105 protein-coding genes are annotated in these 115,343 nt (G+C 65.1%); 60 read left to right on the forward strand and 45 right to left on the reverse strand.

What is annotated here, in order from left to right; genetic code table 11:
- Positions 1-162: 162 nt before the first annotated feature.
- On the forward strand, positions 163-1,149 hold the full coding sequence (locus KVY23_RS06065; protein ID WP_230555724.1) for an NAD(P)H-quinone oxidoreductase: 987 nt from the start codon (positions 163-165) through the stop codon (positions 1,147-1,149).
- 69 nt (positions 1,150-1,218) lie between these two features.
- Here the strand turns inward: KVY23_RS06065 and KVY23_RS06070 are convergent, their stop codons facing one another.
- The gene (locus KVY23_RS06070) at positions 1,219-2,418 is read right to left on the reverse strand and encodes a cysteine desulfurase-like protein (RefSeq protein ID WP_206508930.1); all 1,200 of its coding nucleotides are present in this window, start codon (positions 2,416-2,418) and stop codon (positions 1,219-1,221) included.
- Between the two features lie 165 nt (positions 2,419-2,583).
- On the opposite strand from KVY23_RS06070, the gene KVY23_RS06075 reads away from it, so the two are divergent.
- The 5 genes from KVY23_RS06075 to KVY23_RS06095 all read left to right on the forward strand — a co-directional run bounded on the left by KVY23_RS06075 (position 2,584) and on the right by KVY23_RS06095 (position 6,777).
- Positions 2,584-3,171 (forward strand): bacterial proteasome activator family protein, encoded by a 588-nt coding sequence (locus KVY23_RS06075; RefSeq protein ID WP_230555725.1) that lies wholly within the window; start codon positions 2,584-2,586, stop codon positions 3,169-3,171.
- A gap of 47 nt (positions 3,172-3,218) precedes the next feature.
- Positions 3,219-4,094: an ABC transporter permease gene (locus KVY23_RS06080; protein WP_374108690.1), complete on the forward strand. Its 876-nt coding sequence runs from the start codon at positions 3,219-3,221 to the stop codon at positions 4,092-4,094.
- Positions 4,095-4,109: 15 nt separating this feature from the next.
- A complete protein-coding gene (locus tag KVY23_RS06085) occupies positions 4,110-4,946 on the forward strand; it encodes an ABC transporter ATP-binding protein (protein WP_230555727.1) in 837 nt (278 codons plus the stop codon).
- Positions 4,939-5,838, forward strand: a complete 900-nt coding sequence (locus KVY23_RS06090) for a glycosyltransferase (RefSeq protein ID WP_230555728.1) — start codon at positions 4,939-4,941, stop codon at positions 5,836-5,838. Before KVY23_RS06085 ends, KVY23_RS06090 begins: the two co-directional genes overlap by 8 nt.
- 69 nt (positions 5,839-5,907) lie before the next feature.
- Positions 5,908-6,777 carry a TylF/MycF family methyltransferase gene (locus KVY23_RS06095; protein ID WP_230555729.1) on the forward strand — a complete coding sequence of 290 codons (870 nt, stop codon included), beginning with the start codon at positions 5,908-5,910 and terminating at the stop codon, positions 6,775-6,777.
- A gap of 1 nt (position 6,778) precedes the next feature.
- Here KVY23_RS06095 and KVY23_RS06100 read toward each other — a convergent pair whose 3' ends face one another.
- Both KVY23_RS06100 and KVY23_RS06105 read right to left on the reverse strand, forming a co-directional pair.
- The gene (locus KVY23_RS06100) at positions 6,779-8,293 is read right to left on the reverse strand and encodes a glycosyltransferase family 39 protein (RefSeq protein WP_230555730.1); all 1,515 of its coding nucleotides are present in this window, start codon (positions 8,291-8,293) and stop codon (positions 6,779-6,781) included.
- A gap of 7 nt (positions 8,294-8,300) precedes the next feature.
- On the reverse strand, positions 8,301-10,193 hold the full coding sequence (locus KVY23_RS06105) for a glycosyltransferase (protein ID WP_206508925.1): 1,893 nt from the start codon (positions 10,191-10,193) through the stop codon (positions 8,301-8,303).
- A gap of 154 nt (positions 10,194-10,347) precedes the next feature.
- Between KVY23_RS06105 and KVY23_RS06110 the strand changes: the two genes are divergently transcribed.
- The 5 genes from KVY23_RS06110 to KVY23_RS06130 are packed head-to-tail and all read left to right on the forward strand — an operon-like array spanning position 10,348 to position 15,908.
- The gene (locus KVY23_RS06110) at positions 10,348-12,642 is read left to right on the forward strand and encodes a hypothetical protein (RefSeq protein WP_206508924.1); all 2,295 of its coding nucleotides are present in this window, start codon (positions 10,348-10,350) and stop codon (positions 12,640-12,642) included.
- Between the two features lie 50 nt (positions 12,643-12,692).
- On the forward strand, positions 12,693-13,694 hold the full coding sequence (locus tag KVY23_RS06115; RefSeq protein ID WP_206509139.1) for a glycosyltransferase: 1,002 nt from the start codon (positions 12,693-12,695) through the stop codon (positions 13,692-13,694).
- Positions 13,691-14,623 carry an NAD(P)-dependent oxidoreductase gene (locus KVY23_RS06120; RefSeq protein WP_206508923.1) on the forward strand — a complete coding sequence of 311 codons (933 nt, stop codon included), beginning with the start codon at positions 13,691-13,693 and terminating at the stop codon, positions 14,621-14,623. Before KVY23_RS06115 ends, KVY23_RS06120 begins: the two co-directional genes overlap by 4 nt.
- Entirely contained in the window at positions 14,620-15,078 is a 459-nt protein-coding gene (locus KVY23_RS06125) for a GtrA family protein (RefSeq protein WP_206508922.1), read from the forward strand. The genes KVY23_RS06120 and KVY23_RS06125 overlap by 4 nt, the downstream gene beginning before the upstream one ends.
- Positions 15,075-15,908, forward strand: coding sequence for a glycosyltransferase (locus KVY23_RS06130; protein WP_075838886.1), 834 nt, complete (start codon positions 15,075-15,077; stop codon positions 15,906-15,908). The genes KVY23_RS06125 and KVY23_RS06130 overlap by 4 nt, the downstream gene beginning before the upstream one ends.
- Here KVY23_RS06130 and rfbB read toward each other — a convergent pair.
- Positions 15,905-16,909 (reverse strand): dTDP-glucose 4,6-dehydratase, encoded by a 1,005-nt coding sequence (gene rfbB, locus KVY23_RS06135; protein WP_206508921.1) that lies wholly within the window; start codon positions 16,907-16,909, stop codon positions 15,905-15,907. The two genes, KVY23_RS06130 and rfbB, sit on opposite strands and share 4 nt — an antisense overlap.
- A 208-nt stretch (positions 16,910-17,117) precedes the next feature.
- Between rfbB and rfbA the strand changes: the two genes are divergently transcribed.
- A complete protein-coding gene (gene rfbA, locus KVY23_RS06140; RefSeq protein ID WP_230555732.1) occupies positions 17,118-17,990 on the forward strand; it encodes a glucose-1-phosphate thymidylyltransferase RfbA in 873 nt (290 codons plus the stop codon).
- Entirely contained in the window at positions 17,987-18,571 is a 585-nt protein-coding gene (locus tag KVY23_RS06145; RefSeq protein ID WP_230555733.1) for a dTDP-4-dehydrorhamnose 3,5-epimerase family protein, read from the forward strand. The genes rfbA and KVY23_RS06145 overlap by 4 nt, the downstream gene beginning before the upstream one ends.
- 94 nt (positions 18,572-18,665) lie before the next feature.
- On the opposite strand, the gene KVY23_RS06150 is transcribed toward KVY23_RS06145, so the two are convergent.
- Positions 18,666-19,151, reverse strand: a complete 486-nt coding sequence (locus KVY23_RS06150) for a GtrA family protein (RefSeq protein ID WP_075837416.1) — start codon at positions 19,149-19,151, stop codon at positions 18,666-18,668.
- Positions 19,152-19,231: 80 nt separating this feature from the next.
- Here KVY23_RS06150 and KVY23_RS06155 point away from each other — a divergent pair, with 80 nt between their 5' ends.
- The 7 genes from KVY23_RS06155 (at position 19,232) to KVY23_RS06185 (ending at position 33,166) form a co-directional block, all read left to right on the forward strand.
- Positions 19,232-20,683 (forward strand): FAD-binding oxidoreductase, encoded by a 1,452-nt coding sequence (locus KVY23_RS06155; RefSeq protein WP_230555734.1) that lies wholly within the window; start codon positions 19,232-19,234, stop codon positions 20,681-20,683.
- Complete coding sequence (locus KVY23_RS06160; protein ID WP_230555735.1) at positions 20,680-21,444, forward strand: decaprenylphospho-beta-D-erythro-pentofuranosid-2-ulose 2-reductase; 765 nt, start codon at positions 20,680-20,682, stop codon at positions 21,442-21,444. Before KVY23_RS06155 ends, KVY23_RS06160 begins: the two co-directional genes overlap by 4 nt.
- Positions 21,445-23,487, forward strand: coding sequence for a galactan 5-O-arabinofuranosyltransferase (locus KVY23_RS06165; protein ID WP_230555736.1), 2,043 nt, complete (start codon positions 21,445-21,447; stop codon positions 23,485-23,487).
- A 36-nt stretch (positions 23,488-23,523) separates the two neighbouring features.
- On the forward strand, positions 23,524-25,302 hold the full coding sequence (locus tag KVY23_RS06170) for a DUF6541 family protein (RefSeq protein ID WP_230555737.1): 1,779 nt from the start codon (positions 23,524-23,526) through the stop codon (positions 25,300-25,302).
- A 23-nt stretch (positions 25,303-25,325) separates the two neighbouring features.
- Positions 25,326-28,466 (forward strand): arabinosyltransferase domain-containing protein, encoded by a 3,141-nt coding sequence (locus tag KVY23_RS06175; protein WP_230555738.1) that lies wholly within the window; start codon positions 25,326-25,328, stop codon positions 28,464-28,466.
- 87 nt (positions 28,467-28,553) lie between these two features.
- Positions 28,554-31,865, forward strand: coding sequence for an arabinosyltransferase domain-containing protein (locus tag KVY23_RS06180; protein ID WP_294636485.1), 3,312 nt, complete (start codon positions 28,554-28,556; stop codon positions 31,863-31,865).
- A gap of 338 nt (positions 31,866-32,203) precedes the next feature.
- Positions 32,204-33,166: a hypothetical protein gene (locus KVY23_RS06185; RefSeq protein ID WP_230555739.1), complete on the forward strand. Its 963-nt coding sequence runs from the start codon at positions 32,204-32,206 to the stop codon at positions 33,164-33,166.
- A 92-nt stretch (positions 33,167-33,258) separates the two neighbouring features.
- On the opposite strand, the gene KVY23_RS06190 is transcribed toward KVY23_RS06185, so the two are convergent.
- The 16 genes from KVY23_RS06190 to KVY23_RS06265 all read right to left on the reverse strand — a co-directional run bounded on the left by KVY23_RS06190 (position 33,259) and on the right by KVY23_RS06265 (position 57,513).
- Positions 33,259-34,803, reverse strand: a complete 1,545-nt coding sequence (locus KVY23_RS06190; protein ID WP_230555740.1) for an acyl-CoA carboxylase subunit beta — start codon at positions 34,801-34,803, stop codon at positions 33,259-33,261.
- 4 nt (positions 34,804-34,807) lie between these two features.
- Positions 34,808-39,844, reverse strand: coding sequence for a polyketide synthase Pks13 (gene pks13 / locus KVY23_RS06195; protein WP_230555741.1), 5,037 nt, complete (start codon positions 39,842-39,844; stop codon positions 34,808-34,810).
- Between the two features lie 43 nt (positions 39,845-39,887).
- Positions 39,888-41,786, reverse strand: a complete 1,899-nt coding sequence (gene fadD32, locus KVY23_RS06200) for a long-chain-fatty-acid--AMP ligase FadD32 (protein ID WP_206508913.1) — start codon at positions 41,784-41,786, stop codon at positions 39,888-39,890.
- A gap of 192 nt (positions 41,787-41,978) precedes the next feature.
- Positions 41,979-42,998 carry an LLM class F420-dependent oxidoreductase gene (locus KVY23_RS06205; RefSeq protein ID WP_075837664.1) on the reverse strand — a complete coding sequence of 340 codons (1,020 nt, stop codon included), beginning with the start codon at positions 42,996-42,998 and terminating at the stop codon, positions 41,979-41,981.
- A gap of 178 nt (positions 42,999-43,176) precedes the next feature.
- Entirely contained in the window at positions 43,177-44,124 is a 948-nt protein-coding gene (locus KVY23_RS06210) for a cutinase family protein (protein WP_230555742.1), read from the reverse strand.
- A gap of 11 nt (positions 44,125-44,135) precedes the next feature.
- Positions 44,136-44,696: a DUF732 domain-containing protein gene (locus KVY23_RS06215; protein WP_230555743.1), complete on the reverse strand. Its 561-nt coding sequence runs from the start codon at positions 44,694-44,696 to the stop codon at positions 44,136-44,138.
- 161 nt (positions 44,697-44,857) lie between these two features.
- Positions 44,858-46,651 carry an alpha/beta hydrolase-fold protein gene (locus KVY23_RS06220; RefSeq protein ID WP_374108695.1) on the reverse strand — a complete coding sequence of 598 codons (1,794 nt, stop codon included), beginning with the start codon at positions 46,649-46,651 and terminating at the stop codon, positions 44,858-44,860.
- A 322-nt stretch (positions 46,652-46,973) separates the two neighbouring features.
- Complete coding sequence (locus KVY23_RS06225; protein ID WP_206509136.1) at positions 46,974-47,987, reverse strand: alpha/beta hydrolase family protein; 1,014 nt, start codon at positions 47,985-47,987, stop codon at positions 46,974-46,976.
- A 302-nt stretch (positions 47,988-48,289) separates the two neighbouring features.
- Positions 48,290-49,282, reverse strand: coding sequence for an alpha/beta hydrolase family protein (locus tag KVY23_RS06230; RefSeq protein WP_187346668.1), 993 nt, complete (start codon positions 49,280-49,282; stop codon positions 48,290-48,292).
- Between the two features lie 201 nt (positions 49,283-49,483).
- Positions 49,484-51,376, reverse strand: coding sequence for a flagellar motor control protein ZomB (gene zomB, locus KVY23_RS06235; RefSeq protein ID WP_374108691.1), 1,893 nt, complete (start codon positions 51,374-51,376; stop codon positions 49,484-49,486).
- Positions 51,354-52,259 carry a decaprenyl-phosphate phosphoribosyltransferase gene (locus KVY23_RS06240; RefSeq protein WP_230555745.1) on the reverse strand — a complete coding sequence of 302 codons (906 nt, stop codon included), beginning with the start codon at positions 52,257-52,259 and terminating at the stop codon, positions 51,354-51,356. Before KVY23_RS06240 ends, zomB begins: the two co-directional genes overlap by 23 nt.
- Positions 52,256-52,792 (reverse strand): phosphatase PAP2 family protein, encoded by a 537-nt coding sequence (locus KVY23_RS06245; protein ID WP_230555746.1) that lies wholly within the window; start codon positions 52,790-52,792, stop codon positions 52,256-52,258. Before KVY23_RS06245 ends, KVY23_RS06240 begins: the two co-directional genes overlap by 4 nt.
- Complete coding sequence (locus KVY23_RS06250; RefSeq protein ID WP_230555747.1) at positions 52,770-54,677, reverse strand: glycosyltransferase; 1,908 nt, start codon at positions 54,675-54,677, stop codon at positions 52,770-52,772. Before KVY23_RS06250 ends, KVY23_RS06245 begins: the two co-directional genes overlap by 23 nt.
- On the reverse strand, positions 54,674-55,948 hold the full coding sequence (gene glf, locus KVY23_RS06255) for a UDP-galactopyranose mutase (protein ID WP_268994804.1): 1,275 nt from the start codon (positions 55,946-55,948) through the stop codon (positions 54,674-54,676). The genes KVY23_RS06250 and glf overlap by 4 nt, the downstream gene beginning before the upstream one ends.
- A gap of 2 nt (positions 55,949-55,950) precedes the next feature.
- On the reverse strand, positions 55,951-56,706 hold the full coding sequence (cobF, locus tag KVY23_RS06260; protein WP_230555749.1) for a precorrin-6A synthase (deacetylating): 756 nt from the start codon (positions 56,704-56,706) through the stop codon (positions 55,951-55,953).
- A gap of 63 nt (positions 56,707-56,769) precedes the next feature.
- Entirely contained in the window at positions 56,770-57,513 is a 744-nt protein-coding gene (locus tag KVY23_RS06265) for a cobalt-precorrin-4/precorrin-4 C(11)-methyltransferase (protein WP_230555750.1), read from the reverse strand.
- 265 nt (positions 57,514-57,778) lie between these two features.
- On the opposite strand from KVY23_RS06265, the gene KVY23_RS06270 reads away from it, so the two are divergent.
- Positions 57,779-59,899, forward strand: a complete 2,121-nt coding sequence (locus tag KVY23_RS06270) for an N-acetylmuramoyl-L-alanine amidase (RefSeq protein WP_230555751.1) — start codon at positions 57,779-57,781, stop codon at positions 59,897-59,899.
- A 55-nt stretch (positions 59,900-59,954) separates the two neighbouring features.
- Here the strand turns inward: KVY23_RS06270 and KVY23_RS06275 are convergent, their stop codons facing one another.
- The gene (locus KVY23_RS06275; RefSeq protein WP_230555752.1) at positions 59,955-60,782 is read right to left on the reverse strand and encodes an HAD family hydrolase; all 828 of its coding nucleotides are present in this window, start codon (positions 60,780-60,782) and stop codon (positions 59,955-59,957) included.
- A 91-nt stretch (positions 60,783-60,873) separates the two neighbouring features.
- On the opposite strand from KVY23_RS06275, the gene KVY23_RS06280 reads away from it, so the two are divergent.
- Complete coding sequence (locus KVY23_RS06280) at positions 60,874-61,617, forward strand: CPBP family intramembrane glutamic endopeptidase (protein ID WP_230555753.1); 744 nt, start codon at positions 60,874-60,876, stop codon at positions 61,615-61,617.
- A 3-nt stretch (positions 61,618-61,620) separates the two neighbouring features.
- Here KVY23_RS06280 and KVY23_RS06285 read toward each other — a convergent pair whose 3' ends face one another.
- Positions 61,621-62,373 carry a 1-acyl-sn-glycerol-3-phosphate acyltransferase gene (locus KVY23_RS06285; RefSeq protein ID WP_230555754.1) on the reverse strand — a complete coding sequence of 251 codons (753 nt, stop codon included), beginning with the start codon at positions 62,371-62,373 and terminating at the stop codon, positions 61,621-61,623.
- Between the two features lie 64 nt (positions 62,374-62,437).
- On the opposite strand from KVY23_RS06285, the gene KVY23_RS06290 reads away from it, so the two are divergent.
- Genes KVY23_RS06290 through KVY23_RS06300 form a run of 3 tightly spaced genes read left to right on the forward strand, consistent with a single transcriptional unit; the run spans position 62,438 to position 64,940 of the window.
- Positions 62,438-63,271, forward strand: a complete 834-nt coding sequence (locus KVY23_RS06290; protein WP_230555755.1) for a hypothetical protein — start codon at positions 62,438-62,440, stop codon at positions 63,269-63,271.
- Positions 63,268-63,693, forward strand: coding sequence for a hypothetical protein (locus KVY23_RS06295; protein WP_230555756.1), 426 nt, complete (start codon positions 63,268-63,270; stop codon positions 63,691-63,693). Before KVY23_RS06290 ends, KVY23_RS06295 begins: the two co-directional genes overlap by 4 nt.
- 23 nt (positions 63,694-63,716) lie before the next feature.
- A complete protein-coding gene (locus KVY23_RS06300; protein WP_230555757.1) occupies positions 63,717-64,940 on the forward strand; it encodes an NAD(P)/FAD-dependent oxidoreductase in 1,224 nt (407 codons plus the stop codon).
- A 9-nt stretch (positions 64,941-64,949) separates the two neighbouring features.
- Here KVY23_RS06300 and serS read toward each other — a convergent pair whose 3' ends face one another.
- Both serS and KVY23_RS06310 read right to left on the reverse strand, forming a co-directional pair.
- Positions 64,950-66,203 (reverse strand): serine--tRNA ligase, encoded by a 1,254-nt coding sequence (gene serS / locus KVY23_RS06305; protein WP_206508899.1) that lies wholly within the window; start codon positions 66,201-66,203, stop codon positions 64,950-64,952.
- 11 nt (positions 66,204-66,214) lie between these two features.
- Entirely contained in the window at positions 66,215-66,610 is a 396-nt protein-coding gene (locus KVY23_RS06310; protein WP_230555758.1) for an ankyrin repeat domain-containing protein, read from the reverse strand.
- Positions 66,611-66,634: 24 nt separating this feature from the next.
- Here KVY23_RS06310 and KVY23_RS06315 point away from each other — a divergent pair, with 24 nt between their 5' ends.
- The 5 genes from KVY23_RS06315 (at position 66,635) to KVY23_RS06335 (ending at position 70,745) form a co-directional block, all read left to right on the forward strand.
- Positions 66,635-67,723 carry a septum formation family protein gene (locus KVY23_RS06315; RefSeq protein ID WP_230555897.1) on the forward strand — a complete coding sequence of 363 codons (1,089 nt, stop codon included), beginning with the start codon at positions 66,635-66,637 and terminating at the stop codon, positions 67,721-67,723.
- A 14-nt stretch (positions 67,724-67,737) separates the two neighbouring features.
- Positions 67,738-68,070, forward strand: coding sequence for a metallopeptidase family protein (locus KVY23_RS06320; protein ID WP_230555759.1), 333 nt, complete (start codon positions 67,738-67,740; stop codon positions 68,068-68,070).
- Positions 68,071-68,327: 257 nt separating this feature from the next.
- On the forward strand, positions 68,328-68,630 hold the full coding sequence (locus KVY23_RS06325; protein ID WP_230555760.1) for a PE domain-containing protein: 303 nt from the start codon (positions 68,328-68,330) through the stop codon (positions 68,628-68,630).
- Positions 68,631-68,694: 64 nt separating this feature from the next.
- Positions 68,695-69,933 carry a PPE domain-containing protein gene (locus tag KVY23_RS06330; protein WP_230555761.1) on the forward strand — a complete coding sequence of 413 codons (1,239 nt, stop codon included), beginning with the start codon at positions 68,695-68,697 and terminating at the stop codon, positions 69,931-69,933.
- Positions 69,930-70,745, forward strand: a complete 816-nt coding sequence (locus KVY23_RS06335; RefSeq protein ID WP_230555762.1) for an ESX secretion-associated protein EspG — start codon at positions 69,930-69,932, stop codon at positions 70,743-70,745. Before KVY23_RS06330 ends, KVY23_RS06335 begins: the two co-directional genes overlap by 4 nt.
- Here KVY23_RS06335 and KVY23_RS06340 read toward each other — a convergent pair.
- The 3 genes from KVY23_RS06340 to KVY23_RS06350 are packed head-to-tail and all read right to left on the reverse strand — an operon-like array spanning position 70,742 to position 73,066.
- The gene (locus KVY23_RS06340; protein WP_230555763.1) at positions 70,742-71,407 is read right to left on the reverse strand and encodes a histidine phosphatase family protein; all 666 of its coding nucleotides are present in this window, start codon (positions 71,405-71,407) and stop codon (positions 70,742-70,744) included. The genes KVY23_RS06335 and KVY23_RS06340 overlap by 4 nt on opposite strands.
- Positions 71,407-72,333 carry a prephenate dehydratase gene (pheA, locus tag KVY23_RS06345; RefSeq protein WP_075837682.1) on the reverse strand — a complete coding sequence of 309 codons (927 nt, stop codon included), beginning with the start codon at positions 72,331-72,333 and terminating at the stop codon, positions 71,407-71,409. Before pheA ends, KVY23_RS06340 begins: the two co-directional genes overlap by 1 nt.
- Positions 72,334-72,343: 10 nt before the next feature.
- Positions 72,344-73,066, reverse strand: a complete 723-nt coding sequence (locus KVY23_RS06350; RefSeq protein ID WP_230555764.1) for a hypothetical protein — start codon at positions 73,064-73,066, stop codon at positions 72,344-72,346.
- 107 nt (positions 73,067-73,173) lie between these two features.
- On the opposite strand from KVY23_RS06350, the gene KVY23_RS06355 reads away from it, so the two are divergent.
- The 4 genes from KVY23_RS06355 (at position 73,174) to KVY23_RS06370 (ending at position 76,982) form a co-directional block, all read left to right on the forward strand.
- Positions 73,174-73,941: a DUF2470 domain-containing protein gene (locus KVY23_RS06355; protein ID WP_075837683.1), complete on the forward strand. Its 768-nt coding sequence runs from the start codon at positions 73,174-73,176 to the stop codon at positions 73,939-73,941.
- Between the two features lie 37 nt (positions 73,942-73,978).
- A complete protein-coding gene (locus tag KVY23_RS06360; protein WP_374108692.1) occupies positions 73,979-74,785 on the forward strand; it encodes a CPBP family intramembrane glutamic endopeptidase in 807 nt (268 codons plus the stop codon).
- 286 nt (positions 74,786-75,071) lie between these two features.
- Positions 75,072-76,301 (forward strand): LCP family protein, encoded by a 1,230-nt coding sequence (locus KVY23_RS06365; protein ID WP_230555899.1) that lies wholly within the window; start codon positions 75,072-75,074, stop codon positions 76,299-76,301.
- 126 nt (positions 76,302-76,427) lie between these two features.
- Positions 76,428-76,982: a ferritin gene (locus KVY23_RS06370; RefSeq protein ID WP_075837685.1), complete on the forward strand. Its 555-nt coding sequence runs from the start codon at positions 76,428-76,430 to the stop codon at positions 76,980-76,982.
- Positions 76,983-77,050: 68 nt separating this feature from the next.
- Here the strand turns inward: KVY23_RS06370 and KVY23_RS06375 are convergent, their stop codons facing one another.
- From KVY23_RS06375 to KVY23_RS06390, 4 genes are all read right to left on the reverse strand, one after another.
- Positions 77,051-77,956: a DUF5926 family protein gene (locus KVY23_RS06375; protein WP_075837686.1), complete on the reverse strand. Its 906-nt coding sequence runs from the start codon at positions 77,954-77,956 to the stop codon at positions 77,051-77,053.
- A 33-nt stretch (positions 77,957-77,989) separates the two neighbouring features.
- Positions 77,990-78,769 carry a glycerophosphodiester phosphodiesterase family protein gene (locus tag KVY23_RS06380; protein WP_075837687.1) on the reverse strand — a complete coding sequence of 260 codons (780 nt, stop codon included), beginning with the start codon at positions 78,767-78,769 and terminating at the stop codon, positions 77,990-77,992.
- Positions 78,766-79,692, reverse strand: coding sequence for a DUF4328 domain-containing protein (locus KVY23_RS06385; RefSeq protein WP_230555765.1), 927 nt, complete (start codon positions 79,690-79,692; stop codon positions 78,766-78,768). The genes KVY23_RS06380 and KVY23_RS06385 overlap by 4 nt, the downstream gene beginning before the upstream one ends.
- A gap of 86 nt (positions 79,693-79,778) precedes the next feature.
- Positions 79,779-80,129: a rhodanese-like domain-containing protein gene (locus KVY23_RS06390; RefSeq protein WP_371829811.1), complete on the reverse strand. Its 351-nt coding sequence runs from the start codon at positions 80,127-80,129 to the stop codon at positions 79,779-79,781.
- Between the two features lie 193 nt (positions 80,130-80,322).
- Here KVY23_RS06390 and KVY23_RS06395 point away from each other — a divergent pair, with 193 nt between their 5' ends.
- Entirely contained in the window at positions 80,323-81,249 is a 927-nt protein-coding gene (locus KVY23_RS06395; RefSeq protein ID WP_075837765.1) for an LLM class F420-dependent oxidoreductase, read from the forward strand.
- A 26-nt stretch (positions 81,250-81,275) separates the two neighbouring features.
- Here KVY23_RS06395 and KVY23_RS06400 read toward each other — a convergent pair whose 3' ends face one another.
- Positions 81,276-82,376, reverse strand: a complete 1,101-nt coding sequence (locus KVY23_RS06400) for an acyltransferase (RefSeq protein WP_187346671.1) — start codon at positions 82,374-82,376, stop codon at positions 81,276-81,278.
- Positions 82,377-82,666: 290 nt separating this feature from the next.
- Here KVY23_RS06400 and KVY23_RS06405 point away from each other — a divergent pair, with 290 nt between their 5' ends.
- The 6 genes from KVY23_RS06405 to KVY23_RS06430 all read left to right on the forward strand — a co-directional run bounded on the left by KVY23_RS06405 (position 82,667) and on the right by KVY23_RS06430 (position 88,159).
- Positions 82,667-83,290 (forward strand): superoxide dismutase, encoded by a 624-nt coding sequence (locus tag KVY23_RS06405; RefSeq protein ID WP_206508890.1) that lies wholly within the window; start codon positions 82,667-82,669, stop codon positions 83,288-83,290.
- A 217-nt stretch (positions 83,291-83,507) separates the two neighbouring features.
- Positions 83,508-84,035 (forward strand): peptidase, encoded by a 528-nt coding sequence (locus KVY23_RS06410; protein ID WP_206508889.1) that lies wholly within the window; start codon positions 83,508-83,510, stop codon positions 84,033-84,035.
- 236 nt (positions 84,036-84,271) lie between these two features.
- On the forward strand, positions 84,272-84,982 hold the full coding sequence (locus KVY23_RS06415) for a TMEM165/GDT1 family protein (protein ID WP_075837693.1): 711 nt from the start codon (positions 84,272-84,274) through the stop codon (positions 84,980-84,982).
- A 42-nt stretch (positions 84,983-85,024) separates the two neighbouring features.
- Positions 85,025-86,278, forward strand: coding sequence for a sensor histidine kinase (locus KVY23_RS06420; RefSeq protein ID WP_206508888.1), 1,254 nt, complete (start codon positions 85,025-85,027; stop codon positions 86,276-86,278).
- The gene (locus KVY23_RS06425) at positions 86,275-87,282 is read left to right on the forward strand and encodes a hypothetical protein (protein WP_206508887.1); all 1,008 of its coding nucleotides are present in this window, start codon (positions 86,275-86,277) and stop codon (positions 87,280-87,282) included. Before KVY23_RS06420 ends, KVY23_RS06425 begins: the two co-directional genes overlap by 4 nt.
- A 109-nt stretch (positions 87,283-87,391) precedes the next feature.
- Positions 87,392-88,159: an SDR family NAD(P)-dependent oxidoreductase gene (locus tag KVY23_RS06430; RefSeq protein WP_206508886.1), complete on the forward strand. Its 768-nt coding sequence runs from the start codon at positions 87,392-87,394 to the stop codon at positions 88,157-88,159.
- A 9-nt stretch (positions 88,160-88,168) separates the two neighbouring features.
- Here KVY23_RS06430 and KVY23_RS06435 read toward each other — a convergent pair whose 3' ends face one another.
- On the reverse strand, positions 88,169-89,782 hold the full coding sequence (locus tag KVY23_RS06435) for a TM0106 family RecB-like putative nuclease (RefSeq protein ID WP_230555900.1): 1,614 nt from the start codon (positions 89,780-89,782) through the stop codon (positions 88,169-88,171).
- 140 nt (positions 89,783-89,922) lie between these two features.
- Between KVY23_RS06435 and KVY23_RS06440 the strand changes: the two genes are divergently transcribed.
- The 10 genes from KVY23_RS06440 to KVY23_RS06485 all read left to right on the forward strand — a co-directional run bounded on the left by KVY23_RS06440 (position 89,923) and on the right by KVY23_RS06485 (position 99,406).
- Entirely contained in the window at positions 89,923-90,573 is a 651-nt protein-coding gene (locus KVY23_RS06440; RefSeq protein ID WP_075837694.1) for a DUF6474 family protein, read from the forward strand.
- Positions 90,574-90,588: 15 nt separating this feature from the next.
- Entirely contained in the window at positions 90,589-91,134 is a 546-nt protein-coding gene (locus tag KVY23_RS06445) for a hypothetical protein (RefSeq protein WP_230555766.1), read from the forward strand.
- A gap of 40 nt (positions 91,135-91,174) precedes the next feature.
- Complete coding sequence (locus KVY23_RS06450; protein WP_230555767.1) at positions 91,175-91,831, forward strand: YcnI family protein; 657 nt, start codon at positions 91,175-91,177, stop codon at positions 91,829-91,831.
- The gene (locus KVY23_RS06455; RefSeq protein ID WP_230555768.1) at positions 91,828-92,367 is read left to right on the forward strand and encodes a copper resistance CopC family protein; all 540 of its coding nucleotides are present in this window, start codon (positions 91,828-91,830) and stop codon (positions 92,365-92,367) included. The genes KVY23_RS06450 and KVY23_RS06455 overlap by 4 nt, the downstream gene beginning before the upstream one ends.
- Positions 92,368-92,373: 6 nt before the next feature.
- Positions 92,374-93,294: a CopD family protein gene (locus tag KVY23_RS06460; protein WP_230555769.1), complete on the forward strand. Its 921-nt coding sequence runs from the start codon at positions 92,374-92,376 to the stop codon at positions 93,292-93,294.
- 102 nt (positions 93,295-93,396) lie between these two features.
- The gene (locus KVY23_RS06465; protein WP_230555770.1) at positions 93,397-94,425 is read left to right on the forward strand and encodes an ABC transporter substrate-binding protein; all 1,029 of its coding nucleotides are present in this window, start codon (positions 93,397-93,399) and stop codon (positions 94,423-94,425) included.
- A gap of 40 nt (positions 94,426-94,465) precedes the next feature.
- The gene (locus KVY23_RS06470) at positions 94,466-96,103 is read left to right on the forward strand and encodes an iron ABC transporter permease (protein ID WP_230555771.1); all 1,638 of its coding nucleotides are present in this window, start codon (positions 94,466-94,468) and stop codon (positions 96,101-96,103) included.
- Positions 96,103-97,155: an ABC transporter ATP-binding protein gene (locus tag KVY23_RS06475; RefSeq protein WP_230555772.1), complete on the forward strand. Its 1,053-nt coding sequence runs from the start codon at positions 96,103-96,105 to the stop codon at positions 97,153-97,155. The genes KVY23_RS06470 and KVY23_RS06475 overlap by 1 nt, the downstream gene beginning before the upstream one ends.
- A 138-nt stretch (positions 97,156-97,293) precedes the next feature.
- Positions 97,294-97,767, forward strand: coding sequence for a MarR family winged helix-turn-helix transcriptional regulator (locus KVY23_RS06480; RefSeq protein WP_075837697.1), 474 nt, complete (start codon positions 97,294-97,296; stop codon positions 97,765-97,767).
- 58 nt (positions 97,768-97,825) lie between these two features.
- Positions 97,826-99,406, forward strand: coding sequence for an MDR family MFS transporter (locus KVY23_RS06485; protein WP_187346678.1), 1,581 nt, complete (start codon positions 97,826-97,828; stop codon positions 99,404-99,406).
- A 258-nt stretch (positions 99,407-99,664) separates the two neighbouring features.
- Here KVY23_RS06485 and KVY23_RS06490 read toward each other — a convergent pair whose 3' ends face one another.
- Together KVY23_RS06490 and KVY23_RS06495 are read right to left on the reverse strand one after the other, a co-directional pair.
- Positions 99,665-101,218 (reverse strand): succinic semialdehyde dehydrogenase, encoded by a 1,554-nt coding sequence (locus KVY23_RS06490; protein WP_230555773.1) that lies wholly within the window; start codon positions 101,216-101,218, stop codon positions 99,665-99,667.
- Between the two features lie 77 nt (positions 101,219-101,295).
- On the reverse strand, positions 101,296-102,105 hold the full coding sequence (locus KVY23_RS06495) for a DNA/RNA non-specific endonuclease (RefSeq protein WP_230555774.1): 810 nt from the start codon (positions 102,103-102,105) through the stop codon (positions 101,296-101,298).
- Between the two features lie 134 nt (positions 102,106-102,239).
- On the opposite strand from KVY23_RS06495, the gene KVY23_RS06500 reads away from it, so the two are divergent.
- From KVY23_RS06500 to rraA, 4 genes are all read left to right on the forward strand, one after another.
- Positions 102,240-103,445 (forward strand): lipase family protein, encoded by a 1,206-nt coding sequence (locus tag KVY23_RS06500; protein WP_230555775.1) that lies wholly within the window; start codon positions 102,240-102,242, stop codon positions 103,443-103,445.
- Between the two features lie 65 nt (positions 103,446-103,510).
- The gene (locus tag KVY23_RS06505) at positions 103,511-104,263 is read left to right on the forward strand and encodes a MerR family transcriptional regulator (protein ID WP_230555901.1); all 753 of its coding nucleotides are present in this window, start codon (positions 103,511-103,513) and stop codon (positions 104,261-104,263) included.
- A 106-nt stretch (positions 104,264-104,369) separates the two neighbouring features.
- Entirely contained in the window at positions 104,370-104,681 is a 312-nt protein-coding gene (locus KVY23_RS06510; RefSeq protein WP_230555902.1) for a DUF5313 family protein, read from the forward strand.
- A 10-nt stretch (positions 104,682-104,691) separates the two neighbouring features.
- Complete coding sequence (rraA, locus tag KVY23_RS06515) at positions 104,692-105,174, forward strand: ribonuclease E activity regulator RraA (RefSeq protein ID WP_075837702.1); 483 nt, start codon at positions 104,692-104,694, stop codon at positions 105,172-105,174.
- A 14-nt stretch (positions 105,175-105,188) separates the two neighbouring features.
- On the opposite strand, the gene KVY23_RS06520 is transcribed toward rraA, so the two are convergent.
- Positions 105,189-105,896, reverse strand: a complete 708-nt coding sequence (locus KVY23_RS06520) for a YoaK family protein (RefSeq protein WP_230555776.1) — start codon at positions 105,894-105,896, stop codon at positions 105,189-105,191.
- A 22-nt stretch (positions 105,897-105,918) separates the two neighbouring features.
- Positions 105,919-106,761, reverse strand: coding sequence for an alpha/beta fold hydrolase (locus KVY23_RS06525; protein ID WP_230555777.1), 843 nt, complete (start codon positions 106,759-106,761; stop codon positions 105,919-105,921).
- A 110-nt stretch (positions 106,762-106,871) separates the two neighbouring features.
- On the opposite strand from KVY23_RS06525, the gene KVY23_RS06530 reads away from it, so the two are divergent.
- The gene (locus tag KVY23_RS06530; RefSeq protein ID WP_230555778.1) at positions 106,872-107,432 is read left to right on the forward strand and encodes a TetR/AcrR family transcriptional regulator; all 561 of its coding nucleotides are present in this window, start codon (positions 106,872-106,874) and stop codon (positions 107,430-107,432) included.
- A gap of 87 nt (positions 107,433-107,519) precedes the next feature.
- Here KVY23_RS06530 and KVY23_RS06535 read toward each other — a convergent pair whose 3' ends face one another.
- Positions 107,520-108,431, reverse strand: a complete 912-nt coding sequence (locus KVY23_RS06535) for an aminotransferase class IV (RefSeq protein ID WP_206508874.1) — start codon at positions 108,429-108,431, stop codon at positions 107,520-107,522.
- A gap of 135 nt (positions 108,432-108,566) precedes the next feature.
- Between KVY23_RS06535 and KVY23_RS06540 the strand changes: the two genes are divergently transcribed.
- Positions 108,567-108,764 carry a hypothetical protein gene (locus KVY23_RS06540; protein WP_230555779.1) on the forward strand — a complete coding sequence of 66 codons (198 nt, stop codon included), beginning with the start codon at positions 108,567-108,569 and terminating at the stop codon, positions 108,762-108,764.
- A 9-nt stretch (positions 108,765-108,773) separates the two neighbouring features.
- Here KVY23_RS06540 and KVY23_RS06545 read toward each other — a convergent pair whose 3' ends face one another.
- The 3 genes from KVY23_RS06545 to KVY23_RS06555 form a co-directional block, all read right to left on the reverse strand.
- Complete coding sequence (locus KVY23_RS06545; RefSeq protein WP_230555780.1) at positions 108,774-109,595, reverse strand: MerR family transcriptional regulator; 822 nt, start codon at positions 109,593-109,595, stop codon at positions 108,774-108,776.
- Between the two features lie 37 nt (positions 109,596-109,632).
- Positions 109,633-110,883 carry a reverse transcriptase family protein gene (locus KVY23_RS06550; RefSeq protein WP_230555781.1) on the reverse strand — a complete coding sequence of 417 codons (1,251 nt, stop codon included), beginning with the start codon at positions 110,881-110,883 and terminating at the stop codon, positions 109,633-109,635.
- Between the two features lie 213 nt (positions 110,884-111,096).
- Positions 111,097-111,654, reverse strand: coding sequence for a helix-turn-helix domain-containing protein (locus KVY23_RS06555; RefSeq protein ID WP_230555782.1), 558 nt, complete (start codon positions 111,652-111,654; stop codon positions 111,097-111,099).
- Between the two features lie 68 nt (positions 111,655-111,722).
- Here KVY23_RS06555 and KVY23_RS06560 point away from each other — a divergent pair, with 68 nt between their 5' ends.
- The 3 genes from KVY23_RS06560 to KVY23_RS06570 are packed head-to-tail and all read left to right on the forward strand — an operon-like array spanning position 111,723 to position 113,198.
- The gene (locus tag KVY23_RS06560) at positions 111,723-112,403 is read left to right on the forward strand and encodes an AzlC family ABC transporter permease (RefSeq protein ID WP_230555783.1); all 681 of its coding nucleotides are present in this window, start codon (positions 111,723-111,725) and stop codon (positions 112,401-112,403) included.
- Between the two features lie 8 nt (positions 112,404-112,411).
- Positions 112,412-112,705 carry an AzlD domain-containing protein gene (locus KVY23_RS06565; RefSeq protein ID WP_230555903.1) on the forward strand — a complete coding sequence of 98 codons (294 nt, stop codon included), beginning with the start codon at positions 112,412-112,414 and terminating at the stop codon, positions 112,703-112,705.
- 4 nt (positions 112,706-112,709) lie between these two features.
- A complete protein-coding gene (locus KVY23_RS06570) occupies positions 112,710-113,198 on the forward strand; it encodes an SRPBCC domain-containing protein (RefSeq protein WP_230555784.1) in 489 nt (162 codons plus the stop codon).
- On the opposite strand, the gene KVY23_RS06575 is transcribed toward KVY23_RS06570, so the two are convergent.
- The 3 genes from KVY23_RS06575 to KVY23_RS06585 are packed head-to-tail and all read right to left on the reverse strand — an operon-like array spanning position 113,174 to position 115,239.
- Entirely contained in the window at positions 113,174-113,650 is a 477-nt protein-coding gene (locus KVY23_RS06575) for a MarR family winged helix-turn-helix transcriptional regulator (protein WP_230555785.1), read from the reverse strand. The genes KVY23_RS06570 and KVY23_RS06575 overlap by 25 nt on opposite strands.
- A complete protein-coding gene (locus tag KVY23_RS06580) occupies positions 113,647-114,255 on the reverse strand; it encodes a DJ-1/PfpI family protein (protein ID WP_230555786.1) in 609 nt (202 codons plus the stop codon). Before KVY23_RS06580 ends, KVY23_RS06575 begins: the two co-directional genes overlap by 4 nt.
- Before the next feature lie 51 nt (positions 114,256-114,306).
- A complete protein-coding gene (locus KVY23_RS06585; protein ID WP_230555787.1) occupies positions 114,307-115,239 on the reverse strand; it encodes a DAPG hydrolase family protein in 933 nt (310 codons plus the stop codon).
- Positions 115,240-115,343: the final 104 nt, after the last annotated feature.

Here is a 115,343-nt window from a genome sequence, read left to right on the forward strand (position 1 = left end):
CAGACCAGAGCTCCGCAACGACCAGAACGTCATCCGCACGTCATGGGTGTACAACCGATAAACCACCGCAACCATCCCTCAATGATCAGGCACGTTGCGACGACCGCTCGAATCCGCCCATAGCAGGGCATGTATTTCCACTCACCTGGGTAGCCTCGGTCCATGCACGCAATCACCCTGACAGAGTTCGGTTCACCCGACGTCATGCAGTGGACCGAGGTACCGGACCCACGTCCGCAACGCGGGCAGGTCATCGTCGACGTCGCCGCCACCGCCGTCAATCGCGCCGATCTGATGCAGCGGCAGGGCATGTATCCACCCCCTCCGGGAGCCAGCGAGATCCTCGGCCTCGAATGCTCCGGTGTCATTTCCGAGCTCGGCGAGGGCGTGCACGGCTGGAAGGTCGGCGACAGGGTGTGCGCGCTGCTCGCCGGTGGTGGCTACGCCGAACAGGTCGCTGTGCCGTCGACACAGCTGCTCCCCATCCCGGGAGCCCTCGATCTGCACGCGGCAGCGGCACTTCCTGAGGTCGCGGCGACGGTGTGGTCGAACCTCGTAATGTACGGCGGCCTGCGATCCGGCCAGGTGGTGCTGTTGCACGGCGGTGGCAGCGGCATCGGCACGCACGGCATCCAGGTGGCCAAGGCGTTCGGCGCCACCGTCGCTGTCACGGCCGGCTCGCAGTCCAAGCTCGACTTCTGCGCGTCTCTGGGCGCGGACATCCTGATCGACTACAAGAACCAGGACTTCGTCGAGGTGCTGAAGGACAGGACGGGCGGTCACGGCGCCGACCTCATCCTGGACAACATGGGCGCGAAGTACCTTCAGCCGAACATCGACGCACTGGCGATGGACGGGACGCTCATCACCATCGGCATGCAGGGCGGCGTCACGGGAGAACTGAACTTCGGCGCGCTACTCGGCAAGCGCGGGACCGTGCATGCGGCGGGACTGCGCGGGCGACCCGAAACAGGTAGGTCCAGCAAAGCGGACATCGTCGCCGACATGATCGCTCGTCTGTGGCCCCTGATCGAGGAGGGCACTGTCAGCCCCATCGTTCATGCCGAGCTTCCGATCACCGACGCACCGGAGGGCCACCGGATGCTCGACGCCGATGCCATCGGAAAGGTCATCCTGCGCGTCCAGTAGGCACCAACCTATGTGCGTGGAAATACATAGCGGGCTATGTATTTCCGCGCACATGCGGCGAAGCCGCCTTCAGAGTTTGCCGAGCGCCTTCACAAGCTGGTCGATCTCGTACCGCGTGGTGTAAGGGGCCAGTCCGATGGTGACTGCGCCGCCCTCGTCGTTGACGCCCAGAGCGTCGAGAAGTCGGCTTCCGCTGTGGACGCCGCTGACCGTTCCGATGCGGTTCTGTGCGAGATGCTCCGAGACCTTCTCGGCCGAGGTGTCCGCGACGGTGAAGCTCAGGGTGGGGATACGGCTGGGTGCGTCGCCGAGCACCATCACGTGGTCCAGCTTCTCCAGCGAGCGCATCAGGTAGTCGAACAACCGGTCGTGGTAGTCCTGCAGTGACCCGATGGACAAGTCGAGGCGTTCACGTCGGGTTCCCGTGGCAGCGTCGTCGAGGTTGGCGAGATAGTCGATCGAGGAGACGACCCCGGCCAGCAACGCGTACTGGTGGCCGGCGAGCTCGAGCCGCGCGGCGCCCTTGGCGAACGGATCGAGCGACATCGACGGGATCCGGTCGAGCATCGCCGGGTCGCGGAAGACGAGCGCTCCGACCTGTGGTCCACCCCACGCGGACGCGTCGACCGCGAGGACATCGGCGGCAAGCTCGTTGATGTCGACGTGCGCGTAGGGCGCAGCGCCGGCAGCGTCGACGACGATGTGGCCGCCGACGGCATGCACGAGGTCCGCGGCTGCGCGTACGTCAGGAGCGGAGCCGACGATCGGCGACGCCGCTGTCATCGCGACGAGACGGGTGGTGGCGGTGATGAGTTCCTCGAACTGCCAACTCGGCAGCTCACATGTGTCGATCTCCACCTCGGCCCACCGCACCTGCGCGCCGTACCGGTTGGCCACCCTCAGCCACGGGGCCACATTCGCTTCCTCGTCGAGGCGCGAGAGCACCAGTCCGGTGCCGAGGCCGAGGCGCGAGGACAGAGATTCGGCGAGCCAGGCGAGCATCGTCGCGCGATCGGGGCCGAGGACGACACCTGCCGGGTCCCCGCCGACCAGATCCGCGACGGCCTGCCGGGCCGCGTCCAGCAGTCCAGCGCTCCGACGCGAGGACATGTGTCCCGAGGTGTGCGTGGGAGCACTCCCACGAAACGCCGTGGACACGGCCGTCGATACGCGATCGGGAATCTGCATTCCATGCTGGGGGTCGAGGTGAATCCAGCCGTCGCCCAAAGAGGGAATCGACCCTCTGACTCGCGCAACGTCGTACCCCATGCCGGACACTCTAAGCGCCGTTTTCGTCAGCGTGTGTTCCACATCCCTTTTTGGCATTGCCGACCCTGCTGTCACGCACGCTTTTCGTCCCTCCGTACAGACCCGCATCAAGGATAATCGGACCCAGTTCTCGCGCAATCCCGCCGGGCGCGCAAAAATGGCGACATGACGCTATCGGACTCCCAGTCCAATCCCGAGAACAGTGACCACGTCGTCGTGATCGGCCCGAACGGACAGCCTCTCGCACTCAGCCGTGAAGAGGCAACCGCCGCTGCGGCTCGCGCTGCCGGAACCGAGGGCGTCGAGAGCGGTGAGACCGCCCTATCGGACATGGTGGAGCAGCCCGCGAAGGTGATGCGCATCGGCACGATGATCAAGCAACTCCTGGAGGAAGTGCGGGCCGCACCGCTCGACGACGCCAGCCGAAGCCGCTTGAAGGAGATCCACCAGTCTTCGATCCGTGAGCTCGAGCAGGGGCTCGCGCCGGAGTTGCGGGATGAGCTCGAACGGCTGACCTTGCCGTTCGAGGAGGATGCGATTCCCTCGGATGCCGAACTGCGGATCGCTCAGGCACAACTCGTCGGGTGGCTCGAAGGGGTGTTCCACGGAATACAGACCGCGCTCTTCGCGCAGCAGATGGCCGCACGCGCCCAGCTCGAACAGATGCGTCAGGGTGCGCTGCCGCCCGGAGTGAGCATCAACACTGGACACGGTGGCCCGGCACACGGAAGCGGTACCGGCCAGTACCTGTGAGTGGAGCCTGCGGAGTGGTCGGCGAATAAGCGGTAGTGTCGACCGTCGTGTCGGCCCCAGCAACCAAATCCGAGAACGAAGCAGGAGAGCGTGTGACAGTTCCCGTTTCGGACTCGCAGAGCTTCAAGCGTGCCTTCGGTGATCTGAGGACGGGTTTCAGTCAGCGTGAACTGTGGCTGCATCTCGGCTGGCAGGACATCAAACAGCGTTACCGCCGTTCGGTGATCGGTCCGTTCTGGATCACCATTGCCACTGCCGTCCAGGCGACGGCGATGGGTTTGCTGTATTCGGTGCTGCTCGATGTGGATCTGCGTGAGTTCCTGCCGCACGTGGCTGTCGGTCTCATCATCTGGACGTTCATCAGCGCGGCGATCCTCGAGGGCGGCGACGTGTTCGTGGCCAACGAGGGGTTGATCAAGCAACTCCCGTCGGCGCTGTCGGTGCACGTGTATCGGCTGGTGTGGCGCCAGATTCTGCTGTTCGCGCACAACCTGATCGTCTACGTCATCATCCTGGTGATCTTCCAACCCTCGCTGAGCTGGGCGTCGTTGACGGCGCTTCCGGCGTTCGTGCTGATCGCCTTCAATGCGGTGTGGGTCGGTTTGCTTTTCGGCATCGTCGCCACGCGCTACCGCGACATCGCCCCGATCCTCGCGTCGATGGTGACGCTGCTGTTCTTCATGACGCCCATCGTGTGGACCACGCAGGGGCTGATCAATCAGGGCGGCGAGGCTGCGAACCGGGCCCGGCTGGTGGAGATCAATCCGCTCTTCCACTACCTGGACATCCTGCGTGCACCGATGATCGGCGAGGCTCAGCAGGCGTATCACTGGTACATCGTCATCGCCTGCACCCTCGCCGGGTGGGCACTGACGATTCTCGCGCTCAAGAAGTACCGGGCCCGCGTGCCCTACTGGGTTTAGGGGCTGAAGCAACACATGTCAATCGGCATCACCACGCACAACGCTTGCGTCGACTTCCCGATCTTCGACGCCAAAACACGCTCGCTGAAGAAGGCATTCCTCGGCAAGGCCGGCGGCGCCATCGACCGCAACTCCTCCGACGTAGTCGTCGTCGAGGCACTGCGCGACATCACGATGAGCCTGGAGGACGGCGACCGCGTCGGCCTCGTCGGACACAACGGCGCGGGCAAGTCGACGCTGCTACGTCTGCTCTCGGGCATCTACGAGCCGACGCGAGGCAGCGCCGAGGTCCGCGGCCGCGTCGCGCCCGTCTTCGACCTGGGCGTCGGCATGGACCCGGAAATCTCGGGCTACGAGAACATCATCATTCGCGGCCTGTTCCTCGGCCAGACGCGCAAGTCGATGCTGGCGAAGATGGACGAGATCGCCGAGTTCACCGAACTGGGCGATTACCTGGACATGCCGCTACGCACCTATTCGACGGGTATGCGAGTGCGCGTCGCGATGGGCGTCGTCACCAGCATCGACCCGGAGATTCTGCTACTCGACGAAGGCATCGGGGCCGTGGACGCCGAGTTCATGAAGAAAGCCCGCGTGCGCCTGCAGGAACTGGTGAAGCGTTCCGGCATTCTCGTCTTCGCCAGCCACTCGAACGAGTTCCTCGCCCAACTGTGCGATACCGCGATGTGGATCGACCACGGTCAGATCCGTCAGCAGGGCGGTATCGAGGAGATCGTGCGCGCCTACGAGGGCGACGACGCGGGCGATCACGTGGCGACGGTTCTCAAAGAACTCGCCAGGGACGCGGGAGTGGAGCCTGCGGAACGACCTAGAGATGAAGAGCATGGCTGACAAGATCGTCGGAGTCATCGTCACGCACAAGCGTCGTGAACTTCTTTCCCAGTCCCTCGAGGTCATCACGCACCAGAGCCGCCCGCTGGACCACCTCGTGGTGGTCGACAACGCCCACGAGGACGCAGTGCGCGAGCTGGTGGAGTCCGCGGACATCCCGACGACGTATCTCGGCTCTCACCACAATCTGGGCGGCGCGGGCGGGTTCGCGCTCGGCATCCTCTACGCGCTCTCGTTGGGCGCCGACTGGGTCTTTCTGGCGGACGACGACGGCCGGCCGGAGGGCCCCGACGTTCTGCGCACGTTGTACGACTGCGCGATCAAGCATGAACTCGACGAGGTCTCCCCCGTCGTGTGCGATATCGACGCCCCGGACCGGCTCGCGTTTCCGTTGCGGCGGGGTGTGGAGTGGCGGCGGTTGCGTTCGGAGCTGATCGATCCGAAGAACCCCGAGGACGATCTGCTCGAGGGCATCGCATCGCTGTTCAACGGGGCACTGTTCAAGGCCTCGACCATCGACGCCGTGGGCGTTCCCGATCTGCGCCTGTTCGTCCGCGGCGACGAAGTCGAGGTGCACCGACGGTTGCAGCGCTCGGGCCTGAAGTTCGGCACGTGTCTGACGACGGCATACGTGCACCCGAACGGCGCCGCCGAGTTCAAGCCGATCCTCGGTGGACGGATGCACACCCAGTATCCCGACGACGCGACGAAGCGGTATTTCACCTACCGCAACCGCGGGTATCTGATGTCTCAGCCCGGGATGCGAAAGCTGCTCCCGCAGGAGTGGATCCGATTCGGCTGGTTCTTCCTGGTGACCACCCGCAACCCCAAGGGCTTGGCGGAGTGGATGCGGCTGCGTCGGCTGGGGCGTCGCGAGCATTTCCAGCGCTAGCCGGGCCTCCGAGCGCCCTGGGCGGTGACCGAAAAGACGCATTGCGCGCTCCTCGGTTACCGTGTGCGCATGACGGAACCTCGCAAGCTGACGGATCGGATTCGGCATTCGGCACGAGAGAAGTTTCAGCGAGCATTCGGTGAGGTTCTGGACAAGCAGACGGCGCAGTTGGCCGAGCAGACCGAAGATCGACATGCCAAGCTCGTGGAGCTGCTCGAACGCCAACGCCGCGAGATCGACGACCTGCATGCATTCGTTCGCGGACTGGAACTGCGGATGCGACGCGACCTCTTCTTCGCCTCCGAGGTGGAGGCGGCGGCACAGTCCGCGGAATTCGCCGAGGAGATGATGCCGAAGGCGCCGACCTTCCCGCTGCCGCATGCGACGCTGCGCTTCGCGCTGAGCGAAGTGTCGGTTCCAGGCATGGCGCTCGAGTTCGGCGTCGCCAGCGGGACCACCCTCGAGATCATCACCGAGGAGCTGGCGCCGAGGGACGACATTTCCGCCGTCGCCGGTTTCGATGTCTTCTCAGGGCTGCCCGACGCCTGGCGTACCGGGTTTCCGAGGGGCATCTTCGAGCAGGAGAACGTTCCGACGGTGCCCGGCGCGGAGATCGTGCCCGGACTGTTCGAGGACTCGCTGCCGAAGTTCCTGAAGACTCGTACGGACAAGATTTCCTTCCTGCATCTCGACGCGGACCTGTACTCCTCGACGGTTACCGTTCTCGACCTGGTTGCCGATCGGTTGGTGGTCGGGACGGTCATCGTGTTCGACGAGTACTTCAACTTCCCGGGCTGGCGCAACCACGAGTACCGGGCGTGGATCGAGTTCGTCGGCCGCACCGGTACCGAGTTCGACTACCTCGGCTACACCGTCGACAACGAGCAGGTGGTCGTGCGGATCCGCAAGGCTCCGACACAGCGTCCGGCGCGGCGCTGACTCACCGAACCAGCCGCACTGCCTGGGTGACATGGAACGTCACACGCTCGTCGATCCGGAAACCACTGGCACTGAGCAGTGCGTAGTCGTTGGACTTCTCGAAGTCGTACGGTTGCAGGGCCCATTTGTCATTCGACGACAAACGTAGGTTTTCGACCTCGTCGCGTTCGCGATCAGTGAAATACCAGACGACGTCACACGTCGACAGTTGTTGCGCCAGATCCCCCAGCGGAAGTTCTTCGTCCCACAGTTGACCCGTGGCGGCTGCATCCTTCGCGAGCCCGATGCGACGGGTACCGGTAAATGCAGCAGGATCGACGTCTTCGATGAGCCGTTGCGAGGACGGATTCCACGCCGCCTTTCCGAACAGGACGCAGTCACCGGGTTCGACATTCGAGGCCGCGAAGTCGTTCGCAGCGCTGAAGTCCATCTGCAGCGGCTTTGCCCATTGGGAGCGCTGCTCGGCGTAGGCGGGCACCAGAGCGGCCGCCAGAATGCCCAATGCGAGGTAAGGCAGCCACCACCGTAGGGCGGCTAACCTGCCCAGCGCGACGCCGCCGAGCAACGCGACCGCCGGCGCGGTGAAGGTCAGGTACCGATCCAGGTAGATGGGCGCCCGGACGAGCGAGTACGACGCCATGAAGACCATCGGCACGATGATCCATGCCAACGACATCGGCACGATCCCGTCGCGCCACGGCCTGCCGGTGCCGGTGCCGGATCGGACGAACAGTGCCGCAGCAACGATCACGAGGAACACGATTCCGAATGCGGGCGCGCCCAGGAACCACTGGTATTCCACGACAATCCGAGGAAGGTTGCCGTCGAGCGGCGGAATCCAGCTCACCTGCCCCGCTTGCCTGAGCACCGCCAGCAGGAACGGAAATATCGCCAGGAGCGACGCGGCGACGGCCCCTGACCACCACAGCATTGCGCTCCTGAATTTCTTGTGCAACAACAGGATCAGGAAATGGACCGCAACGATCGTCGCGAGGTAGACGAACAACACAATCGACATGGCAAGCACGAGGGAGTAGAGAACCCACCACCAACGCGCTCGGGACTGCAAGGACACCAACAACAGAACCGTCAGCCAGACCACTGCTGCGGCGGTGAGTGCGTAGCTGCGAGCCTCTACTGCTGCCCACGTCACCCTCGGAAGCAGGGCGAACAAGATCCCGGAAAAAAGTGCGACGGGACCGCTGGAGACACGCGAGGCGAGCACGACCACTCCGGCAGCAGCGCCGCCCACCGCAATCGCACTCGGCAATCGCACCGAGAACTCCGAGAAACCGAACATCTCGCCCCACAGGTGCAAACCCATGTAGTACGCACCGTGGACGATGTCGGTACTGCGCAGCAGATCGATCAGATCTGGCAGCGACCGCCGGCTCGCGTACACCGAAGCCACCTCGTCGTACCAGAACGAGGGAATCCAGCTGCCGGCCACGCCCAGGACGAAAGCGAAAACGCCGACTGCCAGGGCCTGCCCAGCTGCCCCACTCGCGCCGCGCACCCGGCGTTCACACCTCGATCGAGTACAACCGTGCCCAGTTCTCCCGGCTGGTGAGTTCCGGCATCGCAACTCGGTATTCCTGCGACACGTCCTCGGTCTCTGTTCTCAGTCGGCGCAACGCTTGGAGTCCCCGCCCGAGCAGAACGAGAGCGGTGCCCTGGTCGCGCACACGGACTCGCACGCCCTCTTGCGAGCGATCGGTGACGACAGCGTGCGCGAACAGCGAGACGTGCCACCAATGCGCGTCGTCGGCCGAGATGGCAACCGGACCCGGATGCACTCGCCCGCGCCATTGGTTGAGCACCCGCTTGGCCAGCACCGCCCACTCGAGACTCTTGTTCGGAGTCGGGCCCGCCGGCGTGATGACCATGTCTGCGGGCCGAATACCGGGGACCGCATTGGCGTTGTGACGCTTGGTCTCTCCGTACTCAGCGCGCTCGCGTCGAATAGAACCGGCAGCGTCCATACCGCCGTCGACCAGCTTGCCCGGCCCGGCGAGGAAGTCCTCGATGGCCTTGATCAACGTGTACGCCATGCCGTACTGCATCGAGACCAGATAGCGGAACAGATCGGTGCCGAGTTGACGGGCGAGCTTACGACCGTCCAGGTCTGCATGCAGTGCGGCGGTAATCATGCCGTTGCGCAGGTTGAAGTATCGGTGCCACTCGTCCCAGTCCTTCCACGCGAAGTCTGCGTGCCACACCGCTGCACCGGGCAGGGTGACCGTCGCGAATCCGTTGGCGCGGGCGCGATAGCCGTACTCGATGTCGTCCCACTGGAAGAACAGCGGTAGCGGATACCCGATCTGCGAGACGATTTCCGATGGGATCAAACAGGACCACCAGCCGTTGTATCCGGCGTCGACCCGAATGTCCTGCTTCTTCTTGAACGCGCTCTTGTCCGAAATCGCGTTCTTGACGTACAGACCAGCCTCGAGCTTCTGCAGATTCGCGACCTCGGCACCGACGTGCACACGGTCTGGATGCAGGAGGTAGAGCATCTGCGCACCGACGATCGCCGGTTCGACTGTCTTGTTGGCGAAGGCGTTCATGCGGACAATCGCCTCGGGCTCGCACAGCACGTCGTCGTCCATGAAGATGACGTTGGCAGGGTCGCCGCCCTTGCCCTGCACCTCGTACAAGCCGCGGGTGAACCCGCCTGCTCCGCCGAGGTTGGGCTGAGTGATGTAGACCAACTTCTCGCCCAGTTCGGCGGCGACGCGCTGGAACAGTGGACGAGTCTCGACCCGATCGGTGCCCTGGTCGATGACGTAGACGTTGTCGACGCCGTGCAACGCAATGGGATCCTCTGCCATCGCGGCAACGGTGTTGGCGCAATCGTCGGCGCGGTTGAACGTGCAGATGACGACGGACGTGGGACGCAACGCGGCCGGCGCGTCGACTGTCCATTCGGCATCCTCGACCGTCAGCTCGTGCGAGGTCGTGGTGAACCGAACGAACAGAGCGCCGCCGTCGAGAAACTGTTGGACCTTCGCCGCGATGCCAAGTCGGCTCGACTGCCCGTCGGTATCGACGGTGGTACTCGCGACCGTTCGTTTGCGGCCTTTGGAATCGGTGGCGACGACGTCGATGCGTCCCCGACCGGTGACCGTTGCCGTGAACCGTGCCTCGGTGACGTCCGTCCATCGCTGCCAGTAGCTCGCCGGAAAGCGCCCGAAGTAGCTGTTGGTCTCGACGACGGATCGCTTGGCGAGCGTAGCAACGTATCGCGAGCGTTCGGCGTTGCCTTTCGAAACGCTGGTGTACATGTCGGCGCTCACGAGCGGTGAAGGCCCGTCGAACAGGAGACGCTGCGCCGTCAGTCCGTAGGAGCCAGCGGCGTCGGCGCCTACTGGCTCGTTCGACCGCGCATCGAGACGATTGAGAGCAGTGCCATCCATACCGAGAGGAACCCCATCTTGTCGAAGAATCACTGTCCATGGTTGCACAACCTCGGCCTCGGGCGGCTCGACGCACGGGTGTATCACGCCGTTTCGGATGTGAGAGTGGTGGCGGGATACAGTCGTGTGTCTCTATCTGCCCACGGAGTGAACAGTGATTCTCAGCCGAACCGAGCACACGCACAGCTCTGCGCTCGGCAGTCGCAAAGAGCGCCTCGCGTGGGGAGCCGCGGCCGCTGTCGTGGTGGTCGTCGGTTACCTCCTGGTTCTCACCGTGGACCCACGTTTCTTCTACATCGACGACACAGAATCCGGCGCGGTACCCAACTGGCTGCAACTCGGACGAATCATGCGCGAGGGCCAGTTCCCCTCGCTCGTTCTCGATCAGTGGATGTCCGGCAACTATCCCGTCGAAGGCCAAGGCGGGCTATGGAACCCCGTGCAGATGGCAATCAACTACATCTCCCCGTCGATCGACAACCTGACGTTGCTGGCCACCGCAGTCAAACTCGGGTTCTCGATCGTCCTGGCATGGGGCGTCTACCGTGTCGCGCTGGCGTACGGCTCGCGGCCGTCCTGGGCGGCGGTAGCCGGTGCCAGCGCGCCGTTCGTCGGATTCACCATGTTCTTCGAGAACACGTCGTGGATCACGGCTCTCATCGGAACCGCCTGGATCATGAACGCATGGGCCAGCTCTGTGTCCTACGCGCGAGGACGGTCCGGCCCACTGCTGCCGTTCGCTTTTCTCTACCTGGCTATCAGTGTCGGTTACGTCCACGCAGCCGTCATGGCCGGTGTGATGATTGGATCGGTCGCCATCGGTGAGCGCGTATTCCAGCGCCAGTGGAGACCCGCCCTCCGCGTCGCAGCCGTCGGGATCGCCGCTGCCGCCTGTGGATTGATCACGTTCCTCCCTGGCGTCCTGACCTCGTCCGTGACCTGGCGCAGTGGCGAGGAGGGCACGTTCAACGACAACTTTCTGACGGCTCCCTGGTCGGAGACACTGACTGCGAGCATCCCGACGGCGGTGACCAGTATCGAGTCCTGGTCCGGTGAGACGACCGCCTCTCCCGTCACCTATATAGCCTGGTTTCTCGTCCCGGCACTCGCCTTCATCGCATGGCGACGGGTGCCCGAGGCCTTGCGTGAGTTGACGGCCCCCTTGATCCTGCTGGTGTTCGCGCTGGTCTTCACCGCTGGTCCCAGCGACATCGGACCAATCCGATGGCCGGCACGCATCCTCCCGTTCGTCGCGATCACGGCGTTGATCCTGGTCACCACCCTCGTCAGCCGATACGGGACCTTGGAGCGCTTTCGACCACGCCTACTCGCCGCGTCGTTGCTGACGGTGATTCTCGTGCTCCGAGCCGGCTCTTCCGGTCCCGAACTCTTCGGCCGTCACGTGGTAGCAGGCATCCTCATCGCAGTCTTCGGGGCGCTCGCGTTGTTCCTCGCCCACCGCTTCTCCACCCGTGCGACGGCAGCTCTGCTGCTTGTCACCATCGCACCCATCGCGATGTATCAGGTGGCCTCGTACGACCCACCCTTCGACAAGTGGTGGTTGCCGACGACCCAATCCGAGGCCAAGGCTCAGTTCCCGGAATGGGAAGGTGCGACGCTCCAGCTTGGCAACCGTGCGTTGACCGAAGTCAGCGCCGACAGCGCCGACGACCCGCAGCTGCCGTGGCACTCGCAGGTGTACGGCAACTCGGCCAAGGTTCTGGGGCTCGACTACGTCAATGCCTACACCCCGGTCGGCTACCTCGACTTCTCGAATTTGCTGTGCCTCCAACACGAAGGATCGAGCTGTCCCGACGCCTTCCGCCGCCTCTTCCAGACGGAGATCTTCACCGGCAAGACCTATGCAGACCTGATGCGCCTCGACCGGGTCGTTCTGCAGAAGAATCAGTACCCGCTGGCGAACGCGCAGCCTGCGCCTCCCGGATGGACATGGGTGATCCCACCGACCGCCGACTCCGCGCGTCAGATCTACGTCCTCGAACGTGTCGACGGACTCATTCCCGACGACATCGGCCGGGTGGTGGCCACAGTCGACGCGACGGCGGCCTCGCAATCCTCGACCGCTGATTCGGAGAAGGTCACCGTGAGCTCGCCAACCGGCGGCAGCGTCGTGTTCGCACGGTTGGCCTGGCCTGGCTACTCCGCCACCCTGAACGGCGAGCCACTGCAGACGAAAGGCCTGGGCGACATCTTCCTGTACGTCGACCTGCCGCCCGGCACCGACAACGCCGAGCTCGAGATCTCGTTCCGGCCGCCCGGGCAGCGACTCGGACTCGTCGGAATTGCTGGCGGCCTGCTCATGTTGGCCGTGCTCGTGGGCGTCGACGTGCGCCGACGTCGATCGGAACGCGCGAGCACCACACTGTCGATCGAGGACATCACCGATCCTGATGCCACGGAACGTGGTAGTTCAGCGCTGAGCAGATAGGCTCACAACCCGTGATCACCCCGTCCGAGAAGGCCACCGACCCGCACCGCATCTCGATCGTGGTGCCGGTCTACCAGGGTGAACGCACATTGCGCACGCTCATCGAGGAAATACTGCCGTTGACCTCGGTCACGCACTCGCCTGGTGGCCGCCCGCTGATCGTGGAGGAAGTACTCCTCGTCTTCGATCACGGCCCCGACGGCTCGGCCGACGTCATTCGCGGACTCGTCGCCGAACACACGTTCGTCCGTGGCGTATGGCTCAGCCGCAACTTCGGCCAGCACCCCGCAACCCTCGCCGGCATGGCCTCGAGCGGTGGTGAGTGGATCGTCACGATGGACGAGGACGGCCAACACGACCCAGCGGACATCGGGGGCCTGCTCGATACCGCACTCGATCAGCAATCCTCGGTGGTGTACGCGAAACCGACCAATGCGGCACCGCACGGTCTGTTGCGCAACGCCGCCTCACGAGGGTCGAAGTGGCTCATCGCGAAGGCGATGGCCGCGGACAACACTGTCAGCTACCAGAGCTACCGTCTCGTCCTCGGAGAAGTCGGACGCTCGGTCGCTGCGTACGCCGGATCGGAGGCATACCTAGACGTAGCGCTCGGTTGGATTGCCGGTGAGGTGACCACGAGCCCGGTCGAACTTCGCGAGGAGCAAGGCCGTCGGTCCGGCTACAACCTGCGGACGCTGCTGTCGCACTTTTGGCGCATGGTCCTCTCCAGCGGCACCAAGGGGCTTCGGATGGTCAGCATCATCGGGGTCGCGTTCGCCGTGCTCGGACTGGCACTCGTCTTGTGGGTCTTGGCCTCTTACCTACTGTTCGACCTGGGCTCCGAGGTCCGCGGTTGGGCGTCGACCATGGTTATTCTGCTGTTCGGCTTCGGAGCGACATTGTTCTCGCTCGGCGTCGTCGCCGAATACGTCGGTGTCAACGTCAAGACCGCGATGGGCAAGCCGCCGTACCTGATCGTCGCCGATCCTGCCGACGGCCCACTGGGTCGGACGGGAAAGGCCGATCCAACCGAGCCCGACCCCCAAGCGTGACAACGACATACAGCTGGATCGTAGGGAGCGGCGGTCTGTTGGGTTCTTCGGTCACCCGTGAACTCGGCCGACGCGGCAACTGTGTCTTCACCAGCAGCGTCCCGTGGGCGGACCACGAATCGGCCAGAAATACTCTGTTACAGGATTGCACCGCATTCTTCGGGCTGGTCGGTGACGGGGCCTGGAACATCGTCTGGGCAGCAGGTGCCGGGGTCAACGGCACCAGCGCAGCCGAATTCGCTCAGGAGAATGCGCTGATCGCGGAGGTCCTCGACCAGGTCGGCGATCTGCACACATCGGCGGGAACGGTATTCTTGGCCTCCTCGGCGGGAGGCGTCTACGCAGGAGCCGTCGGAGCACCGCATCACGAAGGCACCCGTGCGGTTCCGCTGGGCGATTACGGCCGTGCCAAGCTCGATTCCGAAAAGATCGCGGAAGCCTTCGGCATCCGCACCGGAATCAACGTCGTCGTCGGCCGCTTCGCCAATCTGTACGGGCCCGGCCAGAACCTCAGTAAACCGCAGGGACTCATTTCGCATCTGTGCCGCGGTTACCTGATGGCGTCACCCGTGTCGATCTACGTCCCGATGGACACCCTGCGCGATTACCTCTTCGTCTCGGACGCTGCCGAGATGGTGGCCGACGCGCTTGCATTGTCGGCTCGAAACTCCTTCTCGCCCACCACCAAAATATTCGCAACCGGTCAGGCCGTCACTATCGGTTCAATCCTGGGTGCTTGCCGCACAGTCTTTCGCCGACGGCCCAATGTGGTTCTCGCGGCGTCACCGTTGGCTGCGTTCCAAGGTCGCGACCTCCGCCTGCGTTCGACCGTGTGGCCCGAGATCGACCGCCGCAGTCACCGCACGCTACCCGCCGGTATCGCGTCGACCCTGCAAGCGACCCGACAGGCACTCGGGGCGGGCCGATGACCGAACCGGAGACGCCGGCACCGCCCGCCGGTATGAGCGGGTCGCCCGGGCCGCTCATGCGCATCATCAAGAACCAGCCTTTCGCGTTTCTTCTCGTCGGCGGCGTCAACACCACGCTCGGTACCGGCTGGTTCATCGTGTGGCAACTACTCATCGGCGAACGATACGGCTATCACGCCGCGATCGTCCTGGGCTACCTGTGCAACGTGTTGTGCGCGTTTGCCATGTACCGATACCTCGTGTTCCGAGTCCGTGGTCACTTCTTCCGAGATCTACTACGGTTCTTCGTCGTCAATTTCGGTGCGTTCCTCGCGAACATATCGTTGATGACGGTGGCAGTGTCCTTCCTTCATTTTCCGCCCATCCCTTCGCAATTGGTCGTCACGGCAGTAATGGCGGTGGTCAGCTTCTTCGGCTACCGCGACTTCTCGTTTCGCAGAAAGCCAGCATCATGAGCCCACGTGTATCTGTCGTCGTTCCCGCGTACAACAACGCCGAGTACATCGCCGAGACGATCGAATCGATTCTGCGGCAGACGTTCACCGACTTCGAGCTGATCATCGCCGACCATTCGTCCACCGATGAGACGCTCTCGATCATCGAGGAATACGACGATCCTCGCATCCGAGTTCTCTCCACCGAGGCCGGCGGTGGTGCGAAACGAAACTGGGATCGTGTCACCGCGGAAGCCACGGGCGAGTTCGTCAAACTCGTCTGCGGCGACGACACTATATTCCCCACGTCGCTCGAAGCCCAGGTCACGGCGTTCGATTCGCATCCCTCCGCTGTGCTGGTGGCGTCGCAGCGCACGCTTGTCGATGCCAACGGCAAGACCGTCATCGCAGCCAGAGGGCTCGGTGGACTGAGCGGTCTGGTGTCCGGACGCGAGGCAGCGCGAACCGCGGTTCGCGCCGGCGCCAACATCTTCGGTGAACCGGGATGCGTATTGATGAAGCAGAATGTGCTGCAGGACATCGGACTGTGGGACAACGATCACCCCTACCTGATCGACCAGGCCACCTTCATCGGCGTAGCGCTACATGGCGATGTCGTGGCAATTCCCGAGCCGCTGGCCTCGTTCCGAATCAGCGCCGGTCAGTGGAGCGTGGAACTAGCCACCCAGCAGGCACGCCAGGCCGCTGACTTTCATCGATCCCTCGGCGCGCAGATGCCGGATCTGCTGTCCAAGAACGACATTCGGATCGGCAACGCAAAAGCACTGGCCACCTCGTTCATGCGACGTGCTGTCTATCTACTGCTGCGCCACCGTATGTCGAAAAGCTAGGGCAGCACCGATTCCTTCTGGGCGTAGCCGCTTTCGGTGGCGTCCTTCTGCGGTCGCCACCACTGCTCGTTGTCGCGGTACCAATCCACGGTGGCCTTCAGGCCGCTGCGGAAGTCCACGTACTTCGGTGTCCAACCCAATTCGGTGCGAAGCTTGGTCGAATCGATCGCGTACCGCAGATCGTGGCCTGGTCGGTCGGTGACGAAATCGAACGCGTCGGCCGCCTGTCCGGTCTCTTCCAGGATCGTTTCCAGGACCGCTCGATTGTTCTTCTCACCGTCCGCGCCGATCAGATAGGTCTCGCCGATCTCGCCCTTGTCGATGATCGTCCACACTGCATGATTGTGATCGTCGACGTGGATCCAGTCCCGGACGTTCTGGCCGGCGCCGTAGAGCTTGGGGCGGGTGCCGGCCAGAATGTTGGTGATCTGGCGCGGAATGAACTTCTCCACGTGCTGGTACGGGCCGTAGTTGTTGGAGCAGTTGGAGATCGTGGCACGAACCCCGAACGAGCGCACCCACGCTCGCACCAGCAGATCGCTCGACGCTTTGGTCGAGGAATACGGGCTCGACGGGTTGTACGGGGTCGATTCGGTGAATCTGGCGGGATCGTCGAGTTCGAGGTCGCCGTAGACCTCGTCGGTGGAGATGTGGTGGTAGCGGACGTCGTGCTCGCGGACGGCCTGAAGCAGCGTCGTGGTGCCGATGACGTTGGTGTGGACGAACGGCCATGGGTTGTTCAGGCTGTTGTCGTTGTGGGATTCGGCCGCGAAGTGGACGACGAGGTCGGTCTCGGCGACGAGCCGATTCACCACGTCCGCATCGGCGACGTCACCCTCGACGAACTCGATCTTGTCAGCGACGGAGTCCAGTGACGAGCGGTTTCCGGCATAGGTCAGTGCGTCGAGGACTGTTACCTGAGCATCGGGGCGCTCGGCGACGGTCTGGAGCACGAAATTTGCGCCGATGAACCCGGCGCCGCCTGTCACGAGCAGTTTCATGGTGACGACCATACCGGCCTGAGCGTGTTCGTTCGGGTCTGGAAGTGGATGCGAAACTCGTTCTGCCCGAGGTTCACGAGCTTGGCTCCGATGCTCATGGCGACCGGCCGTCGGGGTGAGCCTGGAGGGTCTCAGAACAACCGTTTCGCATCCACTGGCACGGACAGCGGGTGCGCGAAGCCATTCCCTGTCTGGGAGACTGCCGGGTATGCGGGGAATCATTCTGGCGGGCGGCACGGGTTCGCGGCTCCATCCGATCACGATGGGGATCAGCAAGCAGTTGGTGCCGGTCTACGACAAACCGATGATCTACTACCCGCTCTCGACGCTGATCCTGGCGGGCATCCGCGAGATTCTCATCATCACCACCCCGCAGGACCGCGAACAGTTCCAACGTCTGCTCGGTGACGGATCGCAGTTCGGTATCGACCTGACCTACAAGGTTCAGCACACTCCGAACGGACTGGCCCAGGCGTTCGTGCTCGGCGCCGACCACGTCGGCACCGACAGTGCCGCCCTGGTGTTGGGTGACAACATCTTCTACGGCCCCGGTTTGGGTTCGCAGCTTTCGCGTTTCGGCAACATCGATGGCGGTGCTGTCTTCGCGTACGAGGTCAAGGACCCCTCCGCGTACGGCGTCATCGAATTCGACGCGGCAGGTAGAGCGATCTCGCTGGAGGAAAAGCCGAAGGTCCCCAAGTCCAACTTCTCGGTGCCCGGCCTGTACTTCTACGACAACGACGTCCTTGCCATCGCCCGCGACCTGCAACCGTCCGCGCGGGGCGAGTACGAGATCACCGACGTCAACCGCCACTACCTCGACGCCGGACGGTTGGCGGTCGAGGTACTGCCGCGTGGGACGGCCTGGCTCGACACCGGCACCTTCGATTCGCTGCTCGACGCCTCGAACTATGTGCGCACCATCGAACAACGCCAGGGTCTCAAGATCGGGGCGCCGGAGGAAGTGTCGTGGCGTCGCGGGTTCATCTCCGATGACGAACTGCGCGAGCGCGCGGAGAAACTCGTCAAATCCGGGTACGGGCAGTATCTGCTCGACCTGCTCGAACGAGGCAGGAAATGACTTTTCGTGAACTGAAGATTCCCGGCGCGTACGAGTTCACCCCGCGCCAGTTCGGTGACGACCGCGGTGTGTTCTTCGAATGGTTCAAATCCTCCGCGTTCGAGGAGGCTGTCGGCCGGCCGCTCGAGTTGCAGCAGGCGAACTGCTCGGTTTCCGCTGCCGGGGTACTCCGCGGGATCCACTTCACCGACACCCCTCCCGGGCAGGCGAAGTACGTCACCTGCACCCGTGGCGCTTTTCTCGATGTGATCGTCGACCTGCGTGTCGGGTCGCCGACGTTCGGCACCTGGGACAGTGTGCTCATCGACGATGTCGATCGGCGGGCGGTGTATCTGTCCGAGGGTCTCGGGCACGCGATCCTCTCCCTTGAAGACGGCTCGACCGTGATGTACCTGTGCTCGATCGAGTACACCCCGACGCTCGACCGCGATATCAACCCCCTCGATCCGGACCTCGCGATCGACTGGCCCACCCTCGCCCGCGACGGAACAGCGCTGGAGTACACCCTCTCCGACAAAGACCGGGCCGCGCCCTCATTCGCCCAGGCCATCGAAGCCGGGTATTTGCCCAAGTACCCCTGAGCGCGCGGCTGGTGGCGGCATTCGCTCACTTTCCAGCTGTTCGCTCACGTTGCAACCCGCGCGAACGCCTGAAACGTGCGCGAATGAGCGTCGGCTAGCGAATCTTGAAGATCACCGCACGCTGGACGACGAAGTTGATGACCGTCGCGGTGCCCTGGGCGATGACGAACGCCATGGCGCTGTACAGAATCATCTCCGGCCAGATGTGACCGAAAAGGGTATACAGCGCGTTCTGCACCCCGAAAGTGGCGAGGTAGAGCACCACGACGGCGATGAAGCGCGCACGCGACGGTGCAGCGTTGAACGTCCACCGCCTGTTGATGAGGTACGCCACCGTGGTGCCGACGACGAAGCCCACTGCTTTGGCGAGAGACAGCTGCTGGTCGAGCCCATACTGCAGGGCGATGGTGATCGAGAAGTCGAAGATGGCCGAGAGCACACCCGTCGCGAGGAAGCGGACGACCTGCGTCTTGAAGTCGAGAGCCTCGTCGGCGGTGTTCTCGGTCAGCGGCAACTCAACGGGCAGCGGAATGTGGTGCTCGAGCTCGTCGTCGTTTCGCGAGGGATCAGGGGTGGACACGAGGTCCGAGACTAGTCGTTCTCCTGCCCAGGACCGCAGCCTGCAGAACGAGTCGGACACACCGGGTACCCTCTTGAACGATGTCCACGACAGCCGACGACGCACTCTTCCCCCTGGAACCACAGGCCGGGAACACTGCGCCGCTACCCACGCAGACTCGCACGATCTCCGGCTGGGGGCGCACTGCGCCGTCCACGGGTGAAGTGCTCTCGACCTCCGACCCCGAGCTCATCGCCAACGCGGTCAAGCAGGTCGCCGAGCGGAACGACTCGAAGCCGGCGCACCTTCGCCGCGGCGTCATCGCCCGCGGCCTCGGCCGGTCTTACGGCGACAATGCCCAGAACTCCGGCGGCCTCGTCATCGATATGACGGCGTTGAACGGGATCCACAGCATCGACGCTTCGACCAGGATCGTCGACGTCGACGGTGGCGTGAATCTCGATCAGTTGATGCGCGCTGCGCTCCCATTTGGCCTGTGGGTACCGGTGCTGCCGGGCACCCGTCAGGTCACCATCGGCGGCGCCATCGGCACGGACATTCACGGCAAGAACCACCACAGCGCCGGAAGCTTCGGCAACCACGTGCGCTCGATGGAACTGCTCACCGCGGACGGCCAGATTCGTCATCTCACCCCGTCGGGCCGAAATTCCAAGTTGTTCTGGGCGACGGTCGGCGGCAACGGACTGACCGGCATCATCCTGCGCGCAACGATCGAGATGACGCCGACCGAGACGGCATACTTCATCGCCGACGGCGCCGTGACGCACAACCTCGACGAGACCATCGCGCTGCACAGCGACGGCAGCGAGAACAACTACGACTACTCGAGCGCCTGGTTCGACGCGGTGGCACCGCAGCCGAAGCTTGGCCGCGCAGCAGTCTCCCGTGGCTCGTTGGCACGCCTCGACCAACTGCCGTCGAAGTTGCAGAAGGACCCGTTGCGCTTCAACGCCAAACCGCTGGTCACGTTCCCCGACGTGTTCCCCAACGGGTTGGCCAACAAGTTCACGTTCTCCGCCGTTGGCGAAGTTTGGTACCGCAAGGCCGGCAACTACCGGAACAAGGTCCAGAACCTCACGGCGTTCTACCACCCGCTCGACATGTTCGGTGAGTGGAACCGCGCTTACGGATCGAACGGATTCCTGCAGTACCAGTTCGTGGTTCCGCCCGAGGCAGTCGACGAGTTCAAGAAGATCATCGTCGACATCCAGGGATCCGGTCACTACTCGTTCCTCAACGTCTTCAAGCTGTTCGGGCCGGGTAACAAAGCGCCGCTGAGCTTCCCGATTCCAGGTTGGAACATCTGCGTCGACTTCCCGATCAAACCGGGTCTCAACGAGTTCGTCCGCGAACTCGACAAGCGCGTGCTCGAATTCGGCGGACGCCTTTACACCGCGAAGGATTCGCGCACCGATGCCGAAACCTTCCACTCGATGTACCCCAGGATCGACGAGTGGATCAAGGTCCGCCGATCCGTAGACCCCACGGGCGTTTTCGCCTCCGATATGGCAAGAAGGTTGGAACTGCTGTGACGATAGATGCCGTCGGTAATCCCCAGACGATTCTGGTTCTGGGTGGCACCAGCGAGATCGGTCTCGCTATCACCGAGGAGTACCTGTCGAAGTCGCCGGCACGCGTCGTCCTCGCCGCACTTCCGAACGATCCGCTCCGTGACAGCGCCGTCGCACAGCTGACCGCAAAGGGCGCGAAGTCCGTCGACGTCATCGACTTCGATGCCCTCGACACCGCATCCCACCCAAAGGTCATCGACGAAGCCTGGTCCAAGGGTGATGTCGATGTCGCCATCGTTGCTTTCGCAGTCGATTTCGACGCCGAAGAACTGTGGCAGGACCAGCGCAAAGCCGTCCTGACGGCCAACATCAACTACACCGCCTCGGTATCTGTCGGCGTTCTGCTGGGCGAGAAGATGAAGGCGCAGGCCTACGGCCGCATCATCGTCATGTCCTCGGTCGCCGGTGAACGCGTGCGCCGCTCCAACTTCGTCTACGGATCCACCAAAGCCGGCCTCGACGGCTTCTACCTGGGCTTGGGTGAGGCACTGCGCGAGTTCGGTCCACGTGTGACCGTCATCCGCCCGGGCATGGTGCGTACCAAGTTCAGCGCGCACGTCAAGGAAGCGCCGATGACTGTCGACAAGGAGGACATCGCCAAGCTGGCGGTCTCCGCGTCGCAGAAGGGCAAGGAATTGGTCTGGGCGCCGGCACCGTTCCGATTCGTCATGATGGGGCTTCGCCACGTCCCCCGGCCGATCTTCCGCAAGCTCCCCATCTAGATGAGGCGAGCGCTCGGGACGGCCGTAGACGGCGTACTGGCCGCTCTGGTCGCGACCTTGATCGCGGCGGTCGGCTTGTACGCCTTCTCGCTCGTCGAATGGCCCGCTTTCAACTCGTCCAACGTGACACGCGCGGTGACGACGCTCGGGCAGGTGGTGTGTGCCGCTGCGTTGGCCGCGGCGATCATTCTCTACCGTCGTAGCACTCTGACCTGGCTCGCGAAGGTACTGACCTGGGTCGGCCTGTCCGGATTCGTCACCGTCACCCTCGGGATGCCCTTGGCAGCGACCAAGCTGTACCTGTTCGGCATCTCCGTCGACCAGGAGTTCCGCACCGAATACCTGACGCGACTCACCGATTCCGCGGCACTGCGCGATATGACGTACGCCGACATGCCGCCGTTCTACCCGGCCGGATGGTTCTGGCTCGGCGGCCGCGTCGGCAGTGTTCTCGGGATGGACGGCTGGGAAGTGTTCAAGCCGTTCGCGATCGGACTCCTCGCCGTCACCGCCGTCCTCGCTTTCACGCTGTGGAAAGAACTCGTCCGCATCGATTGGGCAGTGGCCGTCAGCGCAGTGACCACAGCTCTCGTCCTCGCCTACGCATCTCCCGAGGCATACAGCGCCGTCATCGCCCTGCTCATCGCGCCGGCCCTGCTGCTGGCCTGGGGCGCGCTGAATCGGCCGGTTGCAGGCCTCGCCGGCCCCGACCCCGATCGCGGTCCCACCCCCGGCCCCGACCCCACCCCCGGCCCCGGCCCCGGCATGAATGGGCCATCGCAACGGCTAGACGGCATCAATGAGCCATTGATGCCGAAAAGGGGGGCGCCGAAAAGGGGGGTGCCGAAAAGAGGGGCGGCGAACAACTGGGGCTGGGGCGCAGTGGTGGGCACTGGGCTGTTCCTGGGCCTCGCGGCGATGTTCTACACCCTCTACCTGGGGTTGGCTGCGTTCGCGGTCACGTTGATGGCTGTCGTCTCCGCTGTCCTCGCCGTACGGGCGCAGGGGACCTGGCGGGCCGCGGTTCCGATTGCTCTCCGACTCGCGGCGATCGCTGCCATTTCCGGGCTCATCGCGCTGACGGTGTGGCTGCCATATTTGATCGCGGCGCTGACCGGCACCCGCGCGACGTCCGGTACCGCCCTGCACTATCTGCCCGAGTCCGGGGCGACGCTGCCGATGCCGATGTTCGAGTTCTCACTGTTGGGTGCGCTGTGCATGATCGGGATGCTGTGGCTCGCAGTGCGCGCAGCGACGTCGAGACGCGCGCAGGCCCTGGGCATCGGTGTTGTGGCGGTGTACCTGTGGACGTTGATGTCGATGGCTGCCACGGTGGCCGGTACGACGCTGCTCTCGTTCCGGCTCGAAGCGGTGCTGATAGTGCTGCTCGGCGCAGCAGGCGTATTCGGATTCCTCGAAGGATCCAAGGCCATCTACCAGGCGATCAACGAGCCACCTCGGTTCAAGATCGCGGCGGTCGTGGTGGCCACGGTCGGCGCGATGGCGTTTGCCCAGAACATTCCGCAGGTACTGCAGTCCGAGATCACGGTCGCCTACACGGACACCGACGGTGATGGGGTGCGCGCTGACATGCGTCCACCGAACGCGGTCTCTTACTACCGCGATGTCGACGCCGCAATCGGCGAGCAACTGGGCAAGCCTCGTGACGAGACGATAGTGCTGACGGCCGACACGACGTTCCTCGCGTACTACCCCTACTTCGGGTTCCAGGGGCTGACTTCGCATTACGCGAACCCGCTGGCCGAGTTCGATCAGCGCGCTGCGGCGATCGAGGAGTGGACGCAGCTGGAGACACCCGACGAGCTGATCGACGCGCTGGACAGCAGCGAATGGGAAGCGCCCGATGCGTTCCTCTTCCGCCGCGGCGCCGACGGTTACACCCTGAGGCTGGCAGCGGACGTGTATCCGAACGACCCGAACGTGCGTCGCTACACGGTGACGTTCGACGAATCCCTGTTCGAGGATCCGCGCTTCGAGACCACCGATATCGGGCCGTTCGCGCTGATCACCCGAACCTCGTAGGCAACCCGTATAACGTTCACGTAACGTTGGTGGGCGATGACCACCACCGACCGGACTGCCCTCGAGCAGCCAGCGCAGGCCCCGGCAAGCAGGTTCGCGGCGCTCTCCTCCCGCATCCGCCGGCCGCATCCAGCCGATGTTGCAGCTGCAGTTGCGTACACCCTGGCAGCCCTGTTCGTCATGCAGGGGCAGTGGAAGAACCTCGCCAACGGTTATCTCGCCAACAGCGCTCAGGACCAGGCCATGTGGGAGTGGTTCTTCGCCGTCGCCGCACACTCGGTTGCCCACGGCGAGAATCCGCTGTGGAGCGATCTGCAGAACTTCCCGAACGGTGTGAACCTGATGGCCAACACGGCCATGTTCGGTCTGTCGATTCCATTGGCCCCGATCACCCTCCTCCTCGGCCCGACGCTCACCTGGGCCATCGCCCTCACCGGCGGTCTCGCCGGCACCGCGTACGCCTGGTACTGGCTGTTCTCGCGCACCGTCGCTGCATCACGGGGAGCGTCAGCGCTGGGCGGCGCGCTCTGCGGCTTTGCGCCCGGAATGATCTCGCACGCCAACGGCCACCCCAACTTCGTCGTACTGTTTCTCCTACCGGTGATCGCCGCACTCGTGATCGAGATCGCTCGCAGCGGGCCGTCGGCCAGGAAGACCGTCGCCCTCGGTCTCGTCGCCGCACTTCAGTTCATGCTCGGTGCGGAGCCGCTGCTCATCTTTGCCATCGCATTCGGCATCTTCGCCGTCGCTTACTACCTGGGTAGCCCCCCGCGCCTGCTACCGGCGCTGAAGAACGCCGCGAAATCGCTGCCTGCCGCGGCTGCACTCACGTTGATCCTCATTGCATTCCCGCTCTACTGGCAGTTCTATGGTCCGGAGAGCTACGCGTCTCTCGAGCACGGACCGATGGGCAACGATTTCAACGCTCTGTTGCAGTTCCCCGCTCAGTCGATCGGCGGCGATCTGGCGCCCGGCGAGAGCTACCGAATCAACCCGACCGAGGACAACTCGTATTTCGGTTGGCCGCTGATACTGCTCACGCTCGTTGCAGCCGTGCCACTGTGGCGGGTCGCATGTGCGCGAGCTGCGGCGGCAACCGCCGTAGTCGTCACCGTGCTGTCCCTCGGATCCGAACTGATCATCGGCGGCGTGAACACCGGAGTCGGCCTGCCGTGGGAATGGCTTTCCGACACCACCCTGATCGAGTCGATTCTCGAGACGCGGTTCGCCATGGCCGCGATCCCCGGGATCGCGCTGCTGCTGGTCTTGACGACCGACAGGGTATTCCGCCGCGGTATCACGCCGATCCCGGCACTGTGGAGTTCAGCGCTGGCAATCGCGCTGCTGCCGCTGCTCCCGACGCCGCTGGCAACCATCGAGCGATCGCCGACCCCGCAGTTCTTCGCGAGCGGTGAGTGGAAGAACTACGTCGACGACGGCTCGGTGGTCACCGTTCCGCTGCCGCGGCCCATGGACGCGCGGCCGCTGCACTGGCAGGTCGAGGCCGACATGGGATTCCCGCTCGCCGGCGGCTACTTCGTCGGACCGGACGGCACGGACGAACGTGAAGCCAAGTACGGAGCCGTCGACCGTCCGACGGCGCTGCTCCTCGCCTCGGTACGCGAATCGGGCACGGTTCCCGAGATCACGCGCCAAAGGCAAGCAGAATTCCGAAGTGACCTGCAATTCTGGGATGCCGACGTGGTGGTTCTGCAGCCGGATCGCAGTACCTCAGCACTGCGCGAGACCGTAGACGAACTACTGGGCACAGATTCGGAGTACATCGACGGGGTCTGGGTGTGGGATGTGCGATGAGCACAGCCACCTAACATGATCGAGTGCGTTCCAAACCCGAGTTGACGACTGCCCGCATAATTGCCGTTCTTGCCGGGTTGATCGGTGTGATTCTCGCCGTGGCGACGCCGCTGCTGCCCGTGAAGCAGGCCGTCGCGACCATCGAGTGGCCTCAGCAAGACTTCGGCAGCGTCGATGCGCCGCTGATCTCCTACACGCCGCTACGGCTCGAGGCGACGGTTCCCTGCACGGACGCGTCGGGCATCCTGATCTCGACGCTCCCGCCCGGAGCACCCGACATCGCGGGCCGCGGCCTCGTTGTGCGGGCCGACGACGAGCAGTCGGTCGAGGTCGTCCTGCGCGACCAAGTGCTGGGCGAGGCGTCCACGACCGGTGCATGCGAAGTGACCGTCGACAGTAACCATGCACGCACGGTGGTGACGGCAGGTGGCGAAACCAACACGATCGAGGGCGACGTCCGCCCGCAGATGGTCGGGATCTTCACCGAACTCGACCAGAGCGTCCCCGGTCTGAGTGTCACCGCCGAGATCGACTCGCGGTTCTCGTCGAGTCCGTCTCTGTTCAAGCTCCTCGCGATCGCCGTCGGCGTCATCGCGGTGATCGCCTCGCTGTTCGCCCTGCACCGGCTCGACGGTGTCGACGGCCGTCGCGCACGCCGCTTCCTGCCTGCCAACTGGTGGAAGATCACCGGCGTCGACGCCATCGTCATCGGCACTCTTCTGCTGTGGCACATCATCGGCGCCAACACCTCAGACGACGGCTACCTGCTCAACATGGCACGGGTGTCGGAGAACGCCGGCTACATGGCGAACTACTACCGGTGGTTCGGCGTCCCCGAAGCGCCGTTCGGTATGCCCTACTACGACATGCTGGCCGCGTTTGCCAAGGTATCCACCGCCAGCGTGTGGATGCGGCTGCCCGCGCTCATCGCCGGAATCCTCTGCTGGATGGTCATCAGCCGCGAAGTGATCCCCCGTCTGGGCCGCGCGGTCGTCCGCAGCAACGTCGCCAGATGGACTGCCGGACTCGTGTTTCTCGCGTTCTGGCTCCCCTACGACAACGGCCTGCGCCCCGAGCCCATCATCGCTCTCGGAGCGTTGCTGACCTGGTGTTCCGTCGAACGTGCCATCGCAACCGGACGACTGCTGCCCGCCGCCGTCGCCGTGCTCATCGCGGCGTTCGCACTCGCCGCGGGACCCACGGGACTGATCTGCATCGCCGCCCTGCTGGCCGGCGCCAGACCGCTCGTACTGATTCTCGTCCGCCGCGCCAAACTCGTCGGATTCGCCGCGCTGATCGCCCCGCTGCTGGCGTCGGGAACCGCGGTTCTGATGGCTATCTTTGCCGATCAGACCCTCGCATCCGTCCTCGAAGCGACCCGAGTGCGGTCGGCGGTAGGCCCCAATGTCGCCTGGTTCGACGAGCGAATCCGCTGGGACTCGTTGATGATGATCACTCCCGACGGCTCCTTGGCTCGCCGGTTCGGTGTCTTCGCCATGCTGCTGTGCGTCGCGGTGTCGATCTTCGTCATGCTCCGCAAGAACGGCCGCATCCCCGGCACCGCAATCGGTCCGTCACGCCGCATCCTCGGAATCATCATCGGCGCACTGGCTCTGATGATGTTCACCCCCACCAAATGGACCCACCACTTCGGCGTGTATGCCGGCCTGGCCGGCTCCGTCGCAGCACTCGCTGCAGTGGGCGTCACGGCCGCAACCATCACCTCACCGCGCAACCGCACGCTCTTCACCGCGGCCGTGCTGTTCCTGACGGCATTGGCGTTCACCGGGTCGAACGGTTGGTGGTACGTCTCGAGCTACGGCATCCCCTGGTTCGACAAGCCACCGTCCATTGCGGGCAAAGGATTCTCGACCCTTCTGCTCGGCCTCACCCTGCTGACCCTGATGTACGCCGCCTACCAGCACATCCGAACGCCGTTCGCCAAGTCACCGAAGCCGAAACGGCGCCGCTTCTCGCCGTCCGCGCTGACGGTCGTCGCCGGTGGCGTCGTCCTGTTCGAAATCCTCTCGCTCCTCAAGGGCGCGACCGCCCAGTACCCCGCGTATTCGATCGCGCGGTCCAACATCAACTCGCTCGTCGGCAACACCTGTGGCCTCGCAACCGACGTTCGAGTCGAGACCGACCCCAATGCCTCGATGCTGCAACCGCTCTCGAGCAATCCGGATCCACTCGCCGCCGGCGGAAACATCGGATTCACCCCCAACGGGGTCGCGTCGGACCTGCGAGCCGACGCCGAGGAATCCTCTCAGGGCGGCGCGAACTCCATCACCCCGACCGACGGCAGCACCACCGTCTCCACCAACAGCTCCGGCACCGAAGGCGGAACCGAAGCCGACGCCGGAATCAACGGCAGCACCGTCGCACTGCCGTTCGGACTAGACGCGGCCACCACACCGGTTCTCGGCAGCTTCGGCACCGACGAACCGGCATCGCTGACGACGGACTGGTACGGCCTACCGGGTGAAGGCGGGGACCTGATCTCCATCGCCGCCGCCGGCCGCATCCGCTCGGTGGATTCCGACGGCATCGTCACCCCGGGCGCGAGTGTCGAACTCGAATACGGCGTGCGCGACGGTGCCGACGTGCAGGCGCTGGGACGCATCACGCCACTGGACATCGGCCCGAACCCGTCGTGGCGCAACCTGAGAGTGCCGCTGGCCGACCTGCCACCCGAGGCCGACGCCGTCCGCATCGTCGTCGATGATGCCGATCTCGCGGCCAACCAGTGGGCTGCCATCACTCCCCCGCGCGTGCCGATCACGCAGTCGCTGAACGACCTCGTCGGCTCGGAGGCGCCGGTGCTGCTCGACTGGGCCGTCGGGCTCGCGTTCCCATGCCAGCGGCCGTTCGATCACCGCTACGGCGTCGCCGAGGTGCCCGAGTACCGAATCATCCCCGATCGGCCCGGTGCCGAATCGACCAACGCGTGGCAGGACTGGATCGGCGGTGGTCCGCTGGGCTGGACCGAACAGCTTCTCACCGCACGGACCCTGCCCTCGTACCTGCAGGACGATTACGACCGAGATTGGGGATCCATCGAGCGATACTCCCCACTCGAACCGAGCGCCGCACCCGCCGAGGTGACCGTCACAGAGGAGACCCGGTCCGGTTTGTTCAGCCCCGGACCGATCAAAAACGACTGATCTCCCGGTTCACACGCCGGTTCCGGGGAGTCGTCCCGGACCGGGCGTGTGTGCTCTTCGGATCACGCTCGCATAACATCGACAACCGTGCCCGACGCCGTGACAGAGAACTCCGCCGTGCCCTTCGCTACTCCGCCGAAGGGTTCCAATATGGATCTGCGCTCCGAAGTGCGCACTACGCGACTCGTCGCCATCGTCACCGGCATCCTCGGCGCGATCCTGGCGATCCTGACGCCGTTCCTGCCCGTCGTGCAGACCGACTCGTCCATTACCTGGCCCAACGCCGGAGTCATCGAGGACATCGACGCACCACTCGTCTCGCAGGCACCCATCTCCTTCAGCGCGACGATCCCCTGTTCCGCCATCGACCGTCTCCCACCGCAGGGTGGTCTGCTGCTGGCCACCGCTCCACCGCAGGGGCAGGGCGCAGCGCTGAACAGCCTCTTCGTTCGCGTCGGCGAGTCCAACGTGGATGTGCTGGACCGCAACGTCGTCGTCGCATCGGCTCCTCGCGCGGAGGTACAGAACGCCTCCTGTGGATCGATCGAAATCGTCTCCAGTATCGATTACACCTCCGCCGAGTTCACCGGCCTCGTCGACGAGGAGGGCAACCCCCGCTCCGGTCGGCTCGACGGCGACCTTCGGCCTCAGATCGCCGGATTGTTCACCGACCTCGAGGGTTCGGCCCCAGCCGGCATGTCCGCCACCATCGACATCGACTCGCGGTTCTCCTCAAGCCCGACCGTCCTCAAACTCCTCGCGATGATCCTCGCCGTCGTCTGCACCATCATCGCGATGGGCGCACTCGGAAAGCTCGACGGCACCGACGGACGCGGTCACCGACGGTTCCTGCCGGCGCACTGGTGGAAGTTCACCGGCGTCGACATCACCGTGGTGGGCGTCCTCGTCGGCTGGCATTTCGTCGGCGCCAACACCTCCGACGACGGCTACCTCCTCACCATGGCCCGCGCGTCCGAGCACTCCGGCTACATGGCCAACTACTTCCGTTGGTTCGGCGTCCCCGAAGCCCCGTTCGGCTGGTACTACGACGTGCTGGCCGTGTTCGCGAAGGTCTCGACCGCCAGCCCGTGGATGCGTTTGCCCGCGCTCATCGCCGGCGTGCTGTGCTGGATGGTCATCAGCCGCGAGGTCGTTCCGCGCCTCGGCCGAGCCGTCCGCAGATCGAACGTCGCCCTGTGGACCGGCGGCTTGGTGTTCCTCGCTTTCTGGCTGCCGTACAACAATGGACTGCGTCCCGAACCGATCGTCGCCCTCGGCGCACTTCTGACCTGGTGCTCGATCGAACGGGCCATCGCAACCGGACGATTACTTCCCGCCGCAGGCGCCTTCCTGATCGGCGCCTTCACCCTCGCCTCCGCACCTACCGGGTTGATGTGTGTGGCCGCCCTGCTCGCCGGCGCCAGACCCATGGCGCGCATCGTCGTGCGTCGTCACCGCCAGGTCGGCACACTGCCCCTGCTCGCACCACTCGCCGCCGCAGGCTTCCTCGTACTCGTGGTCGTCTTCGCAGACCAGACCTACGCCTCGGTCATGGAATCGACCCGCGTACGCACAGCCATCGGCCCCAACGAAGCGTGGTACCAGGACTTCCTGCGCTACTACTACCTGTTCGTCCAAACCGTCGACGGTTCCGTCGCCCGACGGTTCGCATTCCTCGTGATGCTGCTGTGCTTGTTCTCGACGCTGTTCATCCTGCTGCGCCGCAAGCGAGTCCCCGGCATCTCCAACGGCCCGGCCTGGCGCCTGATCGGTGTCGTTTTCGGAACGATCTTCTTCATGATGTTCAACCCGACCAAGTGGACGCACCACTTCGGTTCGTACGCGGGCATCGCCGGCGGTCTCGCTGCCCTGACGGCAGTTGCCATCTCCGCGAGCGCACTTCGATCGCGGCGGAACAGAACCATATTCCTCGCCGGGCTCATGTTCGTTCTCGCACTGTCGTTCTCGGGCATCAACGGTTGGTGGTACGTCTCGAGCTACGGAGTCCCGTGGTTCGACAAGACTGTCTCGCTCAGTGGCTACGAATCCAACACCCTGTTCCTCATCCTGTTCGCCGCCGCACTGGCCCTGGCCGGATGGCAGTATCTGCGTGAGGGTTACGCGCCACCGCAACCGCGCGCCGGAACCGAACGCGGCAGGCGCATAAAGAAATTCGCGGCAGCACCGCTGACCGTCATCGCCGGCCTGATGGTGCTGTTCGAGGTGCTCTCCCTCGTCAAGGGAGCAGTGTCGCAGTACCCGGCCTACTCGCTCGCCCGATCCAATGTTCAAGCGCTGACCGGGAACTCGTGCGGACTCGCCAACGACGTCCTGGTCGAATCCAACCCCAACGCGGGCATCCTCAACCCCCTCCCCGCAGAGTTCGACCCCGAAGCCGGGCCACTCGGCGGTGAGAACCCGAGGAACTTCACCCCGAACGGTATCCCCACCGACCTCAGCGCAGATGCCGTCGAAGTCAAACCGGGACAAGGCAACACCGACCAGCAAAGCGTCGGCCCCGCCTTCGAGGAAGGCCAGAGCGCCGGCACCGGCGGCGGCATCGGCGCCGTCGGCGTCAACGGCTCCACCGCAGCCCTCCCCTTCGGTCTCGACCCCGCCACCACCCCGGTCCTCGGCTCCTACCAACCCGGCATCCAAGAACCGGCGTCGGCGACATCGAGTTGGTACTCGCTCCCCGAGCGCTCCGACACCAGCCCACTCATCGTCGTCTCCGCAGCAGGGCGCATCCTGTCCTACGACGACACGGGCGCAATGACCTACGGGCAGTCGCTGCTCGTCGAGTACGGCACGCGTCAGCCCAACGGCACCGTCGACGTCAAGGGCACCTACCTGCCCCGCGACATCGGCCCCGCACCGTCGTGGCGAAACCTGCGCATCCCCATTGCCGACCTACCCGAGGACGCCGACGCCGTCCGCATCGTGGCCAACGACCCCAACCTCACCGGCGACCAGTGGTTCGCCTTCACCCCGCCGCGCGTCCCGCAGCTCGAAAGCCTGAACTCGCTCATCGGCAGCGACCAGCCAGTGCTGCTCGACTGGGCCGTCGGACTGCAATTCCCGTGCCAGCGGCCGTTCGACCACCGTTACGGCGTCGCCGAGATGCCGAACTACCGCATCCTCCCCGACCGACCTCTGGCCGTCAGCTCCACCGACACCTGGCAGTCCGCCGACAACGGCGGCCCCCTGGGATGGAGCGAAATGCTCGCCCAGCCCGTCACCGTCCCCACCTACCTCGACAATGACTGGGCACGCGACTGGGGCTCCCTCGAACGCTACGACCCCTACTACCCCCAGGCCGTGCCCGCCGAGATCGACACCAGCGAGATAACCAGATCCGGCCTCTGGACGCCCGGGAACCTGCGCGTGTTCGACCGGTAGGTGAGCCGTGCCGGGTTTCGGGTTTCGGCATGAATGGGCCATTGCAACGGCTAGACGGTTGTGATGGCCCATTCATGCGGAAAGGGGCGGGCCGCACTACCAGCATGAATGGGCCCTTGTAGCGCTCTAACCGTTGCGGTGGCCCATTCATGCGGCGGGGGCAGGGGCGGGGACAAGAACGGGTGGCACACGGCGACCTAGCATGCAGCTACGACACAATGCATCAGTTCGGCGCCCGCAAGCCCTGGTTATCCACAGCGGCGGCGCTCGTCCACAGACGGCCCTGATACGCCTCGAATCGCGGTTCCGATGTCGGTTCGAGCACCGACAGTGCAGCCATGAAGAAACCGACATGGGCGCGAACCTCCCAACTTCAAGACCTGAGTACGCATTGCGTGGTGACCAGAGCACAGTTGCGAGAGGCGAAGGTCTCCGACAGCACCCTCACCGCGCGCTCTGGACCCGGCGGGCCGTGGCAGCGTGTGCTCCCCGGGATATATCTCCTGCACAACGGCTATCCGTCGCAACTTCAGCGTTCGGTCGCGGCGCTGGAATACTGCGGGCCCGACGGACTCATCACCGGCCTGGTCGGGCTGGGTGCGCACGGCTATGGCACCGACTCGTCGCCGAACGAAGTGCACGTGCTCATCCCCGGTGATGCACGGCGGGCGTCGAAGTCGTTCGTTCGGGTCGAGCGGTCCTGGCGTATGCCCGAGGCCGTGGTCAAGGGCAGCCTGCGCGTGGCTCCACTGGTTCGGAGTCTCGCAGACGCGACACGGTCTACGAAAACGGACGAGCATTGCGTCAAGCTGATCGCCGAAGTTGTGCAGCGAGGGGGTGCGACGCTCGACGACATCGCGCGCGAACTTGCGGAAGGGCCAAGAAGATACGGAGCGATCAGCAAGCGAGTCGTGCGCGAGCTTCGCGACGATGCGCACTCGGTCGCGGAACTACAAGCGCAGAAGCTGTATGCCGACAGTGGGCTGCCGCCGATGATGCACAATTGCAACATCTACACCGCGTCAGGGGAATTCATCTGCAACACCGACAACTGGCTCGACTGCGTCGGATTCTCGTGGGAGATCGACTCGCTCGCTCACCATCTGTCGCCGAAAGATCACGCGGAAACCATGTCTCGACGGATGAGGATGCAGGGACACGGCCTGATTGTCGCCTCCCACCTTCCCAGAGACATTCGGGACAATCCAGGCAGAGTGCTGGCCGATTTGCGATCGCACTACCAGCAGGCATTGAACCGGCCGCGGCCTCCAGTCGTCGTCCGGCCTGCACAGCGTCACTGACCGCGGCCACGGGCATGAATGGGCCACCGCAACGGTTAGACGGTTGCAATGGCCCATTCATGCCGAAAGGGGAGGGGAAAAAGCGGCGGCAGCTAGATCGGCAGCAGGTGGTGCTTCCGGGGATTCTTGAACACCTTCTTGTCCGTCAGCAGCTTGAGGGCCGTGCGGAGTTCGAGTCGGGTTCGCGACGGCTCGATGACGGCGTCGATGTAGCCACGCTCGGCTGCCACCCACGGGGTTGCCACGTGCTCGTTGTAGAAGTTGATGAGCTGCTGGCGGACGGCGGGTGCGTTGTCGCCGGCTGCGGCAAGCTGCTTGCGGCCGATGATGTTGACGGCACCTTCGGCGCCCATGACGGCGATGCGGGCTGTGGGCCAGGCGAAGTTGATGTCGGCGCCGAGCTGCTTGCAGCCCATCACCGCGTAGCCGCCACCGTAGGCCTTGCGGACGACCACGGTGACCTTGGGAACGGTTGCCTCGATGTACGAGAACAGGAAGCGCCCACCGCGTTTGATCACGCCGACCTTTTCCTGATCGACCCCGGGCAGAAACCCGGGCGTATCGACGAGGAACACGAGCGGGATGTTGTAGGCGTCGCAGATGCGTACGAACCGCGCGGCTTTGTCGGCACTGTCGGCGTCGAGCGCGCCGGAAAGGAACATCGGCTGGTTCGCGACGACTCCGACGGACTTGCCGTCGACGCGGGTGAGGCCGGTGATCACATTCGGTGCGATTCCCGTCGAGAGTTCGAGGAACTCGCCGTCGTCGAAGATCCGCAGGATGATGTCGTGCATGTCGTAACCGGCGTTGTCGGCGTCGGGCATGACCTTGTCGAGCGAGAGGTCGGACTCGGTGATCTCGGGTTCGAGTCCCGGGTTGACGACGGGTGGGTCGTCCTGGCAGCTCGACGGCATGTAGCCCAAATAGGTTCGCACCCAGTCGAATGCAGCCTTCTCGTCCTTCGCCACGTGATGCACGTTGCCGTACTCGGCCTGCTTGCGGGCGCTGCCGAGTTCGTCGAGACTGACTTCCTCGCCGGTGACGGACTTGATGATGTCCGGTCCCGTGACGAACATGTACGCCTCTTCGGTGGCGACCACGACATCGGTGTTGATGGGTGCGTAGACGGCGCCGCCGGCACACTTGCCGAGGATCACCGAGATCTGCGGGCACATACCGGACAGCGGTTCATGGCGTCGCCCGAGTTCGGCGTACCAGGCCAACGAGGTGACGGCGTCCTGAACACGGGCACCGCCGGAGTCGTTGATGCCGACCACCGGGCATCCGACCTTGATCGCGAAGTCCATGATCCCGGCGACCTTGCGGCCGAACATTTCGCCGACCGTCCCACCGAAGACGGTCTGGTCGTGCGAGAACACTGCCACCGGTCGGCCGTCGACAGTGCCGTGCCCGGTGACCACGCCGTCGCTGTAGAGCGCGGTCGGGTCGTTGGGCGCTTTCACCAGGGCGCCGATTTCGACGAAACTACCCGGATCCAGCAGCATGTCGATACGTTGACGGGCGCTGGGGATGCCCTTCTTCGCACGCTTGGCGATACCGATCTCACCAGACGGTTCGCTGGCGAGTTCGAGGTTGGCCCGCAGATCGGCCAACTTTTCGGCGGTGGTACCAGTCAAGGTTCTAGGCTCCGGTTCTCGCTGACTCGATCTCGTCGAGCTTCTTCGTCATGTGTGCCGCGATCCGTCCAATGTACGGCTCGTCCACCACTGCGAGGTGGTCGCCTCCGATGTAGACGATCTCGAGATCCTGCACCACCGGAGCCCAGCCGCCGTGCTCTTCTCTGGTGGCGTATGCGGGCTCGAGCGCGATGGCGTCATCGTGGTACTTGTCGGCCATGTAGAGCGTGACGTGCCCGCCGTACTTCTTGAGCTCCGCGGTCTGGATTGCTCGGTTGTCGAGCCACGACGTGCGCTGATGCTCGATGATCCCGCCGGGGATCTTTGCGCCACTGAGCTTGACCAGGTCGGTGATGATCCGGATCTGCCCTTCGTCGTCCGCGTCGACGAGCTTGTCGTACGGAATCGGGTAGTCGACGCCGTAGGTCTTCTTCGCGAACTTGGCGTACCGCTCCCAACGACGCCGGACCTCTTCACGCGTGTCGGGAATTTCCCTACCCGGCATCACCGTGTCGAGAAGCCCCACGTATGCGACCTCGATGCCCTGCTCTTCCATCTGCCGGGCGACCTCGTAGGCCAGGATTCCGCCGAGTGACCAGCCGACGAACACGTACGGTCCTTCGGGCTGGATCTCGCGAATGAGCGGGACGTACTCGGCTGCACGCACCGAGATGGGACCTTCGACGCGCTCGAGACCGTACATGGGTGTGCCTGCGGGCAGCTTGCGTAGCAGCGGCTCGTAAGCCACCGTCGAACTTCCAGCCGAATGGAACGCGAACACGGGGGTGGCGGTCGACCCTTCGGGACGCGGGCGCAGGTTGCGAACAACCCCGTCGATCTCGCCGCCTTCGAGGTGCGGTCGGACCTTCTCTGCCAACTGCTCGATGGTTTCCGAATCGAGCACGTCGTCGAAGGTGACCTCGCCGCCTGCCCGCTCGGTCAGCCGTGCCGCCAACTTCTCGGCGGTCTCGTCGTCGAGGATCGGGAGGGTGTTGAAGATGCCCTTCGCGGATTCCTTCGTCACCACCGCCCAGGTTGCGAAGGTCAGACGCTCGGCGTTGTCACGCGGCGGGACATCGGATCCGGCAGCCTCGGCGAACGATTCGCGACTGCTCACATCCGACGGCTCGGCGGCAGGGACCGGCTGGTACTCGGCGCTCGGCACGGTCGCCTCGGGCGAGCCCACGGCGGAGTCGACGGCTTCTTCCCGTGCCTGCTGGCCCTCGTCGGCGGCGGCCTCGGCGGCCTTGTCTGCCTGCTGCTTCTCGGCGAGTGCCTGGACTTCCTCGCGGTTGTCGAGGGCGTAGCGGAGGTACTTCTCCACCTCGAGGAGGTTCGCATCGCGTACTGCCTGCAGTTGCACGGTGGGGATATCGAACTCGTACTCGACACGGTTCTTGATGCGCACCGCGCTCAGCGAATCCAACCCCAGTTCGATCAACGGGATCTCCGGCGGCAGGTCCTCGGGCGCGTAACCCATGGACTCGGCGACGATGATCGCCAGACGATCTTCGAGCCTCTGATTTCCGTTGGGGTCCCAGCGATCGCCGAAGTCCTCGACCACCTCGGGCAGTTCTTCCATCGGCGATGTCGACGGCAACGCAACTGCGGCAGTCGGTTCGGGTAGCGCGTCACCGGAGGTGACCACTGCCTCGTGCAGCAGGGTGAAGCCACCACCGCGGTTGGCGTGGATCTGCAGGGAGGCTCCGCCGAGGTGCGTGGTGAGGGTGGTGACGAGGGTGCCACCGCGCGGCACCACCGCGTGCGTCACCGATGCGCCGAGCGTTACGTCCGAGAGCACCTGCGCTGCAGCAGCTTCGACGAGCAGATCCAGCGAGTCGACGGCCGAGGCGTCGACCTCCCAGACACGGCGACCGTCCGGCAGCGAGACCCGGGCACCGGGAACACGTGAGTTGCCGGAGGAGCTGACTCGGGTGCTGAGCCAGAACTCCTTGCGCAGGTAGGCAGTTCGCGGAATGGGTGCGTAGCCGCCCGCACCGAAGAGAGTGGTCAGGTCCAGCGCGTGCCCGTGCACGTACAGCTGCGCGAGGGCCGCGAGGAAGGTCTCGGATTCGTCTTCCTTGCGCTTGAGCGTGGGAATGAGGGTCGCGTCGGCGACACCGGCGGCCCATGCCGTCGCAGCCACCGACATCAACGCCACCGGGTTGGGTGCCAGTTCTACGAACGTCGTATGCCCATTTCCGACGGCAACGTTGACAGCCTGTGTGAACCAGACCGGGTGGCGCATGCCCTTGGTCCAGTAGTCGACGCCGTGGATCGGCTCGTGGCCGGCACGGTAGTCCGATTCCTTGTCCACCGACGAGTAGACACCCGCGCGAAGCTTGCCGGGTTCGATGCCCGCCAGCTCGGCCGCTAGCTCGCCGAGCAGTACGTCGACGGCTGCTGTGTGCCCCGCGCCCTTCACATCGAGGATGCGTGCCATCTTCTCGGCGGCCTCTGCCATCTCGACGAGAGCCTCGATCTGCGCACGCGGACCACCGACGGTGGTGTGCGTCGGTGCTGCGTACACGCACGGTTCGACGTCGGGGAACTGATCGGTGAGCGCGGTGACCTCGTCCGGGGTGTATTCGACGAGCGCCATGGCGCCCTGCGAGGCCGCACCGAGGCCCTCCTGGCCCTCGGCCAGCAAACGTGAGCGGGCGTAGATGATCCGAACTGCGTCTTCGAGGTTCAGTCCGCCTGCGACGTAGGCGGCGGCGACCTCGCCCATCGAGTGACCGATGACCGCTGCCGGTTCGGCGCCGTGCGCCCGCAGCGTCGCGGCGAGGGCGACCTGAATGACGAAGATGGCTACCTGGGAGTTCTCGAACTCGTAGGTCTGCGAGTCGTCGAGGATGATCTCCTTGATGGAGTAGCCGGCCTCGTCGATGAGCAGCTCGTCGACCTCGTCCACGGCCGATGCGAAAACCTTGTTGGTGCGGTACAGCGTCGATGCCATCTTGCGGTGCTGCGAGCCGAAGCCCGAGAACACCCACACGGCGCCGTTCGACGCGGGGGAATCCGCCGAGAAGACACCCTGTCCGGGCTTTCCTGCGGCAATGGCGCGCAGGCCGGTGATGGCCTCGGCGCGCGTCGATGCCAGTACCACTGCGCGTGAACGGCCGTGGTTGCGCTTTGCCAACGCACGACCCACATCCGCGAGCGGCGTCGTGCTGCCCGCTTCGGTTTCGAGCCAGTCGGCGAGATCGGATGCGGCGCGCTTGCGGCGCGAGGGCAGTGCCGCGGACACCGCGAGGACGACGGTCTCCGCTGCGGCGGCTTCCTCCGTGATCTGCTCTGCCTCGGCGATCGGGTCGGTGGACTCCACCTCGGACCCGCCCCCAGAAACACCCCCAGAAACACCCTCCGCCAGAACAGCATCCGGATCCGCGGGCTCCACTCCTGCCACCTCGTCGGCGACGTACTCCTTCACCACTACGTGCGCGTTGGTGCCGCCGAAACCGAATCCGGAGATACCCGCGACGGCTTTGCCGGTGTACCGAGGCCACTCGGCACCCTCGGCGATGACCTGAAGGTGTGCTTTGTCGAAGTCGATGTACGGGTTGGGGCCGGCGTAGTTCAGCGAGGCCGGCAGACGGTTCTGCTGCATCGCGAGCACGACTTTGATCAAACCTGCTGCGCCTGCAGCGGATTCGAGGTGGCCGAAGTTGGTCTTGGCCGATCCGAGCAGCGCAGGCTTGTCCGCGTCGCGGCCCCGCCCGACGACGCGTCCGAGCGCGTCCGCCTCGATGGGATCGCCCAGAATCGTTCCGGTTCCGTGCGCCTCGATGTAGTCCACCCCGGACGGGGCGATGCCGGCATCGCGGTATGCGAACCGCAGCGCGTCGGCTTGGGCATCCGGGCTGGGCGCGAGCAAACCGTTGGAACGCCCGTCCTGGTTGACGGCGGAACCGGCGACCACCGCCAGGATGTCGTCGCCGTCACGCTTGGCGTCCTCTAGTCGCTTGAGTACGACGAGGCCACCGCCCTCGGAACGGATCATGCCGTTGGCGTCGGAGGAGAATGCTTTGATCTTGCCGTCGGGTGCGAGCACACCGGTCTGACCGAAGCCGACGGTGATGGGCGGTGCGAGCAACATGTTGACCCCGCCCGCGAGGGCCAAGTCCGATTCGCCGGTCCGCAAGCTGCGGACCGCCTGGTGCACAGCCACCAGCGAGGACGAGCAGGCGGTGTCGACGGCGATGGACGGTCCGCGGAAGTCGTAGAAGTACGACACCCGGTTGGCGACGATGGCCGTCGAAGTGCCGGTGAGTGCGTACGGGTGCGCGTTCGGGTCGCTGACGGCGAGCAGTTGGTAGTCGTTGGAGGAGCTACCGATGAAGACGCCGACCTGCTTGCCCTTGACCGAGCTCGCCGGGATGCGGGCATGTTCGAGGGCTTCCCAGGTGAGCTCGAGTGCCAACCGCTGCTGCGGATCGACGTTGACGACCTCGTTGGGCGACATCGCGAAGAACTCGGCGTCGAAGGTCTTGACGTCGTCGAGGTAGCCGCCCTTGGTGACACATGCGTCGACGGCGGCCTTGATCGCGGGGTCGGAGGTGAATTCTTCCCAGCGGCCCTCGGGCAGGTCGGTGATCCCGTCGCGCCCCTCGCTCAGCAGTGCCCACATCTCCTCGGGCGTCGTGCCCGCACCTGGGAATCGAGTGGAGACGCCGACGATAGCGATGTCGTGCGAGTCCGCATGCACGTTGCCCTGCAGGTAGAAGGCATCGTCGGCCGAGTCCGCGGGTTCGTCCGGTTCGCCTTCGATGATGCGGGTGGCGAGCGAGGCAATGGTCGGGTGCTGGTAGGCGACGGTTGCCGTCAGCGTCACTCCGACCAGCTCTTCGATCTCACCGCTGAGCGCCACGGCGTCGCGGGAGGACAGTCCGAACTCTTCCATCGGCCGATCGTCGGAGATTTGATCGGCCGGCTGACCGGTGGCGTCGGCAACCCAGTTACGCAGCCACTGACGTAGCTGAGCGACAGTCATGTCAGCGCCCTCGACACGTTCGATGTTGTCAGTTTCTTGTTCAGCCATCACTCACCAAGTTACGTGTCGAAGGAGTACGGGAGCGCGGACGTCAGTCCGGCAGCTCCGCGTCTGGGAACGCATTCTGCTGGTATCCGCCGCGCAGGGTGCCCTCGATGTAGGCGGCCTTGCATGCACGGCGGGCGATCTTGCCGCTGGAGGTGCGCGGGATGGATCCGGCGGGGACGAGTAGAACGTCGCGGACGGTGACACCGTGGCGGGCGGAGATCGCGGTGCGCACCTCCTCGGCGATGGGCTCCGGGTCGGCCTTGCCGGAGCCGGGCGCACGCTCGGCGACGATGACCAGCTGCTCCGAGCTGTCGTCCGGATCCTTCGTCAGCGCGGCACCCCTGAACTCGAACACGACGTCGGGGAGTTGGTTGAGCGGAACGGCGAACGCGGCCACGAAACCCGGGCGCAGAGCCTTGCTCGCTTCCTGCGCCGAGAACTCGAGGTCCTGCGGGTAGTGATTGCGGCCGTCGACGATGACGAGATCCTTCACACGGCCGGTGATGTAGAGCTCGCCGCCGTGGTAGACGCCGTAGTCGCCGGTGCGCATCCAGTTGGCGCTCTCTGCGGCGCCTTCGGCGTGTGAACCCTCGGCAATGCGGCTCACTAGCTTGTTGTGGAACGTTTCGCTGGTCTCGCGTTCACGTCCCCAGTAGCCCTTGCCGATGTTCTCCCCGTGCAGCCAGATCTCGCCGACGTGATCGTCCGGTACCTCGGTGGCATTGTCGGAGTCGACGATGGTGGCCCACTGACTGCGAGCGACGTACCCGGTCGAGACCTGCGGGATGGCGCCCGGCGCGTACTGATCCACCACGACGAACCGGCCGGCGTTGAGTTCGGTGCGATCGACGTAGACGACCTTCGGCTCGTCGGCGTGCTTGCTGGTGGAGACGAACAGGGTGGCCTCGGCCATGCCGTACGACGGTTTGATCGCCGTCTTCGACAGACCGTACGGGCCGAACGCGTCGTTGAACTTCTTCATCGAGGTCGTGGTGACGGGCTCGCTGCCGTTGATCAGCCCGATCACGTTGGACAGATCGAGTTCCTCACCGTTCTTCGGGAGACCGCGCTGCGCGGCGTGCTCGAAGGCGAAGTTCGGGGCGGCGGCGAACGTGCCGGCGCCGTCGGAGACAGCCGCCAGTTCCTTGATCCAGCGCCATGGCCGCTGCACGAATGCGCGCGGGCTCATGATGGTGATGTACTTGCCGCCCAGTGCAGGCAGAATGACCGTCAGCAGGCCCATGTCGTGGAACATCGGCAACCAGGTCACGCCGCGCGAGTCCTCGTTGATCTCCATGCTGTCGACCATCTGGAGGGCGTTGACGCCCACAGCGCGGTGAGTGATCTCCACACCTGCGGGGGTACGCGTCGAACCGGAGGTGTACTGCAGATACGCGATGTCGTCGAGCTGAGCCGGCGGCTCGACCCACGTCTCGCCGACGCTGTCGGGGATGGCGTCGACTGCGATGACACGGGGACGCTCGGCCGCGGGCAGCGAGCGGAAGAAGTTGCGCACGCCGGCTGCAGAGTTCGTTGCGGTGAGGATGGCCGTTGGGCTGCAGTCGCCCAGGACGGCATGCAGACGGTCGGTGTGCCCGGGCTCGTCGGGGTCGAACAGCGGGACAGCGATGGTACCGGCGTAGATGGCGCCGAAGAATGCGACGACGTAATCGAGGCCCTGCGGGGCGAGAATCGCGACACGGTCACCGGGCTTGGTCACCTGCTGCAGGCGCGCCGCCACCGCGCGCAGTCGAGTTCCGAACTGGGACCAGGTCAGCTCGTGTGCCTCGCCGTCTCGCTCGCGGGAGTAGTCGATGAATCGGTAGGCGAGCGTATCGGCGTTCTCGGCCACGTTCACCTCGACGTGGCGAACCAGCGTCAGCCCCTCAGCGATGGTGATGTGGCCGTTTTCATCGATGTAGTCATCGAATGTGTGGCTCATTTGTGTTCAATCTCCTCCGACGAATCCGCTGCTGCTTGGTTCTCGAACAACGGATCGCGCCCCGATTTATCTACGGCTCACGCATTCCCGAGCAGCGTGAATATTACTAGCTGGTAGCTATTTCGATGACCAATTCATCGTGTCCGCGTCGAACAAACCCGCAGGTCTGCGGGTTTGTTCGACGCACCCGTGTCACTCGCCCTTCAGCAGGTCGATCACAGGCGCGAACGCTTCCATCTGGGTGGGAAAAACCCCAACATAGGACATCGTCGTTTTCTCGCGAACGTTACGGATCTGATCTGCGATCTCCTCGTAAGTCCCGAAGGCCAGGTAGGGCGAGGACAGAATGTCGTCCACACTGAGCTTGACGTCCACGTCGACGTTGGGCGGGTAACCGTTGTCCAGCGCGGCCAACGCCATCTCTGCCATCTGCTCGCGATCATCGGTGACCACGATGGTGGTGATGGCCCAGTTCAGTTCGATCTCGTGGAACCGATCACCCGCCGCCTTGCGGATGAGTTCGACACGTTCGAGGGTCTTGTCCAACGTCATGCCGGACAGTAGAAGCTTGCCTTCCTTCGTCGTACTCGGCACCACGGAAATGATGTCGGCGTACTTCGCGGCCAGGGCAAGCATTCGCGGTCCGCCGCCGCCGACACAGATCGGGGGGCGTGGGCCCTGCCTCGGCCGGGGGCTTCCCTTCAAACCGGTGATGGTGAAGTGCTTGCCCTCGAAGTTGCATTCTTTGCCGCGCAGCAGAGTATCGAGGATTACGAGGCTTTCTTCGAGCTTCTCGATACGAATGCCGGGGCGGTCGTACACGATGCCGGCTTTGTCGTACTCCTCGCGCATCCAGCCCGCGCCGAGCCCCAGCTCGAGGCGGCCTCCGGACAGTACATCGATGGTGGCTGCGTCCTTGGCCAGGATCGCCGGATGCCGAAACCCGTTCGCCAGCACTGCGGTGCCGAGCCGAATCTTGTCGGTGGCGATGGCGAGTGCACCGAGGGCAGCGATGGGGCCGACCTGGTTGCCCAGGTGATCGGGAATCATGAAGCTGTCGTAGCCCAGCTCCTCGGCCTGTTGCGCCAGTTTCACGAACTTCCGCGCTCCCCCCTCCTCCGCGTTGCCCTCTCCGCCTGCGGCGAAACGGAACTTGCGCAGCGCCGTGACGTGCCCTTCGGAAGGCAGGTCAGGGGCCTGGGCGGAACTCATGTATAGGTCTCCTCGGTGCGGGCGCTCGGTCGATGGTCAACGCCACTTCGACGCTGGTCCAAGGCGCCACTCTAGCTGTTCCCCACGTGGGAATACACCGGGCATGTCCAGGCCCGTCCGCTTTGTGCCACACCAACAGGACGGGCACCGAGTCCTTGTGAGAACTCAGCCCCCGTAGTCAGGAGTGCGGAATCTCCGGAGCGGACTCGACGAGACCCCGCGCCCAGCCGGTCGTCCACTGTGTCGCGGTGGTTCCCGCCTCGTCTACGACGAAGCTGTTGTACGAGGCGTGCACCGGATTTCCGGCGGCCCCGAGCAGAATGTTGATGCTCTGGGGAATGTTGGTGATCGACATCCCCTCCGACGGCGCGGCACAGATGAGATCGCCGGGAGCGCATATCTGTTGGACCTTGCCCTCGAGTTCGCCGAAGCCACCTTCTCGGGCTCCCGTCATCGTGATGCCGGGAAGATCGAGGCCGCCGAGCGCGACCTCGGCACCGACCCCACCGACCGCCGGGCCGACGGCTACTTCGGAGGTTCGCCGGCCGTCGGCGATGAGGGTGACGCCGAGGATTTTGTCGGCGGCGACGGGGCCGTTGCCCGCTCCGATATCGGCGGCGATGTCGCCGGCGATCACCGCACCCTGGGAGAATCCGACCAGGACGTAGTTGGTCAACGGGCAGTGATCACTGACGCGAGTGAGCTCGGCCAGCGTCGCGTCGGCGCCCTGGGTGCGGCTGTTGTTGTACGACTGCTGACCGTCGGGAGGGAACGCGATCGGATTGGAGAACTGCGCGACGTACGGGACGGTGAAGACGCTGGCCCGGCTCGGGTCGAACTGCTCCTGCAGCGGACGCGAGACGTTCAACATCAGCGACACCGGGTTGGCTGTCGGGTTGTACGGATCGTCGAACGCCGAGGACTCCCAGGTACCCGGGATCGAGATGACCACGACGTCCGAGCAGTCCGCCGGTTGCGACTGGGGTTCCTGTGGCGGGGGCAACGGCGACGGAATCCGCTCGGGCAACCGGCCCGCGAGGAGATACCACAGCGCGAGGATGATCAGTCCGAGGATCACCACCGCCGCGATCAGCTTGGGTAGTAACCGCCTCTTACGTTTCGCCATCTACAGATGCCTCAGCAGAACGTGTTCGTAGCGGCGGCGATGTAGATCTGTGCGTCCTCGCCTGCCTGCTCCGCTGTTATCTGGGTTCCGGCCGCGCTCGCCTCCACTCCCACGTTGGCTGTGACGAACGTGGCGATCTCGTCCGCGGGTACGCCCTGCGACTGCGCCGAGCAAATGTACGTCGCCGTCGACACCGCGATATCACCGTTGCCCGCGGGCGTGATGCCGTTTTTCTCGAGCTCGGCGAGGAACGCCCGGCCACGATCGTCGACGGGGCTCTCGGTGGGCCCTGGGAAACCTTCGGGAACCGGCTGCGGCTGCTCGGGAGGTGCGGTGGCGGCTTCCCCCGGGCTTGTCGTCACACCGGGAGCGTCCGAGTCCTCCGACTCAGGCGATGTGGCTTCGGCCGAGGTCGTCGCTGCTGCCGTGGTGGTCTGCGACACGGAGGGCGTCCCCGTGGCAGTGGAGTCGTCGCTGCCGCAGGCGACCAGCATCGTGCCCGCCGCCACGGCGAGGGCACCCATGGACAGGGTTCGAGTCAGAGAAGTTCGCACGGTCGTTGACTTTCGCATATTCAATCCAGTCCTGGAGCACGTTTCTAGGAGCATCCGAGTGGCCGAGTTCGGCGGCAGGTTCATGCAGGGACGGTACAGAGAGTCCTTGAGAATTCTCTGAGTGAACACGAATCAGCCGCCTCGGCGCTGTCGGCATCTCGCCGGCAGCGCCGGTGACGTCACGGGGCGATGGTGACCGTTCCGTCCTTGACGGTGATGATTCCGAACTGGAAATTCTGCTGAATCCCGCCGCCGTCCATCTCGAACTGGTCGCTCGTGATGTAGCCGAGGCGGCCGTTCTCGTAGCCCTCGTTCTTCCAGGCGTCGAAGATCTCACCGTTGCGAATGGCCCAAGCTCCGGTCAGCGGACTCCAGTAGATGTTGCCGCCCTCGAACTCGTTGAACCGGCCCCCGTCGCGGAGCGGTCCCATTTCGTTTGTTTTCGGGAAGCCGAGTTGGCCGTTCTCCCAGCCGAGTTGGCCGTACTTGCCCAGGATCATCCCCTGCACCGAGTGCGTACCGTGTTCGGGGCTGTAATACATGGCGCCGATCTCGAAGCCCTGCACTACCCCGGGCTTCGACGGTGTGGCGACCTCGCTGAGAACCGGGTAACCGAGCGGACCGTTCTCGTAGCCCTGGCGTGCCCACTCGTCGAGAATGGCGCCGCGCACCGCATGCGCACCGGTCTGCGGGGTGAAGTAGATCATGCCGTTCTGGAAAGAGTTGACCCGTCCGCGTCCGTCGGGCACCCCGTACTCACCGGTGGTGGGGAAGCCGAGTGGGCCACTCGGCCCACCCGAACCCTGATAGGTGCCGCCGATCGCGCCGGCGACGACATGCGCGCCGGTGTCCGGGGAGAAGAACACCCGGCCGAATCGGAAGTCCTGTGCGCGGCCACCGTCGACGTTGTACTCGGCCGTCAGGCAGTCACCGAGCCAAGCGTTCGCACCGGTGGTGTTGCCGATGGCGCCCGCTACGGTGCAAGCAGGCTTGTCCGCCTCGACGCCGAGCGTGTTCGCCAGCTGTGGCCAGAGCTGCTTGAGCTCGAACTGCCAGTACTCCCACGTGTGCAGACCCGAGGGGCGGTAGTTGACCTGTGCCGGGATGCCGAGCTTGTTGAGCTTGGTCGCGAACGTCTGCGAGGTCAGACGTGAAAGTATCTCCAGACCCATGCCTGCGTAGTTGGAGCTGACACCCGGGATTCCCGACGGTGGATCGTACGGTCCCGCCACGCCGTTGCCGCTCGAGATGTAGAGGCTCACACCCTCGAGTTTTTCGGCGAGCAGGTACGGGTCGTGCTGAGCCCACAGGTCGTTGGTGGGAGCGCCCCACATCGCCTTGGACGAGAAGCCTCCGGCGTCGGCCATCGCGTACTGGATCGCCTGCGGCATACCGAGCGAGGTGGTCGTCAAGATTCCGGACAAGGAGCCGGCGAACTGAAAGAAGCCTTTGTTGCGGGCGGCGAGGAACATCGCCGAGGTGCCGCCCATCGACAGACCGACGACGCCGCGAGTCTGATTGGTACGCCAGTCGTTCTCGAGAATAGGAGGCAGCTCCTTGGTCAGGAACGTCTCCCACTGGTAGTTCTTGCCGTTGTCCTGGTCGACCCAGTCGGAGTAGAAGCTGGACTGTCCGCCGACGGGGAGTACGACGTTGACGTTCTTGTCTGCGAAGTACGACTCGGCATCGGTCTCGGCAGTCCAGCCGTTCTCGGTGTCGGTCGCACGCAGACCGTCGAGCATCCAGACCGACGGGAAGACTGCCTGCGGGTTGATGTTCCAATCGCGGGCGAGCAGCAGCTGAACCTGGATGGGAGTGCCCATCGACGGAGAATCGATCCACAGCGCGACGCGGCGGTCCGACAGCCAGTCGACAGCGGTGACGGTGGCCGCGGACGGAGCCTGCGTGGGGGCGGGCAGCGTTACCGCCGCCGGCGTCGCCTGGGCGATACCTGCGGCGCCGAAGGGGGACATCAATGCTGCCGCGAGCACTGCGGCAGTGGCGGCCCGCCGAGCCTTGTTTCCGGCCGTCGGACGCCGGCCGAAGCGAACAAGCTCAGTGCGCATGGTGGTGACTCTCTTTCTCTTGCTGCTTGCCGAAGTCGCGTGACTACCTCGTCGCAGACCTCTGTAGATGTCTTTTTACACGCGAACTACGCCAGAACCGGAGAGACTCGCTGTGACGGATGGTGCAATTGTGAATCAACGTACCGTGGCAGCCCCCCACGAGCGCACTACCCCGCACGCACGAATGCCGCCCTGCAAGGCAGGACGGCATTCGTGGGACGTCAGCTAATCAGGCGTTCAGAGCTTCGAGGATCTGACCGCGAGCCTTGAACAGCTCCGAGGACCAGTACGGCCAGCTATGGGTTCCGTTGCTCGGGAAGCTGAACGTGGCCGGAATACCGAGCGTGGCCAGGCGCACCTGGAATGCTCGACTGTTGGCCAGGGCCAGGGCTTCGAGAGCCATGCCGTTCGCTGTGTTGTAGAAGTCGATCGGCGCGCTCGGGCGGTCGTACTCACCGGGCAAGCCGCTCGCCGCCGAGATGTACATCGACAGGCCGCGCAGCTGCGGTGCGAAGACGAAGGGATCGTTGCGCAACCAGGCCGGGCTCCAGGGCGGTCCCCACATGGAATCGACGTTGAACCAGGACTGCGAGAGCATCGCGGCGCGGATGGCCTCACGCATACCGGGTGCCGAGATGTTGAGGTAGCCCGACAACGAGCCGGCGAACTTGAACTGGTCGCGGTGGTAGGCGGCCAGTGTCAGGGCGGCGGAACCGCCCATCGAGATGCCCAGCACAGCGTTGTTGGTGCGCGAGACGCCGTAGCCCTCGAGATAGGCGGGCAGATCCTCGGTGAGGAAGGTCTCCCACTTGTAGGTCACTTCCTGACCGTTCAAGTTGGACGCCGCGTACCAGTCACTGTAGAAGCTGGCCTGGCCACCGACTGGCATGACCAGCGTGACATCGTCGCCCGCGAACTGATCCTGCGCATTGGTCTCGAACGACCATGCGTTGCGATCCTCGCGAGCACGCAGGCCGTCGAGCAGGTACAACGCCGCGTTGCCGCCACGCGCAGCCCACTGGACCTGAACCTTGATGGGGCCCATATCCGAGGGAACGAAGAGATCCTCACGACCACCGGCAGGCGCCGTGTGCGCGATCGCGCCCGGCGCTGCCACTGCAACTGCGCCGCCGACCATTCCGGCTGCGATGGGAACCACCAGCGCAGCAGCGCTCACTCCGAGGAGGCGCTGGCGCCACCTCTGAGACAGTCTCGGTCTGGTCTTGAGGCCGGCAAATCGCATGGATCGTGCTCTCTCTCGTCTTCTGCGGTTCCGCGGTCATGCGGTACCCGCTCTTCCCAACAGGGCGGTTCTCGGCCCTGTCGGGCCGCAGTGAAGGTATTCAGTCGTGGTCACTCAAGGCGAGCAAAGTGGACACTAAGCCATCTTTCGGCCCATTAGCAACACTGTGATCTTCATCTCAGGTTGGAAAAACGGCCGGTAACAGACTGTGACCTTAACTCGCACGAACCCCCGCTGACCACCCATGTCGGACAGTGAATCGTCACAGAACAAGATGATGAGCGGGGGTCGAGTGGGGAATATCAGCCGATGTGCGCGCTCAGGTCCGGCGCCATGATGTGCACCTGCTCCTGCCAGTAACCCCACTGGTGGGTTCCGACGCCAGGGAAGGCGTACGTCACGTTGTTCGCACCGATGCTGGCCATGCGGATCTGGAATGCGCGGCTGTTCGCCAACGCAATTGCCTCGAGGCCCATGCCGTTGGCGGTGTTGTAGTAGTCGATGAAGCTGCGCGGCTGATCGAGCCCACCGGGCAGGCCGCTACCGGCGAAGACCCACACGCGAGTGCCGTTGTCGCGAAGGCGCGGCGCGAAGACGAACGGATCGTTGCGTAGCCATGCCGGATCCCAGGGTGGTCCCCACATGGCGTCGATGTTGAAGCGGCCCGAGTCGAGCAGCGCCAACCGCATTGCTTCACGCATGCCTGGTGCCGAGATGTTCAGGTAGCCCGAGAGCGAACCGGCATACGAGAACTGGTCGGGGTAGTACGCGGCCATTGTCAACGCCGCGCTGCCGCCCATCGAGATACCGACGACACCGTTTCGGTTGGGGTTGAAGCCGAGACGACCTGCGAGCTCGTTGCGCAGGTTCTGCGTCAGGAACGTCTCCCACTTGTAGGTCGTCTGCTGGCCGTTGAAGTTGGAAGGTGCGTACCAGTCGGAGTAGAAGCTCGACATGCCACCGACAGGCTGCACGACGTTGATGTTGTATGCGGCGAGATGCGCGCCTGCGTCCGTCTCGTGCTCCCAGCCGGAGATGTCGTTGGTGGCACGCAGACCGTCCAGGAGGTACACCACTCGATCGGTGTTTCCGTCGGCTGCACGCCAGATTCGACTCTTGATCGGACCCATGGAGGAATCCACCACGAAGTCGAACGCGCGCGGGTCGAATGCGGCGTTGGCCGTCGCGCCGGTTCCGGCGACTGCCAGTCCGAGAGGCAATGCCACAGCCATCACCAGAGAGGTGACAATCCGGCGGAAGCGCCCCCCGGCTCCCTTGTTCGTTCTACCCAGCATGCATTCGACCTCTCAGCAGTGACGATGACCCGCAGAAACCTGCGGGTCACCCATTTCGGCGACGTGAAGCCGGCCCTCGGGGCCAGAGCAGTCACACATATCTTTCGCATACATCGACCCGGAGGCGCCGTACGTTACGAAAACGAGATATCCCATTTTGGCTACCGGGTAGTTACGACGCAACTCGATCGATCCTAAGGGTCAATTGTCGGACCTCGGAATCGGTGGCTCCAAACCACATCTCTGTAATTCGTATTCCGGGATGCGGTCGAAGCGATATCCCGCATAGAAAAACGACCGCTTGAAGTTTCTGACGAACAATTCGCGGGTCAATGGCGCGCGGTACGAGGTCAACAATTCTTGCGTATCGGGGCAGGTCAACGCCACACTCGCATCGGCAACCCAGTCCTCGTCCATGTACCAGGGCAAGAACGGATGCTCGTCGACGAGACCGAGGTCGGCTACCACCCAGTCCGGGAAGAGGCTCTTGTCGTGCCCGATACGGCCATTCTCGAGACGTTCGGTATGCGAGGCCAAGGGATATGCCAAGCCCATCTGATCGATCACTCGTACATCGAGACCGACATTCATACTGGTCATACCCAGGTTCAAGAAGTAGACCGTGTGACCGACGCCGCCCGGGGGTATCGGCAGCGGTGGCGGCACCACATCCCAGTAGGTGAATTGCGCACTCGGCAGGAGCAGACCACCGTCGGGAGTGTTCTCGATGGCCGCGACCATGGGACGCATTCGCGGATAGTCCAGGTAATCCGCAGCAAGAATCGGATGGGCGTGGCCGGTGTTCAGTGCGTAGAAAGCGCGCTCGTCGACGATCCCTGTGCGACCGACGATCGCACCCTCGGGCATCCCCGTGGTGTTCGCGGCGAAGAACGCCCAGATGACCGTGGTGACCCAGACGAGGCCGCCCACTGCGAGGGTCGCCGTCGCCCGCGCATCGGATCTGCTCGCCGGAACCGTCAGTTTCAGGATCGCCACAGGCAGTAGAAGCGTGAACAGCGCCGGCAGCAACGTGCGACCGTGCATGAAGTCTCCGCCGACTCGGACGGCGTACAGCAGCGAAAGGACGCCCCCGAGCAGCGCGAACGCGACTACTGCCGTCGGCGTCCGCAACGACCGCTGCACATCGCCGACGTTTGTGGGGACGGTGAACCGCGGTCCCCGCAAAGCGGTGACGATGCCTCCGACGAGAAGCAATACCAGTGGCAACAGCAGCATGTAGGGGCCGAGAAGGTTCCAGAGGTAGTTCATGCCCTGCGACCATTTGGCGCCGCCCGCATCCTTCGAGACCGCTGTGTTGGGGTACGGCAGTCCGTAGTAACCCATCCGCCAGATCTGATAGAGGATCGGCGTCGCGCCCGCGATCGCAAACACGAAGAACCGGCTCACCCATGTCTGCGGAGCCAGAAAGATCATCACCAGCGCGAGGGCGGACAGAATGACCAGTTCGGGCCGGACCAACGGACCCAGACCGGCCCAGAAGGCGAGAAACAGCACCGCAGGCAGGCCGACATCCCGGGTCGCCCATCGAACCATCATCAGCCACAGCAGCGCGATCCAGAAGATGACCAGGCAAGTTTCCAAACCCGATGTGGCGAAATCCCGTGCCGGCGGCAGCGCAATGTAGACGAGCACGCCCGCGGGAAGATAGAGAGTCGCACGTGCGGTAACGCTGTCCGTGTGGAGCGCATACGTGCCCAGCATCGCCACCACTACTGCGGCCGTCGAGAGCACCAGCGCAATGGTGAGGACGACGTACTCGAGGCGCGCCTCGCTGAGCCAGCCGACCGCATACACCAGGTAGGTCCAGACGGTGCTCGTACTGGCCTCGACCCGCTCGCCCGCATTGAAGACCGGACCGTTTCCGGCCAACAGATTGCGGACGGTGCGCAGGACGATCAAGCCGTCGTCGGCGATCCACCGTCGCTGCCAGGCGCCGAGCAGGAAGAGCAGAGCCGTAACCGCGACTCCCGCACCGAAAACAGCCCTGTTCAGCCGACGACCGGATCGGCTCGTCAGCCCCCCGCTCTTCGGCCCCCCGCTCTTCAACTCGTCAGGCGAGGTAGACAGCGACACCCACTACTCCGATCCACGCAAGGGCAAGCACCTGCAACACCCTGTCGCCGAGCGCGATCTCTTCGGGCTCGCCTGCTTCGCCACCATCGACGTCCACCGCGTATCGCAGGATAGCGATCGTGAACGGAATCATCGAGATCGCAAACCAACTCGTGGCTTTTTCGGCGTCTTGTTCGAAGGCCCACAATCCATAGCAAAGCACGACTGCGGTCGCCGACAGTGTCCAGACGAATCGAAGATACGTCGTGGTGTAGTTCTCGAGCGACTTGCGGATCTTCGCACCGGTGCGTTCGGCCAGTTGGAGCTCGGCGTAGCGCTTACCCGCTGCCATGAACAGTGAACCGAAAGCCATGATCAGCAGGAACCACTGCGAGAGCGGAATCGACGCCGCGGCACCACCGGCGATGGCGCGCAGCAGGAAGCCGGAGGACACGATGCAGATATCGAGCACAGCCTGATGCTTGAGTCCGAAGCAGTAGGCCAGTTGAATGACGATGTAGATGCCGATGACGAGGGCGAGCTGCCAGTTCGCGAGGAACGAGAGACCGATGGCGGCGACGAAGCTGACGATCGCCATGGCGTAGGCCAAGTTGACCGGCAGCACGCCTGCGGCGATCGGACGGAACCGCTTGGTCGGGTGCGCGCGGTCGGCGTCGACGTCCAGCGCGTCGTTGACGAGGTACACGCCCGAGGCGGCGAAGCAGAACACCACGAACGCCAGCGCGACGGGCAGCAACACATCGATCTGGGTCGCCGAGCCAGCCGCCAGCGGAGCGGCGAGCACGAGTACGTTTTTGACCCATTGGCGCGGCCGGAGGGCCTTGATCACCCCGTCGAGAAGGTTCTTCGGTGGTGCGCCCAGGGGAGCTGCTTCCTCGCTCATTTGTCTCCTTCGAACTTGCACACGGCGGCTGCGGACAACGCGCCGAGCGCTGAGCCGGCAAGTACGTCGGTGGGATAGTGGACGCCCAGTACCAGCCGCGAGAGCATCATCGGTGGTACCAGAACAGCAGCTACCGGCAGACCCGTGAGTCTGCCGAGCAGCAGGGCGGCGGCGGTCGTCGACGTCGCGTGCGAGGACGGGAAGCTCAGTTTGCTCGGAGTCGAGACGTTGACTCGAACCGAAGGGTCGCTGGGTCGGGGGCGGCGTACAACCCGCTTGATCACGATCGACGCAGCGTGCGAACCGACTGCGCCCACGGCGACACCGGCCCACTGACGCCTACGAGTGGGATCGAGTGCGGCACCGACGCCGGCGATCGCAACCCAGCCGAGGGCATGCTCACCGAAATGTGACATACCTCGTGCCACCGAGATCGCCGCTGGTTGCGCACCGACTGTGGCCTGGACCTTCGCCAGAATCCGCACCTCGGCTGGGGCCTCGTCCTGATTCTTACGCCTCGTAACGAAAGACACGTTCCCAGGTTTCCTTACTGGTGAGGTGAGGTACGGCGTCGCGGTAGCGAGCCTTCAGATCGGGGAAACGGCGAGCGAGCTCGCTGCGTAGCGCCATCGCTTCCTTGAACAGGGCGGCGGCCTCGTCGCGGTCACGCTTGCGGTAGACGACGCCCCGGCCGTCGGCGGTAGTGACGGTGACGCCATCGACCTGCGAGAGCAGGAACCACCGCGCATCCAGCGTGGGCACGTTGAGCTGCGGTCGCTCGTGGTGACGCGTATGAGCGGGCCGGACGCTGTGCACGAGGCCTTTCGCGAGGCGGCCGATCTTCGCCAGCGGATTCTTCGGCATGCCTACCGAACCCACCTCTTCACCCGAGGCGAGGGGGAGCTCCGTGGACGAACCCACCACGACAGCGTCGGAGTAGGTCTTGCGCAGTGCGTGCACCTCACCGAGCGAGGTAGGAAGGATGTCCAGGATGTGCTCGGGGCCCGCGAGGAAGTCACGGATCGCCTTGTTCTGAATGGCGACGGTCGAGTATTCCAGGCACAGCAGGTGCTTGACGGTGGCCTTGACGGTGTCGAGAACGAGGCCGCGGCCGTTGCCCGGCATGTGCAGCGCCGCGACGACGAGGCGGTTGCGCAGGTGGAAGTACGCCTGCCAATCGATGGCGTCGTCCTTGTCGCTCCAGGCCATGTGCCAGATCGCGGCGCCCGGCAGCGTCACCGTCGGGTAGCCGGCATCGCGTGCACGCAAGCCGTACTCGGCGTCGTCCCACTTGATGAACAGCGGCAGAGGTTGACCCAGCTCCTCGGCAACGACACGCGGGATCATGCACATCCACCAGCCGTTGTAGTCGACGTCGATGCGCCGGTGCAGCAGCTTGCTCGAGCGCAGTGGCTCCTCGCTGAAGTCGTGGTCGTACTCGACGTTCTGGGCGGCAGTCCACATGAAGTTGCTGCGATCGATCACTTCACCCATCACGTGCAGGTGGCTGCGCGCCTGCAGGTTGAGCATCTGGCCACCGACGAGCGTCGGGACCTTCGCAAATCGCGACATCGCGAGCGCTCGCAGAATGGAGTCCGGCTCGATCTCGATGTCGTCGTCCATGAACAGGATGTGCTGGCAATCGGTGTTGGTCAGCGCCTCGTACATGATGCGGCTGTACCCGCCCGAACCGCCAAGATTGGCCTGGTCGTGGACCGCCAAGCGGCCTCCGAGGGCTGCGGCGGCCGCGTCGAATCCGGGCTCGTCCTTGGCTTTGCGGGTGCCCTGATCAGGCATGATGACGGCCTTGACGACACCGAGGACCAGCGGGTCGGAGCCGATGGCGGCAAGTGCCTTCACGGCGTCGGTCGGCCGGTTGAAGGTAGGGATTCCGATGGCGACGCTCGCCTCGCCCGGTGCCTCGACGGGTGCGAACCACCCTGCGCTCTCGAGCACGACCTCGGAATCGGAGGTGATGTCGAACCAGATCCAGCCACCGTCCTCGAACGGACCGAGATCGATCATGAACTCCTGCGCGGCATCACCGTCGACGGCCTCGCGCCCCTCGACGTGGATGCGCGAGGCATCGGCCTTCGAGCGGTAGATGTCGATGCGGCAGTGGCCCGAGACCTCGATGCGCAGTACGACGGACTGCAGCACGCTGTAGCGCCGCCAGTAGCTCGCCGGGAAGGCGTTGAAGTACGTGCAGAACGACACCTCGGACTCGGCGCCGACGGCGAGCGAGGTACGCGAGAGCGAATGCGCCCGTCGCGCGTTGGTCGTCGCTTCCTCCAAATACAGGGTGCGCACGTCGAGCGGCTCGCCCGAGCGCGGCAGCAGTACGCGCTGCAGCAGCGATTTACCCATGACCGGGACGACATCGGCGACGCCGTCCTCCAGCAGATGCTTGGCCGTCATTTGTCCCCTGTCAGGGCTGCGCCCGATTCGAAGTGCGGAGCGAGGGTGTTGTCGTAGAGGTTGAGTGCGCTGGCGATGGCCATGTGCATGTCGAGGTACTGGTAGGTGCCGAGGCGGCCACCGAACAGGACATGGTTGGACGCCGTTTCTGCCTTGGCGCGTTCCCGGTATGCCTCGAGCTTCTGGCGATCGTCGGGCGTGTTGATCGGGTAGTACGGCTCGTCGCCGCTCTTGGCGAAGCGGGAGAACTCGCGCATGATGACCGTCTTGTCGGTCGGGTACTGGCGCTCGGGGTGGAAGTGGCGGAACTCGTGGATCCGAATGAACGGCACATCGCCGTCGTTGTAGTTCATCACCGGGGTGCCCTGGAAGTCACCCGTCGGGAGTACCTCGGTCTCGAAATCGATTGTGCGCCAGCCCAGTTCGCCCTCGGAGTAGTCGAAGTAGCGGTCCAGTGGGCCGGTGTAGACGATAGGGGCGTCGGGGCTCTCGGCCACGAGCTCGGCCTTGACGTCGAACCAGTCCGTGTTCAACCGGACCTCGATCTTGTCGTCGGCGGCCATCTTCTCGAGCCATGCGGTGTAGCCGTCGACCGGTAGTCCCTCGTAGGTGTCGTTGAAGTAGCGGTTGTCGAACGTGTACCGCACCGGCAACCGGGTGATGTTGCCCGCGGGCAGATTCTTCGGATCGGTCTGCCACTGCTTGGCGGTGTAGTCCTTGATGAACGCCTCGTAGAGGGGGCGTCCGATCAACGAGATCGCCTTCTCCTCGAAGTTCTGCGCGTCCTTCGAGTCGAATTCACTGGACTGCTCGTCGATGAGAGCCCGCGCCTCGGCAGGCGAGAAGTACTTGCCGAAGAACTGCGAGATCAGGCCCAGGCCCATCGGGAACTGATACGACTGGCCCTTGTGCAGAGCGAAGACGCGGTGCTGGTAGCTGGTGAAGTCGGTGAACTTGTTGACGTACTCCCACACCCGCTTGTTCGAGGTGTGGAACAGGTGCGCGCCGTACTTGTGAATCTCGATACCCGTCTCCGGCTCAGCCTCCGAATACGCGTTGCCGCCCAGGTGGTGCCGCCGATCCAGCACGAGGACACGCTTGCCCAGCTGCGAGGCCGAACGCTCCGCAACGGTGAGGCCGAAGAACCCCGACCCGACGACAATGAGGTCGTATCGACCGGTCGAAGAGGCGTCGGAACTGGCAGGGGAAGAAGATACGGCAGTCACGGGCAACCAGGGTATCCGACGAGCGGCTACGCTCCCGCACACCATGGTCACTCCGCACTCGACCTCAGTAGGTAAGTGTCCATCACCCAGCCGTGCTGGGCCTTGAGCGCCGCCCGCACCCGCTCGATCTCACCGATCACCTCGTCGAGCGGACCGGCCACCAACTGTTCATCGTCCGTTCCCAGGTTCGCTCCCCAATGAATACCCCACCGACCGGTCCCAACAAGCTCGCGGCAGGCAAGGCCACCGTCGAGCATCACCACGATGTTGTCTGCACCGGCCAGGACGTCACCCGGCAGTGCCCGACCGGTCGTGATCACGATGGGGCCGCCGACGCGATTGAGGACTAGCCGGTGCGCCGCAGCGAGCATCGCCACGCTGCTGATCCCAGGCGTCACATCGAAGTCGAAGTCGAGCGTCCCGAAATCACGAACGCGTTCGATCACCCTGATGGTGCTGTCGTACAGGGCAGGGTCCCCCCAGACAAGAAATCCGACCGTCTCGTCGGCGTCGAGCCCGAGCAGCACCTTCTCGTACGCGCGCGCCCTGGCGTCGTGCCAATCGGCGACCGCGGCGCCGTAATCGCGGGGCGTCCGATCCCGCTCGGGATCGGGAACAGAGATGACGCGGTACTCGCCCCGGACGTGCCGACGGAGTATCTCGGTGCGGATCTGCGCGAGATCGCCGACGGCCTCGCCCTTGTCCGCGACGAGGAACACCTCGACCTCGTTCAACCTCGCGACCGCCTGGGCAGTGACGTGATCGGGATGCCCACTACCGATTCCGATGAGATGGATTCTCACACTTTCCTCTGATTCATTCCGCAGGCTCCACTCACACTTTCCAGTTCATTCCGCAGGCTCCACTCACGCCCGCTCCCGGCAGGCGTCGTAGAGGTGCGACTCGGCTCCCGGCGTGCGGCCCACCGCTGGCCCGACGAGAATCACCGCTGCCTGACGCAGGTCGGCGGCCTCGACCTGATCGGCGATATCGGCCAGAGTGCCGGTGAGGACCAGTTGATCCGGTTTGCTTGCATGGAAGACGACAGCCGCCGGGCAGTGCAGGCCGTACTCGCCGACGATCTCCTCGACAAGCACCCGGATGCGCGTGATCGCCAGGTGCAGCACCAGCGTCGACCTGGTCGCCGCGAAGCGGGAGAGCGTCTCGGTGTCCGGCATCACCGTCGAACGCGCCTGGGTGCGCGTCAGAACCACCGATTGGGTCACTTCGGGAACGGTCAGTTCGACGCCGAGTGTCGCTGCCGCCGCCGCATAGGCGGGCACACCCGGCGTGACATCCCAGGGCACACCCGCTGCGTCGAGTCGCGCGGATTGCTCGGCCAGCGCCGAGTACAGCGACGGGTCGCCCGAGCAGAGCCGCGCCACATCCTGGCCTCGCTCGTGGGCCGCGACGAGTTCACCGGTGATGGTGTCGAGGTCGAGTTTCGCGGTGTCTACCAGACGGACGTCGTCCGGGCAGTGCGCCAGGATCTTCTCGTCGATGTAGGTACCGGCGAACACACACACCGGACTGCGATGGATGTGCTCGACAGCGCGAAGAGTCAGCAGATCGGCAGCACCCGGTCCTGCGCCGATGAAGTGAACTGTCACAACCATGAGAGTAAGCGGTGGGTACGACGCGCCGCGCCGACGGTCAATACTGGCGCTGGCTAACTCTCAAGCTAAGGTTTAGCCTTGTGTCTGATGATGCTGTTGTTGCGCATGTGACTCGAGCATAGTCTCACCCGGCACATACATGACAACAGCATCACAAGCCAGTTCTGATCGGAAGCAATTCGCGTCGCACCGTCGCAGGATGCTTCGCGGGCCGTCGAGCACCACGACAACCCGCACCTACACACCAGGGAGTACCGCCTTGCACCGTCGAACGAAGCCGTCGATCGTTCTCGGCGCCGTCGCCTTGCTTGCCGTCGCGAGTCCCTTCGCGGTCTACAGCATCTCCGGCGACGCCGCGTCCACCGATATTCGAGCGGCCAACGAGACCACCCCTGTGACCGTTCCTACTCAGATCATCGAAACAGCGCTGAGTGCAGCACCGGACATCGTCATACCCCTGAGCGAGTTGACGGGCCTGCCGCTGCCCGACCTGCGCCTGTCCGATCTGCAGTACCTGCCGCTGCCGGAGAACATCACTCTCCCCGAGATCCCCGAGATCCCCGAGATCCCAGGCCTGACGGTGCCAGCCCCGACGAATCCGTCCGCCCAGGCGCCGGTACCCGAACTGGGCCGCAACAACGTCTCCGCGCCGCTCCCGGTCGCCCCGCCCGCAGTGGACGCCGCGGACGACCCGGGCACACCGCTGGGTGCCGTTGTCAAAGAACTGACGCAGGACACCCCGTTCAGCATGGTCGCGCTCACCTCACCTGCCATCGACGGCACCGTCGCGCAGGTTCGCCGCCAGCTCGAGGACGGGTCGTGGGGGCCGTGGATCACCACCGAACCCATCGCGAGCGACAGCAGCGACGGCGCACCGACGGACGGGCGGCAGGGCACCGAACCGGTGTTCGTCGGCTCGACCAACGCCGTTCAGCTCCTGATGACGCCCCGGGCCACCCCGGTGTCCGCACCCGTTCCGGCTCCGGCGCCCGAGGTAGCTCCGGCGCCCGCAGTAGCACCGGCACCCGCAGTAGCACCGGCACCCGAAGCAGCACCGGCGCCCGAGCAGGAGCTCGGCTACACACCCGCCTCGGTGACCAAGCCGCTGCGACAGCAGGAAAATGCAGTCGCCGCTGCCGTCGAGGACATCAGCGCCGTACTGATCCAACCCGGCAGCTCCCCCGCCGACTCGGCGCTCGCCGACATCGCGACTCCGGTCGCCGGGAACGCCGGCCCCAAGGTCATCTCCCGCGCACAGTGGGGCGCCGACGAATCGATCCGCTGCAAGACACCCACGTACGACGACTTCATCGGCGGCGCAACGGTTCACCACACCGCGGGCAGCAACGACTACTCGCGGACCGAGTCCGCGGAGATCGTCCGGGCCATCTACGCCTACCACGCACAGACACTCGGGTGGTGCGACGTCGGCTACAACGTTCTCGTCGACAAGTTCGGCCAGATCTTCGAGGGCCGCGCCGGTGGACTGGACAAGGCCGTTCAAGGCGCGCACGCCGGTGGATTCAACGAGAACACCATGGGCATCGCGATGATGGGTGACTACAGCTCGGAGTCACCGTCGCAGGAAACCCTCGACTCGGTGGGCGAATTCCTCGGATGGCGTCTGGGCCAAGCAGGCCTCGACCCCGAGGGTGAGACCACCATGATCTCCGAGGGCACCGACTTCACCTTCATCGGGCGCGGCCAAAGCGTCGATCTCCCAGTGATTTTCGCGCACCGCGACGTCGGAAACACGGCATGCCCAGGTGACGGCGCCTACGCCAAGATGGACGAGATCCGCAGCATCGCGGCGGCAAGTCTCGGCGGCGGTGGGTCGGACGAGTCCGCAGATACTCCCACGCAGGAAACCGAGGACACCCCGGACGCTCAGGACACGCCGTCATCACCCAGAACCGACGCCAGTAGCGCTCTCGGAGAGAACATTCCGGCATTGGTCGACGAACTGGTTCGCCTCGCCAGCTCCAATCCTGTCGCTAAGAAGTGGCTCGACACGGGCGGAGAGACCGGCATCCTTGGCACCCCGATCAGCGGACTCGTCCAGGTCAGCGGCGGCGGCGAGACCGCCCAGTTCCAGAACGGCTCGATCTTCACTTCACTTGCCGGACAGGCAGTTGCAGTGATCGGAAAGATCTTCGAGCAGTTCATGGCCCTCGGCGGCGAGGACGGCGAACTCGGACTCCCGACGACCGACGAGTACCCGGTACCCGGCGGCCTGCGGACCGATTTCGAGAACGGCTCGCTGATCTTCAACGAGCTCACCGGCATCGTCACCACGGTCATCCGGACCTACAACGACACCTACGAAAAGCACATGCTCAGCGGACCGGCACCGGAGCCCGCTCCCGCTCCCGCTCCCTGACAGTGAACAACCGATGGCCCTCGCACTTCTCGATCGTGCGGGGGCCACCGGCGTGTCACCACCAGCGTTCGAGGACTCGCGCCACTCCGTCGTCGGCGTTGGTGGTGGTGACCTCGTCCGCGGCCGCGAGTGCGGCGTGATGCGCGTTCCCCATCGCGACGCCCAATCCCGCCATCCGCAGCATCGGCACATCGTTGGGCATGTCTCCGAACGCCGCGATACCGGCCGCAGTCACCTGCAAACGCTCAGCCACGACCAGCAGTCCCGACGCCTTGGTCACACCCGGCGCCGACAGTTCGATCAACCCGTTGTCGGTGGAGTACGTCAGATCGGCGGCGTCACCGATCAGCGGAGCGAGCGCAGCAGCCATGTCCCCACTCGATGCCCCGGCGAGCCGGATCAACAGCTTCACCGCGGGAATGTCGAGGACCTCGGACTGCGAGACCTCGGTGTTATCGGGGTTGAGCCAGGCGTGCTCGTAACCGGGTGAGCTCACGAACTGCGGCGTTGCGGCATCGTGAGCGCTGGCACCGACGCGCTCGGCAGCCAGCCCGCAACCGGGCAGGACTCTGTATGCGAGCTCGGCCAGCGCGTTGAGCGTCTCGATCGACAGCGTGTGCGTATCGAGGATGCGATCTGTACCACTGTCGTAGATGACCGCCCCATTGGCGCAGACGCACATCGGTGCGAACCCGAGCTGCTCGACCACCGGCGAGATCCACCGAGGGGGCCGACCGGTGGAGAGCACGAACGGAGTGCCCTCGCGGACCATCGTGGAAACCGCACGTCGGGTGCGTTCGGTGACCCTCTCGCGCTCGTCGAGAAGGGTGCCGTCGACATCGCTGGCGACGAGACTGGGCTGGGTACGGCTGGTATCAGACATCGTGCCCCATTCTGCCCTAGCGGCCCCGTGGTCAGGCCCTCGTGCGTCGGTCACAGCCGCCCACCCGGCTTTCGTCGGTACACTGGGCGGAATGCTCATGACGAAAGACGCCGTTATGGCGCATCGTCGACGCCGCTTCCACGCCTATCTCGATGTTGCGATCGTCGTACTCGTACTGGTGGTCAGCAACCTGATCGCCCATTTCACGACGGTGTGGCTCAGCATCGCGACGGTGCCGGCAGCCGCCATCATCTTGCTTGCGCTGACGCGTCGGCGCGGGCTCGGCTGGGCCGAACTCGGCCTGTCACCGCGGCAATGGAAGACCGGCTCGCTCTATGCGCTCGGCGCCGTCGCTCTGGTATTGACCGTGGTGGCGATCGGTGCGCTTCTACCGATCACGCGACCGTTCTTCATGGCCGACCGCTATGCCACCATCTCGGCGGCACTGGTGGCGTCGATGATCGTCATCCCGTTGCAGACCGTCATCCCGGAGGAACTTGCCTTTCGCGGTGTATTGCAGGGCACGTTGGGGCGGATCTACGGCGCCCGCGGCGTTTTCGCGGCAGGCTCACTGCTGTTCGGCCTGTGGCACATCGCGTCGTCGATGGGGTTGACCTCGGGCAACGCGGGGCTGAGCAACTTTCTGGGCGGCGGGGTAGTGGGTCAGGTGATCGGCATCGCTGCCGCCGTCGTCGCCACTGCGGCAGCGGGACTGGTCTTCACGTGGCTACGGCAACGCAGCGGCAGCCTGATCGCGCCGATCGCGTTGCACTGGTCGCTCAACGGAATCGGCGCGCTGGCCGCAGCGTTGGTCTGGCACGTCTCGACCAACTGAGTCTCAGTCGTTCTCGCGCGCCTGCCGGGCAGCGGCCCGCGCGGCCACATCGACGGCGTCGAGCTTGTCGGCCTCGGCGAGGGTAGGCGCGCTGCCGCCGAGCCTGGCAGGCACCCAGTAGGCACCCGGCTCGTGCTCGTAGCCCTCCTGCAGTTTCAGCAGCATTTCCTGCATCGTCTTGCGCAATTTCTCGGTGAGCTCGTTGGGCGGTCCGATCGGTTCGATGGGCTCGCCGACGGCAATGGAGATGGGAGTCTTGGTGCGGCCGAGCCGCTTTGGGAAGCCCTTGGTCCACACGCGTTGCGCACCCCAGATGACCGTCGGGATGATCGGGACTCCCGCCTCGATGGCCATGCGGGCCGCGCCGGACTTGAATTCCTTGATTTCGAAGCTGCGACTGATGGTGGCCTCGGGGTAGACGCCCACCAATTCGCCTCCGCGCAGTGATGACACGGCAGCCTTGTAGGACTCGGCACCGGCACCACGGTCGACGGGGATGTGTTTGAGCGCCCGCATGATGGGGCCGGAGATCTTGTCGTCGAACACTTCCTTCTTCGCCATGAAACGGATGTATCGCTTCACCGACCTCGGCGGCAATCCGGCGTAGGTGAAGTCCAGGTAACCGGTGTGATTGACGGCAATGACCGCCCCTCCGGTAGCAGGGATGTTCTCCTCGCCTTCGACCTGGAATCGGAGGCCTTCGAAGGCGAAGACCACACGGGCGATGCCAATGACAGAGCGATAGACAGGTTCCACAGTCCGCTAGCGTAGTCGTAGAGCCAGGGCGGGGAGAAGACGTAACGGGGAAGGTCAGCTGAACATGAGTTCGCTTCGCAGAATTGCAATCGCCGGGGTGGGACTGCTGGGGACGGTAGCGGCGCTCACCGCGTGCGCGGGCGACGGCCAGCAGGGCATCCCCACCGAGACCCCGGAACCCCCGACCACCACGTCCCAGAACGCCGCACCGATCCCGACCACCACCACGCCCGCGCCGCCGACAGGCCCGATTGTGGGAGCCGTTCCCGGCGATTCGCAGGCCACCTCCGCGCTGAGCGCGTTCCTGACCGATCTCGACACCGGTGGCGTCGACGCGGTAGCGCAGAAGTGTTTCACCATCCCGCCGAACCTGATACCGGTGGAGTACGCGGACGTATCGGCCGTTCTCGACGCTGCGGCACAGCCGGGCACTGCCGAAGCGAACCTCGTGACCTGGACCGGGCCGATCTCGACGCTGTCGATCGCGCGAGATGAGATCGCCTCCGGCTACGCCTGCCCGCGCGTACACCCCACCGGAACCGAACCGGTCTACACCGACCTCGACGCCGTCCACACCGTCGCGCGGTACGTGGGGCGTTTCACCGGGGCACCCGCCGACCCCGCCGATCTCGAGGGTGACTACCCCGTGGTGTGCGGCACCGACATTGCCTGGGATGCACAGGGCACCGGTAGCCCCACCGCACCTCCGTTGGCGAACAACCCCGGCCGGCTCACCGGGTCGGCGTCGTACAACCCCGACAGCGTCTACGTGGCCTACTCCAATGCCGCCTACACGACCGTCTACGCCGATGTCACCAACGTCTCCGGCTTCCAGCAGAACCAGATCTTCACCCTCACCCGCGACGGAAGCGGCTTCTGCATAGGGGACGTGGCATGACCATCGGCCTCGACACCAAGATCCTGCTGCTGATCGCGGGGCTGCTACTGCTCGGTGGCCTCGTTCTCGGGGTGTGGAAGTACCGGCAGATGTCGGCCTCGCCCACCGCGTTGGCGCATCCCTACGTCGACATCGCGCACCGCGCCGCGCTGATGTATTCCTTCGCCACACTCGTCCTTGCCGCACTCGCTGAGTTCAGCGCGTTCCCGACGGCGGTGAACCTCCTCGCGGGATCGATCGTGACACTGTTCTTCGTCGCGGCCATCGCCACTTACGTGGTGCACGGATTTCTCGGCGACACCGACAATCAGTTCGAACATCCCGTTCGGGGGACGGACCTGTTCATGTGGGCCCTCATCGTCTGTGAAATCGGGGGCACCGCAGTGCTGCTCATCGGTTTCGTTTTCGGCCAGTTCTTCTGAGCAATCCCCACTAGTGTGGGCGTGTGACTCACGTGGTGATTGCCGGAGCCGGGCTCGCTGGACTTGCATGTGCGCACGAGCTGGGACGCAAAGGCGTCGACGTCACGCTCGTCGACCGCAACGACTACCACCAGTTCCAGCCACTGCTCTATCAGGTTGCCACCTCGCAGCTACCGGCAGCCGATGTCGCACGCCCGCTGGCCTCGATTTTTCACGGTCTCGACACGGTCCGCGTCGTCCAGGCCGACATCACCGACCTGAACTTCGCGACACGCTCCCTCACCGCGGGCGGTGAGCGAATCGAGGGCTCCCACCTGGTCGTCGCCGCGGGCGCAACCGCGAATTTCTTCGGCACACCGGGCGCCGAGGAGCACTCGTTTCCGCTCTACTCCGTCGCCGACGCCACCGCGCTGCGTCACCACGTGGGCGCCCTTCTCGCTGGTGAACGCGATCCACTCAACGTGGTTGTCGTCGGCGGTGGACCCACCGGCGTCGAGACTGCAGGAGCGTTTGCAGAACTCACCGCTGCTCTGCGCACGATGAACCATCCGGGCGGGAAGGGACAGACCTCGCTGGTCAACCACGGTCCCGCTCTGCTCGCGCCGTTCAGCGAGCGATCGCACGTCTACGCGCGCGACAAACTCGTCGAGCACGGGGCGAAGGTCCTGCTCGGAGTCGGGGTGGCGTCGGTCGATACCGAGGGTGTGACGCTCTCCGACGGCTCGCGCATCGATGCCTGCACCGTCATCTGGGCCGGCGGCGAATCCGCGTCACCGATCGCCGGGACCGCCGAGGTGAAGCCCGGACGCGGCGGCCGGATCGACGTCTCGGCCGATCTGACCGTTCCGGCATTCGAAAATGTCTATGCGATCGGCGACGTCGCGAACATCCCCGGAGCCGACGGAAGCACGCTGCCCCAACTCGGCTCGGTAGCGCTGCAGGCGGGCACGTGGACCGCCCACAACATCGAGCGCGCCGTCGCCGGGAAGCCCAAGAAGGCCTTCGCCTACAAGGACAAGGGCATCATGGCGATGATCGGCCGCGGCGCCGCCGTCGCCGAGATCGGCGAGCACCGCCACCACCTCGAGGGCCACCTTGCATTCGCGGCGTGGCTCGGTGTGCACGCGAGCCTGCTCAGCGGTGCCCACAGCAAAGCTGACGCATTTCTCTCGTGGGCCTGGGACTACGTCGACCGCGAGCATTCGGCGATGGTCGAGTGCACGGCTGCGCCCACTACGGACGGGTAGCTACCGGCGTCAGCGCAGCACATCCGTCCCGACGAACGGGACCAGCGCCTCGGGGACGCGGACGGTGCCGTCGGCCTGCTGATGATTCTCCAGGATCGCGACGATCCACCTCGTGGTCGCGAGAGTGCCGTTGAGCGTCGCCGCGATCTGCGGCTTGCCGTTCTCGTCGCGGTACCGAACGTTCAGGCGACGCGCCTGGAACGTCGTGCAGTTCGACGTCGACGTCAACTCGCGGTAGGCGTTCTGCGTCGGAACCCAGGCCTCGCAGTCGTACTTGCGCGCCGCCGAGGATCCCAGATCGCCGCCCGCGACGTCGATGATGCGGTAGGGCAACTCGACCGCCGCCAGCATCTCCCGCTCGAACTCGAGCAGCTTCGAGTGCTCGGCGGCCGCGTCCTCCGGCTTGATGTAGGAGAACATCTCGATCTTGTCGAACTGGTGGACGCGGATGATGCCGCGGGTGTCCTTGCCGTAGCTGCCTGCCTCGCGGCGGAAGCACGAAGACCAGCCCGCGTAACGCTTCGGTCCGTCGGACAGGTCGATGATCTCGCCCGAGTGGTAGCCGGCCAGCGCCACCTCGGAGGTTCCCACGAGGTACAGGTCGTCGGCTTCGAGACGGTAGATCTCGTCGGAATGCGCGCCGAGGAATCCGGTGCCCGCCATGATCTCCGGACGCACCAGGACCGGCGGGATCATCATCGTGAACCCGTTCTTCACGGCCTTCTGCGCGGCCAACTGCAGCATCCCCTGCTGCAGGAGGGCGCCGTAGCCGGTCATGAAGTAGAACCGCGAACCCGACACCTTCGCGCCGCGCTCCATGTCGATCAGGTTGAGCGATTCACCGAGCTCGAGATGATCCTTCGGCTCGAACTCGAACGTCGGGATCTCGCCGACGGTTTCGAGCAGGACGAAATCTTCTTCTCCGCCGGCCGGCGCGCCGTCCTCGACGATGTTGGAGAGCGCGCGTTGAGCGGCATCGAGGGCGGCGTCGGCCTCGTGCTGCTTCGCCTCGGCGGCCTTGACCTGGGCGGCCAGCTCGGAGGCTCCGGCCAGCAATGCCGGGCGATCCTCGGGCGAGGCCTTGCCGACCCTCTTGCCCAGCGCCTTCTGCTCGGCGCGCAGTTGATCGCCTGCCAGCACGGCGGCGCGACGCGTGGAGTCGGCCTCGAGCAGCACGTCGACGAGGCCGGGGTCCTCACCCCGGGTGCGCTGCGAGGCACGGACAACATCAGGATTCTCGCGGAGGAACTTGAGGTCGATCACGGATGGCAACCTTACTTGCCGAGCAACCCCAGGTAGTCCTCGCGTCCGAACATGCGAGCGGCGTCGATCGCCGACGGCTGCCCACCGCGCGGATCGGCACCGCCGTCGACGAGGGCTTGCACCACATCGTCCTCGCCCTTGAACACCGCCCCGGCGAGCGGTGTCTGTCCCTTGTCGTTCGCACGATTGACATCGGCACCCTTGGCGACCAGGGCGCGGACTGTGGTCGCGTGTCCGTGATAGGCCGCCAACATCACCAGCGTGTCACCGGAATCGTTGTTCAGATCCACGGGGACGCCCGCATTGAGATAGGCGACGAGTGCATCGGTGTCACCGGTGCGTGCCATACCGAACAACCGACCGGCGAATTCGGCTACCTCGGCTGCTGTCTCATCCGGGTCGTTCATGAGACCCGAAGATACTCGGGCATGATGGAGGAGATGTCCACCAGCAAGCCGGAGAAGCCGACAACCCGCAGCGCGCGCACCGTCAGTGCGTCCGTCGCGCGCCGAGCTCTCGCTCTGGTCGCGGTCGGCGCAGTCGGCGCCGCCGCCGTCACCCTGCTCGTCACGGATGGCTTCGATCAGCCCGAGAAGATCACGACGCACTCGGTGGCAGGCCCCGCCACCACCGGGCCCGTGTCTGCCTCGAGCTTCGGCTCGGCCGATCCGGGCACATGCCTGCAGTGGACGCCGACGGACGATCCCGAGACCGACCGTCAGGATCTCGCCCAGGTGTCGTGCGCCGAGCCGCACCGTTTCGAGGTCGCCAAGGACGTCGATATGTCGGCGTACCCCGGCATCGAGTTCGCGCCCGGATCCGCATACCCGGGAGCCATGCGGTTCAGCCAGTTGCGCGACGAGCACTGCATCGACTCCGTCGTCGACTACCTCGGCACCAAGTTCGACCCGAACGGCAAATTCAGTGTCGGGTTGATGTTCCCCAGCCAGACCGGCTGGGCCACCGGCGAACGGACGCTACGGTGCGGTGTTCAACAATCGTCGAACACCGGGGTTCCGCAGGAGATGACCGGTTCGGTGCTCGATCAGGACCAGTCCAGCGTGTGGGATGTGGGCACCTGCATCGGCATCAACCAGAACGTCCCTTCCGATCCCGTCGAATGCAGTCAGCCGCACGCCTTCGAGGTGGCGTCCGTCATCGATCTGCAGCAGCAATTCCAGGTAGGCATCCCCAACGAAGCAGACCAGGACGCCTACCTCGAACCCACGTGCACCGACGCCGTCAACGCCTACCTCGGCTCGGACACCGCCCTGCGAGACAAGACCCTCACGCTCTTCTGGAGCACCATCGACGTCACCAGCTGGCTCGCTGGGAGCCGTCAGGTGACGTGCTCGATCGGCAAGGAACTCGACGAGGGCGGCTTCGCCACCATCACCGGATCTGCGACGGGCGACATCCTCATCAACGGCCAGCCCCCCGTCCCACCACCAGCAGCACCCGACGGCCGAGCACTGCCCACGCCGCCGCCCGGCGCCGCCCCCATCACCCCGGGAGGGTAACCATCCCCGCCGACATGAGTCGCGCCGAGTTCGAGGAAGCCGTCGGCGACGCACTCGACACCCTTCCGCCCGACATAGCCGACCGCATGGACAACGTCGTCATCCTCGTCGAGGACGAACACCCCACCGAGGACATCCTCGGCCTCTACGAGGGTGTTGCCCTGACCGAACGCTTCGAATACAGCGGGCACCTACCCGACGTCATCACCATCTACCGGCTACCCATCCTCGACATGGTCGACGACGCCGACACCGCCCGACGCGAAATCGCCATCACCGTCGCCCACGAGGTGGGTCACCACTTCGGCATCGACGACGAGCGACTGCACGAACTCGGCTTCGGCTGAGGCTGGCCAGCCCCTTTCGGCCCGCCCCTTTCGGCATGCCCGCCCGCCCGGCTTCGGCATGAATGGACCATTGCAGCCGTCTAGCCGTTGTGATGGTCCATTCATGCGGGAGGGGTGGCGGGGCGGACGGGGCGGGACGGACGGGCGCACGAAACAATCACTCGAGCTTTTCCGAACTGTGCGGAACCGATCGGGCCGCGGCGTCGTCCAATCCATTGAAGAGCGAAATTTTTCTTGGAGACGGACTAGGAGAGCACATGCCAGGAACGGTGCGAGTCGATCCTGTGGCACTCGAGGCTGCGGCAGCTGAACTGGACGCGGCAGCCGCTCGACTGCAGGCGAATCTGACGGCGGTGTCCCTTCCGATCCACACTGTCCCCTCGGGGAGCGAGGAGGTGTCGCTGCTGGCCAACCAGTTCATGCGGCATTCGGCGGGATCGTTCACACCGGCTGCTTCCGAGGCCGTCAACGAGTTGATCGAGACGGCCGCGGCTTTGCGGATGCAGGCTGCGGCCTACCGAGAAGTCGACATCGAACACAGCCGCGCAATCGGCCACTGATTCAACTGACACCGCCACAACCCGAACGAGGAGCCAGCAGCGTGATCGGCAGAGGTATTTCGACATGACACTCGGAGTCACAGGTGTGGTGTGGCTGCCCCGTATGGCAACCGTGAACTCGACGTCGCTGTTGGCGGGAGCGGGCGCTGCTCCCCTGTCCACCGCGTCGGCGGCATGGTCCTCGGTCGCAGCCGCGTACAGCGATACCTCGGTCACCATCGCCCGTGTGATGGCTGTCCTTGCGGCCGGGTGGGAGGGTGAAGCCGCCAATGCGGCACTGGCCCGCCTCGGCGGGTTCTCCGGGTGGACCCAGAGCGCCTCGGCGAAGGCCGCACAGATTTCCGCACTCGCGGCAGGCGAGTCGGCCGCGTACATCGCGGCCGTGCTGGTGATGCCGAATCCGGCGGAGATCTTCTCGGTCAAGGCTGCGAAGGCGACGGCCTACTCGTCGGGCGGCGCACTCAACGGCAGTGCCGAGGCGCTCGAAGTTGCCGATCGCGCGCTCGATGTCCGTGCGGCGCTGGTGATGGAGGCGTACGAGGCGGCGACCACTCCGATGGCGATAGATATCTCGTTCGATCGACCGCCGGAGATCGTGAACGACGGCAGCGGAAGTTCCCGCAGTGCCGGCAAAATTTCCGACGCCGATTCCTACGAGGAGTCGAGTATCTTCGGCTTCGGTACGCGTACGTCGCCGGCGCAGGCCGCTGCCGCGGCCGTCGGAGCCGCGCTGCAACATCCGGGAGTCGCCACTGCTGCAGGGCAGTTCGCCGGTACCGCCGGATCGGTGGCCGGTTCCTCCGTCACCACGGTTGCCTCGGCAGCGACAAACATCGGCACCGCTGCGGCGTCGACGTTGATGAACTCGGGTGGAGGCGGCCAGAATGCCTCCCCGACGCCCTTCCGCGCGGACCCGGCCTCGGCCGGTGCAGTCTCGACTCGCGCGGTGTCCGCGGGTGCTTCGGGGGCAGCGGGTACGGCGGTGGGTTCGGGTGGCTTCGGAGGAATGGCGGGCGGATCGGGCAAGCTGGGGGGTCCGGGAGCAGGGTCCTCCGGCTACGCGTTCGGCTCCGGCGGCGAGCGTGTCGGCGGGACAGCCGCAGTCGTCGGCAGCGACGGTGGTGCCGCGGCCCGCGGCGCGCACGGCGGTGTCCCCGTCGGAGGCAGCCAGGCCGGACAGATGGGTCAGGACGAGGACGAACACGAGACCCCCGGCTACCTCAAACAGTTCGAGCACTTCGCCGATGGCCGCACCGTGGCGCCATCGGTGATCGGTGCGGACCCGACCTGGAACGATCGTTGATCGACTTGGGGACCCAGCCGCCCGGCCACACTCTCGCCTCCGCCGAGCTCGACGCAGACCGGATCGATTTCCTCGTCGATTCCTTGAATATCGTCGAGATGCCGGTGGTTCTCGATGTCTTCCCGCGATTCGACGATCCGCAGCAGCGCGCCGCCGCACTCGAGCGCGGCCGAACCGGGCTGACGGCGGACGGGTTGATGGACGGCGGACGGGTTCATGCCGACATCGAGGCATGGCTGCGCATCCTCGAGCAACCCCGCTGGTACATCTCGGCCAGGCTGGTTCCTCGCCCGTACGACGAGGACAGCGCGATCACCAGGATCTGTCTGGCGACGACCGATGCGGGCACAGTCCTCGCTGTTCGTCGCGGCGCCGGCCTACTGATGCGCGGCGCTGTCGGCGACCCGGCGCAGGCCCTGCTGAACTCACTCGGCAGAGGTCACGGGTGCGCACATCCCAGCATCAGCGCGCCGACGGACCTGCTCGCCGAGGCGCTCGACGCATCCCCCGCCGACGTGCACTCCACCGCGCAACGGTTGACGCAGGTCGGCATCGACGAACGCACGGCGCAGGATGTGGCGTCAGCGATGAGCACCTGCTCGGCGCACGCGGAGATCACCTCGGTGACCGTCGAGGACGGAAGGCGAATCGCCGGCGCACATCCCGTTGCCTTCTTCGACACTGGGCGTGGCCGGCTTCTGGCGACGTCGAGCGCTGCATCGGACGGTCTGCGGTGGACGACGCTGTCCGCGGGGAGCGATGCCACGGTTATCCGAGCGCTGACGGAGTTGGTGAACCGCGCCGGTCGTTAGCTGATCGGGTTGTCCGCGGTCCGGCTGCCCTTGCCGTCGAACGGGGCCAGCAACGTGCCCCATCGGACGCACACCCACCCTCCACCGGCGGTTGGCTCGAGCGCGACGGTCTGTGTGTTGTCGAGATGATTGTCGGCAGCGAATGTGCCGTCGACCCCGCCGAGGACCGCGGCGACCAACCGGATGGCGGCGCCATGGCTGACCACCACGACATCGGGGCCGTCGGGATCAGTCAGGTGCGAATTGCGGAGCGAATCCAGTACGGGCACATAGCGATCCAGTATGGAGCGCCCGCTGTCACCCCCAGGCACTCGGACATCGAGATCGCCCCCGTGCCACCGCCCGTAGATCTCGGTGAAGGCCTTGTGAGCGTCGTCGTCGCTTCGGCCTTCCCATTCGCCTGCCTGCGCTTCGTGGATTCCCTCGCGTAGCTGCGGCTCGACTCCGGTGATCGCGGCGATATTCTCGGCCGTCTGCACGGCCCTCAGTGCGGGCGAGGTCACGAGAATGCTCGGTGGCGTCTCGAGGATCGCAGCGCCGAAGCGTCGCGCCTGGTTGTGGCCGTTGTCCGTCAACGCGGCACCGGGGAGCTGCGTGTCGAGGATCTTGTCCACATTGGCAAAGGTCTGTCCGTGGCGGACGAGTACGAGCCTTCCCGTCATCAGTCCCCCTTTCCGTCGCGGAGTCGAGCGAGCCATTCGGTCTGCTCGTCCAACGACGGAGGGCGGCGTCCTGTTCCCGCGGCGACGGGCCACGACCCGAGGAACCGTAGTGCCATCTTGCGGTGCAACGCCCCGAGCGCCTCGGCGACCGCGGCGTCGTCGATGTGTCCGATGCAGTCCACGTGGAACCAGTAGGTTCCGAATTCTGTGCGCGTGGGCCTCGATTCGATGCGGGTGAGGTCGATATCGCGCAGCCCGAATTCCGCGAGCGCCTCCTGCAGAGCGCCGGGGCGATGGTCCGGCATCAGGATCAGTGCCGTGCGGTCCGCACCCGTCCGCGGTGGAGCGGGGCGCGGCGAACCGACGAGCACGAATCGTGTTCGGGCGTTTCCGACATCGGCGACGCCACCTGCGAGCGTCGGGAGTTTCATCAACTCACCTGCCAGCGGGGTCGAAACTGCCGCATCGGCGAGACCGGCTACGACGTCCTCGGCGGCGGCCGCGTTGGACGAGGCGAACTGAACCTCGGCGTCGGGCAGGTTGTTTTCCAACCACAGACGTACCTGGGCTGCCGCGATGGGATACGCGCGGATGGTGCGGACGTCTTTCAGCGTGACGCCGTGCGCGCCGAGAACCGAGAACGCGACGTCCACTTCGGTCTCGGCCAGTATCTGCAACCTCGTTCCGACGCCGAGCGCGTCGAGAGTCGGGGGAACCGAGCCCTCCACGGAGCTTTCGATGGGCACCACCGCTGCGTCGACGTCTCCGCTGCGCACCGCTTCGAGGGTCGCCGGTGGGCTGCCGAACGGAATTCTGGAGATGTCGCCGGTGAATCCCAGCTCGGCCAGGGTGCCGCTGGTCTCGAATTGACCGAGCGCCATCTCGGTGAAGGTTCCCGATGGACCGAAATACGCGATTCTGGGCACGATTTTCAGATTACGGCTTCACCGGGTCTGCGGAAACCAAACCGGCGTCGACGAGATCGCGGTGGGCGGTGGCCGCGTCGTCGATCTCTATCCCTAGGAGCACGCTGCGCACGGCTTCGGCAGCTTCGGGGCGCAGCCTCGTCAGTGCCGACAGGTCGGGTGCGGCCAGTGCCGCACCGATGTCGTCGCCGCGCAGGGCAGCGACGGTGGCGGCGAGGATCTCGAGCACCTGCTGGCCGGACTCGGCGCGCGCGGTGAATCCGACATCGGCGTGTGCGACGACGGCGAGGATGTCCGCGATCCGGCGGGCAGGCGCGGACGCCGCGAAGCCAGGCGTGCGATGGGCCTCGACGATCGTGGTGACGGTGTCGAGCGCCGAGGCGTCCGTCCATTCGGCGAAGATCACCAGCGGCGACGGCACACGTAGCGCAATGGCCTCGGCGAGTGTGTCCGAGTCTGCGTCGAGGTGATAGCGCACGCTCTCGTACGTTCCGCCGTGATGGGTTCGCAACTCGTCGGGATCGATGTCGAGTTCGACAACGACGCGGCCCAGGTCGATGCCCGACGGCAGGTCCCTCAACACCGAGGCGGCGACCACCGGCGGGCCGGACGTGAGCCCGGTCGCTCGCGCGCTGACCTCGTCGGCGGAGTGGCATCTCTGCATCAGGAGGCCTGCGATCAGCGCCTGCGGATCGGGCCGCTGGGGCACGCCCAGGGTGAGGGGAATCGACACTCGTCACACGGTAGACGGAACGGATTCACGCCGATCACTTGCGATGCACCCAAATCTCATTTAACTTAGGTTTGCCTCACCTACCTGCTAGCGCATCGGAGGAGCCCATGATCGGCGCCACGACGACCGGACCGTCCACCGCAGAAAGAGTCCGCAGCGCCTGCGCGCGAGCGGAGAGTGCAGCGTTGGCGATCGAGGGCAGCGAACCCGTCGTCACTGCTCTGCACCACCTCCGCTCCAACGGCGAGGTCATCATTGCGGTCCCGGAAGACTCCGCGATGGGCGCCATTGCGTGGCAGTCGCCGCGCGTCGGCGTTCCGGCCGTGCTCGAACTGACCGATCATGCACCGCTGAGCCTGCGCGAGCCGGTCCGCTCACTGGTATGGCTACGCGGCGATCTGCGTCCCGTTCCCCAATCCCTGATGCGGCCGATGGCGGGAGCCGTCGCGTCGGAGCACCCGCATTCTGCACTGCTGGACGTCGGTCACAGCACGATCCTGCTCCGACTCCTGCTCTCGTCGGCCGTCGTCGCCGACAGCACCGGAGCCGAACCGGTAGCGGTGGACGACCTGCTCGCCGCCCAACCCGACCCGTTCTGGGAAATGGAAACCAGCTGGCTCCAGCACCTCGACGAGGATCACGGCGACCTGGTGAACCAACTCGCCCGACGCCTTCCCCCCTCGCTGCGTCAGGGACGAATCCGTCCGCTGGGCATCGACCGCTACGGCATTCGGTTGCGCATCGAGAGCGATCACGGCGACAACGACGTCCGCCTCGGCTTCGCGGAACCGGTGGACGACACGATGGCTCTGAGCCGCGCACTGCGGATACTGGCCGGATGCCCGTTCCTCAACGGGCTGCGCGCGCGACACTGAAAGAGGCCACACGCCGCGCGAATGCATACTCGTATTCGTGATCGATGTGAAGAGCTGGCTCAACCCGCCGAAGCACGACGCCGGGCCGCCCCTCGAGCCGGGTGAGCGCCGTGCCATCAAGATCGAGATCGCGATCGTCCTGCTCCTCACATTCGGCTTCAACGGAGCCAGCAGCATCCTCTCGCTCATCGAGGATGCGTTGCTCGCCGGGAGCTTGTCCGACCAAACCGTCGCGATCAATACCTCGAGTTCGAGTCTCGGCATCATCGACCTGCTTTACCAGGTCCTTCGCATCCTCCGCCTGTGCGCGTTCGGTGCGCTCGGGCTCTACCTTCTCTGGCGGTCAGGCCTCGGGCCTCGTCTCATCGGGCTCGCCAGACCGCGAGCTCGAACGGATCTGCTGCAAGGCTTCGGGCTCGCCGCACTGATCGGCCTGCCGGGCCTGGCGCTGTATCTCGTCGGCAATGCCCTGGGCTTCAATCTGACGGTCGTTCCCAGTGCCATCGACGAGAACTGGTGGCGTATCCCGACGCTGGTCGCTTATGCGTTCGCGAACTCGGCCGCGGAGGAAATACTCGTCGTCGCGTACCTCATCTCGCGCCTGCGTCGCCTCGGCGTCGGCGAGAATTCCTCGCTCCTGGCCTCGGCGCTGCTGCGCGGTTCGTACCACCTCTACCAGGGGCTGGGCGGGGGCGTCGGCAACATGCTGATGGGGCTGGTGTTCGGCCGTTTCTGGCAGCGAACGAACCGGCTGTGGCCGCTACTCATCGCGCACGCACTGATCGACATCGTCGCTTTCGTGGGTTACACCGTCTTACGCGACCATCTTGCGTGGCTGCCGTAGACGCGAGCTTGGGTACAGTCGACCCGTGAACGACGGACCTGCGGACGACGCCAAGCCGAATCGGGGTCGGCCCGCGCAGGGCCCGCCCCCCGGCTACCGGCCGCCTCCCGGTCAGCCCCCGCGTAATCCACCCCCGCGCAATCCACCCCCGCGTCAGGGCCAGCGCCCTCCCTACGACCAGCCCCCTTTTCGTGGCCAGAACCCGGGCAACCGTCCCGCGCCGCCTCCGGGGTATCGGCCCCCGCCCGCCAATCGGCCACCTCCCCAGCGTCCAGAGGGCACCCAGATCATTCGACGCGACGGTCGCCCCGGTGGCCCGGCTGCCGGCGGGCCGGCCTGGTCCAGCGCACCGGAGCCGGGCAGCGTCTCCCGAGGCAACGTCCCGAGAGGCAACGTCCCGAGAGGCAACGTCCCGAGGCCGCAGGACCCGCGCAGCCAGTACGCACCGCGTCAGACTCCGCAGCCCTATACCGAGCCCGGACCTCCCCCGCGCCGAACACCGCCACCTGCTACTCCGGAACGGCAGCGCCGACGCCCGGAACCCGCCAGGCCGCCACGTGCGGCGAAGAAGCGCCGATGGGGTCGACGATTCGGCCTGATATTTCTGGCGCTGCTGTTGGTTTTCGGCGGACTCGTTTATTTCGTCGACAGTTCATTGACCCGCGTCGACGCACTGAGCGACTACGACGGCCGCATCGGGGACACGCCCGGAACCAACTGGCTGCTCGTCGGATCGGATTCGCGCGCCGGTATGACGCCGGAGCAGGAAGCGGAATTGGCGACCGGCGGCGAGACCGGTCCCAGCCGCACCGACACTGTCATCCTCATTCACATCCCCGAGGACGGTGGGGCGACGACGATGGTGAGCTTGCCGCGCGACTCGTACGTCTCCGTTCCCGGTTTCGGGCAGGACAAACTCAATGCCTCGTTCGCCATCGGCGGACCCTCGCTGCTGGTGCAGACCGTCGAGGGGGCAACAGGCGTCCGGATCGATCACTATGCCGAGATCGGGTTCGGCGGCTTCGCCGGCATCGTCGACGCGATCGGTGGCGTCGAAGTCTGCTTGGACAATGCGATCTCCGATCCACTCGCCGGGATCGACCTTCCCGCCGGGTGCCAGGAACTGACCGGCTCGGAGTCGCTGGGATTCGTGCGCACTCGCGCGACCGCACTTGCCGATCTCGATCGTATGAACAATCAGCGGCAGTTCATGTCCGCCCTGCTCGCGAAGGCCACCAGCCCGAGCACGTTCCTCAACCCGTTTCGGCTGTGGCCGCTCGCCAAGGACACCGCCGGTTCGCTCAGCGTGGACGAGGGCGACCACATCTGGAATCTCGGCGGTTTGGCCTGGGCGATGCGCGGAGATCTGGTGACGACGACGGTGCCGATTGCGGGCTTCGAGAACACCGACGTGGGCAACGTGGTGGTATGGGATTCGAACCGCGCGTCGCAGTTCTTCGCCGCGGTAGCCGAGGATCGGCAGATACCGGAGGAACTCCGAACTGCAGGTCCGTGAGTCGGCGGAGTATTCCTATTCGACTGGTCGGAGTCAATAGTTAGGGGCGTCCTATTTAGGCAATGTTGACCTCAATAAGGTTCGACTTGGATGACAACAGCCTCTGACCAGCATAATCTCGTCCACATGAGTTCTGACATCAAAGAAACCGCACACTCGAAATTCCATGCACTTCTCCGCGATCAAATTCGCAACGAGTTCAACGCGTCGCACCAGTACATCGCGACCGCCGTGTATTTCGCCAATGTCGATCTCCCGCAGCTCGCCAAACACTTCTACGCTCAGGCCGTCGAAGAGCGCAACCACGCGATGATGATCGTCCAGTACTTCCTGGACCGCGACATCACTGTCGAGCTCAACGGAGTCGACGGCGCGAAGACCGTCTTCACCGATGCACGCGAGCCGATTGCCCTGGCGCTGGCCCAGGAGGAGACCGTCACCGAGCAGGTCGTCAATCTCGCGAGCACCGCGCGTGAAGAGGGCGACTACGTGGGCGAGCAGTTCATGCAGTGGTTCATCAAGGAACAGGTCGAAGAGGTCGCCAAGATGCGGACGCTACTCAACGTCGCGGACCGTGCGGGCCACAACCTGTTCGATCTCGAGGAGTTCGTCGCGCGTGAGATGAACGACGTCGCCGTCGTCGGCACCGGCGCGCCCCAGGCTGCGGGCGGCTCGGTCTAAAGGCGCTACGCATGTGCGTGGAAATACATAGCCCGCTATGTACTTCCACGCACATGCGGCGAAGCCGTCTACCGCAGGGTGACTTGACGGCCGCGCAAGCCGTCGCGTGAACGCCGCTGCTCCGAGGTCAGTGGCGCATCCACAGCCAAAGCCTCAGCGAGCTTCTTCCCGAACTTCGTTGCCGGAGCAGCCCATTCGGTCGGGTGCATCTCGGAATCGAGGTCGAACACCGGCACGAGCAGTCCGTGAGTCCGGAACGAGCCCGCGTACCGCGAACCCTCCCCCAGAGTCAGATCGCCGGCAGCGTGCAACCGCGCCAGTGCGAGCATCAGATCGTCCTCGCTCTCGGGACGAACCCAACGCAGGTGCGCCTTGTCGCCCGCATCGACCCACCAAGCCGCGACCAGTCCCTCGCCTTCGAGCCGCGCCGACGGCATGATCGCCTGATTGGCGCGCTCGACGGTGGCAGCCACATCAGGAGCCGGTTCAGCGTTCTTCGGCAGCCACCAGTTGAAGTCCTGGTGGACTGTGATCGTCAGCTGCTCCGTCGGATCCAGCACATCGCGCAGCGCTGGGGTGTTGCCGTCCGGTACTGCCGACTCGAGCGATTCACCGGGCTGAGCGATCGACGCCCAGGCCAACGCACTGGACAGATCGGCAGCGACATTCGGCGAATGCACCTGCACCTGTAGACCCGCGAAGCCGCGGGCAGCACCGTCCTCCTCGCGCACCAACGCTGCGACGGCGCCCGGGAGAACCGTCGCCAACGTGACCGGTCGACCGTCCACCACAACCGGGGCGGTCGCGGACGGAACGAACTCACGCATCGCGACCAGGTCGCATTCCGCGGCGACATTCTGGAACGGGCGGGCAGGCGCGGCCTGCAGGCTCTCACGCTCCGCTTCTCGCTGCGCGAGCTTCGCTGCTCGGTTGCTGTCCTGCTTCGGACCACTGTTTCTTTTGCTCTTACCCACGCCCGAAACCTACACGTTGACCCGCTCCCTGGGTCACTCCGCGGGTTCCGCCCCCTGGTCGAGCCAGGCCCGTGTTCGTCCGGGGTTGTTGGTGGCGATCCATCCCACGCCCAACTCCAGACACAGCTCGACGTCGGCTTTCTCGTCGACGGTCCAGCAGTACGTCGCGCGTCCCGACGCCGCGGCCCTGTCCACGATCCACGGGCGCTCGCGTAGCGACTTGATCGACGGCCCCACCGCGGTCGCGCCGACCGCCGTCGCGGCGCCCCCGCCGAGGTAGCGAGAGGCGTCGCCGAGCAGCACAGTGGGGAGCAGCGGCGCCATCCGACGGACCCGCCACACCGCGGTCGGTGCGAACGACATGATCACCGCACGCGAGTGGGCCGCGGACGCGGGCTGCGCCAATCCGTAGCGATGCAACTCGGCCAGCACCTTGTTCTCGACGAGAGAGCCGTAGCGGACCGGGTGCTTGGTCTCGATGAACAGTTTCACCGGTTTGCTCGTCCAGTCCAAGACCAGCTTGATCAGGTCGGACAGGAGCAGGACTTCGGCGGGTTCGCCTTCGGCGCCGTAATCGAAGGTCTTGAGCGTCTCGTAGGACAGTCCGCTGACCAGACCGGTTCCAGTGGAAGTTCTGTCGACTCGACGGTCGTGTACGCACACGATGTGCCCGTCCCGGGTGATCCGCACGTCACACTCGAGGGCGTCGGCTCCCTGCTGGAGTGCGTGGTCGAACGCGACGAGGGTGTGTTCCTTCTTTTCCTCGGAGGCGCCGCGGTGGGCGACGACGAACGGGCGACGACGATCGCTCACGACGTCGACGCTTTCTCGTGCTCGACGCCGGACTCGGTGTCGGTCTCGATGTCGGCATCGGGGCGCTCGGTGTTGCGGCTGCGGGGAACGGCAACGACCCAGCGCGTGGGATCCGGCCGTCTGCCGCCGCGCCATCGAAGTTCGTCGACGCTGCGCATGAGGTAGATCGTCAGCAACGCAACGCCGGCGGCCACGAGGCACAGCAACGCCGCCAACAACACACCGTCGGCACGCGCCTGCAAGGAATCTCGCGTCCGCCAGATCGATACGAGCAACATGAGAATCCAATCGACGACCCACATCGCCCACCAGAGCCGCACGAGCAACAGCAGTCGATCTCGATCCGGGCCGTTCTTCCGCTCGACCAGCTCGGTGAGGTACACCCCGGGCAAGACCAGCGACAGGACGGGGACGAGGCACCCGATCAGCAGCGACCGCACGCTGCGGGGATCGCGCTGCCCGGCCCGCTCGAACACGGCGCGACGCCTCGTCACCAGCCAGCATCCCGACGCCACCGCGGCAGCGACGCCGATGACGATGGAGGCGACCTGCGAGAAGAGAACGAGTGCATCGGAGATGACGAGCGTGCTCGGGCTCACCAGTCGTGTGCGGTTGTACAGCAGAATCGCGTACCGCAGCCCCTCGGCCACGACCGCGACACCGAGCAGGGCGGCGGTGAGCATGAGGAGCCCGGAGGCCGCGTCGGACCAGCGCTCGACCCGAGTTTCAGGTTCGTCGGCGGTGTCCACCCGGCGGTCTGTCAGACCCCAGCGCGGGATCTGATCGTATTTGGGCGTGGCGACCTGCCGGGCAGTCCGCACAGGTGTGCGTTGGGGGTTCTTGCTCTTGGGCTTGCGCGCTACCCACTTGAAGTTCCGTCTACCTCGGGCCGGGGCCTGCGCGGAAACCGGTGAGAGCAGCACTCCGTGACAACGCGGGCACCACACCGCTGGGCGTGTCCCGACGGGCCACCGCGTCGCGCATCGCGCACAAACCTGGAAAGCGGCCACTAGACGATTCTCGCCTCGGTGCCGTCCTCGCGCACCAGCGGGCGACCGGCGGCGACCCACGCGTGCATTCCGCCATCGACGTTGACGGCTTCGTAGCCGATCTGGGTCAGGTATTGCACGACCCGTGCCGACCGTGCGCCCACCCCACATACGACGTACGTCGACGCGTCCGGCTCGATTTCACCCACTCGCGAAGGCACTTCGCTCATCGGGATGTGCAGGGCGCCCGGGGCGTGGCCGTGACGCCATTCTTCATCCTCGCGAACGTCGAGCAGTATCGACCCGCTCAGATCGGCGGGAAGCTCGGCAGCGGGCACAGCGGGCACAGCGGGCAGATCCGGAGCAGACACGTGCACGATCTTGTCACGCACCCTGCTCGGGCTGCCACCCGCAAACCTCGCGAGTTGTGGATAACCCGGGTGGGTTATCCACAGTATCCACAGGCCGATCCACAGAATTCGGACAATCGCCGGTTTTATCCACAGGTTTCGGCGCTCCTACACTCGAATCATGGTTATATCTTCCAGCGCGGAATCCGCCGGCATCGAGCTTCGTGTCTTCACCGAACCTCAGCAGGGCGCCACCTACGACGACCTTCTTCGGGTGGCGCAGTCTGCAGAAATGCTGGGGTTCGGCGCGTTCTACCGTTCGGATCATTACCTCGCCATGAACTCCGACGGGCTTCCCGGACCGACCGACGCGTGGATCACTCTCGCCGGCATCGCCCGGGAAACCTCGTCCATCCGCCTCGGCACCCTCGTCACGTCGGCGACCTTTCGCTACCCGGGCCCGCTCGCGATCAGCGTGGCGCAGGTCGACGCGATGAGCGGTGGCCGAGTGGATCTCGGACTCGGTGCGGGCTGGTTCGAGGAGGAGCACAGGGCGTACGGCATTCCCTTCCCGCCACTCGGTGAGCGGTTCGACAGGCTCGAAGAATCGTTGGCCATCATCACCGGCCTGTGGGAAACCCCGTCGGGTGAGACATTCTCGTTCGACGGCAAGCACTATCCGATCACCGATTCGCCGGCGCTGCCCAAACCGGTTCAGTCGCCGCGTCCGCCGATCCTGATCGGCGGGAAGGGCAAGAAGCGCACGCCCGCCCTGGCCGCGAAGTACGCGGACGAGTTCAACATCCCGTTCTCCTCGCTCGAGGAGACCAGGGTTCAGTTCGACCGCGTGCGCGACGCCGCATCCGAGGCCGGCCGCGATCCGAAGTCCCTGCTCTACAGCAACGCACTCGTGCTGTGCTGCGGCAAAAGCGAAGAGGAGATTGCCCGACGGGCATCGAAGATCGGACGTGAGGTATCGGAGTTGCGTGAAAACGGGGCGGCGGGGAGCCCGGCCGAGCTGGTCGACAAGATCGGCCGGTTCGGCGAACTGGGCGCCTCACGCGTGTACTTGCAGACGCTCGACCTGGCCGATCTCGATCATCTCGAGCTCGTCGCGTCCGAGGTCATGCCGCAGCTCTGAGGCCGCAGCTGTGCGGTCGGGTGTTCCTAGTGGGCGCTCGACTGCGCTACGTGCGTGCGGCTGCGGAAGCGTCCATTGAGCCACCGGGCGGCCGGCGTCTCCACCCACCGGTAGAGGATTTCCGACGCCACGGCGGTGACGGCAACGAACGCGATGACGGCGCCGGTCGGTCCCGTGTAGGGAACAACGAACTGGAAAACGCGGTACAGGATCAGCGTGTGCAGGAGATAGATCGCGTAGCTACGGGTGCCCGTCCAGCGGATGATCGACCAGTGCGCGGCCCGTCCGTCGTACCGTCCGAGGAGCAGAACCATCGCGGCGACGACGATGATGGTCCACAAGTACCGGCCGCCCGCCCAGTAGGCGCCGACCTCGGTGGCCAGCTGCACCACGACGGCCTGGGCGAGCACTGCCACGAGGATCGAGCGCCAGCCGACGATCTTGCTCCAGCTCAGGTAGATGATCTGTCCCAGAAAAAGCGTCGGCAGCGTCGCGGCGATCTTCGACAGCATCGGGATCGTCCACGGGTCGGGCACGAGCGCGTTGTAGAGGAGCACGACGCTGCACAGCGCCGCGCCTATGATCGGCACCAGAATGGGCCGCGAGCGGAGTACGTCACGGGCGGCGACGCAGTAGAGGTAGAACATCAACTGCACAGCCAGGGTCCAGGTGACGCCGAGGACTGCGACTTGGGGCTTCAGGAAGAATCCGCCGAGGAAGAAGCTGAGCACGGCCTCGAAGTTCGAAACTCCGTCCTGCGGGCCGAACATTCCGTTGATGCCCAGCCGCACCAGAATAATCGCGAGCGCGATGGCCACCCACAGCGCAGGAATCAGTCGCGAGAGCCGACTGACGGTGAAATCTCGTCGTGACTGGCGCATCGCAGACCGGGTGACGAGCAGACCGGTGAGAAGCATGAATACCGCGACACCGACGAACGAGAGATGATGGTTCACGCCGATGACCTGGACGAAGAGCCAGTATCCAAAGTCGAGCATCCACCAGCCGTCGCCTCGGTCGTCGATCAGATAAAAGGAGATGTGGGAGTACAATACGGCCAGAACCGCGATGAATCGCAACAGATTTGCACCCGCGAGTTCGACTCGCGGTGCGTAGACAGCACTCATCGCAGAAGGTGAGTCGGCTTGCTCGCCCGATCTGCGCAAAGGGGACACCGGGCCATGGTAGTTGCCCGTTCACCTGCTGGACGAATTGTGGGACCTTGCCGTGACCTGTCCGTTACCTACGCAGGTTGTCGGAATTGTCCGGAATCGATCGAACGGAATGGATCTCGATTACAACTGTTGCACTGAGGGTAGATATGGGATTGGGTTGAGCCCTACGAAAGATCCACAGTAGGACGTGCGCGCCTTCGAATTCACGGTGAGCGCGGCGTCGAGAAGATGAAGGGAACCACGTGTCCGAGTACACCCTGCCCGACCTTGATTTCGATTACTCCGCTCTCGAGCCTCACATCTCGGGCGAGATCAACGAATTGCACCACTCGAAGCACCACGCAGCGTACGTCGCCGGCGCCAACACCGCACTCGAGAAGCTCGCAGCGGCTCGCGAAAACGACGATCACGGTTCGATCTTCCTGTTCGAGAAGAACCTCGCGTTCCACCTCGGCGGACACGTCAACCACTCCATCTGGTGGAAGAACCTCTCGCCCAACGGTGGCGACAAGCCCGAAGGCGAACTCAGCGCAGCAATCGACGACCAGTTCGGCTCGTTCGACAAGTTCCGTGCGCAGTTCACCGCAGCCGCCAATGGCCTGCAGGGATCGGGCTGGGCAGTGCTCGGCTACGACTCGCTGGGCAAGAAGCTGCTCACCTTCCAGCTCTACGATCAGCAGGCCAACGTGCCACTCGGCATCATCCCGCTGCTCCAGGTCGACATGTGGGAGCACGCGTTCTACCTGCAGTACAAGAACGTCAAGGCCGACTACGTCAAGGCTTTCTGGAACGTAGTGAACTGGGCCGATGTCCAGGCACGCTTCGAAGCAGCGACGTCGAAGACCCCGGGTCTGATTTTCCCGTAGTTTTCCGCCGGTTTTCGGCGGTTCCGCCGGTTTTCGGCATGAATGGGCCATTGCAACGGCTAGACGGTTGCAATGGTCCATTCATGCGTCTAGGGGGGGAGCGTCAACTGGCACTCGCACTCTCTTGTGTGCCAGCCCGTCCTCATTCATGCTTGCCGTACCCAACGTGGTGTAACCGGGTATCACCCCTGGCCGAATCACCCAAGGGAGCTGTGAGATGAACGAGCGCAAACTCATCGGTATTTCCCCTTTCCATGCCGCAGGATTGCTGCGCGGCTTCGTCGTGTCGGGTCGCTGGCCGGATACCACCAAGGAGTGGGCTCAGTTCCTGGCGCTCGCCGTGCAGGTCGCGTCGATGCCCGGTTTGCTCGCCACCTCCACGGTGTTCGGCGTACGCGAGGAGCTTCCCGACGACCCGGAGCCCGGCGTGGTGGGTCTCGTCCTCGCCGACGGACCGGTAGTCGGTGAGACGGCCGTCACACCCGGCCGGTATGCCCAGCACCAACCGTCGGCGCTGTTGATGCTCCATCCGCCCTCGGAGACCACGCCGTCGCTGCCCGAGTGCGCAGGCGCGGCCTCGGGCTGCGTGCTGCTTCCGGGTTTGCCGCATCTGGGCCTCGAACACCGCGCCGCCTGGGTCGAAGCCGAATCCGACGGCACCGTCACGGCCATGCGAAGCAGGGTGGGTCTCGATCCGATCAGCGATCCCGACACCGCAGTTTTGGCAATGCTCCTCGCGTCGTGAACCGTTCCCGCAGTCGAGACTTCGGGAAGCCAAACTTATTGTCCCGATGGACAATTCGGCCCCCGCACCATAGTGTTGGCGCCAGCGAAGGGGAGTAGCCCGCAATTGCTGTGTCGACATACTGGCCGACGCCGAAAGGTGTAGCCCGGCACGGTGAACCGTCCGTCTTGCTCACGAAGCAGACGAAGCGGTGGGCGAGACCTTCGGTCATGTAGTCGACCGAGGAGTCCCCGCCCGTGCTTTCTGCCCTGTTGCTCAGCTTCGCTGTCATCTTCGTCGCCGAACTCGGTGACAAGTCGCAGCTCATGGCGATGACGTTCGCACTCCGGTACCGCTGGTACGTCGTCATCGGTGGCATCACCGTCGCCACCACCATCGTGCACCTCGTCTCCGTCGCCGTCGGCCACTTCCTCGGTCTGTCGATACCGACTGCGGCCATCTCGATCGTCGGCGGTATCGCGTTCGTCGTATTCGGGTTGTGGACCCTGCGCGGCGACTCCCTCTCCGAGGACGAGGGCGCCAAGGCGTCGAAAATCACCCGGTCGGCCTTCCTGGCCATTGCGTCGGCGTTCTTCCTCGCCGAACTCGGCGACAAGACCATGCTCGCGACGGTCACCCTCGCCACCGACAACGACTGGGTCGGTGTATGGATCGGGTCGACGGTAGGCATGGTTGCCGCCGACGCCCTCGCTATCGTCGTGGGCGCCGTCCTCGGTAAACATCTGCCGGAACGGACGATTCAGTACTCCGCGGCTGCGCTGTTCTTCGTCTTCGGCGCGATGCTGTTCTTCGAGGGCATCGCCCCCGGCACCCCCGCACCGCTGATCGCTGCGGGAGTTGTTCTGGCGCTGTCCATCGCGACATGGTCCGGCGCGACCGCATTCCGCCGTCGCCGGACACGTCACGAGGCGTCATTCGAACGACTGAAGGCTTTGAAGGACAGCTGAAGTTCCACCTACACTCCTCGGCATAGATGCGGAGGAAATGGCATGTCCGTGGTAACCAAGGCTGCTGCACCGATCGTCGACACGGCCGCAGACGGCGAAGAACGCAGGTCGCTCGAACGACTGGTGAAGATGTTCGCTCGGTTCGTCGGCACCGGTTATGTCGCGTACTTTCTGATCCTCCTGCCGGAGATCCGACGCACCGCATTTCTGACGCCGACCTGGTGGAACTGGTTCTGCGTGATCGCCGTATTCGGTACGGGCCTGCTGTTCGGCCTGTCCTCCTTCTCGGGGAGCATCCGTGCGATCCGCATGGCCGGAAGCATCGCGGCGGTGACCTACCTGCTGTGTGTGCTCGGTTGGTGGCTGGCCTGGGATCAAACGCTGTTCGACGTACAGGGCGTGTATTTGAGCACCTTCCCCGGCTTGGCGTCCTTGGCCGCCGCCAGCGTGTGGCCACCGGTGCTGGTCTTCGTTCACATGACTGTCGGCGTGATCGCGGCGCAATCGATCAACTACGTGCTACGCGAACCGTTCGTGACCACACCGCTGTTCGCCGACATCGTCTTCGGCATGATGTTCTGCACCATCTTCGTCGCGGCGACACTTGCCGCCTTGCGAACCGCACGGATTCTCGACGCCACCATCACTCGAACGCAGGCACAGGCGGCACGGTCCGCAGCGGCGGCCGCGCGAGCGGTCGAGCGAGAGCGGTTCGATGCACTCACTCACGACGGAGTCATGTCCTCACTGCTGTCGGTGGCGCGGCAGGGAAGATCGCCGAGCGTGGTCAACCAGGCTCGGCTCACCCTGCGGCAACTCGACTCGCTCCGAACGCATTCCGCGCCGACTTTCGTCGATGCCGACGAGGCCATCGCCCAATTGCGCGCTACAGCAAACGACGTCGACGAATCAGTCATCGTCCATATCGAGTCGATATCGCAAACGTCGACCTCCAACGTTGAGCCGCAGACGTATCCCGCCGACGCTGTCCGTGCCATCGGTGCGGCATTGGCAGAGGCGATGCGCAACAGCCTCCGCCATGCTGGGCCGTCGAACCGCTCCGTCACCGTCCGGACGCAACCGGGCATTCTGCAGGCCACGGTCACCGATGACGGAGTCGGGTTCGACCGGGCCTCCGTCCCGCCGCACCGACTCGGAGTCGCGGTCAGCATCGAGGGCCGACTCCGGCAACTGCCAGGGGGCGCCTCTCGGATCGATTCGATTCCGGGACAGGGGACCACCGTGCATCTCACCTGGTGCGCGTCGGATGTTCCCCGCACAGCAGCATTCGGATGAACCACATTCAGGATGTCCGCGATCTGCTCGGGATGCGTTCTCGCGCTGCATATGCGGTGGTGGCGTTCTACGCGTTCGCATTGACGGTGAGCGCCTTGTCCACTCTCGAGGGAACGAGCAACACGTGGCCGATCCTGCTCGCAGTGCTCGTCTGCGTGAGCGGTGCATTCACCCTGATTGCGGCACCGGGTGATCCCCTGCCGATGACGACGACGCTGGCTTTGCTCGCAGTGGGGCCGATCAGCTGCGCACTGGTGTATTCGGCTATCCCTACACCGGTGACGAGCACATTGCAGACATGGCCGCTCGGCGCTTCCGTCGCGATCTACACCTTCATGTGCGTACGCGGCCGCACCTGGTTTGCATGGTTCGGTTTGACGCTCATGCTCGGGGTAACCATCCTGTGGGCAGCCGCCAATCAGAATCTCGCCTACGGTCTGTCGTTGTCCACCATCAACGTCGCCCCCTTACTGATGGCCACATTCTTCGCCTTCACCATCCGCCCGCTCGGCAGATCCATCTTTCAACTCCGAGAGCAGTCGACTCTTCGCGTCGCAGCCGCGGCAGCTGCGTCGGCCGCTCTCGACGAGCGCGACGCTCAACTGCGCCGCCTCGACGAACAAGCTCGGCCTCTGCTGGGGCGAATCGCCGACGGTCCCGAACTCGACCAGAGTGAGCTGCTCGTCTGCGAACTCCTCGAAGCCGACCTCCGCGACTCCCTGCGCGCCCGAGGCCTGTTGACCGCCCGCCTCGCGCGTGCCGCGCGCTCGGCTCGAAGCCGCGGGGTGCAGGTGGTCATGCTGGATGACCGCGGTGACGTCGAACTGGACGCGCACGTACGAACGACACTGGCGGACTCGGCTGCGGATCGACTCGACACCATCTCCACCGGGTCGGCGACGGTGCGTCTGCTCCCGCCGGGCCGTCCCCTCCTGGCCACCATGCTGGTCGACGCCGCGAACACCTACCGGGTCGAGTACGGCCACGACGGTCGGCCTGTGTGAGGTGGGTGTCGCCTCCGACACATCCCCGTACGCCCCCGAATCACCGCACAGTTATGGTGCAAGGCGAGTTCGGCCACACCGGCCGCCGACCATGAAGGAGTGCACAACCGTGGAGATTTCGGGAACAGCAGCATTGGTCACAGGAGGGGCGTCGGGCCTCGGTGCAGCGACGGCCAAGCGCCTCGCCGACGCGGGAGCCACCGTCTTCGGACTCGACCTCGCACAGTCCATCGAACGCGCGGGTGACAGCGTCCCCGAGGGCGTGACGCTGATCGCCGCAGACGTCACCAGCGAGGAAGAAGTCGAGGCCGCGCTCGACAAGATCGCCGAGGCCGGGGTGCCGCTGCGTATCGTCGTCAACTGCGCAGGCGTCGGTTGGGCAGGTCGAATCCTGTCCAAAAGGGGTCCGCACGACCTCGAACTCTTCCGCACGGTCATCACCATCAACCTGCTCGGCACGTTCAACGTCATGCGCCTGGCGGCCAACCGCATGCAGTCGCTGGAAACCGTCGATGACGCCGGTCAGCGCGGCGTCGTCATCAACACCGCATCGGTTGCGGCATTCGAGGGACAGATCGGCCAGATCGCGTACACCGCGTCGAAGGGCGGCGTGCACGCGATGACCATCACCGCAGCACGCGACCTGGCGCAGGCGGGCATCCGCGTCAACACCATCGCCCCCGGCATCGTCGACACCCCCATGCTCGCCGGAGTAACCGAGGAGTACCGCAAGGGGCTCGAGGCGAGCGTTCCGTTCCCCTCGCGCCTCGCGCAGCCGACCGAGTACGCCCAGCTGGTGCAGATGATCGCCGAGCACGACTACCTCAACGGCGAAACCATCCGTATGGACGGCGCGATCCGGATGGCACCGCGGTAGCTTTTCGGCTCAGCCGGGCAAGTGCACGCGCAAGGACGCGAGGGTGGGGATCTCGGATTCTGCGCGGTCGCTCATCCATTCGCGCAACACCTTGGTGGCCTGCACGTCGTCCTCGTTGTAGATCAGCAGTCGCTGACGCTGGGAGTGGTCGGGCTCGGCGTCGTATCCGACTGCGTCGCGGTACCAGCCCATCGATGCCTCACCGCCGGCTTCGTCATCACGCCACTCGAAGCCGGCGACGGGGGCGATCTTCTTGAGCCCTTTGCCGTTGGGACAGATGAACTGATCGCTGACGGCCTGGTAGATGTCCACCCACTGCTCGCTGTCGATGAACTCGCGGATCTCCGCCTCCGACGGCACTCCGGGTATATCGGCGAAGCGTCGCGCCGAGTCGAGCAGCCATTTGTCCTCTGCCTGGCGTGAATAGCAGTACGCGGCAAAGGTTCTGCCCGTTGCGGCGGCCTCGGCTCGCTTTCCCATCAGCCAACGCCAGAACTCGGCGAACGATCGACCCTCGTCCACCGTCGGCAGCGGGTCCCAGGTGACGAACCCGCGGTACACCGGAGGCGGTCCCCCAGCCTCGGTCAGCAGCGTGCCCCACAGATACGCGCCGTGATCCTGGTACGACTCCATGTCCACGTCGACCTCGATGTCGGCGCGGCGGACGGTGACCTTCTCGGTGCGGCGCAGCAGGGGGACACCGGACTGCCACGCCATTGCAGCGGCCACGGCGTCGTCGAAGCTGCCGAACGGCCAGTCCTCCGGCACGGGTCCAGTGAACTCGGCGAGTTCGTCGACGGTGTAGACGCCGTTCTCGCGCAGTACCTCCGCCCGCATTCCCGACGCCACCAGCGAGACGTCGCGGTTGGCGGCCAGTTGCGGGCGGCAGTCGGTCCACCACGAACACGATCTGCATTCGCTGACCTGTGATGGCACGGTGAATTTCTCGCCGCGGGCCACCGCGAGGCGGTCTTCGAAGCGAGTGTCGTACTCGGCGAACACGGTGCTCAGGTCGTGTACGAGGATGCACTCGGCGCGGAATCCGATGACTCCGCCCAGCGCGCTCGGCGACGCCAAGCCCTCGAACTCGAGCATCCGGTGCAGATGCGCGAGCCGCAATTGATCACGAAGTTGGCTACGAACCTTGCGCGACTCGTCGACGGTGGGCGCCCAGTGGTCGAACGAGGTGGTGACGGCCCCGCGGCCTGGATCGGTGACCTTGTGGTTGACCACGATGATGGGGATGTAGCCGACTCCGGCGGGGTCGCGCATCAGCAGCTCACTGCGACCGCGGCGTCCAGTATCTCGCTCGGCGGGGAGGACCGCGTTCCAGATCCACTGCGCGCCGCGGCGGCAGGCCGCCATCGTCCGTTCGGCGGCCGTGCGCGCATCGGAGGCCTCGATCTGGGTCCAGCCCTCGAGACCTGCGGCCAGCACGGCGCGGATTGCCTCGCGGTGCGCCTGCGCGGCTTCTCGACGCTGCCGTACCCCCGGGTTCTCCGGTTCGAGTCGCTGCAGCGAGGAGTACGCGGTATCGAGGTACAGCCGGTGTCGGCAGCGCGTCAGAGGTCCGGAATCGATGAACACCGGCGGTGCCGATCTCACCGACCCGTTCGCCGGCATGGGCTGACTCTTCACAGCTCGAGCCTATGTCCCCCCACCGACATGCCCGATGCGACCCACCCGCGCGAACGGATAGGCTGTGACCGAGCCAGCGCGAACGCCGCGCCGAACCGCCGAAGCTGATGTAAGGGGCCTTGTCGATGGGGTTGTTCCGCAAGCGCAAAGGTCGTGCCACTCGAAAGGCAGAGGCCAAAGCTCTCAAGCACAAAGCCGGCCTCGAGGCCAGGCTCGGTGCGAAGAACGAGCGCAAGCAGCTCGCGGCCATCGCGAAGTCCCAGCGCAAGCTCAATGCAGTCGAAGCCAAATCGCAGAAAAATGTCGAGAAGGCCCAGGTAGCGACGCTCCGGGCACAGCAGAAGGCCGCCTCGCAGGGCGGTTTCTCGGCGGCGCAGGTTCGCAAGTACATCGGTATTGCGCGCGTCCTGATCCCAGTTCTGACGCCCATCTTCTATCGCGGCGCGACGGTTCTGCGTGGACACCTCGACGAGCGCAAGGCAGCCAAGCTCGGCGTCAGCCCCGCCGAGCTCGGTGAGTTCACCGGGCACGGCGCGAAGCTCAGCGCGCGCATCGCCGCCGCCGAGAAGTCCCTCGCCCGAGTCACCGCGTCCAATTCCGATGCCGAGACCGGCAAGTTCGCCGACGCCATCTCCCAGCGCCTGTCCGATCTCAGCACTGCGGTGCAGACCGCGGAGCTGATGCCGGCAGCCCGCCGCAAGGCTGCGCACCATGCCATCTCGGCCGAACTCGACGGAATCGAAGCGGACCTGCTCGCACGGCTCGGCATCCGCTAGCTCCTCGCTGCCGTCATGACCTCGCCCGCCGCCTCCCTCCGCGGCGGAGCTGTCGGCGCACTGACCGTCGCGCTCGCCGTGGCCGCCCACGGCACCGCGGGTGGGGCGTATCCGTCGGGATCGGCACTGACATTTCTGATGATCGTCGGAATCGGCGTCGGCGCGGTGTCGATGCTGCCCAGTCCGAGTTCGGGACGTGCCGCGCTGACGACGGTTCTCGGCGGGCTCGTGTTCGGACAGTTCGCCGGGCACCTCGCGCTCGCCGTCGCTGTTTCCGACGCATCGGCCGTCCCACACGAGGCGGTGCAAGCGCATTCGGTGGTGCCGAGTACGCCGATGTTGGTGCTGCACCTCGCGGCGTCGGTCGCTGCGGCCGCACTGATCTGCGTCGCCGAACAGCTCTACGGCCCGATCACCTCGATCATCCGCGCCGTCCTGCATCCACCGCTGACGCTTCCGGTCTCCCCGATCCGCCTCGTCACCATCGACCGGCCCATCTACCTCGCGCCGCTTTCGTTCACGACATCCATCTCGAGACGTGGCCCACCTGCATCGGCCTGAGCCGTTTGCACACACCACTTTCGAGAAAGAACCAACATCCATGAACAACTTGATCCGTCGTGCCTCGATCCTCGCAGGCACCACATCGCTGGCCCTCGCCGTCGGCACCGGCGCGGCCGCAGCGCACGTGACCGTCGTTGCCCCCGACGCCGCCCAAGGCGGTTACACCGTCATGACCTTCCGCGTGCCCACCGAATCCGAGACCGCCGCGACCTCGTCTGTGAAGGTAGAACTCCCGGGTCTCAAAGCGGCACGTACACAACCCATCCCAGGATGGACCTCCACCGTCGACCGGGACAGTGAGGGGCTGGCCACTGCGGTGACCTGGACCGCCGAGCCCGGTGCCGAGGTGCTCCCCGGCCAGTTCCAGCAGTTTCTGCTCTCGGCCGGACCGCTTCCGGAAGATGACTCGGTGAGCTTGCCCGCCACCCAGACCTACACCGACGGTGAAGTGGTCGCATGGGATGAGGAACCCACCGACGGCAGCGAGCCCGAGCGGCCCGCACCCGCTCTGACGCTCGCCGCGGCCGCGGACCCACCTCACGGTCGTTCCAACGAAGACCTCGAGGTCATAGCCGTGGCCACCGACGAAGGATCCGACAACACCGCCCTCTGGGTCGCCGGCGTTGCGCTCGTCCTCGGCGCGCTCGGCGCCGCGCTGGGTATCGGCGCGACAGTCCGTGGACGCCGCTCATGAAGAAGCTGATTCTCGCCTCGCTTGCCGTGTTGGCGTTTGCACTGGGGACGCCGACGGCCTCGGCGCACTCGTTCGTCACCGGCTCCGATCCGGCCGATGGGTCCCAGCTCGCGCAGGGACCGGAACAGGTGTCCATCTCGTTCAACGAAGTCCCGCAATCGCAGTTCGCCACTCTGAACGTCGTCGGTCCCGACGGCAACATGTGGTCCGAGGGCGATCCGCGGGTCGAGGGGCAGTCCGTCGTCGTCGACGTTCGGGAACTCGGCCCCGCCGGGGATTACACCATCGCTTACCGGGTGACGTCCGCGGACGGGCATCCCATCAGCGGAACTGTCGGATTCACGCTTACCCAGGCGGGCGCGGGCATGCCCGGTGAGGCGGCCGCCGCAACGGCCAGTGGCGATACGGTGGCAGCTTCGGACGCGGATTCGGGTGACGGTGACGGCGGGATTCCGCTGTGGCCGTTCCTCGTCGGGGGCGGTGTGGTGTTCGCCGGCGGCCTCGCTTTCACCCTGCGCAAGCCGAAAGACGCGTAGCCGACCGTGTTTCGCCGGTGGTGGGCACTGGTCGCCGGCGCCTCGGGCGTCGCCGGGGTGGGAGCGGCCTGGCTGCTGGCCCACCCCGACGGTCCTGATCCGTCGTCGGTGCTGCGTGTCCTCGCCGACTGCCTGGGCGCGACGACGCTCGGTCTCGCGCTGCTTCGAACCGAGCTGTTCACGGCCCGCAACCGGCCCCGGATCTTCCGGACGGCGGCGATCGTCGCGGGCGCATGGACGGTTGCCGAGGTGGCGCTCGTCGTGGCCGCGGCCACCGAGACCTTCGGGAGCGATATCGGCGCGCTGCCGGCGTCCGCCTTCGGTTCGTACCTCACCGGCATCACCGTCGGCCAGCTAGGTGTGGTGACGGTGCTGTGCACGACGGCAGCGTGCCTGTACTGCCTGTACGCGTATCGCACCGACTCGGACCTCGCGGCAGTTCCCGTCGTGGTCGCTGCCGTCGTTGCGCTCGTGGCACGGCCCATCACCGGACACATGTCGCAGCAACTGTTCGGGTCGCTGTTCATCGCCGTCCACACGATCGCCGCCGCGGTGTGGCTGGGCGTGCTGGCCGCGATGGCGCTGACGCTGCGCGCCCGAGGGGCGTGGGCGTCGGCGCTGCCGGTGTACTCGCGGCTGGCCTGGTGGTCGGTGTGGATTCTTGCGGTGAGCGGCACCGTGAACGCCGCCGTCAAGGTCGGTGGGTTCGGTGCGTTGATCGACTCCGGCTACGGGCGCATCGTGCTGGCGAAAACCGTGGCACTGATCCTCCTGGTCCTGCTGGCACGAAAGTTGCGGGCGGGATGGTTGGTCGCTGCCACCGCCCACCGCACCCGCGCAGAGGCATCGACCGTGCACGCGGCACTGCACGTATGCCTTCTCGCCGCCGCCTTCGGACTCGCTGCGGCACTGGCCACCACAGCCTGAAGGCGGACGTTCACACTCCGGATGCTCGACGTATCCCGACGAGTCCGAAGACTGTCTTTTCGGGCGGCGAGGATCACGACTCCGTCGCTCTATCAGGAGAAAATGTTGACTATCTTCCGCCGAAGTCGCCCACTCATCGGTGCTGTTGCCGTGATCGCGGCGCTCAGCGCGTGCTCCGAACCGGCCGAACCCACCGCTGCACCCGACGATCAGTCAGGCGCGGGGACCTTGACGGTCTATACCTCCGAGCCGCAGGCCAAGATCGACGCACTCAATGCCGAGTTCACTGCAGCCAACCCGGACATCGACGTTCAGGTGTATCGCGCCGGCACCGGAGATCTCAACGCACGCATTGCATCCGAGCGTCAGACCGGCAGTATCGGCGCCGATGTCCTCCTCGCCGCCGACGCGCCCACTTTCGAGGGCTACAAGGGCGAGAACCTGCTGGTGCAGTACACGCCGGCCGATGTCGAGGCATTGAACGCCGACATCGTCGACCCCGACGGCTACTACGTCGGCACCCGCATCATTCCCACCGTCATCGCCTACAACACGGGCGCCGTCACCGAACCGCCGACTACCTGGGCCGCTCTCGCAGACCCGCAGTACCGCGGGCAGATCACCCTTCCCAACCCAGACGTCTCGGGAGCAGCGGCCTACAACACCGCCGTCTGGCTCAGCGAGGACTCGCTCGGCCAGGAGTGGCTCGAAGGATTGGCAGCCAACGAACCCGTGGTGGCCGAGAGCAACGGGCCCGTCGGACAGGCCGTCGCCGCTGGCACGCAGCCCATCGGCATCGTGGTCGACTACCTGGTGCGCGAGCTGGCCGCCAAGGGTTCACCGATCGCCCTCGAATACCCCACCGACGGTGTCCCGTACATCTCTCAGCCCGCCGGAATCTTCAAGGATTCGCAGAACCAGGAAGCAGCGAAGAAGTACATCGACTTCCTCGTCAGCGCGCGCGGCCAGGAGATCGCCGTCGAGCAGCAGTACCTGCCGGTCCGCGACGACGTCGGAACACCAGACGGTGCACCCGCTCTCGCCGATCTGAACCTGCTCAATCCCGATCTCGCCGAGATCACCGAGTTCCAGCCCGAGGCCGTGATGAGGTTCAACGAGCTTGTCGGTTAATAGGCGCTCCGCGCATGTGAGTGGAAATCCATAGCCTGCTATGGATTTCCACTCACATAGGCCGAATGGCCTTTCTGTAGTCAGACTGACCCTGTGGGTCATCGTGGTGGCCGTGATCGTCGTGCCGATCGGCGCGGTGGTGTCGATCGGGCTCGGCGGCAACCACGTTCGAGTTCTGCTCGACGCCGGGATCGTCGACGCCGCGGTCAACAGCGCCGTCTCCGCCGGTGTCTCGGCCGCGCTGGCGGTGGTGATCGCGGTCGCCATGGCGCTGGTGCTCGATCGGACGGATCTTCCCGGCCGCAACATCGTTCGGCTGATCCTGCTGAGTCCGTTGCTGATACCGCCGTTCGTCGGAGCCATCGCCTGGACCGGACTGCTCGGGCCGAGTGGGATGATCAACAAGTTCTGGGCTGAGCAGTTCGGCGGGCCGCTGTGGAACATCTACGGCGGTGACGGCGTCATCTTCCTGCTGACTCTGCACTCGTATCCCCTCGCCTACCTGATCGTCGCGGCGGCATTGCGACGCATTCCCGGCGACCTCGAACAGGCCGCGCGCGTGGCGGGGGCGTCGCCGTGGCGCGCCCTGCGGGATGCGACGTTGCCGCTGCTGCGCACGGCTGCGATCGCCGCGTTCACGCTGACGGCGGTGTCCAACCTCGCCGACTTCGGCATTCCCGCACTCATCGGACTCCCCGACCGTTACGTCACGCTCTCGACGATGGTGTACCGATTCATTCAATCCGGCACCGTCGCAAAGCCTCTCGAAGTGGTCTCGACCATCGGCATCGTGCTGCTGGTACTCGCGGTGGCCGCCGTCGCCGTCGATCGCGTCCTCGGCCGTCGCAACACCTACATCGACGCGGCGACGACGGTGTCGGCCCGGCTGCCGCTGGGACGCAGCCGCGCCGCAGTCGGATTTCTCGTATGGACGCTTGCACTCGCGGTAACCCTGTTGCCGATCCTCGCCCTCGCCTCGCAAGCTCTTCTTCCGGCACCCGGTATCGCGTTCACGTGGGAGAACCTGACGCTCGACAGCATCGTCGCCGCCGTGACCGCCCCGGGAACCCTCGTCGGAATCCAGAACTCGGTGATGTTGGCCGTCGGTGCGGCCGTGATCTGCGGCGTGGTCGGCCTCGCGCTGGGTGTGCTCACCACCCGCACGCGTACACGCGACAACGTCGGCCTCGACGTCGTTGCCATGCTGCCCCAGGCCATTCCGGGTCTGGTCATCGCGGTCGGCTGGCTCATCGTCGGCCGCTACACAGGACTGTTCGATACCCGCTGGGTCATTCTCTGCGCTTACGTGATGGCATTTCTGGCGATCGTGGTGCAGGCAGTCCGCGCGCCGCTGAAAGCGACGCCCAGTGCCCTGGAAGAGGTCGCCCGGTCGTCCGGCGCGTCACCGGTGCGGGCGCTGTACGACGTGTCATGGAAGTTGGCGGTGCCGGCGGCGATCACGGGCGGCGTGCTTGTGGCGTTGACGGCGGTGCGGGAGCTGACCATGTCGGTGCTGCTCGTCGCACCGGGCACCCAGACGCTCGGCGTGTCGATCTTCAATCTGCAGCAGGCGGGCGACTACAACGCGGCCGCCGCACTGTCCCTCATCGTCGCCCTCGTCGGCATTGCAGGTCTCGGCCTGGTCGCGGGCGTCACGGATCGAAAGAAGCGCAGCTGATGTCCGCTATTGCCCTCGACGGCCTCCACCTCGACTATCCGGGCGGGAACACCGGTCTTCGCGATATCGATCTCCACATCGCCGACGGTGAGTTCCTCGCCCTCGTCGGGCCGTCGGGTTCGGGCAAGACGACGCTGCTGCGTGCCGTCGCAGGTTTCCTCGAACCCACGGCCGGAACGGTGACGATCGGAGGCGATGTCGTGGCCGGCGCGGGTCGCACAGTGCCGCCGGAGAAACGTGGGCTCGGCATGGTGTTCCAGCAGCATGCGCTGTGGCCCCACCGCACCGTCGGCCGCAATGTGTCGTACCCACTCGAACTTTCGGGGGTCTCACGCGAGAGCAGAAAGAAACGGGTCGCGGAGGTGCTCGAACTTGTCGGTCTACCGGGGCTCGAATCGCGGGATCCGGCAACTCTGTCCGGTGGTCAGCGGCAACGCGTGGCACTTGCCCGAGCATTGGTGCGCTCGCCAAGAGCACTACTGCTGGACGAGGCGCTGTCCGCGTTGGACGAGCCGCTACGTGATCGGTTGCGACTCGAACTGCGGTCCCTGACGCGCGCTGCCGGGCTCACGGTCGTTCACGTCACCCACGACAGGTCGGAGGCGTTGGCGCTCGCCGACCGCGTCGCCATCCTCGACGGCGGCGCCATCGCACAGATCGGAAGGCCGGAGGACGTCGTCGCACGGCCCGCGTCGGCTTTCGTCGCGCAGTTCCTCTCCGATGCCAACGTGATCGACGGTGTCGTCGACAGCGGCCGCTTTCACGCCGACAGCCATCCCATCGAGCTGACTGCCGATATCATCGAAGCAGCCGAGGAGGGGCGCGGACGGTTGGCGATCCTGCCGTCGGACATCTCCTTGGCCGCCGGATCCCCACACGATTGCACTGCGGGTGTGGTGACGTCCTCCCTCTACGGTCGGGGCGTCAGCGATGTTGTGGTCCTCTCGCACGGAATGTCGTTTCGATGCGCGGTACCCGGCCCCCGACCTGCCGTCGGGGACCGGGTCACCATGAACGTTCGACGGGGGATTTTCGACGCCGCAGCCGGCTGACCTGCCCGTCGATGCTGCGTTCCGCACCTCGAGAGTTCTATTGTGATCCACGAGATAAGAAAATTAGTTGATTGCTGCATCCACTTATATATATGGTTGCGGACAGCAAGTAATTTAACCCAGACCGTTGGAGCCACCATGGCAGTGCGAACCACTACAGCCGAGGCCCTCGTCGAAGAAATATTCCTCTTCGGACGCGTGCTGAAGCGGGCCGTGACCACCGGAGATGAGGCTTCACCGCTGCCGCAGGCGCTGACCGGAGTGCTGGCCGCCCTCGCGACCGAAGGTGAATGCAGACAGACCGACCTCGCCAACAGGCTCTGCGTCAGCCAGTCCGCCCTCAGCCGGCAGATCGCAGAACTCGTCGACCTCGGATTCATCGACCGAACCCCCGACCCCTGCGACAAACGCGCGTCGCTGGTCTGCGTATCGGCGCAAGGCCAACAGAAACTGACCCATATCTGGGATCGCCGAGCCACTCGACTCCGCGCGATGTTGGAGAACTGGGACGAACAAGACGCACTGGACGCGCTCGAGTCGATCCGTCGGCTCAACACCACGTTCGACGAAGGCGCTCAGTACATATCCCATTTGAAATTGATTGCGAGATAAGAAAATGGCTACATCGATCGAGAATCCACCCGGTCCACAGGCGTCCGAGAGCGGCGCGATGACTCACCGTCAGATCCTCGAGGCGCTCACCGGACTCCTTGCTGCGCTGTTCACCGCGCTACTGAGCACCACCATCGTCTCGACGGCACTGCCCACCATCATCGCTGATCTGCAGGGCTCCCAGACTGCCTACGCATGGGTCATCACCACCGCGCTCCTGGCCAACGCGGCCTCGACGCCCATCTGGGGCAAGCTGGCCGATCTGTTCAACAAGAAGGTCCTGGTCCAGAGCGCCATCCTCATCTTCGTCGCCGGCTCGCTGATCGCAGGATTCGCGCACAGCGTTCCACTTCTGCTGGGCGCCCGCGTGATTCAGGGTATCGGCATGGGCGGGCTGACGGCCCTGGTCATCGCGATCATCGGCACCATCGTCTCGCCACGTGAACGCGGCCGATACTCCGGCTACACCGGTGCCGTGATGGCCGTCTCGATGTCCGGCGGACCGATTCTCGGTGGCCTCATCGTCGACAGCCCCCTCGGCTGGCGCTGGACCTTCTTCGTCTGCGTCCCGTTGGCCGTCGTCGCACTCGTTCTGCTTCAGAAGACACTGCACATCGAGACCGAACGCAAAGAGAACGTCTCGATCGACTGGCTCGGCGCCCTTCTCCTCACTGCGGGCGTTTCCATTCTGCTGGTGTGGGTTTCGTTCGCAGGCAAGGCCGACTACTACGCTTGGATTTCACGCGAGACCGCACTGCTGGTCGGCGCCGGAGTCCTGCTGTTGGCGCTGATGATCCTCGTCGAGTCGCGGCACTCCTCGCCGATCATCCCGCTGCACATCGTCACCGAACGCACCACGGGCCTGGCGATCATCGCCTCGATCTCCGTCGGTGTCGGACTGTTCGGGGCCACCACCTTCCTGACCCAGTACTTCCAGACCGCTCGGGGCTACTCGCCGACCGATGCCGGACTGCTGTCGATCCCACTGGTGTTCGGCATGCTCGTCGCCTCTGTCGGGTCCGGGCAACTCATCACCCGATTCGGACGCTGGAAGCCCTACATCGTCACCGGTGCCGTGCTGCTGGTCATCGGATTCCTGCTTCTGGGCTCCATAGACCACGCCACCAGCCTGTGGACGGTCGGCATCTTCATCACCATCGTTGGTCTCGGGACCGGCATGCTGATGCAGAACCTCGTCCTTGCCGTGCAGAACACGGTAAGCGTAAAAAACGTCGGCGCGGCGTCATCGACCGTCGCGTTCTTCCGCACCTTCGGCGGCGCAATCGGCGTCTCGGTGCTGGGGTCGCTGTTGGCAACCCGAGTGGCAGACAAGTCGGTTGCAGGTCTGGCCGAACTGGGTGTCGACGCCTCCTCGAGCGGCGGCGGATCACTCGACCTCGACTCCCTGCCTGCGCCGGTGGAGATGGTCATTCGCACCGCCTACGGTGACGCGACCGGACGGATCTTCCTCATCGCCGGATTCGTCGCCATCGTCACGCTGATCGCGGTCGCCTTCATCCCTAACCGACCGCTACGCAAGACAATCGACCTGGTCGAGGAGCCGGTCGACGACACATCGGCTCCCTTCGAGCAGCCCACCACAGTGCCCGCAGAGCTCGACGGGCACCGCGTCAGATAGTGAAGAACCCGCGAAAAGGCCCGCACACCACGTGGTGTGCGGGCCTTTCGGGGGTGTTGCCCGGAGCGAATGTCACCTTCGGTCACCTGGGCGCTAGCGAATGTCACATTCGGTCACCTGGGCCGCACCGAATGTCACATCCGGTCACCTGGGCCGCACCGAATGTCACATCCGGTCACTCTGAGTGTGCGAGGGTGACATTCGGTCACCCAGGGCGCTAGCGAATGTCACATTCGGTCACCCCGAAAGCTAACGCGCCTACCGACCCGGCAGGTACTTCAGCGCCTTGACGAAGGGGGGCATGATCTTCGCCCACAGTTTCGGCGGCAGTCCGCGCGGTCCGCCGAGATTGAGCAGGCGCGTGGTCGCGATGGTCTGCGATTCGGTGTACTTGAGCAGCCCGTCGGGTCCGTGACGGCGCCCCATGCCGGAGACACCCATGCCGCCCATCGGAGCGCCGGTGGTTCCCCATGCGGGGGCGTAGCCCTCGTCCACGTTGACTGTTCCCGAGCGAAGGCGGGCAGCGATGCTCTCGCCCTCCGCCTTGGTCTTCGCCCACACGCTGGCATTGAGGCCGTATTCGGTGTCGTTGGCCTTCTCGATCGCTTCCTCGACATCGGCCACCGGGTAGATGGATACGAGCGGGCCGAACGTCTCGGTGGCCGCGCATTCCATATCGTCGCTGACGTTCGTCAGCACGGTCGGTTCGTAGAACAGAGGCCCGACGTCGGGTCGGGCGTTGCCTCCGGCGATAACCTTCGCGCCCTTGACCTTGGCGTCGTCGACATGCGCCGAGACCGTCTTGATCTGGTCCTCGGAGATGAGGCTGCCCATTTCGATGCCGAACTCGTAGTCGGCGCCGAGAGTCATGTTGCGCACCCGCTGGCCGAACTTGGCGGTGAACTCCTCGGCGATGGACTTCTCGACGTAGATGCGTTCGATGGAGATGCAGAGCTGGCCCGAGTTGGAGAAGCAGGCACGAACGGCCGCGTCGGACACTTCCCGCAGGTTGGCGCCCTGGGCGACGATCATTGCGTTCTTGCCACCGAGTTCGGCGGAGAATCCGATGAGACGACGCCCGGCCTGCTCAGCGAGCAGCTGGCCGGTCTTGGTGGAACCGGTGAACATGACGTACTCGGTGTTCTCGACGATTGCCGTTCCCACTACGGACCCGGGCCCGGGCACCACCGGGAAGAGGTCACGCGGCAGTCCCGCCTTGTAGAGCAGTTCGACGACGGCAAGAGCGCAGTAGGGCGTCTGGGAATCGGGCTTGAGCACGGCGCCGTTGCCCGCGAGCAGGGCCGGAATGGCGTCGGAAACCGCGAGAGTCATCGGGTAGTTCCACGGCGAGATGATCCCGACGATGCCCTTGGGCTGGTAGCGAACGCGGGTCTTGGTCAACACCGGCAGCATGCCTGTCACTCGCTTCGGCGCGAGTAGCTTCGCGGCGGTGCGTGCGTAGTGACGCGAGGTCATCGCGATGTCGAGTACTTCCTCGAGGGCAGCGGCGCGGGACTTGCCGGTCTCGGCCTGGGCCATATCCATCAGCTCGTCGCGGTGCGCGAGGACGAGGTCGCGGTACCGGTGGAAGATCTCGGCACGCTCGGCGACGGGACGCTTGGCCCACGTCTTCTGTGCGACGCGTGCGCGGGCGATGGCCGCTTCGGCGTCCTCGGCAGTGCCGACGGGGATGGTTGCGAGCTCCTTGCCGGTGAACACCTCCGTGATGGACTTCGTCGGCCGGGCTGCGGCGTCAGGAATGGCGATGAGATCGGCGAGCCGCGAGAAGGTCGCAGCGCTCGGAGCTGGCATTTCGTACCCCTACTGGTGAGTAGTTCTTGGAGTTACACACAACCTACCCCGTCGGTGGGCCGCATCACAGTCCGCGGTCAGAGGACGATCGCGTCGAACTCGGCAAGCTCGGTCCAACGATCCTCGGCCCCGGCCGCCGACGCAATGGGTGCGTAGCGGTCGGCCGCGACCAGTTCGGCGAGCTCGAGAGCGGTTGCCGACGCGATGTCCTCGATCGGCACCTGGAATGTACGGTAGGGCCCGAGCGGCGGAACGTCCGTCACCGAGATCGACGGTTCCACTATCGGATCGAGCGAGGACGTCTGGTCCAGCACGTAGCCGGTGGCGGCCAGTTCCTCGCCCTGTGCCCACGCAGCGATCTTGTAGAACTGCCGCGGGATGGCGACGTCGCGGTAGATCGGGTCCTCGCCTGCGAAGATGCAGCCCGTGAACACCGACAGCAGTTGCCCGTACTGCCGTGCGTGTTCGAGAACGTAGTCCTCGAGCCCGAGCCACAGCGTCATCGACTGGTTCAGCGTCGAGGTCTGCGGTGCGCACACCGTGTAGTGGAAGGTGTCGGAGTTCGCCCGTTCGGCTACCTCTTGCGGCCCCCAGACCGGATCGCGGCGTCGGACCAAATGGCCGCGATCGAGATCGTTGTTGGAATACAACTCCGGCCCCGCCTGCTGATCGGCCGGCAGACGGTCATCGAGTCGCCAGTTGTCGCCACGGGCAACAGCACGCAATCGGCTGCCGTCGATGTTCACTGCGGTGACTGCTGCGAGACGCCGATTCGGGTCCATCGAGACGGTGAAGTGCATGTAGGGCAACTCGATCAGACCTGGGCGGCTCGGCATCGGCGTCGTCGGCCCGAGGAAATCCTCGTCGAAGGGCACGGGTGTCGTCATGACTGTCATTCACTCAGATGACTATGGCCAGGGAGTGAACCCGCCGCCCCGGGCGCGATCTGTGGCACCATGGCGGACGGTCTTTCCTAGGCGTCGGGGCGCTCTCGAAGACGATGCAGGGTGGGAAACACACGATGCGTAGAACTTTCGTTCTCGCGGGGGCAGCAGCGATGCTGTTCGCGCTCGCGCCGGCAGCACAGGCAGACCCAGTGGGCGATCTCCTCGCACCACCTCGAGATCCGGCAGCCTACCTGCCCACTCCTCTCGGCGATTCGTGGTTCGACCCGCCTGCCGGGTTCGAAACACGCAGTCCCGGTGCGGTTCTGAACTCCAGAAGCGTTGCGGTGCTACCGGGTACGACGTCGACTCAATTGCTGTTCCGGTCGACCGACTCGAAGTACAACCCGATTGCCGCGGCGACGACCGTCATCGTTCCCGATGCTCCGTGGACGGGCGGCGGACCTCGACCGGTCGTCGCATACAACGAGGCGACCGATTCGCTCGGCAACGCGTGCGCGCCGTCGTACACGCTCCCCCGCGGCACCAACAAGGAGATCGACCGGGTCGGCGACCTGCTGGGCCGCGGATATGCCGTCGTCGTCACCGACTACCAGGGGCCGCGTCAGGCCTACTCGGCCGGGATCGTGTCGGGGCACACCGTCCTCGACGGACTTCGCGCGAGTCGGACCGCCGGCGTATCCCCCGACGCACCCATCGGCATCACCGGTTACTCCGGCGGCGCCATCGCCTCGGGTTGGGCGGCTCAGCTGGCACCCGGGTACGCACCGGAACTGAACATCGTCGGCGTCGCGTTCGGCGGGCCACCCACCGACTACAACATCCTGCAGCGCTCCCTCAACGGAGGCATCGGCTCCGGCTTGTTCGCTGCCGCCACGACGGGGCTCGCACGCGAATACCCCGAGCTGCTCGACTCGACCAACGACACCGGGCGACGCATCGCGCTCCTGCAGAAGGATCAGTGCGTGGACGTGCTGTCCTACAGCGGCCTCCTGCTGCTCGACCAGCGGAACTTCTCCACCTCCCCCGACGTGTTCCAGGAACCGCTCACCCGCGCCATCGTCGAGGAGAACCGGATGGGCCGGAACAAGCCCGAGGCGCCGATCTACATCTACCAGGGCCTGCAGGACTTCCTCATCCCCAAGGAGGGAGCCGAGGCCGTCCAGGATCAGTGGTGCGCCATGGGAGCCTCGGTGCATCTGGAACTGGTTCCCGGTGACCACGCAGCTGCAGAGGGCAACGGCAGGCCTGGCGCGTTCGCGTGGCTCGACGAGCGACTCGCCGGCCTACCTACCGGTGGCTGCGAAAGAGTGGTTCGCTGAGAAAGGACTTGACCCTGACGTCGCGGGAGGTACCACCCTTGTCTTCTGTGAGCGATTCAGGAGAGATGAAAGTCGGCGAGGTGGCCCGGCTCGTCGGGATCAGCGTGCGGACTCTGCACCACTACGACGACATCGGTCTCGTCGTGCCGTCGGACCGCACGCCCAAGGGCTACCGCAGCTACTCGGCGGCAGACGTCGAGCGTCTGCACCGAGTGCTGACCTACCGCGAACTCGGTTTCGCGCTGGACGACATCGCCACTCTCCTGGACGATCCGACCGTCGACGCGATGGCGCATCTACAACGCCAACGCGATCTGCTCGACGAGCGGATCGATCGCTTGCATCGAATGGCTGCGGCCGTGGACAAGATGATGGAGGCGAAAAAAATGGGAATTCAACTCACCCCGGACGAGCAGCGCGAGGTGTTCGGCGACGACTGGCTCGGCGACGAGTATGCAGGCGAGGCCGAGGAGCGCTGGGGCGACACCGAGGCGTGGAAGCAGTCGCAGGAGCGGACGGCGCGGTTCACCAAGGAGGACTGGAAGCGGATCAAGGCCGAATCCGACGCCTTGGACGCGGATTTTGCCCAGGCGCTCACGGCCGGGGTTTCCGCGGAGTCCGAGGAGGCCGCGGCACTGGCCGAACGGCACCGAGCAAGCATCGAACGGCACTACGACTGCGGCTACGAGCTGCACGTCTGCCTCGGCGAGATGTACATCGCCGACGAGCGCTTCACCAAGCACTACGACGACAGGGCCCCGGGTCTTGCCCGGTACATTCGCGACGCGATCGTCGCCAACGCCGCGCGCAACAGCTGATCAGGCGGTTGGTTCGACAAGAGTAGAGTTTGCAACTGTGAGCGCACACAAGCCCGACTTCGGACAGTACCTGGGTTACCAGTTCGGACGTGTGCTGCCGCCTTCCATGCAGGACTGGGTTCGTGACGATCTCGTCGGTACCGGCGCGCAGGCCCGGTATCTGATCCGATTCACGCTGCCGGTGGTTCCGTTGCTAGCGCTGTTTCTCCTCATCCCGGGTCCGCTGTGGATCGGGTTGGCGATGATGGCGCTGCTGTTCATTCCGCTGGTGTACTTCACCATCGCGCTGATGAACGTCTACCGTCGGCACCGCCTGCTCGTCCACGGCCTGGACCCGGCGCTTCTCAATGCGGACGCGCAGGCCAGGGTCGACCGCACGCGCGAGGACTACGAGAGACGCCACGGACGACTCTACTAAGCTCTCGGCCATGACTTCCGTCGAATTCAAGGCAACCGCAGATCTGGCCGACGAGATCGGGCCCGAGATTCGTAGCTGCGACACACAGTTCGTCCAATTCGGCAAGAACCCGGAGTTCGCCGGACCCATCACCACCATCAAGTGCTTCCAGGACAATTTGCTGGTCAAGCAGACCCTCAGCGAGCCCGGCAACGGCGGCGTACTCGTCGTCGACGGGGACGCTAGCGTGCACACCGCCCTCGTCGGCGACATCATCGCCGGCCGAGGCGTCACCAACGGATGGGCCGGGGTGATCGTCAACGGCGCCATCCGCGATGCCGCGATCCTGCGCACCCTCGAGATCGGCGTCAAAGCGCTCGGCTCCAACCCCCGCAAGAGCACCCAAACCGGATCGGGAGAGAAGAACGTGCCCGTCGAATTCGGCGGGATCACCTTCAACCCGGGTGAAATCGTCTACAGCGATTCCGACGGTGTCGTCGTCGTCGGCCAGTAGCTCGGCGGTGGAGGCTACGGCGATGGGTGCCTCACTCGCGGCACGCCCCGCCACTCGTCGAACATGAACAGTGCCAACGCCACTACCAGCATGCCCGCCGCCACCCATGCGGCACCGGTGTCGAGGACGCGGACCATCTGCGAACCCAGAATGGCTCCGCACAGGAAGCCCGCGATGACGAATCCGAAGTTGAGCGCCCTGGCCCCAGCGGCTCTGTCGCCGTCGGCGATTCGGTGAAAGGCGGCCTGGGAGAGGCTACGTAAGTTGCCCGTCGTCATGGTGGTACTGAACGCCTGGTCGACGAGCACCCTGAACGTGGTGACCTGAAGGGCGGCCACGAAGGAAATCGCAATGGTGACAACAGGATTCGGGACCGAAGTTGGGACGAATCCCACGATCGCAAGCACCACGATCTCGATGACGAGGACAGCGCGAACCGGCCGTCGCACGATACGTGCGACGGCCGGTCTGGATACAGCTTCCGCGGTGAACACGCCCAACGTGAACGCCACCAGAGGTGGCACGTATCCCAGCGCGGACCGCCAGTCCCCTTGCACGAGATCGATGCCGAACAACACCACGTTGGCGGTCTGCGCGTTGGCGAACACCCCGTCGCGAGTCATGAAGGTGTAGGCGTCGAGGAACCCGCCCACGACCGCCAGCAGAACCCCGAGCCGCACGGACTCCGAGGTCACCACGGACGGTCGGTCGGCGTCACTCACGCAATCATGCTCGCACGACGAGTTACTTCTTCACGAACGGCAGCAGGACGTCGTTGACCTCCTGGAAGTGCGTCCACAGCAGACCGTGGGGTGCGCCCTCGATCTCGACGTACTCCGCCTCGGGGAAGGCCTTGGTGAACTCGCGGCCGGTGGAGTCGATGGGCAGGATGTTGTCCTTGGTGCCGTGCAGGATCAGCGTGGGCTTGCCTGACTGGCGAACCTTCTGGACATCGTCGCGGAAATCCTCGATCCATGTCGGTACGACGGCGTATGCCGCAACGGGTGCGCTACCGGCGGCGACGTTCCAGCTGTTGCGCACGGCAGCCTCGCTGATGCGGGTGCCGAGGTTTTCGTCGAGGTTGTAGAAATCCTTGTAGAAGTTGTCGAACCAGGCGAAGCGGTCCCCGCGCGCTGCGGCGGAGATGCCGTCGAAGACCGACTGCGGAACACCGGTCGGGTTGTCCTCGGTCTGCAGCAGGAACGGTTCGAGCGAGGCGAGGAACGCGAACTTCGCGATGCGGTCGGTGCCGTACTTCGCGGCGTAGCGGGCGAGTTCGCCTGTGCCCATCGAGAATCCGACGAGTACGACATCACTGAGGTCCAGCTCGGTGAGCACGGAGTTCAGGTCCGAGGCGAAGGTGTCGTAGTCGTACCCGGTGGTGGGCTTGCTGGACTGCCCGAAGCCGCGGCGGTCGTAGGTGATGACGCGGTAGCCGGCGTCGAGCAGAGCCGCAGCCTGACGCTCCCAGGAGTTGCCGTCGAGCGGGTAGCCGTGAATCAGCACCACGGGCTGACCGGTTCCGTGATCCTCGTAGTAGACGTCGATGGGTGTGCTGTTCTCGGTACCTACGTTGATGAAAGCCATGGTTGAGCCTTTCCTCGTCGGTGAGTTCTCGCGAGAGAACGATCGTTCTCTCGCTATGCACTACCGTAGAGAACGTAGGTTCTCAGCGCAAGGGGTAGAGGAGGGCAGCGATGGAAACGGACGATGCGCGCACGGCAGTACTCGAAGCCGCGGACGAGTTGTTCTACGCGCGCGGCGTGCAAGCCGTCGGGATGGACGCCGTCCGCACCGCGGCCGGCATCCCGCTCAAGCGCATGTACGCACTGTTCCCGTCCAAAGCCGACATCGTCGCGCAGGTGCTGGCCGGTCGGACTGCCCTGTGGAACGAGCGCATCCTGGCCGAAGCAGCCCACCACGACACCCCGCGCGAGAAGATCCTGTCGATCTTCGACTTTCTCGATCAGTGGTTTCGCGAGGACAATTTCCGGGGCTGCGCCTTCATCAACTCGTTCGGCGAGCTCGGTGCCACGATGCCCGCCGTCGCCGACGCCGCACACGCCCACAAGCGGCAATTCGTCGACTACATAACAGATTTGGTCGTCGAAGCAGGCTGTTCACCGGAGCTGGGCCTGCAGATCGCACTGCTTGCTGAGGGGGCTCAGACCACCGCCGCGATCTCGGAATCCCCCGAGGCCGCGATCGCTGCACGCCGCGCGGCAGCGGTGCTTCTCGATGCGGCTGCTCGTCCCTGATCGCCGAGATCGAGGTTATGCACTGAAAAGCGCCGGAACCGCGGCATAACCTCGATCTCGGCGGAACGGGGATCGGCGGAACGGGTGTCAGAGGGTGGTGACCCAGCCGTGCACCTCGTCGCCCGTCAGAGCTGCGAGGTGTCGCTTACGCAGCATCAAGGTGACAGGACCGGTTGCGCGCTCGGCAACCGCGCGGCCGTCGATCTCGTGCACGGGCGCGACACCCGCTGAGGTCCCGCACACGAACACCTCGTCGGCGATGTACAGCTCGGTGAGGTCGACGGTGCGTTCCTGGACCTCCAAGCCCTCTTCCCGGGCGAGGGTCAAGATGGTGCGACGGTTGATGCCGTCGAGGATGTCGCTGGTGACGTCCGGGGTGATCAACGTCCCACCTCGGACGAGGAAAATGTTCGCCGCACTGAGCTCGCACACGTGGCCGTTGATGTCGAGGAAGATGCAGTCGTCGAAGCCGCTGTCGATCGCGTCCTGTTTCGCGAGCACCGAATTGACGTACGCGCCGTTCACCTTCGCGCGCGAGGGAATCGCGTTGTCGGGTATCCGGCGCCACACACTCGTCTTGAGGCGCATGCCGTCCTGCGGGACGATCGGCACAGCGTCGTACAGGAAGATCGACACCGTGGTGCTCAAACCGCGCACTCGGGTGCCGGGGATCGACTCGTCCACGTGCACGGTGGCACGGACGTACACCTCGTGCTGCGGATCGTTCGCGGCGACGACCTCGCGAACCACCTCGACGAAGCGCTCGAACGGCCACGCCGGACCGAAGGTGTCGATGCCGATGATCTTGCAGGATTCCAGTAGCCGTTGGTGGTGGTCGCGTAGCCGGAACGCAGTTCTCGCGCCATCGGTGGTCTGCACCGGGAAGACCGTGTAGACACTCAAGCCGTAGAGGACGGCGGACGTGGCTACCCCCAGCGTCGCGTCCTGCGCATCGATGATGCGGTCGCCGAAGAACACTTTGTCGTGAGGAGTAGCCATCCCGCGATGCTAATCGGAGAGGGCGACGCCGCGACACCCAATAACAGCGCGCGCATCCGAACACACCCTTCATCTCCCGGACCTGTCGGAGTGCGGTGATATCAAGGAAGGACACACGCGAAAGGAGCGCCCGTCATGTCTTGCAGAGACTGCACCGCAGCTGTCGATCACTGCCACGGCACGCTGGTGATCCACTCATCCGGCTCGCCCGAATGCACCGAACCGGAATGCCTCGATTACGAGTACGTCCGCCACTACCTCGTGCTCGACTGCTCCGAGGTAACCGGCGGTTGCCAGTGCATCGGCGAGATCGCGCTCAGCCGGGCGTCGTAGCTTCCCAGTTCACGCCTTCACGACGGGCTGCTGCAGTTCGGTGACCCACTCTTCCTGGGGCTTGGGTTCGGAGACGAGGTAGTTTTCGCGGCAGATTCCGGCGAGTTGGTAGCCGTTCTCGGTTGTCCATGCCATCAGCGCTTCCCAAGTCTGCGCGATGGTGGCCATCGAGCCGTGGTGGATCGTCGTCACAGCCAGTTCGACGCCGGGCAGATCCACAATTTCAACCTCGCCTGCTGCCTGCACATCCCCGTGCACTGGGAACGCCGCGTTGACCCGGATGTCGGCAAAATCGTCGTCGAGTGCCTCGTAGGTGGCGATGGCCGAGGGACCGAATGCAACCCCTGCCGCCGCGAGCTGCTCGGCCAACTGCGCATACAGGGGCCCGATGACCGGGCCGATGTTCTCGTTGCCGAACCCGGTTGCGTTTCGACTGATCTGCGCGATGCGCACAGCTGGCAAGGATTTCGTTTCCACGGTGATCATGGCGTGTGCTCCTTCGGTGTGTTGGAGGCGAGCATCGAGTCGGCGAAGTCTGGCCGCATCGAGGTCGATTCGCGAGGCCACCTCAGCGCGCTTGGCTGCGAGCATCTCGCGCAACGCAGCGTCGTCGAGATCGCCGTCGACGATCCGCTTGACGTCATCGAGCCGAAAACCCAAGTCCTTGAACTCGAGTACTCGGCCCAAAGTCTCGAACTGCCGGCCGTCGTAGAAGCGGTATCCGGTGTACGGATCAACCCGCGTCGGGGTCAGCAGTCCGATGTGGTCGTAGTGCCGGAGCATGCGGATGGAAACCCGGCCGATCGATGCGAACTCTCCAATGGTGAACATGACTCCTCCAAGGTTTCCGTCTCACACAGTGTGAGGGTCAAGACCAGTCGACCCGCTCCGCCATCTCGAGCAATGTACGACGCCTCGCCGCGCTGGTCTCGCCGATGTGGGCGATGCGGCCGTACAGGTGGGCGCGAAAGTCGGGGACGCCGGCTCGGTTCTGCGCGTCCGGACCGGTGAGGATGCAGTTGTGCAGGATCGCGCGCAGGGTGTCGTACTCCCGACGCGGAACCGCCGGCCACTCGTTGACCACCAGACCGGCCAGTTGCTGGCGCTTGTGCGCGCGGCGCACCCGGGTCTTGGCGGGGTTGAGACCGAATCCTTCGTCGCGAACGATCTGCCGGATCGTCCATAGCAGCTTATCGGCGTCGCACGAGCCCGAGAAGGCGAGATCGTCGGCGTACCTGGTGTAGCGCAGACCCATCGATCCGGCGAGGCCGGCGAGCCGGATGTCGAGCTTTCGCGCCGCCAGGTTGGCGAGGGCGGGCGATGTCGGCGCGCCTTGCGGAAGGTGACGCGTGCGCAGCAATGAGGCACCCGGGTAGGCGAATCCACCCAACTGCTCAGCCGGAGTGCTCGTCGTACACAGGTAGGCGAGATTCCATGCGACGGTGCGCGGATAGCCGAGGGCGGAGAAGATCGCGACGACCCGGTCGATACCGATCGATGGGAAGAAGTCTTTCAGATCCGCCGATACGAGGACCTCGTGCCCGGCATGCGGGATTCCGAAGGTGCGCGGGCTGCGGCCTTTGACGAATCCGTGCGCCGCGCTGTGGGCTGGGACTCGATCCAGAATGCGGCGCAGTACCTTTCGCTGGATCTCGCGCAGCCGCGGCTTAGGGATTTCGAGTAGGCGCGCGCCCACCCGCTTGGGGATCGGTGTGGTGCGGTAGTGCCGCAGCGGTTCCGGGGCCGTGCGGAGCCGGGACTGGGCGTCGGCGAACCATTCGATCTCCGGGATGGAGAGGTTCAGCGATTCGGCGAGGTCACCGGTGGTGACGTAGCGCGGCACCTCGAAACGCCACTCCGCGAAACTGCTGGTGCGTCGTTCCGGGGTGATGGAGGCGGTCTCGGGGAGCAGCGGCAGGTCCGCGATCAACCGGCGGACCGATGCCTCATCGAACGGTGCGGCCGGATGCAGCTCGACGAGCCGGTCCGCGAGCCGCGATGCCCGCGCCCCGAGCAGGGGCATGAACGCTTCCTCGAGCCGCTCCCGCGTCCACGGGGCGTCGGCGACGAGTCGAGCAAGTGCGGCGGCCATCGGCGGACTGTACTGCCGCTCGCTCATGCGGTTCCTGGCTGCAGCGACGCCGGGTGACCTGAATCTTTCGTACTCGGCGCCGGCGTGCACGCGGAGCGTGCGGAGCGGCGTCGGACGCGATGCCCAGTTCTTCTTTCTCGCCCAGGGGTTGCCCCTGGGATCGGCCCTTCGGACCAACTCTCACCCGAGCGCCGCTGCATTGGATCCACCCTGCCAAAGAACCGAACATCTCGCATTCGTTCAGAAATGCTCGGACACCAGCACCGCCGAGGTATCCGGTTCGAGCGCCTCGAAAGTGTGCGGCAGGTCGCCCGGGTAGCTGATGTAGTCGCCGGGGTGCAGTTCGACGGGCTCGTCGATCGGTCCGACCATCGCCCGGCCCGCCGCTAGCACCACGTGCTCGACGACGCCCGGTGAATGCGGGTCCGATCGACGCGGCTCACCGACCTGGGCCATGATCAGGTAGAGGTCGCGGCGCGCGTTCGGCGGGCACGACGCCAACAGCGTCGCCACGTAGTCGGCGCGATCGGAGGCGAAGCGCGGGCCTTCGCCGGCGCGAATCAACTGCACGCTCGGCCGGGCGGGTTCGACGAGCTGCGCGAACGGCACATCGAGCGTCACGCTCAGCGCCCACAGCGTTTCGACGCTGGGGTTGCCCGTGCCGGATTCGAGTTGGGACAGCGTGGACTTGGCGATGCCTGCCCGCCGCGCGACCTCGGCGAGGGACAACCCGACACGCTTTCGTTCCCGCTGTAGGGAGGCGGCGATGGCAGCGATGGGTGCGCTGGGCTGAGTCATGATCGTTCACTCCATCAGTCGGTCGTTCGCCTTGACGAACGACACTAGCATCGTCCACTATTATGTCCATGCGTTCGATATGGCGAACACCCCATCCTGCGACCCGCGATATCGCCCTCGTGTGTTTGGCCGACGGCCTGGTCGGGGCATCTTTCGGTGCCATCTCAGTGGCAGCAGGCCTCCCCATCTGGGTGCCGATCGCCATGTCGGTATTCGTCTTCGCCGGTGCCGCGCAGTTCATTCTCGTCGGAGTGCTGGCCGCGGGCGGCAATCCCATCGCCGCCGTCGCAAGCGCCCTGCTGGTCAACACGCGACTCGTCCCGCTCGGCTTCTCGGTGTCCGACGCCTTCACCGGCACCCCCTGGCCGCGCAAGCTACTCGGCATCCATCTGGTCACCGACGAAACCGTCGCGTTCACCGTCGCCGAGAGCGAACCAGCCGCTCGACGAACGGCATTCTGGCTGTGCGGGATCGGGCTGTTCGTCAGCTGGAACGTCGGCGTCCTCGGCGGCGCAGCGCTCGGCGGAATCATCACCGATACCGGCGCACTCGGCCTCGACGCCGCCTTTCCCGCCATCCTCATCGCCCTGGTGATGCCCGCGCTCCGCGATGGCGCGACGCGCACCGCAGCGGTCGTCGGCGCCGCCATCGCAGTCGCGGCGGCGACCGTCCTGCCACCCGGTATTCCGGTACTGCTGGCCCTCGCCGGCGTGGCCGTCAGTCCCCTGATCACGAAGGTGAAGCCGTGATCTGGCCCATGATCGCCCTCGCCGTCGGAACGCTCGCGTTGCGCCTGGTCGGGCCTGCGCTGCGCAGCCGGGTCGCCCTCTCCCCGCGCGTCGAGCACCTGAGCTCGATGTCGGTGGCGGTGATCTTCGTGGCCCTGATCGCGACATCTGCTCTCGTCGTCGATCGGGGGTTCGCCGGGTTCGCGTTGCCCGCCGGAGTTGCCGTCGCCGCGATTCTGGCGTGGCGTCGGGCGCCCTTCGTGGCGGTGGTCGTAGCAGCGGCCGCGACGACCTCTGTTCTTCGCTACGTAGGTGTTGCATAGTGGGATGATGCAGCCCACCGGAATTCTGCGCCGCACGGCCGTCGGAGTCGATCTCGAATTAACCAGGACCTTCCGAGCGTCCCGCGAGGACGTGTGGGCGAGCCTCACCGAATCGGACCGCACTGCCGGCTGGTATGGGCCATGGGAACGAGTGTCCGATAACGTAGTTCGAGTGCAGATGGTGTTCGAGGACGGCAAGCCCTGGTCGGAGCTGAAGATCGACGCGTGCGAAGAACCCACGCATCTGGCCGTATCGACATCGGAGGCCGAGGGCGGCTGGAAGCTCGAGGTCACTCTCGCCGAATCCGACGGCACCACGACCCTGAGTTTCGTCCACCATCTGACCGGAACTACCAGTATCGGTGATATCGGGCCGGGCTGGGAGTACTACCTCGACATGCTGGTCGCCTCCCGTGACCACCGCCCGCTACCGAGTTTCGACCGCTACTACCCGGCGCAGGAGAACTATTACTCCTCGCTCATCCCGGTATAGCAGTCTCCTCGATATCGTCGCGACGCCTCGATGATCCTTTTCATCCCGGCCAGGACGCGACGAATCTCGTCCTCGCCGACTTCTTCCCCGACGGCATTGGCGAACGCGTGCTGGTCGGCTCGTAGCTTCTCCAACGTTTCGCGCCCTTTGTCGCTGGGACGCAACAGCTTTGCCCGACGATGTTTCGGGTTGTCGAGGTATTCGGCCCACCCTTTGTCGACGAGGATGTCGGCGGTGCGCTGCACACTCTGACGGGCCAGTCCGAGCCCGACCCGCCTGGCGATGTCGGCGACGGACAGCGGCTCTTCGAGCGTTGCGCCGACCACCTGCCACCCGGCGGGCGTCAGACCTGCGGGTTCGGCAATGTCCTTCGCGGCGGCCAGCAGCTCACCGTTGAGTTCGAACGCCGGCAGAACCAAGTCTGTGAGTGCGTCCCCAGCGGGTGATCTCACTCGGCCCCCACGAGCTGGTCGTAGTACTTCTTCTCCCCCGTCGAGTAGAGGCCGTACCAGGCGTCGATGACGGGCTGTGGGAAGAGTTCGAGCGCTTCGAACACCGCCTTCGCGAACTCGAGAGGCGCGGTGCCGGGGGCAGTGACGAGGGTGCCGTCGGAGACGGTTCTTTCGTCACGATAGTGCTGTTGCCCGGTGTATTCGCTTGCTGCAGCGAGAAATTCGGGCGCATTGCTGGTGTGCGGCCGGGAGTTCAGCGCGCTGTATCGCGCGAGACCCAGGGTGGCGCCGCAGATGGCGCCGACGGGGATGCCTTGGCCCAGCACGTCGACAGCGAGCGTCAGGACGTTCGCATGCCCTTCGCCCCACGTGCCACCGCCGGGCAGGATCAAGGCCGCGAGCTCCGAGGTGTCGAGATCAGCCAGGTCTCCGTCGGGAACGATGTGGACGCCGCCGAGGCTGGTGACGTCGCCGCCGCCGTCGGACAGTATTTTCAGCTGGTAGCGGTCCGGAGCCTGTTCACGTGCCATGGCAATGCCGGCGACGAGGTAGCTGTACTCCCAGTCGGCCATGGTGTCGGTTGCGTACAGAGCGATGGTCTTCATGAAGTCCTCCATTTGACAGTGTCCTGTCATGTTAACCCAGGAGGGCGACAATCAGGAGAACTGCGCGTGAAGTTCCGGCAGGAACCCGGCGAGGTGATTCATCTCTTCCCCGCAATGCAAGAGCAGGTCTTTGGCCACCGACAGCGAGAGCACCAGATCTCTCGGATCGACCGATGCGCCCCGTCGAACAGCGCATGCGGCCTGCTCGAGGTTGGGGACGTGCAATCCGCGGATGTTCAGATAGAACCGGCTTCGCATCTCGCTGCCGCCCTCGATCGGGCGCACCTGATGCCCGAGCCAACCCAGATCGACCGGTGCAATGCTGCTGCCGACCCGTCCGAGAATCAGCGTCTGATCCGGTGGAACGTCGAAACCGTGCGCGATCGGGTCACGAAACTCGATCCCCAGTTGCTGCAGTTTGGGGCCGACGTATTCGTCGACATAGGTGGTATTTCCGACGTACTTCTGCTTGTCGGGGATATCGGCGCCCGTCAGGTCATGCTTCAGGGACGCGTACAGGTGCGCGTCGGGGTGCCACTGCTTGTATCGGGCGGCCTCGACGGAGTGCCAGCCGAACCACCAGTCCCACATCGCCGGAGTGACGCGCGGCATGACCGTTCTGACCGCGACGAACAACACTCCATCTGCCTGACGGCCGTAGCCCGTCTCGATCTCCGAATAGCCGGACCGTCCCAGGTCGGTATGCATCGCCGCGAACGGCGGAATCGACTCCTCGGCAAGCGGCGGCCCTTCGAAGGCATCGAGGACGTGCTGCGGGGCGGGAGTGGTGTGCTCTGCCATGAACTTCGCGTAGGGGCGGGCCTGATCCTCGGGTCGGTATCCCTGATAGCGAACGGCGCAATCCTGCGGCTGTGTGGATATCGGTGCGGCCTTGCCTCGCGGCGCCAACCCCACCGCCATTCCGACAGCCACGGCACCGGCAGCGATAACTCGACGACGCGTCGGCGTCCAATCTCGAAACATGAACCGAGGCTATGGTTAGTCGAAATCAGACGTCAACGAAACGCGCATGCTCCGTGACGTGCCACAATCGCCGAGAGCAGTCGGGTGTGGGTGGATACAGCCGC

The organism is Rhodococcus sp. I2R, from assembly GCF_020889545.1.
Taxonomy (GTDB): Bacteria; Actinomycetota; Actinomycetes; order Mycobacteriales; family Mycobacteriaceae; genus Rhodococcoides.

Bases quoted from the DNA above. Each gene is read 5' to 3' on its own strand.
- KVY23_RS06065 (WP_230555724.1), top strand. From the start codon at position 163: ATGCACGCAATCACCCTGACAGAGTTCGGTTCACCCGACGTCATGCAG.
- KVY23_RS06070 (WP_206508930.1), bottom strand. From the start codon at position 2,418: ATGGGGTACGACGTTGCGCGAGTCAGAGGGTCGATTCCCTCTTTGGGC.
- KVY23_RS06075 (WP_230555725.1), top strand. From the start codon at position 2,584: ATGACGCTATCGGACTCCCAGTCCAATCCCGAGAACAGTGACCACGTC.
- KVY23_RS06085 (WP_230555727.1), top strand. From the start codon at position 4,110: ATGTCAATCGGCATCACCACGCACAACGCTTGCGTCGACTTCCCGATC.
- KVY23_RS06090 (WP_230555728.1), top strand. From the start codon at position 4,939: ATGGCTGACAAGATCGTCGGAGTCATCGTCACGCACAAGCGTCGTGAA.
- KVY23_RS06095 (WP_230555729.1), top strand. From the start codon at position 5,908: ATGACGGAACCTCGCAAGCTGACGGATCGGATTCGGCATTCGGCACGA.
- KVY23_RS06105 (WP_206508925.1), bottom strand. From the start codon at position 10,193: ATGGATGGCACTGCTCTCAATCGTCTCGATGCGCGGTCGAACGAGCCA.
- KVY23_RS06125 (WP_206508922.1), top strand. From the start codon at position 14,620: ATGACCGAACCGGAGACGCCGGCACCGCCCGCCGGTATGAGCGGGTCG.
- KVY23_RS06130 (WP_075838886.1), top strand. From the start codon at position 15,075: ATGAGCCCACGTGTATCTGTCGTCGTTCCCGCGTACAACAACGCCGAG.
- rfbB (WP_206508921.1), bottom strand. From the start codon at position 16,909: ATGAAACTGCTCGTGACAGGCGGCGCCGGGTTCATCGGCGCAAATTTC.
- rfbA (WP_230555732.1), top strand. From the start codon at position 17,118: ATGCGGGGAATCATTCTGGCGGGCGGCACGGGTTCGCGGCTCCATCCG.
- KVY23_RS06145 (WP_230555733.1), top strand. From the start codon at position 17,987: ATGACTTTTCGTGAACTGAAGATTCCCGGCGCGTACGAGTTCACCCCG.
- KVY23_RS06155 (WP_230555734.1), top strand. From the start codon at position 19,232: ATGTCCACGACAGCCGACGACGCACTCTTCCCCCTGGAACCACAGGCC.
- KVY23_RS06165 (WP_230555736.1), top strand. From the start codon at position 21,445: ATGAGGCGAGCGCTCGGGACGGCCGTAGACGGCGTACTGGCCGCTCTG.
- KVY23_RS06170 (WP_230555737.1), top strand. From the start codon at position 23,524: ATGACCACCACCGACCGGACTGCCCTCGAGCAGCCAGCGCAGGCCCCG.
- KVY23_RS06185 (WP_230555739.1), top strand. From the start codon at position 32,204: ATGAAGAAACCGACATGGGCGCGAACCTCCCAACTTCAAGACCTGAGT.
- pks13 (WP_230555741.1), bottom strand. From the start codon at position 39,844: ATGGCTGAACAAGAAACTGACAACATCGAACGTGTCGAGGGCGCTGAC.
- fadD32 (WP_206508913.1), bottom strand. From the start codon at position 41,786: ATGAGCCACACATTCGATGACTACATCGATGAAAACGGCCACATCACC.
- KVY23_RS06205 (WP_075837664.1), bottom strand. From the start codon at position 42,998: ATGAGTTCCGCCCAGGCCCCTGACCTGCCTTCCGAAGGGCACGTCACG.
- KVY23_RS06210 (WP_230555742.1), bottom strand. From the start codon at position 44,124: ATGGCGAAACGTAAGAGGCGGTTACTACCCAAGCTGATCGCGGCGGTG.
- KVY23_RS06215 (WP_230555743.1), bottom strand. From the start codon at position 44,696: ATGCGAAAGTCAACGACCGTGCGAACTTCTCTGACTCGAACCCTGTCC.
- KVY23_RS06220 (WP_374108695.1), bottom strand. From the start codon at position 46,651: ATGTCCCCCTTCGGCGCCGCAGGTATCGCCCAGGCGACGCCGGCGGCG.
- KVY23_RS06225 (WP_206509136.1), bottom strand. From the start codon at position 47,987: ATGCGATTTGCCGGCCTCAAGACCAGACCGAGACTGTCTCAGAGGTGG.
- KVY23_RS06230 (WP_187346668.1), bottom strand. From the start codon at position 49,282: ATGCTGGGTAGAACGAACAAGGGAGCCGGGGGGCGCTTCCGCCGGATT.
- KVY23_RS06240 (WP_230555745.1), bottom strand. From the start codon at position 52,259: ATGAGCGAGGAAGCAGCTCCCCTGGGCGCACCACCGAAGAACCTTCTC.
- KVY23_RS06250 (WP_230555747.1), bottom strand. From the start codon at position 54,677: ATGACGGCCAAGCATCTGCTGGAGGACGGCGTCGCCGATGTCGTCCCG.
- glf (WP_268994804.1), bottom strand. From the start codon at position 55,948: ATGGTGTGCGGGAGCGTAGCCGCTCGTCGGATACCCTGGTTGCCCGTG.
- KVY23_RS06275 (WP_230555752.1), bottom strand. From the start codon at position 60,782: ATGTCTGATACCAGCCGTACCCAGCCCAGTCTCGTCGCCAGCGATGTC.
- KVY23_RS06280 (WP_230555753.1), top strand. From the start codon at position 60,874: ATGCTCATGACGAAAGACGCCGTTATGGCGCATCGTCGACGCCGCTTC.
- KVY23_RS06290 (WP_230555755.1), top strand. From the start codon at position 62,438: ATGAGTTCGCTTCGCAGAATTGCAATCGCCGGGGTGGGACTGCTGGGG.
- KVY23_RS06295 (WP_230555756.1), top strand. From the start codon at position 63,268: ATGACCATCGGCCTCGACACCAAGATCCTGCTGCTGATCGCGGGGCTG.
- KVY23_RS06310 (WP_230555758.1), bottom strand. From the start codon at position 66,610: ATGAACGACCCGGATGAGACAGCAGCCGAGGTAGCCGAATTCGCCGGT.
- KVY23_RS06315 (WP_230555897.1), top strand. From the start codon at position 66,635: ATGGAGGAGATGTCCACCAGCAAGCCGGAGAAGCCGACAACCCGCAGC.
- KVY23_RS06320 (WP_230555759.1), top strand. From the start codon at position 67,738: ATGAGTCGCGCCGAGTTCGAGGAAGCCGTCGGCGACGCACTCGACACC.
- KVY23_RS06325 (WP_230555760.1), top strand. From the start codon at position 68,328: ATGCCAGGAACGGTGCGAGTCGATCCTGTGGCACTCGAGGCTGCGGCA.
- KVY23_RS06330 (WP_230555761.1), top strand. From the start codon at position 68,695: ATGACACTCGGAGTCACAGGTGTGGTGTGGCTGCCCCGTATGGCAACC.
- KVY23_RS06340 (WP_230555763.1), bottom strand. From the start codon at position 71,407: ATGACGGGAAGGCTCGTACTCGTCCGCCACGGACAGACCTTTGCCAAT.
- KVY23_RS06355 (WP_075837683.1), top strand. From the start codon at position 73,174: ATGATCGGCGCCACGACGACCGGACCGTCCACCGCAGAAAGAGTCCGC.
- KVY23_RS06370 (WP_075837685.1), top strand. From the start codon at position 76,428: ATGAGTTCTGACATCAAAGAAACCGCACACTCGAAATTCCATGCACTT.
- KVY23_RS06400 (WP_187346671.1), bottom strand. From the start codon at position 82,376: ATGAGTGCTGTCTACGCACCGCGAGTCGAACTCGCGGGTGCAAATCTG.
- KVY23_RS06410 (WP_206508889.1), top strand. From the start codon at position 83,508: ATGAACGAGCGCAAACTCATCGGTATTTCCCCTTTCCATGCCGCAGGA.
- KVY23_RS06420 (WP_206508888.1), top strand. From the start codon at position 85,025: ATGTCCGTGGTAACCAAGGCTGCTGCACCGATCGTCGACACGGCCGCA.
- KVY23_RS06425 (WP_206508887.1), top strand. From the start codon at position 86,275: ATGAACCACATTCAGGATGTCCGCGATCTGCTCGGGATGCGTTCTCGC.
- KVY23_RS06435 (WP_230555900.1), bottom strand. From the start codon at position 89,782: ATGCCGGCGAACGGGTCGGTGAGATCGGCACCGCCGGTGTTCATCGAT.
- KVY23_RS06440 (WP_075837694.1), top strand. From the start codon at position 89,923: ATGGGGTTGTTCCGCAAGCGCAAAGGTCGTGCCACTCGAAAGGCAGAG.
- KVY23_RS06445 (WP_230555766.1), top strand. From the start codon at position 90,589: ATGACCTCGCCCGCCGCCTCCCTCCGCGGCGGAGCTGTCGGCGCACTG.
- KVY23_RS06450 (WP_230555767.1), top strand. From the start codon at position 91,175: ATGAACAACTTGATCCGTCGTGCCTCGATCCTCGCAGGCACCACATCG.
- KVY23_RS06455 (WP_230555768.1), top strand. From the start codon at position 91,828: ATGAAGAAGCTGATTCTCGCCTCGCTTGCCGTGTTGGCGTTTGCACTG.
- KVY23_RS06465 (WP_230555770.1), top strand. From the start codon at position 93,397: ATGTTGACTATCTTCCGCCGAAGTCGCCCACTCATCGGTGCTGTTGCC.
- KVY23_RS06470 (WP_230555771.1), top strand. From the start codon at position 94,466: ATGGATTTCCACTCACATAGGCCGAATGGCCTTTCTGTAGTCAGACTG.
- KVY23_RS06475 (WP_230555772.1), top strand. From the start codon at position 96,103: ATGTCCGCTATTGCCCTCGACGGCCTCCACCTCGACTATCCGGGCGGG.
- KVY23_RS06480 (WP_075837697.1), top strand. From the start codon at position 97,294: ATGGCAGTGCGAACCACTACAGCCGAGGCCCTCGTCGAAGAAATATTC.
- KVY23_RS06485 (WP_187346678.1), top strand. From the start codon at position 97,826: ATGACTCACCGTCAGATCCTCGAGGCGCTCACCGGACTCCTTGCTGCG.
- KVY23_RS06490 (WP_230555773.1), bottom strand. From the start codon at position 101,218: ATGCCAGCTCCGAGCGCTGCGACCTTCTCGCGGCTCGCCGATCTCATC.
- KVY23_RS06495 (WP_230555774.1), bottom strand. From the start codon at position 102,105: ATGACGACACCCGTGCCCTTCGACGAGGATTTCCTCGGGCCGACGACG.
- KVY23_RS06500 (WP_230555775.1), top strand. From the start codon at position 102,240: ATGCGTAGAACTTTCGTTCTCGCGGGGGCAGCAGCGATGCTGTTCGCG.
- KVY23_RS06505 (WP_230555901.1), top strand. From the start codon at position 103,511: ATGAAAGTCGGCGAGGTGGCCCGGCTCGTCGGGATCAGCGTGCGGACT.
- KVY23_RS06510 (WP_230555902.1), top strand. From the start codon at position 104,370: ATGCAGGACTGGGTTCGTGACGATCTCGTCGGTACCGGCGCGCAGGCC.
- rraA (WP_075837702.1), top strand. From the start codon at position 104,692: ATGACTTCCGTCGAATTCAAGGCAACCGCAGATCTGGCCGACGAGATC.
- KVY23_RS06525 (WP_230555777.1), bottom strand. From the start codon at position 106,761: ATGGCTTTCATCAACGTAGGTACCGAGAACAGCACACCCATCGACGTC.
- KVY23_RS06530 (WP_230555778.1), top strand. From the start codon at position 106,872: ATGGAAACGGACGATGCGCGCACGGCAGTACTCGAAGCCGCGGACGAG.
- KVY23_RS06535 (WP_206508874.1), bottom strand. From the start codon at position 108,431: ATGGCTACTCCTCACGACAAAGTGTTCTTCGGCGACCGCATCATCGAT.
- KVY23_RS06540 (WP_230555779.1), top strand. From the start codon at position 108,567: ATGTCTTGCAGAGACTGCACCGCAGCTGTCGATCACTGCCACGGCACG.
- KVY23_RS06545 (WP_230555780.1), bottom strand. From the start codon at position 109,595: ATGTTCACCATTGGAGAGTTCGCATCGATCGGCCGGGTTTCCATCCGC.
- KVY23_RS06550 (WP_230555781.1), bottom strand. From the start codon at position 110,883: ATGAGCGAGCGGCAGTACAGTCCGCCGATGGCCGCCGCACTTGCTCGA.
- KVY23_RS06555 (WP_230555782.1), bottom strand. From the start codon at position 111,654: ATGACTCAGCCCAGCGCACCCATCGCTGCCATCGCCGCCTCCCTACAG.
- KVY23_RS06560 (WP_230555783.1), top strand. From the start codon at position 111,723: ATGCGTTCGATATGGCGAACACCCCATCCTGCGACCCGCGATATCGCC.
- KVY23_RS06565 (WP_230555903.1), top strand. From the start codon at position 112,412: ATGATCGCCCTCGCCGTCGGAACGCTCGCGTTGCGCCTGGTCGGGCCT.
- KVY23_RS06570 (WP_230555784.1), top strand. From the start codon at position 112,710: ATGATGCAGCCCACCGGAATTCTGCGCCGCACGGCCGTCGGAGTCGAT.
- KVY23_RS06580 (WP_230555786.1), bottom strand. From the start codon at position 114,255: ATGAAGACCATCGCTCTGTACGCAACCGACACCATGGCCGACTGGGAG.
- KVY23_RS06585 (WP_230555787.1), bottom strand. From the start codon at position 115,239: ATGTTTCGAGATTGGACGCCGACGCGTCGTCGAGTTATCGCTGCCGGT.